The 115,343-nt window shown below is 51.6% G+C and carries 95 protein-coding genes (1 of these 95 running past the window's edge); 48 read left to right on the top strand and 47 right to left on the bottom strand.

Annotated elements, in window-relative coordinates; all coding sequences use genetic code 11:
- The 7 genes from AC2YIT_RS24750 to AC2YIT_RS24720 all read left to right on the top strand — a co-directional run.
- On the top strand, positions 1–344 hold the 3' portion of the coding sequence (locus tag AC2YIT_RS24750) for an MBOAT family O-acyltransferase (protein ID WP_487280955.1). It extends 1,066 nt beyond the left edge of the window; the window shows 344 of its 1,410 coding nt (coding positions 1,067–1,410); its start codon lies off the left edge, out of view; it ends in the stop codon at positions 342–344.
- 25 nt (positions 345–369) lie between these two features.
- Complete coding sequence (locus AC2YIT_RS24745) at positions 370–1,329, top strand: hypothetical protein (protein WP_487280954.1); 960 nt, start codon at positions 370–372, stop codon at positions 1,327–1,329.
- Positions 1,330–1,360: 31 nt separating this feature from the next.
- Complete coding sequence (locus AC2YIT_RS24740) at positions 1,361–1,972, top strand: RNA polymerase sigma factor (RefSeq protein ID WP_487280953.1); 612 nt, start codon at positions 1,361–1,363, stop codon at positions 1,970–1,972.
- Entirely contained in the window at positions 1,969–2,448 is a 480-nt protein-coding gene (locus tag AC2YIT_RS24735; RefSeq protein ID WP_487280952.1) for a hypothetical protein, read from the top strand. Before AC2YIT_RS24740 ends, AC2YIT_RS24735 begins: the two co-directional genes overlap by 4 nt.
- Before the next feature lie 20 nt (positions 2,449–2,468).
- Complete coding sequence (locus AC2YIT_RS24730; RefSeq protein ID WP_430846927.1) at positions 2,469–2,891, top strand: hypothetical protein; 423 nt, start codon at positions 2,469–2,471, stop codon at positions 2,889–2,891.
- A 20-nt stretch (positions 2,892–2,911) separates the two neighbouring features.
- A complete protein-coding gene (locus AC2YIT_RS24725) occupies positions 2,912–4,303 on the top strand; it encodes a S41 family peptidase (RefSeq protein WP_487280951.1) in 1,392 nt (463 codons plus the stop codon).
- A gap of 215 nt (positions 4,304–4,518) precedes the next feature.
- Complete coding sequence (locus AC2YIT_RS24720) at positions 4,519–5,265, top strand: hypothetical protein (protein WP_430846923.1); 747 nt, start codon at positions 4,519–4,521, stop codon at positions 5,263–5,265.
- On the opposite strand, the gene AC2YIT_RS24715 is transcribed toward AC2YIT_RS24720, so the two are convergent.
- Positions 5,240–5,473 carry a helix-turn-helix transcriptional regulator gene (locus tag AC2YIT_RS24715; RefSeq protein WP_487280950.1) on the bottom strand — a complete coding sequence of 78 codons (234 nt, stop codon included), beginning with the start codon at positions 5,471–5,473 and terminating at the stop codon, positions 5,240–5,242. The two genes, AC2YIT_RS24720 and AC2YIT_RS24715, sit on opposite strands and share 26 nt — an antisense overlap.
- Before the next feature lie 11 nt (positions 5,474–5,484).
- Positions 5,485–5,955, bottom strand: a complete 471-nt coding sequence (locus AC2YIT_RS24710) for a hypothetical protein (RefSeq protein WP_487280949.1) — start codon at positions 5,953–5,955, stop codon at positions 5,485–5,487.
- Between the two features lie 152 nt (positions 5,956–6,107).
- Between AC2YIT_RS24710 and AC2YIT_RS24705 the strand changes: the two genes are divergently transcribed.
- Entirely contained in the window at positions 6,108–6,566 is a 459-nt protein-coding gene (locus tag AC2YIT_RS24705; RefSeq protein WP_487280948.1) for a DinB family protein, read from the top strand.
- 7 nt (positions 6,567–6,573) lie between these two features.
- Here AC2YIT_RS24705 and AC2YIT_RS24700 read toward each other — a convergent pair whose 3' ends face one another.
- From AC2YIT_RS24700 to AC2YIT_RS24690, 3 genes are read right to left on the bottom strand one after another with little or no spacing between them, the layout of a single operon-like run.
- Positions 6,574–7,563, bottom strand: a complete 990-nt coding sequence (locus AC2YIT_RS24700) for a hypothetical protein (RefSeq protein ID WP_487280947.1) — start codon at positions 7,561–7,563, stop codon at positions 6,574–6,576.
- 18 nt (positions 7,564–7,581) lie between these two features.
- Positions 7,582–8,763 carry an FAD-dependent monooxygenase gene (locus AC2YIT_RS24695; RefSeq protein ID WP_487280946.1) on the bottom strand — a complete coding sequence of 394 codons (1,182 nt, stop codon included), beginning with the start codon at positions 8,761–8,763 and terminating at the stop codon, positions 7,582–7,584.
- 30 nt (positions 8,764–8,793) lie between these two features.
- Positions 8,794–9,321 (bottom strand): transposase, encoded by a 528-nt coding sequence (locus AC2YIT_RS24690; RefSeq protein WP_487280945.1) that lies wholly within the window; start codon positions 9,319–9,321, stop codon positions 8,794–8,796.
- Positions 9,322–9,427: 106 nt separating this feature from the next.
- Between AC2YIT_RS24690 and AC2YIT_RS24685 the strand changes: the two genes are divergently transcribed.
- The 3 genes from AC2YIT_RS24685 (at position 9,428) to AC2YIT_RS24675 (ending at position 13,907) form a co-directional block, all read left to right on the top strand.
- On the top strand, positions 9,428–10,126 hold the full coding sequence (locus AC2YIT_RS24685) for a MarR family winged helix-turn-helix transcriptional regulator (RefSeq protein ID WP_487280944.1): 699 nt from the start codon (positions 9,428–9,430) through the stop codon (positions 10,124–10,126).
- Positions 10,127–10,345: 219 nt separating this feature from the next.
- The gene (locus AC2YIT_RS24680) at positions 10,346–11,362 is read left to right on the top strand and encodes a zinc-binding alcohol dehydrogenase family protein (protein ID WP_487280943.1); all 1,017 of its coding nucleotides are present in this window, start codon (positions 10,346–10,348) and stop codon (positions 11,360–11,362) included.
- Between the two features lie 46 nt (positions 11,363–11,408).
- A complete protein-coding gene (locus AC2YIT_RS24675; RefSeq protein ID WP_487280942.1) occupies positions 11,409–13,907 on the top strand; it encodes a glycoside hydrolase family 95 protein in 2,499 nt (832 codons plus the stop codon).
- A 101-nt stretch (positions 13,908–14,008) separates the two neighbouring features.
- On the opposite strand, the gene AC2YIT_RS24670 is transcribed toward AC2YIT_RS24675, so the two are convergent.
- The 6 genes from AC2YIT_RS24670 to AC2YIT_RS24645 form a co-directional block, all read right to left on the bottom strand.
- Positions 14,009–16,192, bottom strand: coding sequence for an alpha-N-acetylglucosaminidase (locus AC2YIT_RS24670; protein WP_487280941.1), 2,184 nt, complete (start codon positions 16,190–16,192; stop codon positions 14,009–14,011).
- A 183-nt stretch (positions 16,193–16,375) separates the two neighbouring features.
- Entirely contained in the window at positions 16,376–17,992 is a 1,617-nt protein-coding gene (locus AC2YIT_RS24665) for a RagB/SusD family nutrient uptake outer membrane protein (RefSeq protein ID WP_430846899.1), read from the bottom strand.
- A gap of 15 nt (positions 17,993–18,007) precedes the next feature.
- A complete protein-coding gene (locus tag AC2YIT_RS24660) occupies positions 18,008–21,364 on the bottom strand; it encodes a TonB-dependent receptor (RefSeq protein WP_487280940.1) in 3,357 nt (1,118 codons plus the stop codon).
- 146 nt (positions 21,365–21,510) lie between these two features.
- Positions 21,511–22,716 carry a FecR domain-containing protein gene (locus AC2YIT_RS24655; RefSeq protein WP_487280939.1) on the bottom strand — a complete coding sequence of 402 codons (1,206 nt, stop codon included), beginning with the start codon at positions 22,714–22,716 and terminating at the stop codon, positions 21,511–21,513.
- A 125-nt stretch (positions 22,717–22,841) separates the two neighbouring features.
- The gene (locus AC2YIT_RS24650) at positions 22,842–23,438 is read right to left on the bottom strand and encodes an RNA polymerase sigma factor (RefSeq protein ID WP_430846893.1); all 597 of its coding nucleotides are present in this window, start codon (positions 23,436–23,438) and stop codon (positions 22,842–22,844) included.
- Between the two features lie 171 nt (positions 23,439–23,609).
- A complete protein-coding gene (locus AC2YIT_RS24645) occupies positions 23,610–27,746 on the bottom strand; it encodes a hybrid sensor histidine kinase/response regulator transcription factor (RefSeq protein WP_487280938.1) in 4,137 nt (1,378 codons plus the stop codon).
- Positions 27,747–27,981: 235 nt separating this feature from the next.
- Between AC2YIT_RS24645 and AC2YIT_RS24640 the strand changes: the two genes are divergently transcribed.
- Positions 27,982–28,392 carry a hypothetical protein gene (locus AC2YIT_RS24640; RefSeq protein ID WP_430846889.1) on the top strand — a complete coding sequence of 137 codons (411 nt, stop codon included), beginning with the start codon at positions 27,982–27,984 and terminating at the stop codon, positions 28,390–28,392.
- A gap of 66 nt (positions 28,393–28,458) precedes the next feature.
- On the opposite strand, the gene AC2YIT_RS24635 is transcribed toward AC2YIT_RS24640, so the two are convergent.
- On the bottom strand, positions 28,459–29,802 hold the full coding sequence (locus AC2YIT_RS24635; RefSeq protein ID WP_487280937.1) for a hypothetical protein: 1,344 nt from the start codon (positions 29,800–29,802) through the stop codon (positions 28,459–28,461).
- A gap of 28 nt (positions 29,803–29,830) precedes the next feature.
- Entirely contained in the window at positions 29,831–31,258 is a 1,428-nt protein-coding gene (locus AC2YIT_RS24630) for a S41 family peptidase (protein WP_487280936.1), read from the bottom strand.
- Between the two features lie 104 nt (positions 31,259–31,362).
- Between AC2YIT_RS24630 and AC2YIT_RS24625 the strand changes: the two genes are divergently transcribed.
- From AC2YIT_RS24625 to AC2YIT_RS24615, 3 genes are all read left to right on the top strand, one after another.
- The gene (locus AC2YIT_RS24625; RefSeq protein WP_487280935.1) at positions 31,363–32,511 is read left to right on the top strand and encodes a helix-turn-helix domain-containing protein; all 1,149 of its coding nucleotides are present in this window, start codon (positions 31,363–31,365) and stop codon (positions 32,509–32,511) included.
- Positions 32,512–32,527: 16 nt separating this feature from the next.
- Positions 32,528–33,115, top strand: coding sequence for a Crp/Fnr family transcriptional regulator (locus tag AC2YIT_RS24620; RefSeq protein ID WP_430846881.1), 588 nt, complete (start codon positions 32,528–32,530; stop codon positions 33,113–33,115).
- A 78-nt stretch (positions 33,116–33,193) separates the two neighbouring features.
- Entirely contained in the window at positions 33,194–33,628 is a 435-nt protein-coding gene (locus AC2YIT_RS24615) for a DoxX family protein (protein WP_487280934.1), read from the top strand.
- On the opposite strand, the gene AC2YIT_RS24610 is transcribed toward AC2YIT_RS24615, so the two are convergent.
- The 3 genes from AC2YIT_RS24610 to AC2YIT_RS24600 all read right to left on the bottom strand — a co-directional run bounded on the left by AC2YIT_RS24610 (position 33,620) and on the right by AC2YIT_RS24600 (position 35,691).
- Positions 33,620–34,834, bottom strand: a complete 1,215-nt coding sequence (locus AC2YIT_RS24610) for an epoxide hydrolase family protein (protein ID WP_487280933.1) — start codon at positions 34,832–34,834, stop codon at positions 33,620–33,622. The genes AC2YIT_RS24615 and AC2YIT_RS24610 overlap by 9 nt on opposite strands.
- A 76-nt stretch (positions 34,835–34,910) precedes the next feature.
- Entirely contained in the window at positions 34,911–35,453 is a 543-nt protein-coding gene (locus tag AC2YIT_RS24605) for a Crp/Fnr family transcriptional regulator (RefSeq protein WP_487280932.1), read from the bottom strand.
- Between the two features lie 19 nt (positions 35,454–35,472).
- Positions 35,473–35,691 (bottom strand): hypothetical protein, encoded by a 219-nt coding sequence (locus AC2YIT_RS24600; protein ID WP_430846873.1) that lies wholly within the window; start codon positions 35,689–35,691, stop codon positions 35,473–35,475.
- Positions 35,692–35,791: 100 nt separating this feature from the next.
- Between AC2YIT_RS24600 and AC2YIT_RS24595 the strand changes: the two genes are divergently transcribed.
- The 10 genes from AC2YIT_RS24595 to AC2YIT_RS24550 all read left to right on the top strand — a co-directional run bounded on the left by AC2YIT_RS24595 (position 35,792) and on the right by AC2YIT_RS24550 (position 50,079).
- The gene (locus AC2YIT_RS24595) at positions 35,792–36,877 is read left to right on the top strand and encodes a substrate-binding domain-containing protein (protein ID WP_487280931.1); all 1,086 of its coding nucleotides are present in this window, start codon (positions 35,792–35,794) and stop codon (positions 36,875–36,877) included.
- A gap of 121 nt (positions 36,878–36,998) precedes the next feature.
- Positions 36,999–39,992, top strand: a complete 2,994-nt coding sequence (locus AC2YIT_RS24590; RefSeq protein ID WP_487280930.1) for a glycoside hydrolase domain-containing protein — start codon at positions 36,999–37,001, stop codon at positions 39,990–39,992.
- Positions 39,993–40,215: 223 nt separating this feature from the next.
- Positions 40,216–43,230 carry a SusC/RagA family TonB-linked outer membrane protein gene (locus AC2YIT_RS24585; RefSeq protein ID WP_487280929.1) on the top strand — a complete coding sequence of 1,005 codons (3,015 nt, stop codon included), beginning with the start codon at positions 40,216–40,218 and terminating at the stop codon, positions 43,228–43,230.
- Between the two features lie 10 nt (positions 43,231–43,240).
- Positions 43,241–44,767 (top strand): RagB/SusD family nutrient uptake outer membrane protein, encoded by a 1,527-nt coding sequence (locus tag AC2YIT_RS24580; RefSeq protein ID WP_430846865.1) that lies wholly within the window; start codon positions 43,241–43,243, stop codon positions 44,765–44,767.
- A 108-nt stretch (positions 44,768–44,875) separates the two neighbouring features.
- The gene (locus tag AC2YIT_RS24575; RefSeq protein ID WP_487280928.1) at positions 44,876–46,273 is read left to right on the top strand and encodes an aryl-sulfate sulfotransferase; all 1,398 of its coding nucleotides are present in this window, start codon (positions 44,876–44,878) and stop codon (positions 46,271–46,273) included.
- Positions 46,274–46,279: 6 nt separating this feature from the next.
- Entirely contained in the window at positions 46,280–47,452 is a 1,173-nt protein-coding gene (gene chrA, locus AC2YIT_RS24570; protein ID WP_487280927.1) for a chromate efflux transporter, read from the top strand.
- Between the two features lie 3 nt (positions 47,453–47,455).
- Positions 47,456–48,475: a sulfotransferase family protein gene (locus AC2YIT_RS24565; RefSeq protein ID WP_487280926.1), complete on the top strand. Its 1,020-nt coding sequence runs from the start codon at positions 47,456–47,458 to the stop codon at positions 48,473–48,475.
- On the top strand, positions 48,475–49,239 hold the full coding sequence (gene cysQ, locus AC2YIT_RS24560; protein ID WP_487280925.1) for a 3'(2'),5'-bisphosphate nucleotidase CysQ: 765 nt from the start codon (positions 48,475–48,477) through the stop codon (positions 49,237–49,239). Before AC2YIT_RS24565 ends, cysQ begins: the two co-directional genes overlap by 1 nt.
- Positions 49,236–49,781: an adenylyl-sulfate kinase gene (cysC, locus tag AC2YIT_RS24555; protein ID WP_487280924.1), complete on the top strand. Its 546-nt coding sequence runs from the start codon at positions 49,236–49,238 to the stop codon at positions 49,779–49,781. Before cysQ ends, cysC begins: the two co-directional genes overlap by 4 nt.
- Positions 49,756–50,079 carry a hypothetical protein gene (locus tag AC2YIT_RS24550; protein WP_487280923.1) on the top strand — a complete coding sequence of 108 codons (324 nt, stop codon included), beginning with the start codon at positions 49,756–49,758 and terminating at the stop codon, positions 50,077–50,079. The genes cysC and AC2YIT_RS24550 overlap by 26 nt, the downstream gene beginning before the upstream one ends.
- Positions 50,080–50,093: 14 nt before the next feature.
- On the opposite strand, the gene AC2YIT_RS24545 is transcribed toward AC2YIT_RS24550, so the two are convergent.
- Positions 50,094–50,969: an N-acyl homoserine lactonase family protein gene (locus tag AC2YIT_RS24545; RefSeq protein WP_487280922.1), complete on the bottom strand. Its 876-nt coding sequence runs from the start codon at positions 50,967–50,969 to the stop codon at positions 50,094–50,096.
- Between the two features lie 230 nt (positions 50,970–51,199).
- Here AC2YIT_RS24545 and AC2YIT_RS24540 point away from each other — a divergent pair, with 230 nt between their 5' ends.
- From AC2YIT_RS24540 to AC2YIT_RS24515, 6 genes are all read left to right on the top strand, one after another.
- Positions 51,200–53,734: a choice-of-anchor J domain-containing protein gene (locus AC2YIT_RS24540; RefSeq protein WP_487280921.1), complete on the top strand. Its 2,535-nt coding sequence runs from the start codon at positions 51,200–51,202 to the stop codon at positions 53,732–53,734.
- Positions 53,735–53,804: 70 nt separating this feature from the next.
- Positions 53,805–55,124, top strand: a complete 1,320-nt coding sequence (locus tag AC2YIT_RS24535) for a hypothetical protein (RefSeq protein ID WP_487280920.1) — start codon at positions 53,805–53,807, stop codon at positions 55,122–55,124.
- Positions 55,125–55,289: 165 nt separating this feature from the next.
- The gene (locus tag AC2YIT_RS24530) at positions 55,290–55,757 is read left to right on the top strand and encodes a hypothetical protein (RefSeq protein ID WP_487280919.1); all 468 of its coding nucleotides are present in this window, start codon (positions 55,290–55,292) and stop codon (positions 55,755–55,757) included.
- A 198-nt stretch (positions 55,758–55,955) separates the two neighbouring features.
- Complete coding sequence (locus tag AC2YIT_RS24525; RefSeq protein ID WP_430846841.1) at positions 55,956–56,111, top strand: chryseobasin-related MNIO class RiPP peptide; 156 nt, start codon at positions 55,956–55,958, stop codon at positions 56,109–56,111.
- A 12-nt stretch (positions 56,112–56,123) separates the two neighbouring features.
- Positions 56,124–57,257: a multinuclear nonheme iron-dependent oxidase gene (locus tag AC2YIT_RS24520; RefSeq protein ID WP_487280918.1), complete on the top strand. Its 1,134-nt coding sequence runs from the start codon at positions 56,124–56,126 to the stop codon at positions 57,255–57,257.
- Positions 57,258–57,290: 33 nt separating this feature from the next.
- On the top strand, positions 57,291–57,743 hold the full coding sequence (locus tag AC2YIT_RS24515; protein ID WP_487280917.1) for a VOC family protein: 453 nt from the start codon (positions 57,291–57,293) through the stop codon (positions 57,741–57,743).
- Between the two features lie 23 nt (positions 57,744–57,766).
- Here AC2YIT_RS24515 and AC2YIT_RS24510 read toward each other — a convergent pair whose 3' ends face one another.
- A complete protein-coding gene (locus tag AC2YIT_RS24510) occupies positions 57,767–59,008 on the bottom strand; it encodes a sensor histidine kinase (protein WP_487280916.1) in 1,242 nt (413 codons plus the stop codon).
- A 352-nt stretch (positions 59,009–59,360) separates the two neighbouring features.
- Between AC2YIT_RS24510 and AC2YIT_RS24505 the strand changes: the two genes are divergently transcribed.
- From AC2YIT_RS24505 to AC2YIT_RS24495, 3 genes are all read left to right on the top strand, one after another.
- Entirely contained in the window at positions 59,361–59,684 is a 324-nt protein-coding gene (locus AC2YIT_RS24505) for an ArsR/SmtB family transcription factor (RefSeq protein ID WP_430846833.1), read from the top strand.
- A 101-nt stretch (positions 59,685–59,785) separates the two neighbouring features.
- On the top strand, positions 59,786–60,355 hold the full coding sequence (locus tag AC2YIT_RS24500) for a PhnA domain-containing protein (protein WP_430846831.1): 570 nt from the start codon (positions 59,786–59,788) through the stop codon (positions 60,353–60,355).
- Positions 60,356–60,386: 31 nt separating this feature from the next.
- Positions 60,387–60,509, top strand: coding sequence for a hypothetical protein (locus tag AC2YIT_RS24495; RefSeq protein WP_430846829.1), 123 nt, complete (start codon positions 60,387–60,389; stop codon positions 60,507–60,509).
- A 118-nt stretch (positions 60,510–60,627) separates the two neighbouring features.
- Here the strand turns inward: AC2YIT_RS24495 and AC2YIT_RS24490 are convergent, their stop codons facing one another.
- Positions 60,628–61,212, bottom strand: a complete 585-nt coding sequence (locus AC2YIT_RS24490; RefSeq protein WP_430846828.1) for a Crp/Fnr family transcriptional regulator — start codon at positions 61,210–61,212, stop codon at positions 60,628–60,630.
- Positions 61,213–61,397: 185 nt separating this feature from the next.
- On the opposite strand from AC2YIT_RS24490, the gene AC2YIT_RS24485 reads away from it, so the two are divergent.
- Positions 61,398–62,216 (top strand): helix-turn-helix domain-containing protein, encoded by an 819-nt coding sequence (locus AC2YIT_RS24485; protein WP_487280915.1) that lies wholly within the window; start codon positions 61,398–61,400, stop codon positions 62,214–62,216.
- Positions 62,217–62,231: 15 nt separating this feature from the next.
- Positions 62,232–62,885, top strand: coding sequence for a hypothetical protein (locus AC2YIT_RS24480; RefSeq protein ID WP_430846824.1), 654 nt, complete (start codon positions 62,232–62,234; stop codon positions 62,883–62,885).
- A gap of 215 nt (positions 62,886–63,100) precedes the next feature.
- Here AC2YIT_RS24480 and AC2YIT_RS24475 read toward each other — a convergent pair whose 3' ends face one another.
- From AC2YIT_RS24475 to AC2YIT_RS24445, 7 genes are read right to left on the bottom strand one after another with little or no spacing between them, the layout of a single operon-like run.
- On the bottom strand, positions 63,101–63,538 hold the full coding sequence (locus tag AC2YIT_RS24475; RefSeq protein ID WP_430846822.1) for a GNAT family N-acetyltransferase: 438 nt from the start codon (positions 63,536–63,538) through the stop codon (positions 63,101–63,103).
- Positions 63,539–63,575: 37 nt separating this feature from the next.
- On the bottom strand, positions 63,576–64,331 hold the full coding sequence (locus tag AC2YIT_RS24470) for a T9SS type A sorting domain-containing protein (RefSeq protein WP_487280914.1): 756 nt from the start codon (positions 64,329–64,331) through the stop codon (positions 63,576–63,578).
- Between the two features lie 58 nt (positions 64,332–64,389).
- Positions 64,390–65,265 (bottom strand): hypothetical protein, encoded by an 876-nt coding sequence (locus AC2YIT_RS24465; RefSeq protein ID WP_430846818.1) that lies wholly within the window; start codon positions 65,263–65,265, stop codon positions 64,390–64,392.
- 15 nt (positions 65,266–65,280) lie between these two features.
- On the bottom strand, positions 65,281–66,171 hold the full coding sequence (locus AC2YIT_RS24460; protein ID WP_430846816.1) for a hypothetical protein: 891 nt from the start codon (positions 66,169–66,171) through the stop codon (positions 65,281–65,283).
- Between the two features lie 16 nt (positions 66,172–66,187).
- Entirely contained in the window at positions 66,188–67,060 is an 873-nt protein-coding gene (locus AC2YIT_RS24455) for a hypothetical protein (RefSeq protein ID WP_487280913.1), read from the bottom strand.
- A gap of 12 nt (positions 67,061–67,072) precedes the next feature.
- On the bottom strand, positions 67,073–67,957 hold the full coding sequence (locus tag AC2YIT_RS24450) for a hypothetical protein (protein ID WP_487280912.1): 885 nt from the start codon (positions 67,955–67,957) through the stop codon (positions 67,073–67,075).
- Between the two features lie 23 nt (positions 67,958–67,980).
- Complete coding sequence (locus AC2YIT_RS24445) at positions 67,981–68,367, bottom strand: hypothetical protein (RefSeq protein ID WP_487280911.1); 387 nt, start codon at positions 68,365–68,367, stop codon at positions 67,981–67,983.
- Between the two features lie 374 nt (positions 68,368–68,741).
- Here AC2YIT_RS24445 and AC2YIT_RS24440 point away from each other — a divergent pair, with 374 nt between their 5' ends.
- Both AC2YIT_RS24440 and AC2YIT_RS24435 read left to right on the top strand, forming a co-directional pair.
- Entirely contained in the window at positions 68,742–71,777 is a 3,036-nt protein-coding gene (locus AC2YIT_RS24440) for a histidine kinase (RefSeq protein ID WP_487280910.1), read from the top strand.
- Positions 71,758–72,528, top strand: a complete 771-nt coding sequence (locus AC2YIT_RS24435; protein WP_430846806.1) for a LytR/AlgR family response regulator transcription factor — start codon at positions 71,758–71,760, stop codon at positions 72,526–72,528. The genes AC2YIT_RS24440 and AC2YIT_RS24435 overlap by 20 nt, the downstream gene beginning before the upstream one ends.
- Positions 72,529–72,533: 5 nt before the next feature.
- On the opposite strand, the gene AC2YIT_RS24430 is transcribed toward AC2YIT_RS24435, so the two are convergent.
- A complete protein-coding gene (locus AC2YIT_RS24430; protein WP_487280909.1) occupies positions 72,534–73,256 on the bottom strand; it encodes a LytR/AlgR family response regulator transcription factor in 723 nt (240 codons plus the stop codon).
- The gene (locus AC2YIT_RS24425) at positions 73,253–74,278 is read right to left on the bottom strand and encodes a sensor histidine kinase (RefSeq protein ID WP_487280908.1); all 1,026 of its coding nucleotides are present in this window, start codon (positions 74,276–74,278) and stop codon (positions 73,253–73,255) included. Before AC2YIT_RS24425 ends, AC2YIT_RS24430 begins: the two co-directional genes overlap by 4 nt.
- A 242-nt stretch (positions 74,279–74,520) precedes the next feature.
- Between AC2YIT_RS24425 and AC2YIT_RS24420 the strand changes: the two genes are divergently transcribed.
- From AC2YIT_RS24420 to AC2YIT_RS24410, 3 genes are all read left to right on the top strand, one after another.
- Positions 74,521–74,898, top strand: a complete 378-nt coding sequence (locus AC2YIT_RS24420) for a DUF4890 domain-containing protein (protein WP_430846800.1) — start codon at positions 74,521–74,523, stop codon at positions 74,896–74,898.
- 6 nt (positions 74,899–74,904) lie between these two features.
- Positions 74,905–75,954: a serine hydrolase domain-containing protein gene (locus tag AC2YIT_RS24415; RefSeq protein ID WP_487280907.1), complete on the top strand. Its 1,050-nt coding sequence runs from the start codon at positions 74,905–74,907 to the stop codon at positions 75,952–75,954.
- A gap of 236 nt (positions 75,955–76,190) precedes the next feature.
- Positions 76,191–78,107 carry an FG-GAP repeat domain-containing protein gene (locus AC2YIT_RS24410; RefSeq protein ID WP_487280906.1) on the top strand — a complete coding sequence of 639 codons (1,917 nt, stop codon included), beginning with the start codon at positions 76,191–76,193 and terminating at the stop codon, positions 78,105–78,107.
- 1 nt (position 78,108) lies between these two features.
- On the opposite strand, the gene AC2YIT_RS24405 is transcribed toward AC2YIT_RS24410, so the two are convergent.
- The 7 genes from AC2YIT_RS24405 to AC2YIT_RS24375 form a co-directional block, all read right to left on the bottom strand.
- Positions 78,109–78,774, bottom strand: coding sequence for a DUF4136 domain-containing protein (locus tag AC2YIT_RS24405; RefSeq protein WP_487280905.1), 666 nt, complete (start codon positions 78,772–78,774; stop codon positions 78,109–78,111).
- Between the two features lie 5 nt (positions 78,775–78,779).
- Positions 78,780–79,022 carry a hypothetical protein gene (locus AC2YIT_RS24400; RefSeq protein ID WP_487280904.1) on the bottom strand — a complete coding sequence of 81 codons (243 nt, stop codon included), beginning with the start codon at positions 79,020–79,022 and terminating at the stop codon, positions 78,780–78,782.
- A gap of 40 nt (positions 79,023–79,062) precedes the next feature.
- Positions 79,063–79,908 carry a universal stress protein gene (locus AC2YIT_RS24395; protein ID WP_487280903.1) on the bottom strand — a complete coding sequence of 282 codons (846 nt, stop codon included), beginning with the start codon at positions 79,906–79,908 and terminating at the stop codon, positions 79,063–79,065.
- Positions 79,909–80,220: 312 nt separating this feature from the next.
- Positions 80,221–82,764, bottom strand: coding sequence for a magnesium-translocating P-type ATPase (gene mgtA / locus AC2YIT_RS24390; RefSeq protein ID WP_487280902.1), 2,544 nt, complete (start codon positions 82,762–82,764; stop codon positions 80,221–80,223).
- Positions 82,765–82,768: 4 nt separating this feature from the next.
- Positions 82,769–83,794, bottom strand: coding sequence for an alcohol dehydrogenase AdhP (gene adhP, locus AC2YIT_RS24385; protein WP_487280901.1), 1,026 nt, complete (start codon positions 83,792–83,794; stop codon positions 82,769–82,771).
- A gap of 23 nt (positions 83,795–83,817) precedes the next feature.
- Positions 83,818–84,567: an SDR family NAD(P)-dependent oxidoreductase gene (locus AC2YIT_RS24380; RefSeq protein ID WP_430846785.1), complete on the bottom strand. Its 750-nt coding sequence runs from the start codon at positions 84,565–84,567 to the stop codon at positions 83,818–83,820.
- 234 nt (positions 84,568–84,801) lie between these two features.
- Positions 84,802–85,485: a hypothetical protein gene (locus AC2YIT_RS24375; RefSeq protein WP_487280900.1), complete on the bottom strand. Its 684-nt coding sequence runs from the start codon at positions 85,483–85,485 to the stop codon at positions 84,802–84,804.
- Positions 85,486–85,849: 364 nt separating this feature from the next.
- Here AC2YIT_RS24375 and AC2YIT_RS24370 point away from each other — a divergent pair, with 364 nt between their 5' ends.
- A complete protein-coding gene (locus tag AC2YIT_RS24370; protein WP_487280899.1) occupies positions 85,850–88,390 on the top strand; it encodes a cation-translocating P-type ATPase in 2,541 nt (846 codons plus the stop codon).
- A gap of 35 nt (positions 88,391–88,425) precedes the next feature.
- On the opposite strand, the gene AC2YIT_RS24365 is transcribed toward AC2YIT_RS24370, so the two are convergent.
- The 3 genes from AC2YIT_RS24365 to AC2YIT_RS24355 all read right to left on the bottom strand — a co-directional run bounded on the left by AC2YIT_RS24365 (position 88,426) and on the right by AC2YIT_RS24355 (position 92,343).
- Positions 88,426–90,915, bottom strand: coding sequence for a cation-translocating P-type ATPase (locus tag AC2YIT_RS24365; protein ID WP_487280898.1), 2,490 nt, complete (start codon positions 90,913–90,915; stop codon positions 88,426–88,428).
- 103 nt (positions 90,916–91,018) lie between these two features.
- A complete protein-coding gene (locus tag AC2YIT_RS24360; RefSeq protein WP_487280897.1) occupies positions 91,019–91,942 on the bottom strand; it encodes a polysaccharide deacetylase family protein in 924 nt (307 codons plus the stop codon).
- A gap of 5 nt (positions 91,943–91,947) precedes the next feature.
- Positions 91,948–92,343: a DoxX family membrane protein gene (locus AC2YIT_RS24355; protein WP_487280896.1), complete on the bottom strand. Its 396-nt coding sequence runs from the start codon at positions 92,341–92,343 to the stop codon at positions 91,948–91,950.
- A gap of 94 nt (positions 92,344–92,437) precedes the next feature.
- Between AC2YIT_RS24355 and AC2YIT_RS24350 the strand changes: the two genes are divergently transcribed.
- Entirely contained in the window at positions 92,438–93,271 is an 834-nt protein-coding gene (locus AC2YIT_RS24350; protein WP_430846773.1) for a helix-turn-helix transcriptional regulator, read from the top strand.
- 155 nt (positions 93,272–93,426) lie between these two features.
- On the opposite strand, the gene AC2YIT_RS24345 is transcribed toward AC2YIT_RS24350, so the two are convergent.
- From AC2YIT_RS24345 to AC2YIT_RS24330, 4 genes are all read right to left on the bottom strand, one after another.
- Positions 93,427–93,708 carry a hypothetical protein gene (locus AC2YIT_RS24345; RefSeq protein ID WP_487280895.1) on the bottom strand — a complete coding sequence of 94 codons (282 nt, stop codon included), beginning with the start codon at positions 93,706–93,708 and terminating at the stop codon, positions 93,427–93,429.
- 161 nt (positions 93,709–93,869) lie between these two features.
- Positions 93,870–94,511: a response regulator gene (locus tag AC2YIT_RS24340; protein WP_487280894.1), complete on the bottom strand. Its 642-nt coding sequence runs from the start codon at positions 94,509–94,511 to the stop codon at positions 93,870–93,872.
- Positions 94,508–96,469 carry a tetratricopeptide repeat-containing sensor histidine kinase gene (locus AC2YIT_RS24335; RefSeq protein WP_487280893.1) on the bottom strand — a complete coding sequence of 654 codons (1,962 nt, stop codon included), beginning with the start codon at positions 96,467–96,469 and terminating at the stop codon, positions 94,508–94,510. The genes AC2YIT_RS24340 and AC2YIT_RS24335 overlap by 4 nt, the downstream gene beginning before the upstream one ends.
- A 301-nt stretch (positions 96,470–96,770) precedes the next feature.
- Positions 96,771–98,066, bottom strand: a complete 1,296-nt coding sequence (locus AC2YIT_RS24330) for an OmpA family protein (protein WP_487280892.1) — start codon at positions 98,064–98,066, stop codon at positions 96,771–96,773.
- 610 nt (positions 98,067–98,676) lie between these two features.
- On the opposite strand from AC2YIT_RS24330, the gene AC2YIT_RS24325 reads away from it, so the two are divergent.
- Entirely contained in the window at positions 98,677–101,841 is a 3,165-nt protein-coding gene (locus AC2YIT_RS24325) for a SusC/RagA family TonB-linked outer membrane protein (RefSeq protein WP_487280891.1), read from the top strand.
- Positions 101,842–101,862: 21 nt separating this feature from the next.
- Complete coding sequence (locus tag AC2YIT_RS24320) at positions 101,863–103,380, top strand: SusD/RagB family nutrient-binding outer membrane lipoprotein (protein WP_487280890.1); 1,518 nt, start codon at positions 101,863–101,865, stop codon at positions 103,378–103,380.
- 111 nt (positions 103,381–103,491) lie between these two features.
- Here AC2YIT_RS24320 and AC2YIT_RS24315 read toward each other — a convergent pair whose 3' ends face one another.
- Positions 103,492–105,060, bottom strand: a complete 1,569-nt coding sequence (locus AC2YIT_RS24315; protein WP_487280889.1) for an FAD-dependent oxidoreductase — start codon at positions 105,058–105,060, stop codon at positions 103,492–103,494.
- 200 nt (positions 105,061–105,260) lie between these two features.
- A complete protein-coding gene (gene ltrA / locus AC2YIT_RS24310; protein WP_487280888.1) occupies positions 105,261–106,961 on the bottom strand; it encodes a group II intron reverse transcriptase/maturase in 1,701 nt (566 codons plus the stop codon).
- A gap of 692 nt (positions 106,962–107,653) precedes the next feature.
- Here ltrA and AC2YIT_RS24305 point away from each other — a divergent pair.
- Entirely contained in the window at positions 107,654–108,052 is a 399-nt protein-coding gene (locus AC2YIT_RS24305) for a hypothetical protein (RefSeq protein WP_487280887.1), read from the top strand.
- Between the two features lie 36 nt (positions 108,053–108,088).
- Here the strand turns inward: AC2YIT_RS24305 and treZ are convergent, their stop codons facing one another.
- Positions 108,089–109,900 (bottom strand): malto-oligosyltrehalose trehalohydrolase, encoded by a 1,812-nt coding sequence (gene treZ / locus AC2YIT_RS24300; protein WP_487280886.1) that lies wholly within the window; start codon positions 109,898–109,900, stop codon positions 108,089–108,091.
- A gap of 122 nt (positions 109,901–110,022) precedes the next feature.
- Here treZ and AC2YIT_RS24295 point away from each other — a divergent pair, with 122 nt between their 5' ends.
- Positions 110,023–111,663, top strand: a complete 1,641-nt coding sequence (locus tag AC2YIT_RS24295; RefSeq protein ID WP_487280885.1) for an alpha-amylase family glycosyl hydrolase — start codon at positions 110,023–110,025, stop codon at positions 111,661–111,663.
- Positions 111,664–111,731: 68 nt separating this feature from the next.
- On the opposite strand, the gene AC2YIT_RS24290 is transcribed toward AC2YIT_RS24295, so the two are convergent.
- Positions 111,732–112,253: a DUF4142 domain-containing protein gene (locus AC2YIT_RS24290; RefSeq protein ID WP_487280884.1), complete on the bottom strand. Its 522-nt coding sequence runs from the start codon at positions 112,251–112,253 to the stop codon at positions 111,732–111,734.
- Between the two features lie 195 nt (positions 112,254–112,448).
- Here AC2YIT_RS24290 and glgX point away from each other — a divergent pair, with 195 nt between their 5' ends.
- Positions 112,449–114,641 carry a glycogen debranching protein GlgX gene (gene glgX, locus AC2YIT_RS24285; RefSeq protein WP_430846749.1) on the top strand — a complete coding sequence of 731 codons (2,193 nt, stop codon included), beginning with the start codon at positions 112,449–112,451 and terminating at the stop codon, positions 114,639–114,641.
- 31 nt (positions 114,642–114,672) lie between these two features.
- Here the strand turns inward: glgX and AC2YIT_RS24280 are convergent, their stop codons facing one another.
- Entirely contained in the window at positions 114,673–115,341 is a 669-nt protein-coding gene (locus tag AC2YIT_RS24280; RefSeq protein ID WP_487280883.1) for a DUF6766 family protein, read from the bottom strand.
- Between the last annotated feature and the right edge of the window lie 2 nt (positions 115,342–115,343).

The following is a 115,343-nucleotide window of genomic DNA, read 5'->3' as shown; positions in this document are numbered from 1 at the left end:
AGGCGCATTATGTGTGGCGTGTGGTCGTGAGGCTCCTCACCGGCACCCTCATCATGGGTTGGTTCCGTGCCGCGGAGCTGAGCAGCGGCGTCCGGCTGTACAGTAGTATGTTCGGATTTAGATCCGGCACTACTTCCCTGCTGACATCCAGCTTGTTATTGACCGTCGCGTTATTCCTCGTGATGGATTTTTTCAACTACAAAATGGGCGAGAAGGAAGATATTGCTTCCTATATGTTGAAGAAAAGCGCACTGTACAGGACATTGTCGGTGCTCCTGCTGGTCCAGCTCGTGCTGATATTCGGAAGGCCTTCGGTGGGGAATTTTTATTACATCCAGTTTTAATGAACCATTACCCGACACCGGCATCATGATTGTCAAAATTATCAAATGGATACTGCTGCTGGTCGCCTTCAAAGTGGTCGTGACGCTGATCGTCGGGCAGTTTTACACCGATCCCCGGCGCGACATTTCGGCAAGGGCGCAGCTTTGCCGCGCGTTCGGTCCGAATGTCGTTTTCATCGGTACCAGCCGCACCCAGTATGGAGTCGACCCTGCACTTTTCGACTCACTAAACCACCAGAAAACACGGAGTTATAATTTTGGCATATTCAGCCTCTCGCCTTACAGTTCCATTCAAATCGCGGACGATATGCTCTCTGCGAGCCCGGCCGTAAAAACGATCTACATCGAGCTGAGCGCGCTCGATTATAGCACCGTGGCATTGCCTCCCCAGCAGGTTGTGCGGGATGCCATTTTCCGGGCCCGCGTGCTCGCCGGCTGCTCACACATTGGTTTGCAGGAAAAAACCGGCAGCTTCCTGGCGGGCCTCAACACCACATTGTTTCAAATGGTGTCCATTGCGCCGCAAGTACTGTCCGTCAAGAAAGCGCTCAACCCCGGCACCGATCCAATCGAAGGCCGCGCCAACCTGCTTACAAATGGTTACCAGCCTGTTACAGCGGCTCTTTTCAAGACGAACGAGCGGATCGCAGCCAATAAAACCTCGACCGAACAAATTCTTGCCTTTCGCCCGCAGACGCAACGAAATACCTATTTCATTTCCCGGATCAACCAGCTGATTACCCGCGCCAAGCGGTTGGGAAAGAGAGTTATTTTCTATTATCCCAACAACATTACCCGGGGTGAGCAGCAGATACTGTCCCAGGTAGCACCATTTCTGCCGGAGGAAAATCTGATCCGGTTACCAAACCAGCCTGAATTCAATGGGCTTTTCAAACCCGAAAACCTGTTCGACGCGCACCATCTGAACCGGAACGGAGCGGCGATATATACCCGTTTTTTGCAAGAGGAGTCCGCCAGGCGGTAAAAATCTGTCGTTTTTGCAACTTTTAAAGGCCATGGCTGTCCAATCCGTAGCAATGGATCAGAAAGAACATCATAAGCCAACCGACCGTATACTGGTGGAACGGGTGCTCAGTGGCAACACGAGGGCATTCGGGACCATTATCAGGGATACCGAAGGGCTCGTCGCGCAGATTGTGTTCAAGATGATCGCCGACCGGGAACAGCGGCGGGATATTGCCCAGGACATTTACCTGAAAGTCTTTCAAAAGCTGGATAGCTTCCGTTTTCAATCCAAACTCTCCACCTGGATCGCGAGGATCGCTTATAACACCTGCATCAACCAGTTGGAAAAGAATAAAACCTCCCCCGTTGAAAACCAGTATTCCACACCGATCGACAGGGAGGACGAGTACGAGTACCCCGACGGGCAAGACTTGGAGGAAAATCTCATGGGCGCCGAGTTTACCAACCTGCTCGCATCGGAAATGGAAAAACTTCCGGCCCTGTACAAGCTGCTGATCACCCTTTACCACCATCAGGAACTGAGCTACTCGGAGATTGCGCAGATCGTGGCATTGCCGGAGGGTACGGTTAAAAGCTACTTGTTCAGGGCTCGAAAAATGTTGAGAGAGCGAATACAAATGATTTACAACAAGGGCTTATGAAAACAGCAGATCATTTAACAGACATTGAAATTCAGCAATATGCGCTGGATGCAAGAAGCTCCGGCATTGCGGCGGCAACACATATTGCCCAATGCCCGCATTGCTCGGGGCGGGTCGCATTCTATCAAAAAATGGTCGGCGGCATGTCGGCAATGCCCGCGGAAGCATTTGATTTCGACCTCGCAAAGACCGTGCTCGCCCAGCTTCCGGCAAGAAAGCGCAGGCATGGCCCCGAGCGTGTGTTCATCGCGTGCGTATCGCTCGCAGGCGTAATCGCGGCCGTTGGTTTGTTTTATTATCTGAATACGAGTTTGCTGAATGACCTGCTCGGAAACAGCGATATCCTAATCTACGGCACAGTATGCTGCTTGCTTTTTGCTTTCCTTCTCGCCAACCTTTGGAACGAGTATGTCAGCAAAATACGCAGGCTCGACGCGACGGAAAGTTTGCAACATTTCCGGGCCGCGGCGGTCTAATCTACAAACGGCTATCAAACATGAAAAAGATATTATCGATCATTTCGCTGGCTTCCCTGGCCGCCCCCGCGAGCGCGCAGACGATGGCAAATACCTACATCGACCGCGACCAGGTTGCATTGGGCATAACCGTATTACTGGTAGCACTTGTGCTGGCTTTCCTGCTCGAACTCACAAAGCGGTATTTCCAGTACCGGTTGAAAGAAAAGGTACTGGAATCGGGCGTGAGCGAAGAGTTTGCGACGCTCCTCTTGCAGCAGGACCGTCGGCAGGGCGTGCAAACCTGTATCAAATGGCTTGCCATTTTCCTTGGGATGACCGTAGGATTTACCATTATCGCCCTTGCAGGCCTCGCCCCCTGGGCCGCGCTTGCGGTGCTATCCCTGTGCCTTTCGGGCAGCTTTGCGGGCTATTATTTGTTCCTGAAAAAATCTGATCACTAGATTCTTTAAATCAACCCGTTATGCTATTTCGAACAAAACCCATTCGCTGGGAAGGGATTCTTATTGCCCTTACCATCCTATTCACCATTACTGCCGGATCTGCCCAGGTTACGTCCAAAACCGATTTCAACCAGCCTTTGGACGCCGCATTACTCCGGGAAGATTTTCAGGCTTTTCGGAAAGTGCTCACCGACAACCATCCGGATATGTACCGCTACCGGTCCCGTGAGTCGCTGAACCGGCTCCTCGACAGCTGCGAAGCCGCCATCGACGCCCCGATGAACGTGATTGAATTTGGAAATCTGATCCGGTTCGCCGTCAGCGCGCTGGAATGCGGGCATACCAGCGGCAGCCTGCCCGGCGAAATCATGGAAAGCTACGCCGCGTCCGTGCCCATGTTTCCGCTGAAAGTCCGATTTACCGGTGATCGTGCATTTGTGCTTTGCAGCAGGGAAGAAAATGTGCCCGCCGGAGCCGAAATTTTGTCGATAGACGGAAAATCCATGCAACAAATCCACCGGAAACTCATGCAATATCTCCCCTCCGACGGCAAGATCCAGACCAAAAAGAATGCGACTTTGAACAACGACGCGTTCCTGTTCCTTTACAACTTCATTTACGGCCCCAGGACGAGCTACCGGGTAACGGTGGCCACACCCGAAGGTCAATCGCGCGACGTTACCTTACAGCCCGCGCTCTTTGAAAACACCAGATGCCCCGCATACAAAACCGGAAGTGACCTCAGGCTGCTTGACCTCTCCTACCCGGGCGGCTCGCGCGCCCTGCTGACGATCCGCACATTCAGCAAGCAACAGATAATGAATGCTCGCCAGGATTTCCCGGCCTTCCTGGAAACGACATTCGACGCATTGCGCCAGAAACAGATAAGAAACCTGATCATTGATTTGCGTGGAAATGGTGGCGGGGACGATGTGTACGGCGCATTGCTGTATTCGTACCTTACCGGAGAACCATTCCGCTATTTCTCGGTTTTGCGTTCGCTATCCAAGCCCGTGATGACCGCCGACGACCACCCCGGCCTGGCCGTGCAGCAACCTACCGGGTTACATTTTGAGGGAAACGTGTTTGTACTGACCGACGGGCGCACATTCTCCACCGCCGCCGACTTTTGCGCCATTGCCAGAAGCAATGCCCGGGCGGTTTTCATCGGAGAAGAAACCGGCGGAGGTTACGAAGGGAACAATTCGGGCGGAACGGTGAGGATCAACCTTCCGCATTCGGGCGTGCAGGTCGCCGTGCCCACAATCCGGTATTCCAACGCCGTAAAACCTGCCCAAGAGCCAGGGCGCGGCATTATTCCCGAGTATATCATTGTTCCGTCGATTTCAGATATTCTTACTAAAAAAGACCCCCAACTTCAAAAAGCGCTTGAATTGACTGCCGGCAAATGAAAATCGGAGCGGCGGGCGGTCAACATTTCGGTGATAACGGAGGCCGGCCCCGGCAGGTACTCATTCCCAGCGACACAAGCGCACTAATAATCCATATCAGTTTCACGGATCTTATTTTTATTTAATTAAAAACAAATACCCATCGCAATCTAAATTTATTCCCATAACAAAAACAAAATTCTGCCGTTACATTTTAAATTTAAACCTCGCTGCCTGTGTTCATTAAATCTACGGTATTTCCTTTCCGCCAATCGCAATTCGCCTGTTATATTTCGGGAATCCTCATGCTTTTTATGGTCGCTTGCGAAAAGCCGGACGAGCATGTTGCCGTCCCAATCTATTTCCCTTTAACCGCTGGCTCTTACCGCATTTACGCGGTCGACGAAGCGATTTATTCGACAGGCAACAAAGAACCGAAGGTTGCCAGCTGGTTTGAAAAAGAGGAAATAACCTATTCAAAAAAGGATTCAAACGGCGTTTCAGAATGTCTTATCTCCTATTCAATGCGTACTAAACCCACGGATTACTGGCAAAAGACCAAAGAATATAGCGCCTTTGTTTCCATTGATAAAGTAATGCAGAATAAGGATAATGAATTAATTACTTCGCTTGTATTTCCTTACAGTCCGGCTGCTAAATGGGACCCTTACCAGCATTTCTCTATGAATGACGAGGATCCCCGGTATGGTCATTTGTCTTATTATGACAATCTCGATCAGCCGCTGCAAATCGATTCGCTTTATTTCCCAACTACTTTAAAGGTCACCGAACGTATTGATACAACCGGGCCCGTGCTTTATCGTTTGGGATACAAGTATTACGCGGCCGAAGTTGGATTAGTTATGGATGTGCAAACCGACTACGATTACCTTCAAGTGAACGGAGATCTTGTTGGCTACCGGATCATAGACAAAGGCGTCCGGAGGATCCGGAAGATTATCGGCTATGGCGTGCGGAAGTAGAAGCGATGGCTTCCGTCAGGATAAATATCTCCTCAACCGGCTTGCCGAAAACCCGCGCCAATTTGATTGCCAGCACCGCGGAGGGGATGAACTTGCCGGTTTCGATCGCATTGATTGCCTGACGCGACACATCCACGCGCTCGGCCAGTTCGGCCTGCGTCATACGCCTAACGGCACGCTCTACACGCAAGGTATTTTCCAGTTTCATGTCCCGGGCACTCAATCCTGGTCCGCATTAAAATAGACACTCGTGTAGTAACGAAGCGCGTAAGCCACCAGAAAAGTACCGCAAGCTAAACCGAGAATCCCCTGGAACGTATTTTCCATCTGATAGCCGGGGGTGAAATAGAAATACACGAAAGCGATCAGTCCGGCCAGGAACTGTGCAATTACCGCAAACTGAATGGATTCCAGCCGGATCTTGTAAAAGTATTCATCCTGCTCTTTCGTCAGAAATACCAGGGCGCCCCCGAGAGTGAGCATGCATAGCGACACCATTCCGAACACTGCATTGACGTCCCAGAAATTGGCAGGATAAGGATAAGAACCATCGGGTTGCGTGTAGCCCGGCAAAATAACCCGGTAAACGTTGATCAGTCCTTCGCAGGACGCAGTCCACAAACATAAAAACCCGGTAATGGCCAGAAAAACCCCGGCTGCCCGATACCGCGCTGAAAGTACTAGTGCCATATTTCTCAAAGTTAAGTGACACTGCAATGTAATATACAGTTTACTAAAAGTAAAGTATACTTTACAAAAATTTATTCAAATGTGCCGGAAATTGCCCCGGTGAGGGAAGTACAGTATCTTACAGTGTTTCCTTTCTTCCATAAACAGCAGCTATGAAAGCGTTCTTCACTCGTTTCTTCACCTTCAACAACTGGGCAAACAAGGTTATTGCCGACTTTATTTCAGCCAACGACATACAGGACGAGCAGGTATTGCGAATTGCCTCCCACCTCGCACACGCGCAACGAAACTGGTATTTCAGGGTAATAGGGCAGCAAAACGACGTTCCGCTTTGGACACCGCTGCAACCATCGGCCATCGCCGCGCAGCTCGCCGAGAACGGTACGCTCTGGCTCTCGCACCTGAGTGAATTGCAGGACGACGACTTTCATACCAAACTGGCCTATAAAAACATGGCCGGGGATCCGTACCTCGATAACCTCGCGGACGTGCTCACACATATCGTGAATCATTCCACATATCACCGCGGACAGATCATCAATCTGATACGCGGACTGGGTATGACGCCGCCCGGAACAGATTTCATCCTTTTTGCAAGGCAAGTTCCCTGACAACCATTTACAAGGATTGAATATAGGTCTTAATCAACGCTATCCCGACCGAATCGGGCACGGTTGTACCCAACTGCGGCATGCGGATGTTGGGGTTCGTTGCCTGTATCCGCTGTAGTATATGGTCTTTCCGCGCTCCTATTCGCGTGGCCGAAAATGGAACTTCGTACCCTAAAAACAACCGGGTACTTTCAGCGAAGCCAACGGACGAGTGGCAATGCGCGCAGTTGACGTCCAGGTATGCACGCGCACGTTGATCCAGGGCGATGGAAGGGTCCTGCCAGTCGGGCAGCGGCGCCAGCAGATCGTTGGGTTGGAGAGTCAGCAGACCGGCCTGCCGGAAATACAGCAGCTGGTTTTCGTGATTGGGATGATCCGTCAGGGCTATGTTCAGGTTCCTCGCTTTCGGGCCGATGGGCGTAATGGATCGGCCCGAACGATGGCAGGACGAACATTCTTCACTGGATGGAATGTGGTAGCGCAGCGTTTTACGAAGCCCTCGTTCATTCACCCAGCTCACAGTTTCGTCTGCTCCGCCTTCCAGCAGGAATGCATCGGTTTGGGCAGCATTCCATTTGTATGTTCCCACATTCCATTGCCCTTTGACCTTCACCAGGAGCCGGGTTTCAATCAGTTGTTTGCCGGCAGCAGGCTTTCGTTTGTCAGGGTAGTAAAAGAATGTCTTGACCAGGATCGAACTATCCGGAAAAACCGCTTTGCCGGATGAATCAAAGGAAAATCGCGTCCCTTCCGGTAAATGCAGTAAGCGCTGTTTTTCGGCATAATCGGTAAAAAGTTGGGTTGCCAGGTAATACCTGTCGAAACCGGCAGCGGGCCGTTCGATCGACCCGTCCGGAAATATGCCGTAATCCGACAGTTTGGGCGGTAGTGTGGCAGTATTCGCAATTGGCGCCATATTACCGAAATCACATGAACCGACTCCCCCGGCCACACCGCATAGCAGAACGATCGCGCTGTTGATCAAGCAGGTTTTCATGGCTTTTCAGCGTTGGAATTAAATCAGTTTCTTATGCCAGTCGACCCGGTAGCCGTATACCCAGTCCATTTTCTGCGCTTCCAGCTTCACGAAAAAAGGAAGCAGCAGATCGCGGAAAAATTGTTGAAAGCGGTTGGGAACAGTCTTGCTATCCCCCACTTTCCGTGCCTGTTGGATGATCGCCTGCACGCGCGCCTGGCGCAGCGATTGAAAACGGGCAAATGCGGCTTGTAAATCAGCAAGGTCGCGAATGCACTGGGCCAGCACCAACGTATCTTCCAGCGCCAGCGATGCGCCCTGCCCGATATGCGGGGCGGTAGCATGCGCCGCATCGCCGATCAGGCACACACGCCCTTGGTGCCACTGGTCCAGAAACGGTATATCGTAAATCGGGTAAATTTCAATGGTGTGGGCTCTCTCGATAATCGATACGATAGGTTCCGGGTCGTTCTTGTGCAGCGCCACCAACCGCTTCTTCAAAACTGCCAGTTCCGACTGGCTCAACTCATGACGCTGGGGTGCCGTTTTTTGAGCGATGTTGTTGAACCACCAGATTTCACCTTGCGTCGAAACCGCATATGCGAAGAAACTGCGCTCTCCAAACGTCATGCGAATGGCATCGGCCGGAAGCGCAAGCTCATCGAGCCGGGTGAATCCCCCCGTCGACAGCAGACCTGTATATTCAGGTTCAGGTGCATTAGGAAGAATCGCACGGCGGACGGCAGAATGAATGCCGTCGCAGCCGATCAGCAAATCGCCCTCCGCGGTAGAACCGTCCGCGAAAGAGACCGTCACTGCCCCTTCAGGTTGCGCGATGGACACAAGCCGTTTGCCAAACTCGATCGGTATGCCAGCCCGTAGAGCCGCCCGCCGCAAGGCGCCATTGACCAGGCCGCGCTTCACCTGGACCGTCTCGCTGCCGTAGCGCGACCGCTGTTCGGCATTATCGATAACTCCAATGGCCTTATTACGCGCATTGAAAAACCGGATCTTGCCGGGCGTATAATCGGTCAATATCTCGCCGAGTGCGATGTATTCCTTCAAAATATTCAGCCCGTTTGGAGAAATCCCCAGGAACGCGCCCTCGGTATCGTCCGGCACTTCCCGTGCTTCGTAAATGACCGCCTGTACGCCCACCTTTTGCAGCGCCAGTGCCATAGCGGGACCGGCGATCCCGCAACCAATGATTATAGCTTTCATGATATGAATATGTTTAGCTACCGCAGTCGGTTATACGTGCGGAACAGTATTACCGGCTGTTTTCACCGTCCGGTTAAGCGGAATTAGTATAAAAGAAAGAACCATAAATGCCGCCACGCGGACCAGGTTCATCTCCCGCCAGCGTGCAGCTTTTTGCACGAGCATTTGATCGACGGCATCTGTGACGGGTATTTGCTGAAAGAAAATGATCACCGGAGCGAAATACAGCAGCGTCCAGGCCCGCACGGCTATGTGCGCTACGACGACCACCAGTAATATCTTCCGCCGGGCAGGTATTTTCCAATTCAGAATAAGGGCCGCCAGAAACGTTAGTTCGTGCAGCGAGTGGGCGACGATCCAGAAAACTTTAAAGTCTAATCCGTAAGGGCCGTGAAACAAATGCAGGGACGCCGGCGGCGCGGCCGTCCACACCGGAACCAGCACTGCCGTTTCAAATAATTGCGCACCGTTGAGCAACAGATAAGCCACTGTGGTGACTAACATCGAGGTGTTGGCCGCGGTGTGATCCGCAGCCGAGGTTTTAAGCGAAATTTCCATTCAAATACATCGGTTCAGTTGTTATAATGACAAAAATATATCGATTTAGATATATAAACAACGAAACCGACTATTTTATTTACATTTACAGCAAAAACGATCCATTATGAGACCAGTTGTCGAATTGATCAGTGAGTGGGATAGTTACCAGGAAACACATCCGGATGCTACGGTGGCCGGTTTTTGCCGTCATTACCTGGCTATGGCGGAAACCAAAGCGTCGGGCGAGGGCCTTTTTTCCGGCATCGAACCGCCGGACATGACATCCACAGTAGCCAAGCTGGTCGGTCGGCTAGGTGCCATGCTGACCACCTATTCTAAATTGGCTCTAAAAGAGGGTGAGGAAGTGGAGCTGGACTGGTTCTATTGCCTGAATGCTATTTTCCACCAGGGAGAGGCCCGCAAAATTGATATTATCACCTATAACTTTCTCGAACAAACCACCGGCATCGACATGCTCAACCGACTGAAAAAGGCCGGTTTCATTTCCGAAAGGGCCGATCCTTCCGATAAACGCGCAAAGCTTGTGCAGCTCACGGCCGAGGGAAAACAACTGCTGTTCAAGCTCTATGAGCGGCTGTACTTGCCGGCCTATTTGCTGTTTGGCGAAATGTCAAAAGTGGATGCTCACCTAATGGTGAACCTGCTGGGCCCTATCGAGCAGAAGCACGGAAAAATATTAGAAGAGAACCGGTCCAAAGGCTTCGCCGATTTGCTGACGGAGATATTAGGTGTTGAAAAACTCGATGAGATAAACCGGTTCCAGCAAAATCAGATTACGCAGTTCGCTGCCGGCAAACCGTGACGAGGCATCATGCTTTCGCCCAGGTTTGCATATTAAGATCTATATACCCAAAAAAGAAGCCTTTTGGAGTTCACGATGTTAATATTCCTTACAATTCAGTTAATGTTTTGCGCAATCTTCCTATCCAAATACAATTCCTTTGTATTGTTATAAACCAAAGACCCAACAGAGGTAACTACCATATTATCAGCGCCTGTACAGCTATCCCCGGCTATCATCATGAAGACATTAGTTTGTGAATCTCCCGGAAATTTCCGGTACCACGAGTCCGAAATTCCCGCTCTGACGGAAAATCACACGATCTTAAAAATCAAAACCATCGGCATCTGCGGTACCGATTTGCACGCATTCGAAGGAACACAGCCGTTTTTCAATTATCCGAGAATACTCGGCCATGAGCTCGCCGGTGAGATCGTGGCAACGCATGGAGCGCCAGGCTTTTCCGTGGGCGAAGCCGTCACTTTCCAGCCCTATTTCCACTGCGGGCATTGCGTCGCGTGCCGCAATGGGAAGACCAATTGCTGCACGAGCATGAAAGTTTTCGGGGTACATATCGACGGCGGGATGTCCGAATTCATATCCGTACCGTCCGACAAACTGGTTCATGCCGAAGGGCTTACATTTGAAGAACTGGCTTTGGTTGAGCCGCTCGCGATAGGTGCTCATGCCATCCGCCGGGCCGGTGTCACAGCCAATGACACGGTACTGGTCGTGGGAGCGGGTCCTATCGGTTTGGGAGTGATGGAATTCGCCCGGATCGCTGGTGCGAAGGTGATCGGCCTGGATATCCATGCGGGCCGGCTGCGGTTCGCCGAAGAAAAAATCCAGCTGAAACACGGTATCAATGGTCTAACGCAGGATGTGACCCGGGAACTGGCCCGCCTGACCGACGGCGATATGCCCACGATAGTTGTCGACGCTACCGGCAGCCTCAAGGCCATTAACAAGGGATTTGAATACCTATCTCATGGCGGAACATATGTACTCGTGGGCCTGCAAGGCGGGGAAATTGCTTTCAGCCATCCAGAGTTCCACAAGCGGGAAGCGACGCTGATGAGCAGCCGGAATGCCACCAGATCCGATTTCGAATACGTTATCAGTTGCATTAAAAACGGGCTGATAACCCCTGCGAACTACATTACCCACCGCGTTGAATTCACTGAGGTCAAGTCCGACTTTGAAAGCTGGCTCGATCCCGCCACGAACGTGATCAAAGCCATGGCATTCATGGATTAACCCGCATCCATAACCCAAAAACTATCTATCTTACCCGGACATTTTTATGAATCTTTTACCCAGAAAGTTAATTGCTGTCTCACTTTTGGGGCTTTGGTGTTTCGGCTCGTTCGCGCAGAAGCCTGCGGAGCTGAAACTTTGGTATAAACAGCCGGCCGCCAGATGGGTGGAGGCATTGCCGGTTGGGAACGGGCATATTGGCGCGATGATCTTCGGAGGCGTTGAACAGGAATTGCTGCAACTCAACGAGAGCTCGCTCTGGTCGGGCGGGCCTGTGAAAACGAATGTGAACCCGGCCTCGGCGTCGTATCTCCCGCAAGTCAGGGAAGCGCTTTTGAAAGAGCAGGACTACCAGAAAGCTAATGCATTACTCAAAAAGATGCAGGGGCTCTATACCGAGTCGTATATGCCGATGGGTGACTTGCGGATCACACAGGACCTTGCTGGTAGAAAACCAACCGGCTACTACCGGGACCTGGATATTGCCAATTCCATAGCCAGCACGAGCTTCACCGTCGACGGTGTCAGCTACAAAAGGGAAATTTTCACCTCGGCGCCCGACAACATTCTGGTTATGAGAATATCGGCTTCAAAACCGAAACAGCTCAACTTCACGGTTTCGGCCAGCAGCCAGCTGCATTTTAAGCGCGAAACCGCCGGAAAAGAGCTCGTAGTAAGCGGCAAAGCTCCCTCGCATGTTAATCCGAACTATTACAATCCACCCGGACAGGAGCCGATCATTTACGACGATCCCAATGGCTGCAACGGCACGAGGTTTCAATTCAGGATCAAAGCGGTAAGCAAGGACGGCATTATTTCCACGGACACCTCGGGGATTAAAGTGAAAGATGCGACCGAAGTGTTTGTATACCTGTCGGCGGCCACGAGCTTCAACGGATTTGATAAATGCCCTGACAAAGACGGGAAAGATGAGAAAGCGCTGGCCAAAGGTTACCTGGACAAGGCGCTAGCCAGGCCCTATACCGATCTCAAAAATCGACACGAACTTGATTATCATACCTATTTCAACCGCGTGAAGTTCGAGCTGACGGATCACACACCCGACAACCCCAATCTGAAACTGGCGTCCGACGAGCGCCTGAAAGCCTACTCAAAAGGAGATTATGATCCGAAGCTCGAAGTGCTTTACTATCAATACGGAAGGTATTTGCTGATCTCGTCTTCACGTCCCGCACTACCGGGCGTACCCGCGGGCCCGCCTGCGAACCTGCAAGGCATATGGAACAAGGAAATGCGGCCGCCTTGGAGTTCCAACTACACGATCAATATCAACACGCAGATGAACTACTGGCCGGCAGAGGTGACGAACCTTTCGGAAATGCATATGCCCCTGCTCGCTTGGATCAAAGACCTTTCCCAAACCGGCAAGGTGACGGCAAAGGAATTTTACGGTGCACGGGGCTGGGTGGCACACCACAATGCGGACATATGGGGCATGTCCAACCCGGTGGGTAATGTCGGGGATGGCGATCCGGTGTGGGCCAACTGGTATATGGGTGCCAACTGGCTGTGCCAGCACCTGTGGGAGCACTACCGGTTTTCGGGCGACAAGGCATTCCTGCGTGACAAGGGCTATCCGCTCATGAAGGAAGCAGCGCTATTTACGCTCGATTGGCTGGTAGAAGATCAGGACGGTTACCTGGTGACAGCCCCTTCCACTTCCCCGGAGAACAAGTTCAAAGACCCCAAAGGCGGGGAAGCGGCCGTTTCGGTAGCTACTACCATGGACATTTCCATTGTGTACGATCTGTTTTCGAACCTCATCGATGCAGCGGATGTGCTAGGCAATGATCCGGAATTTAAAAAGTTGCTGATTGAAAAAAGGGCTAAACTCTACCCGCTGAAAATAGACAAGCGCGGCAGGTTGCAGGAATGGTACAAAGACTTTGAGGAAACCGACACCTTGCACCGCCACGTATCGCACCTGTTCGGACTGCACCCGGGACGTCAGATTTCTCAAAACACGCCGGAATACTTCCAGGCAGCCAGGAAAACGCTCGAAGTGCGTGGCGACCATGGAACCGGGTGGAGCAAGGGCTGGAAAATCAATTTCTGGGCGCGGCTCCTCGACGGCGACCACGCCTACAAGCTCATTCGACAGCTGATGAAATACACCAATGAAGGCAATAGCGAATACAAAGGCGGCGGGACATACCCTAACTTTTTCGACGCCCACCCGCCTTTCCAGATCGACGGAAACTTTGCGGGAACTGCGGGGATGTCTGAAATGCTGATCCAGAGCCATTTGAAAGAAATACACCTTTTACCCGCCCTCCCATCCGACTGGAAGGAAGGCAGCATCAGGGGGCTTCGCGCGCGTTCCGGGTTTGAAGTGGATATAAACTGGAAAAATGGAAAACTGACGAGCTCGGTCATCAAATCACTGGACGGCCAAGTATGCAGGATCAAAACCAATGCACCTGTGAAAGTAGCCGGCGCAACCACCACGAAGACTGACGCCGGGTATATTACCGAGTTTAAGACCGTTAAAGGTAAAACCTATCAGGTTCTGGCTGTTAACTGATTGCATTCAGGTCTGTATCTGAAATCAATATAAAAGTCTTTTCAATAAAACAGCCCGGTTGCGATCAGTAACCGGGCTGTTTTCTATTGGTAGTAATGTGGTTAACGCCTCGCGCCCGTACGATAGGCATCGCGGATCTGGCGCTGGTACTTTGCATGCAGCATCGTGGCCACTTTCGCGCTATTTCCCTTCGGCTCGACAGGATAGTCCTTTCGCGTATTCACCCATTGCCACTCCCATTGGCGGATTGATTTTTCAAAACCCTGCCAATCAGGCGTTGTCTTGGATTTCATTGAATTCTCCAACATACCAAAGAACCGCTCCCACCTCACCTTATAAAAGTCGTTGAGCAGCCCGCTCCACTGGCGGTTGGCATATTCATGCAACGGACTGTCCGCATCGCCCCATAGCGTGATCAGGTCACGGGCATTTTGCTCGTAAAGTGCCTTTTCCGCAGGCGTAGTCCCCCATTGCCTCGCCGAGGCAATCCACGGGCCGAGCAAAAAGTCTTTGCGGGTCGCCAGCAGCAGGTCCAGGTCTGTGATCAGTTCAAGAAAAGCGCGGCTGTTTTTTTCGAAAGCTGCTTTATCTCCGCTGCGAAACGCCTCTACCCACCGTTTCTGCACGACCAATGCATAGTTGGCCAGTACCTGGCGCGAAATATCAGTCAGGTCGTAGAGGAAACCTTCGGTATGAGGCCCTTTTATCGCCACCGCCATGAAGAGATTCCAGGCCGGAAGCAGGTCGGCGGGCGGGTAGTTCAGCTTAGTCCGGGTCCATACGGTGGTAGAGTCCAGCGTAGGCCTGCCGGTAATGATCGACTCGGCCCCGTCGCGTATTTCCATGCCGTTGTAAGCAGTGCGGCGGAGGATTTGCCACGCCTTTACCAGCCGCTCGTCGTCTTTCCCATACCGGTTGCGTGCATATTTGGGAAGCCAATCATCGAGGTCGATGGGCGTTGTCCGCCAGGTGTGGTCCATCATCAGTTCGTAAATGACGGGATTCTGCTCGATGGCCTCCATCGTCAGCCCAATCCCTTCCATGCGCTTTTTGGCGGGGTCGTTCCAGGCCGCCGCTGGTCCCTGGGCTACGCCATCCATTCGTCCGAAGAGGTTCACATTGCCGCCGAAGTTGTTGAGCATGTTCCATATCCAGGGCTTCCCGTAAAAAGCGTCCGTCCGCTTCCAAACCGGCTCTATTTCCGCGGCCAGGTCCAGCAACAGCATCCGGTCGTCGGGTACCGCATTGAGCAATGCTTCAATCTGCGGCGCTTTCCAGAACTTGCGGTCGCTGTAAAATAGCCAGCCCTGCATTACCCACACGGCTTCGGGGTCAGCCTGCTGCATCCCCTGGTAAATACGCTCGCTGAGTTTGGAAAGGTAAGCGGGATCGTCGGTAGGTGGCTCGTTTTCATTGAATGTATCAGCCGAATAGAGGTGGTCGGTGCCGTAAAGTTCTTTTTGTTTATCCAAAAAACGCTTCCCTATCTCCGCAAAAAGCGGGTCTTGTGAGTCGAGAATGTAGGTATCCCCGAAACCGTTGGTCCAGTTGGTCGCTTTCAGCTGGGCGTTGGGATATTTCTTGCGGAACGCCGCCGGAACGTGCCCGGTAAATGCGGGCAGCACTGGTTTCATCCCCAACTCCCGTTCGCGCCGGACGATCTGCTGTTGCAAAGTCTTGTGGCTTTCCATCCAGCTCAGCGGCAACGGACCACCCCAGCCATCGAGATTACCCATCCAGAACCAGCCAAAATAGGCCGGACCGCTGAAAAAGTCTTTGAGATCCTCTTCTGTAAAACCCATCTCCTTGTACACCTGCAACCACACATACTCTTCCCCGGTAATGGCGAGCGGCATGTTGATGCCATGCAGGGCCATCCAGTCGATCTCCTTCTGCCAACGGTCCCAGCCCCACCAGCTCATGCTGTAATTGAAAGTGCAGTAATTGAGATTATAACGATACCGGTACACCGTTTCCTTCCGCACTTTGGTCGGCACGACGGGTAATTGGGCAGGCAGCGTCAGGTTTGTACCATTCCAGGTAATCTGGCAATGCACATATTCGGTGAGGTAATGGTATAAGGCAGAGGCTATCGCTACGCCGCTGGAACCACGAAGGACGATTTTACCCGCTTTACTTTCGATTTCAAATTCATCCTTACCCGACCCCGAATGCAGTTCCTCAACCTGAAAATGCGAAGCGTGCGTTGGGACCACTCTCTGTATCAGGGAACTTGCGGGATTGACAACCGCCTGGGCGATGGAAGTCTTCGCGAGAACACTCATCAAAAAGGTAAGACAAAACCGGTTGACCCTTCCCAACCATCGAGGAGAAGAACCACCATTACGGAAATGATTCATTTTAAAATACGGAATGATTGGCCTGTCGGCAGCTGAATGCTGCGACTGGAACGATGTGAATGAAAGCATTCTCCGTACCCGAAATGCGGCTACGGAGAATGTTGTAAATCAATAACCCGGATTCTGGACCAGGGCAGGGTTGAGTTGCAGCGCCACTCTTGGGATCGGGAAAATGCGCTTGTTCACGTCCGAATCGGTTTTGTAGCCCCATTTGCCCTCGAACTTCCCGAAACGGATCATGTCATTCCGGTGCCAGCCCTCCGAGACAAATTCACGCGCTCTTTCCGCGTAAATAAATTCAAGATTAACGCTCGTTAAAGCCGGCGAGGTGGTCCGCTGCGCCCGCAGCTCATTCACCAGCGACAATGCGGTATGACCAAGCGTCGGACTTCCGCCGCGTAGTATCGCCTCGGCTTTCATCAAAATAATATCAGAATATCTGAAGACGGGGATATCATTGTTCTGATTCCGGTTGAGCGAACTCGCATCGGGGTAAAACTTCATATTGCGGTACCCCATGTGCCAGGCGATTTCATCGTTACCCGCGTCAAAAGAAGCTACGTCCTGACGCAGTACCACTTCCGGCGTCAGTTTCACCTGGTAAGTGTAGGGTGCTGACGGATCGCTGCCTTTGTAAAACTGATCGTAACCGATTTTGGTCGTCGTAACAGTCAGCGGGGTGACGCCGTCGTTCATATACTGCAACCCGGTAAGCCATTGCTTGTTACGGATATCGCCTTCATCATTGAAATTGGCGTAATATTCCGGCAGTGTACAAGCACTTCCGGCAGGCGTATACGGCAGGTTGAACTTCTTAACCATGCTTCTCGGAATGTCGTACCGCGCGCGGATGTTGACGCTTCTGAATGGGAAAGTATTGGTTTGCGCCGGGTCGTAAGGAATCGCGAAAATAAACTCCTTCATCTGAGGCCCGTTGTTCGGATAGAACATGTTCAGATAACTGTTTCTGGGCTCCAATGCATACAATCCCGAACCGATCACCTTGTCGCAGGCGGCAATGCAATCGTTATACCGGTTTGTGCCGGTGTAGTACTCGGCGTTCAGGTACATTTTGGCCAGCAAGGCATAGGCAGTCCATTTGTTGGGCCTTCCGTATTGAGACACGCCCGATACATCGTTCAGATTGGGGATCGCATCCTGGATTTCTTTTTCGATAAAATTGAAAACTTCTGTCCTGGGCGAGTTGGTTTTGGGTGCAAAATCACCGTAAGTCGTATAGATAGGCACATTCCCAAAACTATCCATCATCATGAAATAGGCTAATGCGCGTACCATTTTGATCTCCGCCAGGCTCGTTTGCTTCGCTGCGCCGTCGGGCATTTTCTGTTCCAGAATGGAGAGCGTCTGGTTGGCGACGCCGATAATGGTCGACAACCAGGTCCAGTGGCCGTTCACATAGCCGTTGTCCACCGTCCAGGTGTGCAGATGCAAAGTCTGGTTTTGACCGCCGTCGTACCAGTTACCTCCCCGGGCGGGCATAATGCCCTCATCCGTGCTATATGCCGCGATCTGATAGGCTTCCGCTCCGAAATTCCCCCTCAGTGCCACATAAACAGGCCCGGCTGCGGAAATGAATTGTTCATCCGTACTCGGGAAAACGTCGGTCGTCAGCGCGGTCGTGACCGGCACGTCCAGGTCGTGGCAGGCAAACAGCGCGGTTGCCGCCAGCGTTGAGAAAACTAGTTTTATATATGAATTCTTCATGATCCTGCTTCGATGTTAGATGGAAATATTCAGACCGAATAGAAACGTACGGGTCTTCGGATAGAAGTTGTTGTAGTCAACGCCCGGCGCAATGCCACCCTGGTTAACCTCCGGATCCACACCTTTGTATTTGGTGATGACAAACAAGTTGTTGACGGAAGTATAAACCCTCAGATTTTTGACATACGGCCCCAGCTTCTTGAAATTATAGCCCAGCGTAGCATTATCGAGCCTCACAAAACTGCCGCTTTCCAGGAAACGCGACGAGTAAACGTAAGCATTGAAATCACTCACCGGTTCGTTGGCCACTTCCGCGAGAATATTGGCATACTGCGCAGTACTCGGCCTGAACAGGTCGGCGCGGGTCGCATTGAAGATCTTGTTTCCGAATACACCCCTCACGAACACGTTCAAATCGAAGTTTTTGTACCTCAGGCTGTTCGTCCAGCCCATCATCAACTTGGGTTGCGAGCTACCCAGGTAGTGATAGTCCTTTCCAACTACCGGCGTGGTCGTCAGGCTACCGTCTGCGGCTACGAATTGAGAAACGCCCGCTTCATTTTTTCCGGCGTACAGGAACGAAAAGAATTGTCCCAACGGACGGCCCGCTTTCAGGATCTGAAGTGACCTTCCCGACTGCCCGCCGCCCTCGGGACGCGACAACAATACGGAATCTCCGCCCGCAAACAGGGGATTCGTAAGGCTGGTGATCTCGTTTTTATTGTGCGCCAAATTGATTCCGCTCGTCCAGCTGAAATTAGTCCGGTCCACTATTTTCGCATTAAGGTTGAACTCAACGCCTTTGTTATTCACGCTTCCGCCATTTGCTACAATGCTTCCCGATGGCACCAGGATCGGATCCACCGTGTAGGAATAGATCATCCCAGTGGTGTTTTTATCATATACTTCGAGTGAACCGTTTACCCGGTTGCCCAGCACGGCAAAGTCGAGACCGACATTGGTCGTAGCCGTTTTCTCCCATTTCAGATTAGCATTTTCGGACTTCGTCGGACCGTATGCACCTGTGAGTGAGCCATTGTAGTAGTACGTACCCAAAGCGCCAGAGATGAATTGCGCCGTGTAGGCATTGAAGCCGGTGGCATTACCTGTAACGCCATAGCTGGCTCTCAGTTTCAGGTCACTGAAGACATGCTGGCTTTCCATGAAACCTTCCTGGCTGATTCTCCACGCGGCACCTACCGAAGGAAAGTAACCCCATTGATTATTGGCCCCGAACACCGAGCTGCCGTCCCTTCTGACCGACCCTTGCAGCAAATACTTGCTTTTATAGTTGTAGTTGAATCTGGCAAAATCGGAAATCAGCTGCGTTTCCTGATAAACTCCATCCGGCCCAAAGCTGATCTGATATCCCGAGGTGCCGTATGGATTACTCAAAGCGAGGTTATTGTAAGTTACGTTATCGACCGGGAAGTTGCTGGTCGTTACCTGAAAACCTTGGCCTACCTTGTTGTTCTGCCACGAGTAACCTACTACCGCATTGATGGAATGATCGCCGAATTCCTTGTTCCAGGTCAGGTAAGTTTCCAGGATTTTACTGGTATTCTGGTACGAACTCCTGTTTGCCTGCCCGTTTTTCCCGAATGATTGGACCTTATGGAAATCTACCCCCGGATCCGGGTTATCGTACATATTATTGTAATTGTTCGTAAAATATTTATTGTAGTACGTTCCCTGCAAGGCATTGGTATTCAGGTACGAGATATCCAGATTGTAAGTCAGCCCGAAAGGCAGCTCCACCTGCGTTTTAAAACTTCCGATGAGATTGTTCGATTTCGTATTCATCTCACTGTTGTGGATCATCGCCACCGGATTGTAGTAGTTGGTGTTCTGAAAATTTTCAAAATAGGAACCGTCCTCTTTTCTGATCGGCGAAACAGGCAGGTAAGAAGTGGATTGCAGCAAAACAGTATTACGATAAGGAATATCGTTGGCATTACTATGCGAGTTTGTAACCGAGAAGCCGAATTTCAATTTGTCCTTCAAGGCACGCTGCTCAACGGACAAACGGCCGATGACGCGGGTCAGATCACTGTTCAGCAGGATACCGTCTTTCTTCACGTAATTCAAACTCGCGGCGTAAGTCGTGTGTTCGCCGCCGCCATTGAAAGACAAGTTGTGATTGGTGGAAACCGCGGTCTTTTTCTGGATAGACGACTGCCAGTCTGTATTGGCCCCTTTGTCATCCGCAGGCGTAAAGCCGATGCCGTTTTTATCCAGAAAGGCCCTCAGCTGGTCCGCGGTCATCATATCCAGTTTGTTCGAAACCTTCTCGATACCCACATAACCGTTATAGGAAATCTGCATCGTGCCTGCTTTTCCCTTCTTGGTGGTGACCATGATCACACCATTGGCGGCGCGGTTACCATAGATGGCCGTCGCAGCCGCGTCTTTCAACACATCGATAGAAGCGATATCATCCGGCGCAATGGTGGCAATATCGGCCCCGGGCACACCGTCGATCACGTAAAACGGCCCCTGCGCGCTGTTAATCGTGGACGCACCGCGCATCACCACCGCCGCCGGCTTGTTGGGGTCCCCGCTGGCAGTGATGTTCAGTCCCGGCACTTTCCCCTGAAGTAACTGTCCTACATCGGTAATGGCGCCGTTATTGAGTTCCTCCCTTTTGACCGTACTGACCGCACTCGTCAGATTTTTCCGCGACTGCTGACCATAACCCACTACTGCCACCTCATTCAGGGTAGTGTTGGCTTCCTTTAATGCAACCGAAATGTTCGTTTGCTTGCCAACCAGAACTTCCCTGGATTCAAACCCGATGTAAGAAAAAACAAGTACATCCGTATCCGTCACATCGATCGAAAAATTTCCGTCGGCGTCCGTCACAGTCCCGAGCTTGCTGGCCTTCACAACTACAGTCACGCCTACGAGCGGCTTTCCGTCCGAGCCCATCACCTGCCCCTTGATCAGTTGCGAGGCTTTGGGGGCCGGAGGTGCTATCTTCAACTGCTTCTTGGCCTGCAAAACCACCGTTTTGTCCACGATGGAATATTCCAGCGGCTGGTTCACGAAACATTTGGCCAATACTTCTTCGAGGGTGCTCTCCCGCATGGAGATCGTCACCCTTTCCGACTTCTGGATCAGTTCCGTTTTATACCAGAACGAGTAGCCGCTCTGTTTTTCGATTTCCTTCAAAACCCTTTCCAGCGGTGCATTCTTCGCCAGGATGGTGATCTTCTGCGAAAAGCTGCTGGCGCTTACCTGCATGCAGAATGCGAACGAAAAAATAAAGATCAGTTTCATAACCAGAATGGCCCTGATAAAGGGGGAGCGGGGCGGTCCTTCATAGGCATATAAAGCCCCCAGCCCCTTTTGGATAAAAGAGTTGTGGTTCATACTTTTGTCTTGAGAGTTGGTACTAAACAGTAGGACAATTGTTTACGGTTGCCAGGCTCTTGCGGGATCGGGAGCGGTTGCAACGTTCCCGATCTTTTTTTGCAGACACCGGCGAAGTAGTCGTTATTCGGTCATAGGCAGGAGGTTTACGGTGTCACAATAATGGTTTTATCTTCGATCCTGAACTTCACCCCGCTCAATGCAAGGATTTTCAGCAGTTTGGATACATTGGAGTTGCGCGGCAGCCGGCCCGTAAAATTCTCTCCGCGGGTATTTCCTTCATACTGCACCTCTACATCATACCAGCGCGATACCTGCCGCATAACGCTTTCCAGGCTCTCGTTTTCGAACTGGAAATAGCCGTTTTTCCAGGAAAGCTCCTTGTCTGTATCCACGCCTTCCACTATCCTCACGTTGCCCGTACCCGCGTTGATGCGAGCTTGCTGGCCCGGCGCGAGCAGCACCTCGCTGATTCCCCGCGACACTTTTACTGCCCCTTCGAGCAGCGTCGTACGCATCACCTTCTCGTCGTCGTAAGCCATCACATTGAAATGCGTACCCAGCACGGTGATCCGTGTTTCACCATTTTTCACCACGAAAGGCATATGCTTGTTATGCGCCACTTCGAAGTATACCTCGCCGGTAATCTCCACATTCCGCTGCTTGCCGGTGAATGCGGTCGGGAAGCGGAGGCTCGACGCGGCATTCAGCCATGCGCCCGTTCCGTCGGGCAATACAATGTGGAACTGGCCGCCCTTGGGCGTAGTCACCGTATTGATCACCGGTATGCCGCCAGGCTCCCGCCCCTCCTTGTACACCAGCTGGCCTTTGCCCGCTTGCGTTACGCTCGTGCCGCCCTGGCTCGCGAGCAACCCGTTACCCGCGCTATCCAGCGTGATACTCGACCCGTCACCGAGTGTCAGGACCGCCTTATTGCCGCCAGGAGGCAGATCGGCTGGTTGCACCGTGGCCACCTTCTGCTGCGCCAGTTGCACCTTACCCTGGTAGCCTTTCCACCAGTAGAGCCCGAATCCGATCAAAAGTGCCGCCGCTACCAGCTTAGGCCAGAGCCAGGTAATGCCGCGCGCCTGTTCCGGCTCATCGAAGGTTGTTTCCTCCGACGGGAAAATGTTCGACAGAATGCGGTCCGATACAGCCTCAGGCATCGGCTCGCGGGGTTCGAAAGTATCCCAAAGCCGTTCCAGTCCCCGGGCAATGCGTTCATCGTCGGGGTTCAGGCGTATCCATTCTGCCAGCTCCCGTTTTTCAGAAACAGCAAGCGTTCCGTCCATCAATTTGCCTATCAGAAGGCCTATCCGCTCGTCGTTCATAAAATATCTCCATTCCGGCATTGATCCTTATTTAATTCGGCCATCCGGCTATTTGTTTCAAACAAAAGCAAGCGGTTACGACCGGTTGCCAAATGAAAGACAATCGGGAAAACGGCAGGGACTAGTCTGCACCGAAAATTTTTGATTTATTTTTTTAAAGCGAGTAGAGCGGTCACGACGAGCAGTGAATCGGCGTGGCGGCGGAGCTGGTGGCGAATGGTCGCCATTGCCTGCACCATGTGGTTTTTGACGGTGTTGGGCGAGATTTTCAGGAGTCCGGCAATCTCTTCATGGCTTTTGCCTTCATCGCGGCTCAGCCGGTAGATCGTCTTCTGCTGAGGCGGCAGCGCCTCCACGACGGATTTCAGCACTTGCTCCACCTCCCGCGCAGCGAGCATATCCTGGGCATTGTTACCCGCCTGGTCGCCATCCCGGAACATCTCTGAAACGATCGCCATTTCGTGGGCTACACGCTTGAAATGATTGAGTACCTGATTTTTAGCCATCCGGAAAATATAGTTTCCGAAGTTGTCGATGGAAGCCATCGCGGCACGTTCCACCCAGAGCTTCATAAACACATCCTGGACGATATCCTCCGCCAACATTTCCGATTGCGTCAGCCGCAGCGTGTAGCTGTACAGTTTGTGCTTATGACGGTGAAAGAGTGTGACAAAAGCAGCCTGACTTCCCTGTGCAACAGAAAGCAAAAGATTCTTTTCCCGATCCAGATAAGCCTCACTCAAACGTTATACAGAATTAATACCTAACAAGTAACCAAAAGGCAATATATTATTCTAAAAATCCATTACAATTTAAACAAAAGTATGGGATAGCGCAAACAAAACAAAAAGCATAACAAGCACGGAACCGCACACATCCGCTTCTTGCCCGGCACCACAGCTGGTTACTTCCACTCACTCGCGGGCCCCGCCCGACGCCTCCCGTTTCAGTGCCTGCATGAATTGCAATGGCGACTTACCATATTCCTTCTTGAATACCCTCGAAAAGTTGGAGCTGCTTTGCAAACCGACACGGTCAACGACCTTGTTGAGCGGGATGTCTTCGTGGGTCATGATCTGGATTGCTTTTTTTAACCGGATCGTACGCACGAAGTCCCCGACGGACTGATCGGTAATGCTTTTGATCTTTTGGTACAGTTTGGTCCGGCTGGTGTATAAATGCCGGCAGAGGAAGTCGACATCCAGGTTCGGGTCTTCCATATGATCTTCGATGAGCTTCAGCAATGCCTGGAAAAACTCCTTGTCTTTCTCCGAATGCACCAGTTCGCTGGCCTCCGAAAGATAATTGTTGGTGAATTTTTTGCGAAGTTTTTCACGCTGCTCGAAGACGTTATTGACCGTCAGCATTAGCAGGTCAATGCTCAGCGGTTTGGAAAAATAAAAATCCGCGCCCGATTCCATTCCCTCGATCTTGCTGGTGAGTGCGTCCTTTGCCGAGAGGATAATGAACGGAATATGGCTGGTTTCAAAACGCTCCTTGATCTGCCGGCAAAGCTCGATGCCGCTGATACCCGGCATCATCACGTCGCTGATAATCAGGTCGGGCACCTTTTCCGCGGCCAGCTTCATGGCTGTATCACCATCGGCGGCCTCGTATATAAAATACTGCTGCTCAAACCTTTGCTTCAAGAAAATACGCAACTCGGCATTGTCATCCACGAGCAGGATGCGTTTTCCTGACTGGACACCCTCCTGCCGGCCCGAAACGGGATCGGTAAGAGGTGCCAGGATCGAATGATCAGTAGGTTCGAGCCGCACCTCCGGCTCGAAAGTGGATGGCGCACGCTCCGTCTCGCCCCAGTTTTCTTCTCCCAGAGGTATCCCGATGATAATCTCGGTGCCCTTGTAGCGCTCGCTGTACACATATATGTCGCCTTTGTGCAGGTGCGTGAGGCTCTTGACGAGCGCAAGCCCCACGCCCGAGCCCAGGTGGTCGCTGCTGATGCGGTAGTAGCGATCGAAAATCCGGGTAATGGTATCGGCCGAAATACCGATACCGGTATCCGCTACACGGAAATACAGGTACTTTCGGGCCCGGTGCGTCTGGTGCAGCAGTTCGAAACCCGTCTCGAACGACCGTTTGAATCGGCTGAGGTCGGTAAAAATTTCAAAGGTGACCTCTCCCCCATCCTGCGTGTATTTGAACGAGTTATTCAGCAGGTTCAGCAGTATCTTTTCGAGAATCTGGGCATCGAAAAGTCCCATTAACGGCCAGTGGGTTTTCTTCTGCGTATGGTCGATGAGATTCAATACAATGTTCTTGCTGGCTGCCACACCATCGAACTCCGCTGTCAGCTGCTTGCAAAACTCACTGACTGCCAGGGGCCTCACCTGCAATTTAATCAGACTATCGGATACTTTTTTGAAGTTCATCAGTTCGCTGATGAGATTGATAAGCCGCTTTGCATTCCGGTGCATGAGCTGGTAGGAATGCCCGAGCGCGGCGTCGTTGTTCTGGCTTATCAGACTTTCCAGCGGGCCGAGTATCAGCGACAGCGGCGTGCGGAATTCGTGCGAAACATTGGTGAAGAACATCAGCTGCTGCTGGTAAAATTCTTCCCGCTGGCGGTGTATTTCCTCCCGCTCCTGTTCGGCTACCCCGCGCACCTCTATTTCCCTTTTGAGCCGGTGCCAGCGCGCCTGGTAAAAGTAAATACCCGCCAATGCGGAAATGGCCAGCAGGGCGTAGAGCGCCTTAGCCAGGTCGGTCTTCCACCACGGCGGACTGATGTTAATGCTGATTTCGGCGCGGCGCCTGCTCCATATGCCGTCGTTGTTGGTCGCTTCGAGCACGAGCCGGTAATTTCCATAACTCAGGTTGCTGTATCCGGCCCTGGGGTTATTGCCATCGGTGTAATTCCAGTCGTTGTCAAAGCCGATCAGCTTGTAGCGGTACCTGCATTTAAGCGGGTTGGCAAAATGCATGGCCGAGAAGGAAACGATGAAGTTATTCTGCTGATAATTGAGCTGCACATTCTCACCATAGCCGATGGCCTGGCTCACCACATCGTCCGTATCGGCCGATCCGTCGATTTCAGGCCGCCGGTTGTTGATCAGGATTCCGGTAAAAACCGGCTTGGCGGCGATGGTGTTGGGGCGGATTTGCTGCGGATAAAAATAATTCAGGCCGTTGATGCCCCCGAAATACATTTTCCCGTCGGCCGCTTTGAACGACGACCTGATTTTGAAACTGTTCCCCTGCAAACCGTCGTTTTTGTCGTAACGGATCAGTTTCCCCGTCTTCGAATTGAGGCATAGCAAGCCGTTTCCTCCCAGCCAGATGTTATCGCCGTCGATCTCGATGCCTTCCACATCATTGAAAATGCCATGGTTCTCTCCAAAATGCTCGATACGTGTGGAGCGGTCGCGCTCACGCAGCGAGAGGCGGTGCAGCCCGCCGCCGATCGTGCCGATCCAGTAGGTACTGTCATTCTGCCTGCCTATCACGGCGCTGTAATCCGAACTGAGCGAATGCGGCTGCGACGTCGCCCGGTAACTGATGGTCCGCAAAACGCGCCCCTGCGCATCGACTGTAATACGTTTCACGCCCTGCCTGGTCGCGACAAACAATTCCGGTTTGTCCTTTTCAGCCAGAATAAAATGTCCTTCGTCATATTCCCGGACGCGGTATCTCCCTGTCGCGTCTTTCCATATCACCCCGAGCTTTTCGAGATTTCCGTACCAGATGTTTCCGTAGTAGTCGGCCACCAGCGTGGTTATCCCGAAACTGGGAAACTGTTCATGGCCGTCGGGCTTCCATATTGTCTTTTTGTCGGGCCGGAGAATATCGATTCCCGACTCGGTACCGATCCATAAGTTATGGGCGGCGTCAAATGCCAATGCGGCGACATTATCATTCCGCAGCCTGACGGACGAATTCACGGCATTATAATTGGTGTGGGCTCCCGATTTTCGGTCGTAAAAATCCAGGCCATCCGCATTGGTACCGATCCAGAGATCGCTTCCATCTTCATAAATCGAACGTACGTAGCTGCCGGTCAGCGAATTTGCCTGCCCGGGATCATGCCGCATCGTATAAAAAAGCTTCTGGTTCAGATCGAAATAATTGAGCCCTCCACCCGACGTCCCGACCCACAGGCAATCCGACCGGTCGATATAAACGCGAACGACGGCGGTGGAATTCAAGCTGCGCGGCGCGGATACCTCGTCGATTTTCTGGATCATATTCAGATTGCCATCCAGCCGGATCAATCCCGTGCGGGTATTGACCCAGTAATCCGGGCCATTACCTGCCGCTATCCCGACGATAGGCGTACATTCGGCGCAGGTGAATTGCTTTTTAACAAAAGGCAATTGCCCGCCGCCCGCCAGCAGTACCTGGTTGCCGGAAGCAATGAGCAGATTGTTCCGGTTATCAAAAAAAATTCGCCTGAGACTTTCCGACGGCAAACCGCTCACCGGCACCTTGACAAACCGCCGCTTGCCTTCGAGCCGCCAAAGCCCTTTGTCGCTCGCAAAATGGAGGACGCCGTTCCGATCGGGCTGCATATCGAAAAAACGAATACCGGCCGGGACGCTCAGCGGCAGCTCATCCAAGGTAGTACCGACGATCCGGTACAACCTGATTTGATTACCGGTCAAGCCGTAGATCAGGTTACCGGTCGGTTTGAAGAACTTCCAGAAAACGGGGTTCTTGCTGGTTTTCCGGATTGTGTAATCAATATACCGCTCATTGGCGGGGTCGAAGCATTGCACTCCGTTTTCGGTACTGAGCCAGATCTTGTCTTCGCCATCGGGGTGGAGCGCGATAATGCGGTTTTTGAATGCATTCTGGAGCGGCACATTGGTATTGTAAAACTGCTGAACCGAATAACCATCGTAACGATCGAGGCCAAAATTGGTCCCTACCCAGATATACCCCTTCCGGTCCTGCGCGAGGTCGTTTACATCGGTATGCGACAAACCTTCGTCCACCGTGAGGTAGCTGAACTTATAGGGGAAGCCCTGCCCAAAGACATAGCCCGGAACAATACACACAACCAGCCACAGGGATATTAACAGGCTCCTCATCAGATTTTATACAATCACATATTCGGTGAATACCATATCCGGGCAAAATTCCGTCTTAAACCGGATTTGTGCAACCGTTTGACGAGCCGTTTTTTTGAAGAAATGAACAATTTGTCAAGAAATGTGTATGATCTGGCAATGATTGTACCCTGCTGAAAGTGGTTATTTGCAACGCATTTGTTTTGAACAAATTAATCATCAAATCATCACATAATAGCACTAAGATCCACAATTTATGAACACCCTCGCTATTGTTCCGATACTGGGAAAAACCCCGCTCGGGCACGCTAAAATTGACTCCCAAAAACCCTTAACCAGTCTTTTATTCAAGCGGCTTTATCTTTCCATCCGGCAACAATCGCCGTGGAAAGGTACGCTGGTAATGGACCTTACCAATAACCCCAACTCAAAGGACAGCAAAACCCAGGACGATTTCAGAACCTACCTGGCCGCGAAGGAATCGCTGTCCGAAATGCAGATCACCCACAAGCAGGCATTCGCCCAGCTTTATGCCCGTTGGCTGTCCGAGCTGGGCCGCCAACCCGACCGCCTGCGTATTATTTACGACAAAGACGAGGGATTCATTGAATATCCGGTCAAGCTGGTGATGCAGGGAAAAGAAAAAGTGGTCATCCAGGTTCAATAGCGCCGTTCAACGTCATTCTCCATCAGGCCCCGGCTGCATGCAACGCGTCTGCGTCGGGCGGGGTTTTTAATGCACTTCTACCCGCATTCCGAACTGGGCCGCCAGGTTTGCCGCCAGATAAGGGCTGCCCATCTCCCATCCTCTGGTTTTGCCATTGAGTGCTACATAGGCCGAAAGCCCCTTGCCGATGGCATGGAACAGCCTGGCGCGGACTGCTCCGCCCGTCAGATGTTCCTGTTTCAAAAACGATTCGGGCTGTTGCCAGCCTTGCAGCGTGAGGTCGGCGCACCATTTATCGGCGAGGCGGTGGTTGGCCACGCCCAATTCAATCCCGTAATATCTGTGGTCGTGGTTATCGTAGCGATATGCGCCGAATAACAGATCGCGATTGCCGACCTGCACGGGTAAGATCAGCGAAATGCTATTGCCAAAATGGGTAGGCGCGTACTGCGTGAAGAAGCTGAAAGCAACGCCCCGCCCCAATCGTATCCTGTTGATCATCAATATTGCAGGATTAAGGTAGTTGAGCAGTGAGAGCTTTTTTTGCCTGAGCAGAAAGGCCTGGGTCTCCTTACTCAACTCCGAAAACCCTACCCGTCTGTTGACACCCTCCCCGCCTTTGAATCTGGTCCGCTCGGTAAATGCGGTTTCCGGACTGAACATATCATAAGCCCAGGCTGTCAGGTCAGCGCCGGCAAAATCACGCTCCGTTTCCAGCGGGTTTTCGAATGTCGGCGACCATACTTTGGCCGAATCGCTCCCGGGGCTGGTTGAAAACCGGAAATAGTTGTGCACATACCAGGCATTGTAGAGCACCAATGCCCCTTTGGGCAACTTCCGCTTTTTGTAAAAATCCTCCACTACAATGCGCTTATTAAGCAGTACTTCCGATTGCACGCCGGCGGTGTACGCATAAAGCAGCGCGTTCGGGTTCGTTTGCTTCAAAGCTGACAATGCGGCATCGGTAATCCCGTAAACCGTCCCGTCCCACCGGTTTGGAAACCAGTTGCCGTTTTTGGAGGCGATTCTGTTCACGCCCAGCACCGTCCGGTGAAACTCCTCGTGCGCCCATTCCCCAAGCGGGATAGGCAGTTCGCTCGCAAAACGCGAAAAGCCGAGCGTCATGCCGTATTTGAGAATACCATTCCAGATCCTTTTTCCGGGAGACTTCGGGCGCACGATGGCATCGCTCAGGGCGTTTATTCCCCAGAATGAAAGCTCGTACATCCCCCTGGCATATTCGAGGGACTGGTCCATCGACACGTAGCGCTGCGAGAGGTCGGTGAGCTGCGGATAGTCCACCAGCGGGACGGTAAGCCGGAGCTTGTACTGCAAGGTGTCCTGCGCCTGCGCGGGCAAATGCGCGGCCAGCAGCGCCAGTGACGCCGCAATTAAAACTTTGATTTTCATGGCTGATTTATGGTGATTGGGTAAAAATTTACTTGGCAAGTAATGCATCGGCCGGGTCGCGGCCTGAGAGCAGGTCCTCTCGCGAGGGACTCAGGGTGATATCGGGTATAATGCCGCGGGAGATACCGGATTCGGGCCTAACGGCCATGTAGTAACCCGCAAGCGGAATACCGAGGTCCAGCCCGGTAGCAGGCAGTTTGTAAATTGCGAACGTGCCGCTGTTGTCGCCCTGATAGGCCCCGCCCGACTCTTCACCTATGAACATGCCCCGGTTTTCGTTGCGCGCGACGGCCAGAAACTCCGATGTAACAGAATAGCTCAGTCCATCCAGCAGGAATGTAACATTTCCGGTATAAGCCTGCCGGCGAGGGCGGTGCATGCCGAGGTTCTGGTGCTTTCTGAACAACAACCGGCCTTGAGCGTCTTTCCGGATAAACCATCTGGCCAGCCCGATAAACCGCGGCAGGTAGACATTCCCCCTATTCGGAACATCCCTTTTACGTTTCACTTTCACTTCAATGCGATCGTAATACCGGAAGTCGTTTCGGGCAATGTGCGCATACAAATGTTTTCCTAACCCATCGTTTCCGCCTTCATTGCCCCTGACGTCAATGACCAGCCGCTGCACCTTGCGGCTGCCGATCTGCACAAATGCCGAATCCAGAAACCGCCGGAAGTACTTGTCGCCCTGCTGCGGGTAGAACGTCGCAATCCGAAGTTTCGCCACGGTATCGGAAGGAAAACTGAGGTGATTATAACTGATCAGATAAGAGGCATTCCGGTTCAGCTCGTGCCAGGCGTCGGTGCTGATGCCCGCCATCCCGACGGTCGTTTCCTCCCCTTGCTCATCGGCCAGCACGATCGTAAACCGCTCACGGCCCGACTGAATGAAATCGGCGTACCAGGCGCTGAAATACTGCTGGATTTGCGCATCGGCGGAAGTTTGTACGTGCGCATCCACAAACAACTGGGCACGTAATGCATGCAGAACTGAATCGATCGGTTGCCCGTTAATGCGTTTCACATATTTCCCCACAGCCTCCGGGTGCTGCGAACGTATCACCAGCGTTTGTCCGCTGTTGTCAAATCGCACGATTATGGGGATGAGATTATCGGTAAAAAAATAGAATGGAAATCCTTTCATGGGCGGAAAAAACTTGGTGTGCCCGCAACGGATTTTCGTCAGGACCGGATTCACCATCCTGAAAAAAGAAATGAAGGAGGTCGAGTCACTGCTGGCTATTACGTTTCTCACCGAATCGAGCGCATGCAGGACTTCCTCACGCGGCCCGAAGCGTCCAAAGCCGGGGTGAAGGGTTACCACCGCAGCGCGAACCATTTCCAGGTCGGACAGCAGGGCGTGGGAAGGATATTTTCTATCGGGCAAAGATTGTGCACCGGTTGCTAAGTATATAGCCAGTTGCAGGAATGCAGTGAGTAGTGTACGAAGTTTCATTTTAAAATTTTCCGCAATTTTGGCTAAAAACGGGGTGTACATCGTCTTTCCCGACAAGTTCATACCTCTTTAATATCCCTGTCTAGCGCATTTACCTTCCTGTTTTGATCACTGCGATACTTCTTTCAGGCATTATTCAAGGCGGGTTTCTGGCCCTTATGTTGTTGCGAAAACCGTCCAATCAGGTCGCCAACAGAATCCTTGCTGCACTCATCCTGGTGCTGATGAGCCACCTTTTCCTGATCTGCCTGGACGTCAAAGACCTGTTTCTCCTATATCCGCATTTCAGCAGGCTGTCATGGCTGTTGCCGCTTCTATATGGCCCGCTGATCCTGCTGCTGACCCAATGCATTACCGATCCCGATTTCACGCTAAACCGCCGTCAATGGCTATTGCTATTGCCTTTTGCGGTATACTTCCTCGTTTTACTCCCTTATTTCTCCTTACCGCCGGTGGATAAGCTGGCCTACCTTTCCGATGCCCGGCTTGTCGCGCAACAGGATTTTGGCTGGATGAACACGCTCACCAACTACCTGCACGTGGGTTTCGTCGTGGGTGCATTGGCGACGTTCTACCGCAACCTCCGCAAACGTACCGACCATTTTTCGAACAGCGAGCTGATCGACGTCCACTGGCTGAAAGAATTTCTCTGGATCGTGCTGTCGGTCATGCTCTTTTCCGTGGCCACATTTTACGGCCGGAAGTACCAGCTCGCCTACCTCGAGAGCATTTACCCGGCGCATTTCCTGCTGGTGGTGGTGCTGGTCTACTGGATCGCATTCAAGCTGCTTCACGAACAAACTGCCCTGACGCCCGTTCCTGCGCCGCCGCAGGCGCATCCCGCACAGGAGGCGGAACCCGCGATCAAGTATGCGAAAAGCAGCCTTACCGATGCGCTCAGCGACGACATCGCCCGACGAATCACAACCCTGATGCACTCCGAAAAACCTTACCTCGATAATAATCTAACGCTCGTAGAGCTGGCGGCGCGCCTGGATATCCCCCGGCATCAGCTTTCACAGGTAATAAATACGGCATTTGGCGTTAATTTTTTCGAATTTGTCAATCAGTACCGGTTACAGGAATTCAAAAGCCAGGCGCTTGATCCCTCCAACCAGCATTTATCGCTGCTGGGTATCGCGCTGGAATGCGGTTTCAACTCCAAGGCGACCTTCAACCAGGCATTCAAAAAGCTGGAAGGAACCACGCCGTCCGATTTCGTAAGGAAGAGCCGGGAAAGTGTATTGAAATAACCATCAGCGAGACGTCATGCAATCACAGCTCATTCTTCAAAACCTGGCCGATTCCATCCAGCTTGACCCAGTCGAAATAGATCTTTTCCTGTCGCTGTTGCAAGCGCAAAAACTCCGCAGAAGGGAATATCTCTTGCAGGCTGGCGAGGTGTGCAGGTACCAGTCCTTCGTAGTCTCCGGCTGTTTGAAGGTCTCTTACCTGGATCCCGCCGGTTCGGAGCACGTGGTGAAATTTGCGCCCGAAAACTGGTGGGCGGTCGACCTGGAAAGTTTTGCCCTCCAATCCGGCGCTTTTTATTCTATCCAGGCGGTTGAGGATACAGAGATACTGAAAATCAGCCGGACAAACATGGATCTGCTATTGGATCGTGTTCCCAGATTCGAGAAGTTCAACCGGCTTATGTACCAAACAGCGTACATCGCTTTGCAGCGCAGGCTTACCCAAAACCTCGCCAGCAAGGCCGACGAGCGTTACCAGCAATTTCAATTAAAATACCCCGGCCTGCAAAACCGGATCGCCCAGAAAGACATTGCCTCGTATCTCGGAGTTACTCCCGAATTCCTCAGTTCGATGCGCCGTCGTGAAATGCGTGTGCATTTTTAACACAACGCATTTCTTAATCTACCTTAAGAGTTTACGCTTTTTTCGGGCCTTGCTTTGTGAAACTAAATTCAACAATGAATGGATCAAAGCATTGCTTACACAAACACCGACTGGTCGGGCCTTTTGCTGCGCCTGACACTTGCACTGGTCATGTTCCCCCACGGCGCCCAAAAAATGCTGGGAATTTTCGGCGGATATGGATTCAAGGCAACGATGAGCTTCTTTACGGAATCCATGAAACTACCGTCGCCCATCGCATTCCTCGTAATTGTCATCGAGTTTGTCGGGCCAATAAGCCTTCTTCTCGGCTTAGGCACAAGGCTCTGGGCGACGGCACTCACGGTCGTCATGATCGGGGCCGTCTGGACGACGAGCGGCCAACACGGTTTCTTTATGAATTGGTATGGGAACCAGGCCGGGGAAGGTTTTGAATACCATTTGCTGGTCATTGGCCTCTGCCTGTCCCTGCTGATCTCGGGCGGCGGACAATATGTGCTCGACCGGCTATTCTGAACGAACGTCGTTCGCAGCGATTTGACCCAACGATTGGAGGATAGCAGCGAAAAATTGTCTGATATCCTCCACCAGCAAGTCGGGGACTTCCATAGCCGGAAAATGGCATCCGCTTTCGTAAAAAGACCACCTGTCCGGCTCGCCCAGAAAGGACGTCAATTTTTTCAGCAGGCTTTCGTCTTCTTTTTTACCAAAACAAGCCATCGCGGACGGCACCTTCGGAGGTGCCCACTGACTGGCTTCCTGTGCGCCGTCACCGCCCCAATCGAATGCCATGCTCATGTTTTCAGACAGGATGGCCGCGCTCGACGCACCCAACTGATTGAACCAGTATAAGGAAACATTGGTCAGCATGAGATCCAATCCAATGGCGTCTTCCGGAAGGTCTTTATCGCTGTCGGTCCATTCCTTATACTTTTCGACCATCCACGCAAGCTGCGCTACCGGGCTGTCCGACAAGGCAATGCCGATCGTGTCAGGTCTGGTCGCCTGAATGTCCAGGTAGGCCGTACCGTCTTTTTTATAGCGCTTCATGCGTTCGAGCCCCGTTTTTTCCGCGTCCGTGAACGCCGAATCATCCGCAGGGAACATGCCTAACCCGGCAACCGCAAAAAAGTCTGAATTGATGTGCGTTCCTATGAGGTTATACGCAGCCACACCCGACATGATCCCCGCGATGCCGGCACCCATATCGCCGCCATGCACCGCGAATTTCTCGTAACCGAGCCTGTTCATCAAAGTGGTGAACGTCTCCGCGATCTTGAACATATTATAACCCTTCGTTTTGACAGGTATCGAAAACCCAAAACCGGGAATCGAGGGAATAACGAGGTCGAATGCAATCTGACCGGGATCCTGCGGATTCGATAGCGGCTCGATGATCCGGGTAAAATCGGCGAAGGATCCCGGCCAGCCGTGGATGAGCATTAATGGAACGGCATTGGCCCTGGCAGACCTGATATGCAGATAGTGGATGTTCTGCCCTTCGATTTCGGTCATGAAATGCGGGTACCGGTTCAATTCCGCTTCCTGTTTCTCCCAGTTGAACTGGTGCTGCCAATAATCGGCAATCTGTTTCAGGTAATCGACCGGAACACCTTTTTCCCATCCGGTTTGAATAGCCGGGGCGGCCCAGCGGGCATTGGCGAGTCTTTGTTTGAGGTAATCGACTTCCTGTCCGGAAATCTGAATTTGGAATGGCTGCATGGTTTTCGAATTTTGAATGTGAAATTGATAACATGACAAAATTCGGCACCGCGCGTCCGGCAGACGATAACAATTGTTAATAAACGCTACGCCGGTTCCGGATCCGGCTCAACGACACGGAGGTAACACCCAGGAAAGAGGCGATGTAATGCTGCGACACCCTTTGCAATATTTGCGGATATTGTTCCAGCAGCTCGCGGTACCGCTCCTCGGGGCTGTTTTTAATCCTGGAAAGAAACAGTTTTTCGACGTATAGCAATCGCTGGTGCGTTTGCTCTTCCATCGCCTCGCGGATCAGCGGGGAGGCATCGATAATCTCGGAGTAGTCCTTTTTGGTAAGGGTATGAAGCACACAGGGTTCGAGGGTTTCGATCGCATACAGGCTTGGCTGGCTGTACCGGAAGCTTTCGGCCGAAGAAACACCCTCTCCTTCAAAGAAAAACTGGAAAGTAATGTCTTTGCCATCTTTATTGAACGAAAGCCTCAGGCAGCCCTTCTCGATAAAATAGACTTTTCTGGCAACCTCTCCCTCTTCGAGCAACACGGTTTTTGCCGGAATTTCCTCCCTCCTGAACAGGTGACCGAATTTAGCCCACTCAGCCTGAATGTTTTGCTCCATGAATTCCTGATTTTCCGGGTTAACGCTTGCCGGTCGCGTCCCCTATAAAGAGAATATCCCGATATCTGATTTCCGCGAGGGCATTCAGTTTCCACCTGACCAGCTGCTTTCGCCAGCCCGTCGCCTTGTCAAGCTCATTTCCATATTCGTCCATTACCCGTTTTTTGATCGCCTCGCGGAGACCACTCCGCTGAGCGGGACGCGGATTTACGAAAAAACCATTGTTATCGGGAAGCATATTGATCCGTATTTCGATTTACATTGTGTAAGATACGTTTTTACAAGTAATATTACAGCTTCCTCCCCTTTTATGGGATCGATAAACCGCATCTAGCTTCATGGACCAAAAGACAATACGAATCAAAGACATTGCACTTAAAGCTAAAGTATCCCCCGGCACGGTGGACCGCGTCATTCATAACCGGGGAAAAGTGGCGGAAAAAGTCAGGATCCGCATTCAGAAAATCATCGACGAAAGCAACTACGAACCCAACCTGATGGCGCGTGCGCTCGGTTCGAAAAAGCAGTACCGGTTTGCAGCCCTGATTCCGGACCATCAGATCGATTCGTATTGGCTGGCCCCCAAAACCGGCATTGAAAAAGCGGCCGGTGAACTGAAACAATTCGGCGTTTCGGTGCGTCAATTCATTTTCAATCCCTACGATGCGAAGGATTTTGTCAAAAAAGCGGAAGAGCTGACGGCCACACACCCTGAGGGTATATTTCTGTCGCCGATCTTTTACCACGAGGTACTCCCATTTCTCGCACAATGGCACGACAGCTCGGTCCCGTTTGTGCTCTTCAACACCGAGATATCCGACCACGGGCCATTGAGCTACATCGGGCAGGATTCGTACCAGAGCGGGAAGCTGGCTGGGAAACTCATGCATTATGGCCAATCGGAACCATGCTCGATCCTGATCGTGCACATCGACGAGAAAATTGACAATGCGGCCCACTTGCTCAAAAAAGAGGAAGGTTTGCGGGACTATTTCGGACAGCAGCGGGGCGGTTTCAGCATTACGACGATCGAACTCGACAGCTCCGATCCCGAAAGTTTCAATAATAGGCTCGGCGAAGCCGTGAACGGCATCGCCGACCTGCGGCATATTTTCGTGACGACTTCTAAAGCGCACCTGGTCGCCGCGGAGCTCGAACGGAGGCAATTGGGCGATATCCGCATTATCGGCTATGACCTGGTGCCTGCCAACCTGCATTACCTCGAAAAAGGCAGCATCGGTTTCCTGATCAACCAGAACCCGGAACGGCAGGGCTACCTGGGTATCCGGCAGCTGGCAGACTTCCTGGTGTTCCGCAAGGCAGTTGCCAAAACGAAGTTCCTGCCGCTGGACATCATCACGCTTGAAAACCTGCGATACTACCTCGAAGAGGACGTCATGAACACTGCAGAAAAGCTCGTCTGACCGGCCGACAGCATGAGCGACCGGGCCATTTGTAACCGATAATTGCAGTAACGTAGATCAGCAAAATTAAAATTTTACAAAAGTGTGTACGCACACACTTTTATTTGGTAGTTTCGTATTTATGAAACTGACCCTACCGCTTCTTTTCATCTACCTGGTCTCGTTCGGACCGGCCACTGCACAGGAACTTCCTTACGTTTCCGGCAGCAATTCATGGAATCCCGACTCCCTGGGAAACGTCCGTGCCGTGATCGACGTGAAGCAGAAAGGCGCCGCTGCCGCGAGGGCCAGGATCGACTGGCGCCGCCGCGACCGGCATACCGACAGTGAGGTGATTGTGGTAGACAGCTCGACCAATCGCCGGGTTTTGAATGTAAAAACGGACCATATCAGCCGCGAATCAGGTGAGGTCACTTTCGAACCGGAATCGGGCGCAGGTACCTATTATATTTATTATTTGCCTTACAAAGTCCAGGGGCGAACCAATTACCCAACAGCCAATTACCTGAAAAGGAGCAACACAGCCTCTGCGACGTGGTTAAGCAGCCTCAAAAATGCGATACTGGCGAAAGTCCGGCATATTGAAGCGGTCAATGGAATGAGCAGCTCCTACCCGATGGAAGTGATCGCAAAATCGGGTGAAATCAAAAAACTGCTGGCGGCAAATGCCTCCCGAAAATACCTCGTGTTTCCCGAAGACCGGATGCACCCGATCCGCATGACGGACGATCTGCCGCAGCGCTGGATCAAGAAAGGTGCCAACCGCGCATTCCACGACGAAGCGCAACCCGGTGAAAACTTTGCTTTTCAGCTTGGCGTATATCCAACATCGTTATCGCTGAATAATGTCCGTATTCGCTTTTCTGATTTAAAGCAGGGCAGCCTGGCCATTATTCCTGCCAAAGCATTCTCCTGCCTGAACACCGACGGTACCGGCTGGGATGCGCAACCGGTTAAAAAGCAGGTATCCGTCGCCAAAGGTAAAGTACAGGCGCTCTGGTGCCTGGCCGACATCCCCGCGAACATCCCTGCGGGCGCCTACACGGGCAAGGTTTACGTTACGGCCTCCAATGCCCCTGAAACGGCTATTGATATCACCCTGCAAATCGGTGGACCGGTGCTGGCCGACAAGGGGATCTGCGAGCCGCAAAAGCAAACCCGGCTGGCATGGCTGAATTCGACCATGGCGCAACAGAACGAGGTAATCAGCCCTTACCTGCCCTTGCAGCGGCAAGGCAATGCGGTTTCGCTTTTGGGCCGGAGGTTTACCGTCGGCGGCAATGGATTGCCCGAGCGCATTGAAACCTATTTTACACCGGAAATGACCGGCCTCTCCACCACGCCGAAAGATGTGTTGAAGGCGCCCTTCCGGTTTGTGGCTACGGCCAAAGGCGGAAGCATTGAAAAATGGACAGACGGGGGCGTACGCTTTACCGAACAAGCACCGGGAACGGTGGCCTGGGCGGCTTCGGGCAGGTCCGCACACCTGCGTATGGACGTAAAGGGGCACATTGAGTTTGACGGTTTTGTGGCCTATGATATCCAGGTGACGGCCCTGTCGGACACGGAACTGGACGACATTTACATGGATATTCCCATGAGTCCCGATGCCGCCCGTTACATGATGGGTCTCAACCTGAAAGGTGGCAAACGCCCCGCCTCCTACGACTGGAAATGGGAAGTGGCTACCAAAAACCAGGACGGCGCGTGGATTGGCGATGTCAATGCCGGGCTCAACTTCTCCCTGCGCGACGAGCATTACGTACGCCCGCTGAATACCAATTTCTACCTTCAAAAGCCCCTTCTGCTGCCCACTTCATGGGGTAACGCCAACAAAGGAGGCATCCGGATCTCGGAAACCGACGGCCAGGTATTGGTCCGGAATTACAGCGGCGCCCGAACCATGAAAAAAGGGGAAAGCCTGCATTATAATTTCACCCTGCTCATTACACCATTCCACGCGTTGGACACCGATGCCCAATGGAAAACACGGTTTTATCACCGTTACAACGACCCGGACTCGATCAGGGCGAAAGGTGCGACAATCGTCAATATCCACCACGCGACGCCCATTAACCCTTATATCAACTACCCTTTCATCGAACACAAGGCGATGAAGGCGTATATCGACAAGGCTCATCGGGATGGTTTGCAGGTGAAGATCTACAACACAGTGCGCGAGCTGTCCAACAGCGCGTACGAGCTATTTCCCCTGCGCAGCCTCGGGCATGAGATCTTCTCGCCGGGCAAAGGACTGGGTTATGCATGGTTGCAGGAGCATTTGGGCGACGATTACATTGCCGCCTGGTATGTCCCTGAAATCAAGGATGCCGCGGTGGTCAATTCGGGTATGAGCCGCTGGCATAACTACTATGTGGAAGGCATGAACTGGCTGACGCAAAACGTGGGGATCGACGGTATTTACCTCGACGACGTAGCTTTCGACCGCACCACCATGAAGCGCGTCAAGCGTGTGCTCACCCGCGACGGTCATCCTGGCTATATCGACCTGCATTCAGCCAACCAGTACAACAAAAACGACGGGTTCAACAACAGCGCGAACCTGTACATGGAGCATTTCCCCTACCTGAACCGCCTCTGGTTCGGAGAATATTTTGATTATGAACAAAATAACCCCGATTTCTTCATGACCGAAGTTTCCGGCATCCCCTTTGGCCTCATGGGCGAAATGCTCGAAAACGGCGGTAATCCGTGGAGAGGGCTCATTTACGGCATGACCAACCGTATGCCCTGGAAAGAAGGCAGCGACGCGCGCGCGATCTGGAAAGTGTGGGACGCGTTCGGGATGCAGGGAAGCAAAATGCTGGGCTACTGGACCGATGCCAACCCGGTTAAAACCGACCATGCGAAAGTGCTCACTACGAGCTATGTGCAGGATAAGCGGGCGCTTGTCTCTATCGCGAGCTGGGCAGAAGCCGACACCAGTTTTCACCTGAATATCGATTGGAAAAAGCTGGGCATCGACCCGCAGAAAGCTCAGATTACCGCGCCGGAGATTGTCAACTTCCAATCGGCCGCCAATTTCACTGCTGCACAGTCTATTCCGGTTACAAAAGGCCGCGGATGGTTACTGATTATATCGGAAAAACCGTAATCAGTAAAATGAAGTATTTCAGTTTCATTTTCCAGTAAAATTTTCTTTCAAATTGATAAAATGCAGGAATTTTAATTTTAGAGTGTGTGCGCACACATTTTGTTTTCTACATTTGTTTCAACTGATATTTCACTCTGAATGAGCGCGTTTGACAGGAGCTACCAACCGGTAGTCGTTCCCGTCCGGAAGAGCTTTTTATGTTAACCCCAAAAACCCAATTCCTATGAAGTTAAAGGCTATACTGAGTTTCATTTTCGTTGCCCTGCTGGCTGTCGGCAGCAGCTTCGGTCAATCCGGCGAGATCCGCGTGTCGGGTACGGTGACCGACGCCAAGGGGGCCGAAATACCCGGTGCCAACGTATCGCTGTCGGGCACTACCACGGGTGTGATTACAGACGCACAGGGCAAATTTGCCCTCGCCGTTCCCAATAGCCAGTCGGTGCTGCGCATTTCGTTTATCGGCTATAAAACCGCCGAGATTACCGTGGGCAACCAGACGGTCTTCAAGGTGACACTCGAAGAAGATTCCAAAACCCTCGATCAATTGGTGGTCGTAGGATATGGTACCCAGAAGAAAAAGGACCTGACCGGTGCGGTAAGCTCGATCGCCAGCGAAAGCCTCAACCTTGGCGGTGCCACTTCCAACGTGGCCCAGGCATTCCAGGGACGCGCGGCGGGTGTACAGGTGAGCCAGTCGAACTCGGCGCCCGGCGGTACCACCGTGGTGCGCATCCGGGGTGGTAACTCCATTTCATCCACCAACGAGCCTTTGTACGTGGTCGACGGCTTTCCTTCCGAAACGGGAAAGGACATTAACCCCAACGATATCGAAGACATCCAGATCCTGAAAGACGCTTCCGCAACCGCTATTTACGGTGCCCGTGGCGCCAACGGTGTTGTGATCATCACCACCAAAAGAGGAAAAGCAGGTAAGGCGCAGGTTGTTTTCGACAGCTATTACGGTGTGCAGAAAGTGAGCAGCAGCTACGAGAAAATGACCGGGTTGCAAGCGATGGAAATCACCAATGCAAAAAATGCCGAAAAGGGCCTGCCTGCATTGTACACGCCCAACGACCTGGCCAGCGGCATCAGCAACGACTGGTTCAAACTGGCTACCCGCAATGCGAGTGTACAGAGTTACAGCCTGACTGCCAGCGGTGGTAACGACGATACCCGCGTGGCATTATCACTCAATTATTTCAACCAGGACGGTGCATTGAAAAACACTGACTATGACCGTTATTCGGTACGCCTGAATGCCGACAAGCAGTTTGGCAAGCGCTTTAAAATGGGCGCCAACATTTATGGTGCGCATACCTTCTCGCGGTTCAAGAATTATGATGGGTCCATTGTTCCTTCCAACGTCATGTACGGTATCCTTTCGGCTTCGCCTGCGGTGCCAGCTTACAATGCGAACGGAAGTTTCGCCCGTTTCCAGGGCCGCGATAACCCGCTGGCCTGGCTGCTCGCTCCTACCAACGATAAATTCGGCAACAAACTTAATATCAATGCATTTGCCGAATACATGATCACCGACGAACTTACATTCAAGGTCAATGCCGGAACGGAATACAACGGTTTCAAAGAAGGTACTTACCTCCCCCGCGACCTCGTGGACGGCGAAAAAGTAAAAGGCCGTGCTACCGTGAACGACAATGCGGCTTACCGGAACCTGGTAGAAGCTTATTTTACCTACATCAAAAACTTCGGCGACCACTCGATCAATGCGGTAGCCGGTGTGTCGACCCAGGATGATAAGACCGAAGAGCATTACTCGGCTGTTCAGAATTTCAGCTCGGATGTGTTTTTGTATAACAACCTGGGGGCAGGAACGGAACGCGTAACCTCCACCAGCTCGAAAATCAATACCAAGATCGCTTCGGCCTACGGCAGGATCAACTACGGCTTCAAGGACAAGTACCTGGCCACATTCACTATTCGTCGCGACGGTTCGTCACGCTTCGGGGAAAACAACCGTTACGGATATTTTCCGTCGGGCTCATTGGCTTGGCGTATCGGGGATGAGGAGTTTGTGAAAACCCTTAACCTGTTCTCCGACCTGAAAGTACGTGCCAGCTATGGTGTTACCGGTAACGACCGCATCGGGGATTATGCCTACATGACGACCTTCTCACCCGTGAACGTGACCCTCGACGGCGATAATTCGTACGGCGGTGTGGCAGCGACCCGCTTGCCCAACCCTGACCTGAAATGGGAAAGTACCGCACAGCTTGACCTCGGTGTGGACATGGCGTTCCTCGGCGGCCGCATTTCGGCGACATTCGATTACTACCACAAAAAGACCAACGACCTGCTGATGAATATCCCTATCGGCGACTGGCAGGGTTTCAGCAGCCAGATCGTGAACGCGGGTGCCATCCAGAACAAGGGAGTTGAACTTTCGCTCAATACGCAGAACATTTCCAAAGGCAGTTTCCGCTGGAAAACCGCATTGAACATTGCCTATAACAAGCAAAAGATCCTCGACCTCGGCGGGCGTCCTTACATTATCACTACCACTGCCAACCCGTACGGAGGCCGTGCGGTGGATTTCACCAAGCTGGAACCGGGCCGTGAGCTCAGCAGCTTCTTCGGGTACCAGTATGCAGGCGTGATCAAAACCGGCGAAAGTTATGCGCCGCAGCCCAATGCACCCGCAGGAAGCCCTAAATATGTGGACGTGAACGGCGACAATGTGATCAATGCCAACGACCGTACCTTCCTCGGCCACGCCAACCCGCATTATACTTTCGGAATCGGCAACGAGTTCAGATACAAGAACTTTGATTTGAATATCTTCATGCAGGGCGCATTGGATTACAGTCTGTACAATGCCAATGCGCTGATCCTCGAATCGGGCTTCGGCACCTCGGCGCTGAACCGCTGGACGCCTAACAACCAGAATACCGATATCCCGCAAGATGGCTATGCTACTACTTCCTACGGCGGCTACATCAACTCCCGCTTCATCGAGGACGCCTCTTACCTGCGCTGCAAAATGATCACGCTGGGCTACGAGCTACCGTTCGGTCAGGCGAGCAGGGTGAAAGTGCGGCTGTACGGCACGGTGCAAAACCTGTTCACCATCACCGGCTATACCGGAACTGACCCTGAGGTGAACACGAAGGCGGCCAACAGCGGCAGCTCGGCCAGCAGCATCAACCTTGCGTCGGGTCTGGATTACACCGCATTCCCGTCGTACCGTTCCTATACCCTTGGCTTAAAAATCAATTTCTAATAGCATCAAAATGAAATACATCTCAATTCTGTCACTGATGATGTTGTTCGTGACGGTTTCCTGCGAAAGCCTGATCGAACCGAAAGTTTACAGCATTCTCACCGACGCCAATGCATTCCAGTCGAAAGACGACGCCATTGCCGCCGTGAATGCCGCCTATTCCCGACTGAAACAACCCAGCGGGAGCAACGACTCATGGATGTATTACGCGGGTTTCCAGGTAACGATCACCGACCTGACTACCGACGCCGGCCATGCCAAATCGGGCGGCGATGTGGGGCTTATGTCCGACGCCAACTGGGGACCGAGCAATACTTACCTCGCCTATGCATGGCAGCACCAGTACAAGCTGGTTTCGGACGTGAACAATGCATTGTATTATATTCCAAAAATCAAAGCGCTGACCGCCGAGGAGCAGGCACAGTTCGCGGGCGAGCTGAAATTCCTCCGTGCGCTGGGGTATTATGACCTTACCAATGCATTTGGCCCGGTACCTTTGATGACCGAAGATTCCGTTGCGAAAAACATCCAGAACCCGGATTACGAAGCCAAAACGCCGGTTACCCAGGTAGCGGACATCAATGCGAAGATCATCAGCGACCTGGAATATGCCGCGCAGAACCTGCCTTTGAACTACACCAGCAGCAAAATTTACAAAACCAACGACGTAGGCCGTGCTACCAAAGGCTCAGCACTCGCGTTGCTTTGCAAGCTTTATATGCGTGAAAAAAACTGGCAGAAGGTGGTGGAGATCAGCCAGCAGATCACCGATCTGAAACAATACCAGCTATACCCCTCCTACTCTGAACTGTTTGCGGAAAGCAATAAATGGTGCTCCGAAAACATTTTCAGCGCATTGTCCAACAACCTCGTGGATGCCACCGAAATGATGAACCACTTCGGGCCGATCAACCACAAGGACGTGACCGACCGCTGGCAGTATTTCGGTATTCCGTGGCGGTTCTGGAATACGTTCGAGAAAAATGACGAGCGTCGTGAAATGTTCTTCTACGATTACATCGGTACCGACGGCCTCCGTTATGTGCAGCCACCGGCCGGGGCCGTAAACCCACCCGCGGGCTATTATTACCTGCCCGACGTCGCTACGAAGAAATATGCCGATCCGAAAGGCTCGACGACCTACCTCGACGGCCACGTGTTCCCGATTATCCGTTATGCCGACATCCTGCTGAGCCGCGCCGAAGCACTGAACGAGCTCACCGGCCCGAATGCGGAAAGTATCCAGCTGATCAACCAGGTAAAGGCACGCTCGAAAGCCACATTGCTGGGCGCCGCAGGCACATTCACCAAGGAAACCCTGCGCGACGCGATCCTGCAAGAGCGCGGATGGGAGTTCTTCTTCGAATGCAAACGCCGCGAAGACCTGATCCGGATGGACAAATACCAGAGCGTGGTGAACACTTACCTGAGCGCCATCGGCAAAACCCCTCGTATCGATATTAACAAACACAGATATTTCCCGTACCCACAGGCACAGGTAGACATTAATCCTAACCTTTCGAATACCGGCAGATAACCGTCGGGCAAGCATGCAGACAGGCAGTACGCACTTTCGCGTATTGCCTTCTGCCATTTTCGGGGCCGGTTTTGAATTATATTTACCAATCCATTACATCCATTTCCTATGCAACGTATCCTCCTCGAATTCGTACTCCTGATCACCGGTCTGACGTTCGTTGGCTGCAACGGTACGGGCATCGAAACAATCAGCCTCAGCGCGCCTGGCAGGAACACGCTGAAAGTGAGGATAGATATAAAAACTACCGACCCGTGTGCGGTCCGCATCGAGTATTGGCAAAAGGCCGACTCGCTGCACAAGTTCACTACCTTGTCGTCGCCCGTCGGTACCGGCCATGCATTGGTACTGACCAACCTGCGGCCCAAAACGCAATACCTTTACCATATTATTTCTTCCGACGGCGGTAAGGAAACCACCAGCAAAGTTTATGACTTCCGCACGTCGGGCTATCCGATGTGGATCCAGGATTTTTTCCAGACCATTGCACCCGATTCGGCCATTGTGCCCGACGCATTCAAAAAAGGCTTTATTCTTTTCTCACGCCGCGAAACACCGGGGATCATTTTCCTCCTCGATCACAAAGGCGATATCCGCTGGTACCATCAGGTGAATGGGACCGGCTTTAAAACCACACACTTCACACGCAACAAAACTATCCTGTCCATTCTCGGGACAGAAGAATACCCTACCAGCTACGGCAACGAGATTCTGGAAGTATCCCTCACAGGTGACACACTGCTACACCTGAAAAAGGGCGAGAACGATTTCAAGGAAACGATCCACCACGAGATCATCCTCAACGACCGCAGCCAGGTCGTGACATTGAATGTGCAGACGCGCATCATGGACCTTAGTTCCGTGGGCGGCACCAAGCAGGATACGGTCAAAAGCGACGGCATTTTGGTACTCGACCGTAAGGGCAGAAAAGTATGGGGCTGGTCGGTATTCGACGCACTCGACCCGCTGAAAGACCCCAGGATCCTGCAAGAGAAAAAAGACTGGATGCATGCCAATAGCGTGAGCTTCGACCGCGACGGCAATTACCTGATGTCGTTTTACAACAACGGGCAAATCTGGAAGATCGATTCAAAAACCGGTAAAGTCCTCTGGAAATTCGGCCGGGGCGGTGATTTCAAAATGCCTGCCGACGGCGTTTTCGACCAGGGCCATGCCGTGCACCGCAATGCAGAAGGCGACTTGATGCTGTTCGACAACGGTACCAGCAAGGAAACGACCCGTACACTCACATTCAGCCTCGACGAATCAGCCAAAATATCCGTTTTGAAACACCATATTACATTACCGAAGGAGTTTTACACCGCACGCATGGGCAGCGCCTACCTCGTGGGCTCCGATGCCGTACTGCATTGCAGCTCGAAGACCAACAGCATCGTCCTCACCAACCTTGACGGACGTTTCCTGTGGGCGCTCAAAAGCAGGATCATGCCCTACCGCGCCGAATTTGTTCCACAAGAGCGGGTTGCCCCCTACCTCGTAAACTGACGTGCAATGCAACCGGTACCCGCCTATCTTTTCCTGACCTTTCTGAAAATCGGTGCTACGTCGTGGGGCGGCTTTATGTCGCTGATCTCGATGATCCAGAAAAGGGTCGTCGAAAAGGACCGTATGCTCGACAATGCAAAGGTTATGGAAGGGATTTCGCTCGCATCGGTGCTGCCGGGACCAATGGCCGTCAATGTGGTTTCCTACGTGGGTTACCAGCTCGGCGGGTGGAGGGGCGCATTCATCAGCGTCGCCGCGGTGGTCCTGCCTTCCTTCGTGTTAATGCTCGCCCTTTCGCATTTCTACTTTCAATATGGCGATGTACCGGCTATGAGCCATTTCTTTGCCGGAATATTGCCTGCCGTCGCTGCTATTATCGCCAGCGTGGCGATTAGCATGGGCCGTAAAAACATTTCGGATATTCCGCAGATGCTTATTGCGATCGTTTCGGCCATGGCTGTTTTTGTTTCAAAGTCCTATTTCTCAACGCTGGCCATTCTCCTGGCGAGTGCGGTAATGGGCTATTTGATTTATTTCAAAAAAACTGATTCCCCTGCCGTACCTGAGCCTGCGCGAGGAGACTTTAAAATATCCTATCCATTGGTTGCAGTCGCGGTCCTGCTCACCGTACTAATTGCCTGGCCGCAAAGCAACCCGCTTGCCGCATTGCACCGGACTATCCTGCTGACGTTCTCGGGCATGAGCCTTACCCAATTTGGCGGCGGTTACGTGATCATCCCCGCCATGCAGAAGGTCATCGTGGATGGCCATCACTGGCTTTCCGACCGTTCATTTGCCGACGCCATTGCGATGGGACAGGTTACGCCCGGGCCGATTTTTATCAGTGCAACATTCATCGGTTATAAACTCGCCGGCTTCTGGGGTGCATTGAACGCCACCATCGCCATTTTCACCCCCACGGCCATTCTAACCGTCATAACTGCCCGTTTTTTCAATAGGATCAACCAATCGGAAGTGGTCATTACGGTATTTAAAGGTTTGAGACCGGCTATTATCGGGATGATCATTTCGGCCGGCGTTTCCATTTTGTGGGGCGATGGCATCACCGTATTTTCTGCGGCCGTATTTGCAGCCGCGCTTGGCGCAACGATTTATTTCAAAACCGATCCGGCATTAGTAGTGCCGGCAGCCGGCATTCTTGGATTACTTATCTTGTAAGTTATGGCATTTACCCCAGTTCAAATCATCGGCACCCAGCGAAGCGGCTCCAATTTGCTGCGCCTTATGCTCAACCAGCTGCCCGAGGTATCGGCCCCGCATCCGCCGCATATCCTGGAAAGGCTCATGCCATTGCTGCCTGTCTACGGCGACCTGGCTGTCGAAAGCCAGTTCGACGAACTGATTGAAGACGTATGTACGCTGGTGGAAACTAACCCGGTGCCCTGGACGGGCGTTGTGCTCGGTCGCGCGGCTGTCCGGCAACGGTGCGAGGTACCTACCCTGCCCGAAATCGCCAAAGCGGTGTATGAACTGAAAGCACAGGCCGATGGCGCGCGTATCTGGACGTGTAAAAGCATGGCCAATATCCATTATGCCGCTGAACTCGAACAATACAGCACGCCGCCCCGCTACATCCACCTTTTCCGTGATGGCCGGGATGTAGCGCTTTCTTTCAAGAAGGCCATTGTAGGCGAAAAACACAGCTATCACCTGGCCCAGCAATGGAAGAGCGAGCAGGAGGCATCCATCGCATTGTATGAAAACCTCGGCCCTGGGCGCGTGCTCCGTGTGCGTTACGAGGATTTGCTGAAAGACCCGGAAACCGAACTCAAACGCATTTGTTCGTTCATCGGAGCTCAGTATTCGGAAATGGCATTGGCGTACCACGAGTCCGCCGAGTCGCGGGAAACCGCCAATTCAGGATTGATGTGGCAGAATGTGGTCAAACCTGTCCTGACCGACAACTACCGTAAGTTCCTGACCGGGCTTTCGGAAGCGGACATCCGCATTTTCGAGCGCGTAGCAGGCGATACCCTCGAAAAACTGGGTTACGAACTCGTTTATCAAAAAGACGGCACGCCATTTTCAACGGAGGAAATCGAGGATTTCTCGCAGATCAACCAGGAGTTGAAAAAAGAATTCAGGAGCAAACTGAGGCCGGAAGACCTTGAAAAAAGACGCCCGCAGGAACAACTCCTGAAAGCAATTGCCGGCCGGCTACCTCTTATTCCCCATTGTTAATGATGCAAATAGACATTCAAATACTACCCGCCATAGCACGTGAAGCCGGAAATGCGATTATGGGCATCTACAACGATCCGGCCCAAGCCGGCGAGGTCGAGCGCAAAGCTGACGACTCGCCGCTCACGCTTGCCGACAAGGCTTCGCACGAGGTGATCGTGGCCGCATTGGCCAGACATTTCCCCGGCATACCCGTTCTCTCTGAAGAAGGCCGCAACATTCCTTTCGAAGAAAGAAAAAACTGGCATACCTACTGGTGCGTAGACCCGCTCGACGGTACGAAGGAATTTGTGAAGCGAAATGGCGAGTTCACAGTCAACATCGCCCTCATACGCGACCGCAAGCCCGTAATGGGCGTCATACACGTGCCCGTAACGGGAGTGACCTACTACGCAGACCAGGCGGGCGGGGCCTGGAAAACCGACGCCGCGGGTAATGCTGTCAGGCTTCAGACGAGCCGTGCCGATGTCGGCTGGACAGCGGTAGGCAGCCGCTCACACGGGAGCCCGGAGGAAGCCGCGGTACTGGCCCGATACCCTGTCACGAATCAGATTTCGGTAGGGAGTTCCATCAAGTTCTGCATCATTGCAGAGGGCCTCGCGCACATATATTTCCGCCAGGGACCGACCATGGAATGGGACACCGCCGCCGGACAAGCCATTCTCGAATGCAGCGGAGGCAAAATGACCAATGCATTGGGCGAGCCGTTTTTGTACAACAAAGAATCACTTCTGAATGGCAGTTTTCTGTGCCTGTGCCAATGAAAACGCATCAAAAAGGAGTAGTAATTTGGCTGCTGGGGCACTCGGGCGCTGGTAAAAGCACCCTGGCACAAATGGTTGCCCGCCGCCTGGAGGCCGACGGTTACCGTACGCTCTCGCTCGACGGTGACGTGGTACGGGCCGGTATGAACAGCGACCTGGGCTTTTCCGATGCCGATCGCCTTGAAAATATCCGGCGCGTGGCGGAGCTTTGCAAAATACTGCTCGTAAAAGACCTCATAGTGATTTGTTCCTTCATTACGCCCATGCAATCGCACCGGGACCTGCTGCGGAAAACCCTCGGTGACCGTTACCTCGAAGTATACCTGGAATGCCCGATAGCCATTTGCGAGCAGCGCGACGTGAAAGGGCTCTACCGAAAGGCCCGCAACCATGAAATCGAAAACTTTACCGGCATCGGCTCCGGTTTCGAAGTGCCGACGCAGCCGGATCTCACGATACCAACGGCGCTATGGCAGGCCGACGATTGCGCCGAGGCGGTGTACCGGCTGACAATCGGTGCGATGCCAGGTTACGGCATTTGATTTTCCCACCCTCATACAACCATCCCCTAACGGACAAGGTACGGGCGGAAATAATCTATCGGGCCTGTATGTCGCTCCGTATGTGCACCACCTCTTTTACCACAGCGAAACCTATTTCGGCGAAGGGAAAAGCAAACGTCATCCGGGGCTCGGAGCCAGCGCTGGCTTCCAGCAGGTTATGTTTGGCAGTGCATTCATAGACATTTCTGCGGGGCTAAGCCGTAACCTATTGGAAATCAATAAGAATTCACGACGTTATCTGGGTTATTTCCGCATGGGCTTCGGGCTTGTATTATAGGTCAATGGACTTCGCTACCTGATCGCAGCGACATCGGGAGCGGCTGCAGGAAACTTCCCGAACACCCTCGAATCGTGGCCCGGCAGGATGTATTTCGGATCGCTTACCAGCGTTTTCATGCGCTTTATGGCGTCGACATAACCTTGCGGATCGGTTGTACCACCCGGTGAAGGAGGGGTCAGGTGGTCGAGGCTGTAATAGATCCAGATATTGTCCGAAGCGATCACGACCTTCTCCTTACCATTGCTGACCATCACATATTGCGAATCATAGGTGTGTTTCGAACCGGTAAAGACCGTCACGCCCGGAAGTATCTCCTGGTTATCCCCGGAGACGAGGCGCAGCCTTCCTGCCAAATTGAGGTCTATCACCATCCGGACGTCGCTTGGCGTAAACCCGCCCTTGCGCCCATCCTTTTGCCAGGCGGCACCGACGAAGCCATCAAAGTCGTCCTTTTGCATCCACAAAGTGGCATTCGGGAACAAGGCCACGCCGCCCAGGTGATCCCAATGCGGATGGGATAGGATAATGTCGCTGACCTCCCCGGGCTTCACGCCCATTTTCAACAATGCCGAATCGGGCCGGACATAGCCTGCTATTTTGAAAAACTCCTCTTCTTTTACCTTTTCAGGCATGAACCCGGCATCCACGAGGATGTTCCGCCCGTTCTTACCCTTCAATAGCCAAAACATGAAACTAATCGGAACCGGCACATCCTTCCCGCCGCCACTGGCCCATTCGGCTTCGTAAAACTGCTTGTCGGTCCCGGCGAATTTGATCGCAAATACTTCATAGGCATCGGCTTGCGCTTGTGCAAAAAAGGGAAAGCATAATAAGAATGCGGCTGTTGCGAAGACGGCAGATTTTAACGATCCAATAATTCGGTTCATGGCGGGATGATGTTAAAGAAAAAACGATGTGAGCGGCTGATCGAAACCAAGGCAGCAGCAAGCAGGTAATTTGCGCAAAAACCGTCAAAATTAAAAACCTGCGACAACGACCGGATAATAGATTCACGAAGCCGGTAAAGGTATAATCCGCTAACGTATAGCCTTTATCGATGTAATGCCCTTACCGGCAAAGCAAGGTTACCGATAATCGCACCCATTCTATCTAACCTATGAAAAAAACAGCTACTCTCGCGTGCCTCCTGGCATTGTTTACCCTCTCGTCTCATGCGCAAGTAATTTTTCAGGAAGACTTCGACGGCATTGGCGGACCAACCGCCGGTGGAGCCGGTACTTACACCTTTCCGACCGGATGGTTGTTACGCAACGTCGACAACCGCATCCCGACCGGTTCGGTGGCCTATGTGAATGAAGCCTGGGAACGGCGCGAGGATTTCTCCTTCAATGTCGCGGATTCGGCTGCGTTCAGTACGTCATGGTACGCCTCCGCAGGCGCTGCCGACGACTGGATGTGGACACCGCCCATCGCTATTCCGGCCGTTGACGGACTAATGCGCCTTTCCTGGAATGCCGTTGCCTATGACCCGACCTACCCCGACGGATATGAAGTCCGCGTCATGGCCGAACCGAATGTCCCCACCGGCGGCACCGGCGTGATGGGCAACCAGGTAAGTGCCTCTATCGTAGTCTTTTCGACTGCCGCCGAGAGCTCCGCCTGGACAAGACACGAGGTCAACCTTTCTGCATATGCCGGTCAGACGATCCGCGTCGCATTCAGGAATGTTTCAAACGACAAGTTTGTGCTTCTTATTGATGATGTAATGCTGGAAAGGGTGCTGGATTTTGACGCAGCCCTGATCAATCCCTCCAAAATAATATTCCCTAAAGTACCCGTCAGCCAGAACTTACCCCATTCATTCTTTGGCCGGATCAATAACCAGGGAGCCAATACGCTGAGCGGCGCTTATATCAAAGCGACTGTGTTCGACAGTGCCGATCAGGAAGTCTTCTCGACGCAAAGCGCTCCGGTCGATGTGCCGTTCCTGGCAACCAGTGACACGCTATGGGCTGCTGCTTCGTTTATCGCGGATGCGCCTGGGAAATATACCGTCCGTATCGAAACCGTGCTCCCCGGCGTTACAGATCAGCGGCCATCAAACGATGCATACATCGATTCAGTGGAAATTACCCAGACTGTATTTGCACGCGACAATGCGATAGTTAACGGCGTACTGGGAATTGGCAGCACTACGCCCGGTTATCTGGGAACCATTTATCCGATTCATTCCGTCACCGAACTTTCCTCGCTTTCGGCCTACCTCGTCGGCACCGTCCAACCGGGCAACACCATGAGCATCGGGGCCACTGTGATGAAGTTTCAAAACGGAACGCCGGGCACTGTGCTCTTCGACGCCCCAACACGCACCCTGACTAGCACGGATGCTTCAAAATGGCACAATTTCATGGTCAGCCCTACATTAAACCTACTCCCCGGCGACACCATATTCGTCAGCTTAAAAGAGATCGACAGCACATTGGCTATCGGCCTGGCATCGGGTATTTTCCTCCCGCGCACCAACTTCGTCGACTGGCCGACCAACCCGGTCCCGGGTTGGGGCGCTGTGGAGGCATATGGCCCGTCATTTGCGAAGCAATTCATGATCCGGGCTAATTTCGAATGCGTGACAGACCCTACCGCCACGTCCGTAGCTTCGGTCAACACCACCGTAACTTCTTTCCAGCCCAGCAGTGATACCCGGTACTATTATGCCGATAATTGCAGCGTGCTGGTCGCCAAAGTAACAGGCGGCGACGTCATCTCCGCCATTTCTGGCAACACGACCGCGCGAGTATGGATAGATGCGGCCCAGCCTGCCCATTTTGTTAAAAGGCATTACGAAATCACACCCGAAACGAATGCAGAAACGGCCACTGGCGACGTGACATTGTATTTTACGCAAGCGGAGTTCGAAACATTCAACGACGTCAATGCTCTTAAACTGCCCACCGGACCCAGTGACGCGGCCGGTATTGCCAACCTCAAAATCGAAAAACGCGGCGGTACCAGCGGTGACGGGACCGGTTTGCCCGATACTTACCCGGGTGCCGCTACCACCATCGACCCTGACGACGCCAACATCACCTGGAACCCCGACGCCGAACGGTGGGAAGTAACCTTTCCTGTCGCCGGTTTCAGCGGTTTCTTTGTGAAGACGCAAAGCGAGCCCTTACCGCTGCGATTGGTGCATTTCAATGGGAAGCGGGAGAAGGGCTTTAACCACCTTTCCTGGCAGACCGCGCAGGAAGAAAACGTGAGTCATTTTCAAATCGAGCGCAGTATAGACGCCAAGGCATTTGCTACGGTTCATTCCGTGCCAGCAAGGAACGGTGTCAGCCAGCAATACGGCTATTCGGATATCCACAACCATGACGGGAAGGTATATTATCGCCTGAAAATGGTAGATCAGGACAAAACCTTCGCATACAGCCGCATCATCGCGCTCGACGGACAGGGAACTACGCCGGTGACAGTTTTCCCCAATCCGGCGAAAACAACCTTAAAACTCCACGTTTCCGATCCTGATATTCTCGGAACTACCGCAGTTTTGATCGATATCAACGGCAGGATCCGAAAGCATTTCAGTATTACCGGACAAACCCAGGATATCAATGTGCAGCAATTGAGTACCGGTACTTATTGGATCCGGCTCGATGATGGGCGTTCGTTCCGATTTGTAAAAGAATAGGCGGATCATTTCGAAATAGTAAATTATTCAAAAAAATATATTGAAAACAGGCAACTGTCGGAGGCTTTAATTGGGTCTGTATATCCGAACCCAGTTATTCATCCTTAGGACATACTTCATGCAGCAAGCATTTCCGTTCCGTTCAGTCCCTGAAACCCTTCCGGTATCCGCCAAATCGTTCAAAAAAGGAACGACTAATTATTCGATAAAACATCTTTTCAATGAAAGCACTTTAAGCAAATGTCTGAGTTCGAACCGCAGGATAATGATAACTTCGATTATTATATTTGGCATTGTCCTGCTGTTCACTTATCCGCGATATCTTGAGTTAATGTTTGATCACAGCCTGGGAGTTAATTACGCTTATTTTTTTGATAAAGTATCGGATCCGCTATCAGCCGTCCGGACGGATCAGGAGACCCACGGCGCGAAGATAGATTTTAGATTTACCGTACCATTACTCGCTAGACTGCTTGGTGTAACGGCCAATTCGGATGGCCGGAGCGTTGTCATTATTTATTTAATCCAGTCGGCCTTGCTGGTTCCTTTCCTGTTTATGCTGATGAAGATATTGTTGAGAGGGTTATCTCCGGTGACTGTGTTACTATTAACCATGGGAAGCTCCACCATTTACCTTGCGAAGGCTTTCTTTTGGGATTATGACTTTTGGTTCGATGCCTATGCCTATTTCTTCCTGGCCCTTGGAATGTATCTTAAAAACCGCGCAGGGATCTTTCTCTCGTTAACATTGGCATGCTGGACAGACGAGCGGGCTGTTATTGCGCTGGCTTCCATCTACCTCTTTTACCTGCTTTCGGAGTCGGATTTCGAGCTGAATTCGTTCCGGCAACTAGGTAATAAGAAAGACTGGCTGCAAAAAACGTCTTCAATTGTGCTACTAGTTGGCATATTATACCTGATTATCAGAATATTACTTTCCACCCTATTTAACCTGCACACGCCAACCGGCGCCGGATCCGGCGTTGAACTGGCACTGGTCCCTTACCAGTTCAAGCATAGGCTTTCCGGAATTTTCCTGACCTTCGAGGGTTTTTGGATGTTATATCTCTTTGCCGTTGGTTTGTTGATAAAAAAGGGGAATACATTTTTATCTTTTTTAATACTGTCGATCATGGTCGGCCACATATTGGTCGCGTATGCTGTGTTCGACATATCACGAAGCCTGACTTATGCATTTCCGCTGATGATTATCTCAGCGTTTATCATCAGCAAGCACGAAGTCCGGAATGCAAAATATCTTTATATCGCAGCCACAGCGATTTGCGTCTTACTACCAACCCAATACGTGATATTTTATCCGCGCCAAATACCCTGGACAATTCTGAGCGTTGAGGAACTTAAACCGGTGATTAAATTACTACTTTTCTAACAGGATTATCTTCCATATCCCTTCTTATTCCTGGTGAAAATATTTTTTGTTCGCAACAATATTTTCTCCCATGAATTCATTGTAATGGAGGCAAACGACCCCATCCAGAGCAATGACTGTTAAAGTGGATAATGCCATTCAGAATCTTATTTAACCGGAGCGCTCATGCAAATCTTTAAGGTTTTTATAATATGCATTCTGATCATCCTTATTAATTCATGCAAGGAAGAAGAACCATATGTGTATAAATGCGAAGATGGCGCTGTACAATTCGAGTTATTGAATGACGACTTAAATCCCGGAGCCAGCTTGAAAGATCGTGGAAATTTCGATTTAGATTATGAGGTAATCCAGAACGAAGACGAATTATACCAAAAACTTTTCATTGTGTATTTAAAGAAAAAAATCGACTTCAAAACCAAAAGCCTGATCGTAATCAGTGTTAGAAATCATACGCGCGCCATTGTGATGGCTCAAAACGTAACGGCCAATTGTGCGCGTAACAGATTGACCGTTACGGCTGATCTCCGTTACGGATCGCTGCCGATAAGCAGCGTGGATTATGTTTTCGCCATAGTGCCCAAAATCCCATACAATACGGAGATTGCTTTTATTCCGAAATACATCAGATAGCCATCCTCAGGCGATGATCCCCTCCACCAGCTTGTCCGCCGCATCCGTCATATGGTAGCGCGGGCCTGATGCTTGAAAACCGGTTTAAATCAGCGGGACAGGAATATCGAAAGAATTTAATCACAATCGGTTACAACCAAATCCGTTCCAACTACATCTTTCCCAAGTATTCCCTGATTCACCTTAACAAACTCTCGTATGAAAATCTCAAAATCGGTATTACAGGCAGTTGCTGTTGCGGTTACGGTCACAGCGCTTGCCACTGCCTGCACAGACAATGCTGTTGGTCCAAACGGCGAAAAAACGACTAAAACCAAAACTGTGGACCCCTGTCCGGGCTGTGGAATGGGATGATGCCTGCTATCCATGTCTGAAATCTACTCATCGATCGCCTGCAATCTGGATACCCATATTTTGCAGGCGGCGTTGCCTTTGTTTGAACAGGAGAAAGTGGAGGCCATTGAGTGGTCTTTTGACACTCTTTACAGGTTTGACGAAATCCCCGCCTGGTTTACTGATCTGGTAAGCGAATTCAGCAGCCATAAACGGCTCATCGGGCACGGCGTATATTTTTCATTATTTTCCGGTAAATGGTCGCCAGGGCAGCAGGAATGGCTTAACAAGCTCAAAAAACTGTCCGGCGAGTTTAATTTCGATCACATTACCGAGCATTTCGGTTTCATGACCGGCGAGGATTTCCATAAAGGCGCGCCGATTGGCATTCCGCTTACTCCCCGGACGCTGGCGCTCGGAAGAGACCGTCTGCAAAGGATCCAGGACGCATGCCAATGTCCCGTAGGACTGGAAAACCTCGCTTTCTCGTATTCGATTGATGAAGTACGGAAGCATGGGATTTTTTTAGATCAGCTGGTAGAAAGTGTCAACGGCTTCATCATTCTCGACCTGCACAACCTTTACTGCCAGGTTCATAATTTCAACATTGATTTTGCCGAAATCTTAAAACTATACCCGCTCAACAAGGTGCGGGAAATCCACATTTCGGGCGGCAGCTGGGACGACACGCTCGCACCCACGCGCAAGCCCGTACGCCGGGACACGCATGACGAATCGGTACCCGAAACCGTGTTTGAATTCCTGTCCGAAACAATTCCCCAATGTCCTAATCTCAAATTTGTCGTACTCGAACAAATGGGCACCGCGCTCGGCACGCAGGCCAGTCAGGCGGCTTTCCAGTCCGATTTTCTTCGCATGGATAGCATTGTTAAATCGTTGGCACGAAAATCGCTGCCTACAACAGCACTTCCATTTGCACAACTAGCCGTAAATGCGGGCCCCGTGCCGCTGGAAGATCCCGAATTACACAAGCAACAAATGCAATTATCGCATATCCTTGAAACGGCTGGAAGTGTAAGTGAAGCCAACGCAATGCTGCGCTCCTCGGATCTGCATAACACGGCCTGGGAAGTCGAAAAGTGGGCCCCTTATATGCTGGAAACCGCCATGGCGATTGCACAAAAGTGGAAAAATGGCTTTGTTTGAGAACCGTATTTCAATCTTTAAGCAGGTATACCTATGAGCAGCAAGTTACTGAGAATGGACAACATCGGCATCGTGGTAGAATCCCTCGACAATGCCATCTCGTTTTTTACAGAATTGGGTATGATTCTCGAGGGCCGTGCCACTATTGAAGGCGAATGGTCCGGTCGGGTCACCGGCCTGGCCTCGCAACGCGTCGAGATCGCCATGATGGTCACCCCGGATGGTCACAGCCGCATCGAACTATCCAGATTTCTCGAGCCTCCCATCGAATCGGACCATCGGAATGCACCGGTGAATGCATTGGGCTACCTGCGGGCGATGTTCGCCGTGGAAGACATTGATGAAATGGTAAGCCGGCTTACCAGACACGGCGCCCAGCTCGTCGGGGAGGTGGTTCAATACCAGGATTCGTATCGGCTCTGCTATATCCGGGGAGCCGAAGGAATTCTGATAGGCCTGGCAGAAGAAATCGGGAAGAAAAGTTAGGCGGACTAGATTCCGGGTCAGTACTAAGAGCCGGAAAATTCGGAGAAGATCATCCTAACGGTTACCTTATCGGAAACGGCCTCAATTGTAAAACCGATATTCAGCAGTGCCGCGATATCCCTTACTAAAATCAGTCCGAGTCCATGGTTATCTCCCGCCAAGTGGGCGATGTACTGCCTCGGGGTACCCTGCCGGTCGGTTTGCGCACTGCCAGCAGGCAGTGCGGCGGCAACCGGATTTTGGATATACAGGTGCAGCTGACCATCCACAATCCCGCTGTATACGGCTATTTCCCCATCCCGGGTATTTTTGGTTGCATTGTCCAGCAGATTATGCAGGATTACCCCCAGCAAATGGGCATTGGTGTTGACCGTCAGGCTTTCATTCAGAGCAGTGCGCAATGTATTACCGGCCGAATCCAGAATTTGTTCAAACACACGGACCTTTTCACGCATCATAGCCGACAAGTTTACATGATCAGAATGTAAGGCTCCCCTGTGGATCTGACCTCGTGCAAATTCCAGCAGGTTTTGCATCAGCACGGCCGTATTGGCCAAACTGAGCTCCACTTGCTGATGATATTCGGCAGCTTGCTCCCATTGTTTGCTGTCGATCAGTTTGCCGGTATGCTTCGCGGCCGCAATGATGAATTGCAGCGGCGCCTGAACATCATGTGCTATCGATGCAACCACGCGGGTGAGCAGATACACCTGGTGGTCCAGTTCTTCCTGCGACTCACCCAGAAATGAAAGCGCCTCTTCCAGATCGGCCGTCCGTTCCGACACGAGCGCTTCCAACACGTCCTTCTGCCGCTCCGCGTCCACGGCCCGATCTCTCTCCCTTTTTAATGCTTCCGCCTGCCGTTCGCGCTCGGTTTCCAGTAAGAAAATAATAGGGACCATAATCAACCCCAGCAGGAGGCCACGCAAAGAAAGCCGAATGGTAATAATCCAGAGCGGAAGCTCGCGCATGGATTTGAGCGGGTAATCTTCGAACATGCGGAACGAGGCCAGAAAAAACAAATTGGAAATCACTGCACAAAAAAGCAGTGCAATCGCGATTTTCTGCCATTTGACTAAATTGAACCTATAATAGGTCTGGTAGCTGGCTAGCCAGGTGGCCATGCACATCAGCCAGATAACAATTTCCGATCCAACCAGGCTTACAAGGTTGGCTCCCTGGCCTTCGGCAAGTCGAACCGGCACGATCGACAAGGTCACTACCGTCGCCATCAACGCGCCGAGTTGCAGATTGTATTTTTTCATGTAGGACTTCATACCACCAAAAATCCCTGCAATATAGCCGTTACTTGCCCTAACCCCGGCAGTAAATCAGGCCCGTTGCGGAAAAATCATGAGGTATACCTATCCAGGCAGATTACCATCAATTCGTTTTCAACGACTTAACGGGCCAGAACAAACACCCACCCGCTGATCGGGATATGGTATGCGAAATCTTCCAGCCAGCTTTTCGTCGCCAGATAGGCTAGCGGCGAGGCAAGTACAACGGATATCAGCACCAGTTTCAAAGTCCTTGGAAAGCATAGCCACACCCGCCGCTGATACCTATATTTGAATAAAATCACATATATTTGAATATTCTAATATAACAAGATCAATGAACAGCCCGCTACATCTTTATAAAGCTGAGTTTTTCAAGACGCTGGGACATTCTGTCCGGCTCGCCATACTGGATGCGCTCCGGGACGGCCCGCTTTCGGTAACGGAATTGCAGGCCGTTATACAAGCCGACCAATCGATCCTCTCGCAGCATCTGGCCAAATTACGCGTCATGAAGTTTGTAAGCAGCCGCAGGGAAAAGACCACCATTTATTACGACGTTCCCGACCGGGAGATCTACCAGTTTCTGGACCTGGCCAGGAACATCTATATGCGCCAGCTGCGGCAGTCGGAGGAAATGCTGAAAGAACTTGCTTCCTAGGCGGGGTTATGGAAATGATCCACGAGCGTATGTAACGATAAGCCTGCATGTCATTCGGACACCGGCTCGCGGTAATTGAGAAAAAATTTTTTAACCACAATATGAATTTGAAACTTGAAAAAAGAAGCGGCAACGCTTGCGAACTATGTAAATCCGATCAACAGATCTCCGTTTACCAGATCCCGCCGGTTGGTTACCCCGACAACGAGATTGTCGTATGCAAGAATTGCCGTGCACAGATAGAAAGAGAGCAGGAGATGGATAGCGATTACTGGGGCTTCTTGTCCGAGACGATGTGGAGCGAGGTTCCGGCGGTGCAGGTCGTGGCGTGGCGCATGCTGAGCCGCCTCAAAAACGAAACCTGGGCGGCCGACAACCTGGATATGATGTACCTGGACGAGGATATGCTGGCATGGGCCCAGGCAAGTTCGGACCATGAGGGAGCCGCCGACCTGGCCGTTCACCGCGACAGCAACGGTAATGTCCTGAAAAACGGGGATACCGTCGTACTTACCCGCACATTAGATGTAAAGGGCAGCTCGCTCAACGCCAGAATGGGCACGGTAGTAAAGAATATCCGGGTTGTGGAAGACAATGCCGAGCAAATTGAAGGCAAAATAGACGGCCAGTTGATCGTGATCCTGACGAAGTACCTCCGAAAGCAAGCGTAACAGCCCTGTCAACCGCTATCCGAAAAATAAGATGATCCGAAAACTCAATCAGCTTTTCAACCAGCTCGACCGTCAAAAATACCCTTTTGTCGACGGGCTGTACTATCTCTTTATCCTCGTTTTCCTGTTGCTGCTCTTTCTGATTTTCTCCTGAATTCAGTCAGGCGGTAGACTTCCGGATTGGGTAGTCGTGGGGCTGACGGCATGTTGGCCCCACGACCTTGCAGATTTGGGCAGCCGGTATTTGAAAATATTCGGTCAAACCCCTCCTTTCAAATCCGCACCTTATTGACAAGTTTGCTGAAATTCGTCGCGTCGATCCCCAGGTAGCAGGCCAGGTATTTGTGCGGCACCAGTTGCAGGATATGCGGGCTGCGTTTGAGCAGGTTCCTGAATTTATCCTCGGAAGAAAAGCGTTGAACTTCCACTAGCCGTTCCATAATGCCCGAAAATATGCGTGTAATACATACGTGCATCATCTGCTGAATGGCCGGATACTGTTGTGCGAGTTCCCTGAACTCGGTATAGGGTACCCGAATGAAACCGGAAGGTGTAAGTGCTTCGTAATAATAACGCGATGGAAGTTCCATCAGCCCCGAATCCATAATCCCTCCAAACGCCGACGTGTAGGTAAAAACCAGAGTTGCCTCACGGTTCTGATCATCCAGATAATAGATGCGCTGCACGCCTTCCGTCACGAAATAGAGATACCGTTCCGTTTCGCCGGCAACTGTCAGAATTTCCTTACGCCCCACCGAGAAGGGCTTCCATGCACGGGAGAATGCCTCCCATTCAGCCGCGTCAAGCGGGTGAATGGCTTGTACGAACGATTTGAGCAGTTTTAGCGATTCTTCCATTGGACTACTAAAATAGGAAACTTTGGGCGCTATAACCAGTTCGCCCGAGCGTCTTCTTGCACATTACAATCTCCCACCCGGGCAGTTTGCACCGGATTTCGCCCTTTACCGTGAGAACCGACCACAAGAACTGCACATTTTTTGTAAATCAGGCGGCGTACATTTGTGATGTAAATATTTGAAAAATGACCAGCGAAGTCCTGTTATATATCAATAGCCATTTAGACAGCAAAATTACCCTGGAGACGCTGGCCGACGTGACCGGTTACTCGCCTTTCCATATTCACAAAAAACTGAGTGCCGAACTGGGTACCAGCCTTGGCAAATATATTCAGGAGCAGCGCTTGCATACCGCCGCCTACTTCCTGGCTTTAACACAGCTCCCGGTCCATGAGATTAAGTACCTGATCGGCTTCGAAGATGATAGTTCTTTCGGGAGGGCATTTAAAAAGCTATACGAAGTGTCGCCTCTGCAATACCGGAAATCGAAACAGCATCAGCAGGCTTTTCCCGTGCAAACGTTCAAATATATATCCGCGAAAGGCGTCATTAACAGCGAGTCACCCAAGACAGCACGCGTTTTCGCATCGCGGGGCGACTATTTCTCGGAAGGCATATTCAGCATATGGAAAGACGTTGCAGAATACATCCGGTCGATCGGCAAATCGCCCGGGGATTTTCACCATTACGCCATCCTGCATGAGTGCCCGCACCTGACGGGCAGCAGGGACTCGCGCTATGATGCCGCCATCGTTCCTATCGGCTTTGAGCTCCCGGAGGATCCTTTCCTCGAAGTAAGGATACTGGATGGCCGGTATGTCAGATATGATTTTTGTTGCCAGATACGGGACTATGAAACCGTAAGCTCCGAAGTGAACAATGCGCTGGCCCGGCAAACGAATATACAGCACCGTCATGGTGTGTCGTATTTCAAATTCGACGCCATGCCTGACTATCAGAACCCCGATAACCTGTTTATCAACTGGTATTTACCCATCGAATAAATAATCAATATATACATGAAAAATAGAATAGTAGTATCCCTGCATTGCCTGGGGATAGCAGGACTTGTTTTTGCATTCGGAGACCTTCTGATTGAGCAGGAGAACGTCATTTTTAAAGCTAATGCAGCGCCCGCAGCGTTTGCCGAACTGACCACTTCCACCGCGTATCTGTGGTGGGCCGGGCGGGGATTTCTGGGGGTATTCCTGGAAATGATCGGGACCGTCGGGCTGTACCTGTACCTGCAAAAATCGAAGGCTGAAAAGTGGGCATTTGCAGGATTGCTCCTTACACTCACGCATCAGATGCTGGGGATAGGCGTGTTTGCCGTGGCCTACTTTCTGTTTCCTGCGGCAGGGCATTTATTTCTGGCCGGGGTTCCTAATGCGATTTCCTACGCTGCCATGGACGGTGCATTGGCCGGCCTTTTCGGGATTTCGCTGATTTGTACCATGGCGGGCCTGTTCTGTATGGCACTCGCCATTCAAAAGAGCGGCAGATTACCGAAATGGACGGGATGGATGGCATTGCTAGGCTTTGCGCTCATTCCGGTGCCCGGTGTGGTGATTCAGTTCCTGGCCAACACCATATGGGGCGCTGCTTACTTCCGGATGGCGGTGCACGTGAGCAAAACGACGGACGTGCAGGAGGAGGCGTTGGTCAGCATTTGAAAATCTTGGTTTTTACCAAATACTTCTAAAATCCCGCGCTGCAAATTTGCAGGGTCAGGCGGAGTTCTCCTGGCCCTGTTTTAATTCTAAATATCCATTAGCCATGAAATTTACTTGCGTGACCGTTTTCGCGGTTGTATGGACGGTTTATGCCTATACCAAAGGTCCCGAAGCGCCTAAACAGATGATCCGGAACTTGTGCGAGCCGGCGCGCCTCAGTACAGCATCATCAGCGAATACGCACCTTCATCGCAACTTCCCTGCGAAACGGCCCTCCATTTTCGCCGGGTATAAAAACGAATAGCGGCCTCATTGGCTGCAACGCATTTTAGCTGTGCCGGACGACCTATATTACCAAGACAGGCATTGAGCAAGCGAGTACCAATACCGGCCCCGTGAAATGCCGGATCCACAAAAAGACAATGGATGAAGTTATCCGGCGCCCACCAGGAAATAAAGCCTATCGCGATCCGCCCGTGAAGAGCGACCAGTATCTGCTCCCCTTCCACAGCATTGTCAAAATCCTCAGATCGATAGGCATCGGCTGGCATCCACGGAAATGCGTACCGACGCCCTTCCAGGTAAATCCGACGTAATGCATCGGCGAAATCGGGGGTGTAGGCCACTATTTCATACAGACCTGAATCTACCATTTCTATTCGATTTGCAAGCGACGGATCGCTCACTGTATTAATTGAGGACTAATTTACGGGTGACAGGACTTGCGCCTTTTATCATCACCGAAACTACATAAATTCCCGGAGATAAATTCCCAACACTGACCGGATGCGCCGGCACGCTTTCTGAACTGTACACGGCCAATCCCCGGGCATTATGGATGAGGACACGTTCCACCCGTTCGCCTGCGTTGGTCTCAATCCGTACAAATTCAGATGCGGGGTTCGGGTAGACACTTACTGTCAACGGATTGCGGCCCTCGACACTGATCGACTTACTGTACGCAAACGTTTCGTCGAGGTCGATCATTTTCAGCCGGTAAATGTTGGGGCCATCCTGCGGCCGAAAGTCTAAAAATTCATAGTGCGTGATAGTGCCTTTCGTTTCTCCGCTTGCATTGACAGTGCCGATATGCCCCCAATTTTTGCCGTCAGTACTTCGCTGGATTTCGAAGCGCGCACTCCCAGTTTCCTCCAAGGTGGCCCAAGCCAGTTCCACCTTCCCCTCCCCGCTTCTCCTCCCAGTAAATGCCATCAGCTTCACCGGCAATGCCACATCGCTCAGAACCGGCTGAATAATCCCGGCCGTGTTGACCATGGCCGGGCTCTGGCCTGTCACTGTAAACAAATCGCCCAGGCTGTACTCGAAATAATAATTCCCGATTTGTCCCTGATGCCCTCCTGCCGTAGTGAGGGCCGACTGATTAATTATCTGGGCACGGACAGCGACTCCCATCGCGATGAATGCGATTGTTAGAATTGATTTCATGGTTGAGGTGATTGGTTGAATGATAGTGGCCTAATGTAGAATTTGAATAATGCAGTTGCTAGGGGTAACGTACTTCCACTATGCCCTTTCCCAAATCGGAATTATTCCAATGCGCCGCGTTTGGAGAAAATCCTACTATACCAATCTCATATGTACCTCCCGCTTCAAAAGCAGTGTCATAATTGCCGGTCAATGTTACTGGCATGCGCGTGTTGATGGCAGTGCTTAAAGCTTGCATTCGCTCTGCAGCAACAAACTCAGCTACTGGCTGTCCGGCTTGTCGATAGCCGAGATTAAGGTTTAGCAGCGATGCCCCTCCCGGTGCTGTTGAGCCAAGAGCCTTTGTAAAAAACAGCGTTAAATTCGGATTATTTTGATCAAATGTCACGGTAACTGTCGGTCCAATGAAGTTCAAGTTTGCACTCGGGCTATTTCCCAGGCCACTGTTCCGGTATATTTTGACTTTCGGTTTGGCCCGCCACGACCCGTCCTTATACTCAAGTAGATCTCCGTTCTTTGGGTTCGCTACTCCATCCAGACTTTTCGCGCTCAGCGAATGCGGTACGCTCTGCATCTGCTGTGTTCCCATATCTACAAATGCTGCCCCATTCGCAGGATCGATCTCCGTTTGCAGGAACCTGGGTGATGACCAGTTGATCGCATTGAAATCGCCAGTCCTCGCGCCAGAGCCATCGTTAATGGAGATGCTGTACAGACCGAATGCATTGGTAGTGACACTCTTGGTTTCACTATACAAGCTGTTGCCATTGCTGAGCGCGTCTTTAATGCTCAACCGGACGGCAATCGTTACGCCCGCGAGCGGGGCGCCCTGCGCGTTGCGCGCGATGCCCTGGTAATAGAGCGTTGTCGTATTTTGTGCGAACAGCGCCGGGACTAATACAATGTATATAATTGTCGTTAATATTGATTTCATCGGAAAAATATCAGTTTAGTAACTTACTTCAACATAACCCTTACAATATCCGTTGTCATTCCACGAGTAGAAGTTTGGAGATACGCCCACTATGCCAACATCATAAGTTTCCCCGGCTTTGAAATTTGTCTGGTATGTCCCCGAAAGCGTGATGGGAATTCTTGTCCCGGCAGGAACCTTGACACTCGTAATACGCCCGATCCCATTCTGATCCGGCGCATCAAATTCTGTTACCGGGCCACCCACCTTCTGGTATCCGAGATTGAGATTTAATCCATAACCACCACCAAGTAAATTGGAACCGAAAGCCTTGGTCAGACTAATTGTTATAATAGGATTATCCCTCTCGACCGTGATTGTCGCCCTAAGTCCAATGAAATTGAGCGAACCGCTGGGGTTCCATCCAAGTCCTCCGGCGACATGATAACGTTTTGTTTTTGGCTTAGTGAGCCAAGCACCGTTTTGATACTCCAGCAAATCTCCCTCCTGCGGGTTCGCCACCCCATCCAGGTTTTTCGCGCTCAATGCATGCGGCACGCTCTGCATTTGCTGGGTCCCCATATCCGCAAACGCGGTCCCATTCGCCAGATCGATTTCTGTTTGCAAATACCTTGGGATCGACCAATTGATAGCATTAAAATCACCGGTTCTCACACCGGTACCGTCATTGATCGAAATGCTGTACACACCAAATGCATTGGTAGCGACACTCTTCGTTTCACTATACAAGGTGTTCCCATTATTGAGTGCATCTTTAATGTTCAGCCGTACCGCAATCGTTACGCCCGCAAGCGGTGCACCTTGGGTGTTGCGTGCGATGCCTTGGTAATGGAGCGTCGTATTGGACTGACCATACAAGGTCAAGCAATAGAATAACACAGCCACAATAAGACTCATTTGTTTCATAGATAAATTATCGATTTTAGTAATTCACTTCCACGTACCCGCCGCCGCGACCGTTGTCGTTCCAGGAGCTCGGATTTGTGCTGGATGCTAAAAGGCCGACCGTGTAAGTTTCCCCGGCTTTAAAATCCGTTTGATATGTCCCGGCAAGGGTAAAAAGGTTTCTGTTACCCGGAGATACACGCAAGCCCGTAACTTCGTCGTTCGAGTCGAAAACTTGAATGGTACCGCCGGCTTTCTGATATCCAAGATTGATCGACAGCGCCAGTCCGCCGGTTCCCAGAATAGATCCAAAAGCTTTTGACATGACCAGTGAGATTGTTGGATTGTCTCTTTCAATAGTAATTGTCAAGGTAGGGCTTACGAAATTCGGATTCGATAACACCCCAAAACCCCAGCCTCCCACATTATATCGTTTCGTTTTCGGCTTACTTACCCATAACCCGTCCTTGTATTCCAGCAAGTCTCCGTTCTGCGGGTTCACAACACCATCCAGATTTTTCGCGCTCAGCGAATGCGGTACGCTCTGCATCTGCTGTGTTCCCATATCTACAAATGCCGCCCCATTCGCAGGATCGATCTCCGTTTGCAGGAACCTGGGTGATGACCAGTCGATCGCATTAAAGTCTCCGTTTTTAATACCTGATCCATCATTAATCGCGATGCTGTACAAACCGAATGCATTTGTGGTAACACTTTTCGTTTCGCTGTACAATATGTTGCCATTGCTTGCAGCGTCCTTGATGCTTAGACGGACGGCAATCGTTACGCCCGCAAGCGGCGCCCCCTCCGCATTACGCGCGACGCCCTGGTAGTGAAGCCCACCCAGCGTCTGGGCCAGTAACGGCCCGAACATAACCAGATAAAGGCATAGTAGAAATGTTGATTTCATAAAAAGTAGTCCTTAGTAACGTATTTCAATCCGCCCCTGACAAAATCCACTGTCATTCCAGCTGTTAGGATAGCTGCTTTTGCCGATCAGTCCGATTTGATAAGTTTCACCTGCTTTAAAATCGGTTTGGTATGTTCCCGAAGATATAATAGGAACTCTTGTTCCGCTGGGTACACGGAGATTATTCATACGATGATTCTCATCAAACTCCGTTAATGTCCCACCCACTTTCTGGTACGCTACATTAACACTCAATCCTACTCCCCCGCCTGCCACTGTCGAACCCATCGCTTTCAAAATTTCGATCGATACGACAGGGTTGTCCCGCTGAATCGTGATTGTTACGGGTGGACTCATAAACTGGTAATTTACCGTTGGATTCGAGCCCAAGCCCGATACGTTGTACAGCTGCACCTTAGGCTTCGTCTTCCAGCTTCCGCCGGTGTATTCCATCACATCCCCCTCCTGCGGATTCTCTACCCCATTCAAATTTGCCGCCCTCCCCGCTTGCAATGCAAACGGCACACTTTGCATCTGCATCGTACCCGTTTCGACAAATGTTGTTCCGTTCGCGGGATCGATTTCCGTTTGCAGATATTTGGGTCCGGTTTGCCAGTGGATTGTATTGAAATCCCCCGTTCGGATGCCGCCCCCATCGTTAATCGACACCGAATAAAGACCAAAGGCGTTGGTTGTGATGCTTTTTCGTTCGCTGTACAAGGTCGTCCCGCCGTCAGGCGCGTCTTTGATGCTCAGCCTGATGGCGATGGTCGTGCCCGCGAGCGGGACGCCCTGCGCGTTGCGGGCGATGCCCTGGTAATGTAAAACTTGCGGTGCCTGGCCGTACACACGCAAGGCCAGGCATATCGCCGCAAGCAGAAACCCAATGTTTTTCATGATCTTCTGTTGAAGGGGTATTGCTATTCGTTCCACGCGATCTTCTTGCAGTCGCCGGCGGTGATCTTTGTCGGTGCTTCCGACCAACTCCCAACCACCTTCCCGTCTTTATACTGCTTCGCGCCGATCATGTGGGTGCCGGCCGGCAGCGCAATGTTGCTGACCGACTTTGAGGCCGGTGTCCCGCATGCCGGTTTCAGGAATGACGTCCCGCTCAGCAATGCCTTGACTTCACCGCTGACGGTAATATCTATACGATCAAACTTCGTAGAGCTGATGGTCGTATAGGAAACCAAAGATCCCATCGGTTCCGGGGCCGCTTTTTCCTCGTCGTCTTTACAGGAAATCAATAGGGCTGCCGCCATTACAAATAGTTTTGCACCGAAGATTGTGTGTTTGAATGTTTTCATGACTTTTTAAATTTTTATTTTTGATGGTTCAAAACTAGTCCGGGATACAGCGGCGGGCGAAGTTTTATTTGCCGAAGCGTGGCATTTTACGCTTGATAAGTGCCAAACGCGGAGGGAACCGTTCAATAGGAGTGCGGGGCGTAGGCTGGGCGACCGGAAAGCACTTTGCACCCTGTTTCGGCAAAACGGTTAAACCCGGATTTGCCACATTTCACCCGAAGTTTGCCCCCACTGCTTAACAATTAGTTGGCCTTTCAGGCATTTCACCAAACTTTTGGTTAAAAATACAACGGGTGGAATGCCTGGAACCCACTCATGAACAAATCAGCATAGTAGAGTCGCTAATTTTTGACCCGAACTAAACCTTTCAAAGAATGCCCTGGCCTCTGAAACTGCTTTTTTTTGCATTATTAACCCTTCCCGGATGGCTGCATGCGCAGCTGCCGGATTATAATGTACAAATGCTGAATGAAGGTAGCGGTATCAGTTTGTCGAACGTCCACAAGCTGGTGAAAGACAAAAAGGGTTTCCTATGGATATTGTCACGGCGCGTAGTACAGCGGTTCGATGGCCGCAATACGGTTCGTTTCGATGCCTCCGGGGAGGATTTCCTCGATATTGTGGTGGATCAAAACGGGCAAATATGGGTGAGCAGCCACAACGGACTGAGCACCTATATCGATGACCAGCAGGGATTTCAGCCGGTAAAGATTGCGGGGCCGCAGAAATCCAAATTCAACCTGCTGGATGTGACGCCGGATAACCAGGTATGGGCATTAAGCGGCAATGGATTATATCGTTACGACCGTCGCCGCCACGCTTTTGTGCGGCATCCCATTCCAGGGCTTACCAACAGGGTTTTCTACCGGCGGATATTCAAACGGGCAGGCGATGAGTTTTTGATCGGAGATACGCACGAACTGATAGCCTATAACTACAAAACCGGGCGTGTCCGCAGGACCGGTTTCAACTCCGCGGCGGTCATCGCGCCGTTGTCCGGGGATATTGTCTGGGCCACCAATGCGGATCTGGAAATTTTCGAACTGGATTTCCGCTCGGGCACTGTTTCCAAGGTTCCTCCCACGCGTTTCGCACCGTCCGCAGCCTATTTAACGATCAATTCCGTACTATCACTGGATCAGGACCAGGCGCTTGTTACGACCAGCAAAGGCTGCTACCTCTACGACCGAAAGGCATTGCGCGGCAAAAAAGCAATCTTTTACCATCAGGGCCGCGAGTTGAGCAACAATGAAATCATTACCAGCTACCGCGACGACGAAGGCACGCTGTGGCTCGTCTCGAAGCAAGGCATTCTGTTTTTTAAACCGAACCAGCATACCATTACCTGGCTGCGCAGTTTCCGCAGCCTGCTCAACGAGGAGAATAACAACATCCGCGCCATTACCGGCGATCGCGCGGGCCGCATATGGATGGCAACCACAGAAGGCATAGCCTGCCTTGATCCGGCGACCGGGGATTTCAAAATCACCATGCCATCTGCCGCCAATGCCCCTTACTTTCGCTTCCCGACCATCCACGCACTGAATTTCGACGGCCAACGCCTTGTGCTGGGCCCTGGCTCCGGCGGGCCGCTGTTTATGGACCCGATTACCGGCAAGTTTCAAAAACCGCGCTACCCGGCCGGCAAAGCGGGAGAATTACTGCGGGCAAAGGTCGAGCGGGATTACATCTACGGTATCCAAACTGTCGGCGACGGCGACCAGCTGATTCTTGCCGATGCCTCGTGTTACCTCATTAACCGGGATACTGACGTGATTAGCGAGCTCTCTTTTGCCGGCTCGAACCAAATCCTGCAAACCGCGCGCACCGATCGCACAGGCCACATCTGGATCGGCACTTTCAAAGGGCTGTTATACCTTAACAGCCGTTTTGAAACGGTTTGGAGCGATAGCACCTTTTATCCCGGCAAGCTCGTTACGTCCATTCTTCCCCGCAACGACTCCACCGTGTGGGCCGGCAGCGTCGGGCTTTTCGAGGTGACACGCACGCGTACCGGACTCAGAAAAAAATTGATTATTCCGGAACTGAAAAGAGCGCAGATCACCAATCTCTACGCCGATCGCAGCGGAAAGGTGTGGATCGCTGCGGATGAGGGTTTGTACCGTTTCTCCGCGGAAGACAACAAGCTGGAATGGTTCGATCTGTGGGACAATGTGCAGAACAGACAGCTGAACCCGGGAAGTATTTATGAAGACGACTCCGGGCGCGTCTACTGGGGCGGCCACAACGGCGTCAACTTTTTTGATCCCCTGCAAATTGCGCTGTCACAGCAAAAGCTTCGCGTGTATGTGACGAGCGTAACCGTCAACCATAGCGACACCCTCTTCAAACCACGGCATTACAATGCAGCCCTCATGGCTGAACCCGGCAAGCTGCGGCTCGACTGGAATGAGAATTCGGTAGAAATAAGCTTTACAGCCGCTTACTACCAAAACCCTCAAAAGGTGCATTACCGCTACAAGCTGACCGGCTTGCACACCGGATGGGTACCCAATGGGCATAACAACGTAGTCAGGTTTTCGTCGCTCGCACCCGGCTCGTACATCTTCAAAGCTGCGGCAAGCCTGGACGGGACCACCTGGCAGGAAAGCACGGAGGAGCTTACGTTCGTGATCAACCCGCCGTTTTGGGAGCGCACCTGGTTCATAATCGCCGCGCTTGCATTTGTTTCCGGCCTGATTTATTATTTTCTCAAAAAACGCATAGAAATCGTCAAACACCGTCAGGCGCGGATTTATGCTTTGCAGGACAAGGCCACCAAGCTCGAAAGGGAAAAGACCCTGGTCATGTTCGAAAGCCTTAAACAACAACTCAACCCCCATTTCCTGTTCAACTCGCTGGCATCGCTCGACAGCCTCATCTGGGATGATGCAACCAAAGCCAGCAGGTTTCTCGAAGGCCTCAGCTGGACTTACCGGTACATTCTCAAAAACCAGAATAACGAGCTTGTGCCGCTTTACGAAGAGCTGGAATTTGCAGCGGAATATGTGAAGATCCAGCAGACCCGTTTTCGGGATGGCCTGGATGTGGACGTAGCCGTCGCCAGCCCGTGGACGCACATGCTGATAGCCCCGGTCACGATCCAGAACCTGATCGAGAATGCGATTAAACACAACGCAATGTCGGCCGACGCTCCCCTGTACATAAATGTCTATACGGAAGCCGGATATATTGTGGTACAGAACAACCTTCAAAAGAAACGGTTTGTCGAAACCAGCAACCGCCAGGGGCTCAAAAACCTTCATTCGCTTTATTCTTATCTTACGCCTTTGCCCGTAATGGTATCCGAATCGGCCGGCTTATTTACGGTTAAGGTGCCACTCATCAGCGGTAATAACATCACACATTCCACTGAAACCGATATTTCTAATGAAAGCAATCATCATTGAGGACGAAACGCTCGTAGCCCGCCAGCTTGAAAGGAAGATCGGGCAACTTGCGCCCGACATCGAAGTGACGGCCATTTTGCCCAGCCTTAAAACTGCCCGGAAATGGTTCCTCGAAAACGCCGAGCCCGATCTGATGTTTATGGATATCCAGCTCAGCGACGGCATCAGTCTCGATGTTTTCGACTTTTACGAACTGAAATGCCCGGTCATCTTCACTACCGCTTACAGCGAATATGCCATCCGCGCTTTCAAAGTGAACGGCATCGACTATTTGCTCAAACCGGTTCTCGAACGAGACCTCAAAAGGGCGCTCGACAAGTTCCGGGAGAAGAGTACAGCCACACCTGAACTTTCAGCAAAAGTGAACCAGCTAATGCAAATGCTGGCCAGGCCTGAAACCGGCTATTCGGGCTACAAGGAAAAATTCCTCGTCAATGTCCGGCAGCATTGGGTGCCGATCGACACCCGGGACATTGCCTGCTTTTGCCGGGACAATTTCAATTACCTGCACACATTCGGTGCCGAAAAATACCTGCTGGATTATAATTCGATGGACGAAATCGAAGCGCTACTCGATCCACGTTATTTCTACCGCGCCAACCGGCAGTACATCATTCATATCGATGCCATCCAGACCATTACCCCTCACGAAAACCAGAAACTGACCGTCCGGCTCAAACCGCCTTTGCTTTTCGAAATGGATATCAGCCGGGAAAAAGCGCCTGCATTCAAAAGGTGGTGCGACAGGTAGGTTAGTTAGTTGACATACCGATCTTGCAACCGCGACATCAGCGCATCGCGGCAGGTTCTGCTGACGGGGATCTGCTTTTTGCCGATCCAGATAGTATTGCCCTGAATGGCTTCGATCTTTGAAAATTGAATGATAAAAGAGCGGTGTACCCTGACAAACCGGGAGGCAGGCAATATTTCTTCCATCTTGCCGAGCTGCAAGAGCGGCATCAGGCGATCCGAACCGCGGTGGATCAAAACATATTCCCCATAGGCTTCGATATAGTCGATGTCGTCGAAAGCCACCTTGTATGTTTTTGCGTCCGATTTGATAAAAATATAGTCCTGCGCTTCCTGTGTCGCAATATTCGCCACTGGATGGGGATTGCGGCCGCCGATAAGGTCCATGGCTCTACCGACAGCCTGAAAAAAACGGTCAAATGCGATCGGTTTGACCAGGTAGTCGAGTGCATTCAGCTCATAACTTTTTACGGCATATTCGGTATATGCGGTCGTAAACACGGTCATAGGCCTGGTCGTGAGCGTCTGTATGAAGCCGATGCCGTTGATGTCAGGCATTTGAATATCCAGAAAAAGCAGATCGACCGGTCGGCTTTTCAGCACAGCCGAGGCTTCGATTGCGTTCGCACACGTAGCTACCAGATCAAGCGAAGGAATTTTCGAGACATAGTCGGCAAGCAGTTTCCGGGCCAACGCTTCGTCATCGACGATCATGCAAGTGATTTTCATAGGCTCACGGTCAGACGGATCTCAAATGTACGGGTATTGTCGGTAACTTCCAGGGTATGCCGGCCGGGATAAGTCAGCTCCAATCGCTTTTTTACGTTCGCCAGACCGATACCGCCCGGCTCGCTTTCCGCAGATATGGCAGCGTTTTTTGTATTAATGCACAGGAAGGACAGCCTATTCCGGTCGTCCACTTGCAAGCTAACGGAAATATGGCCGTGCGGATTCATGTCCAGGTCCGAATGTTTGAAGCTATTCTCTAAAAAGGTCAGCAAGAGCAGCGGGGCTATCAGTTGACCTGATCTGACGCCGGTTACCTCAAAAGTCGTTTGCCTGCCGTAAACCTCAGATTTAAGCTTTTGCATTTCCAGGATATTGCGCAAAAAAGCCACCTCGTCCGGTAGTGGCACCCATTGCGCGCGGCATTGATAAAGCATGTACCGAAGCAGCTCGGAGAGCTTCATGATCATCGGTGCGGCGTTATCCTCTTTCAGGTATGCGAGTGTGTAAATGTTGTTGAGGGTATTAAACAAAAAATGCGGATTGATCTGATTTTTCAGGAATTGCAACTCGCTTTCCAACTGCTTCCTCGCCATTTCATTTTGGGTCTGCAAGGCATTGAAACGATCAACCGCGAACTTCCAGGCAGTGCTGATGATCAGCACCACCATAAAAAGCAGGTATATCCGTGCGAACTGGAAGGCTCTCGGGTATTGAATGTTGCGTTTCAGGATCATTTTCACATCCGCCGGCACCAGCGTCAATTGCAATTTTGACAACAACACCAGCATACCGAAACAAAGCAGTCCGTAAAGTATGTACCGTCGTTTTTCCAGGAAAGACGGGATCAGAACCAAGGTATTCGAATACACAATAATGGCCTGCATACCCACATTAATGGTTGCGGCCCAAGCAGCCGCCTGGGGCTGTTGCGTGTTTGAAAACATCAGAACCCAAATGAGCCAATAGCCCAGCCAGGCAAACGAAGCGATCGTCGGGACCTTCTTCAAAGCAGTGTTTTTCATTTACAACCCTATTACCCTGCAATGGTAAGGCATATCTGCGGAAACCAAAACAAACTCCGTCGAATGGCATGGTTTATCTTACAAACGCCCGGCTTTTTCCGTTGAAATGTATTTCCGGAGAGAATAGCCTGTCCATCGGCAATCCCGTGCATTCCAGGTCAGGTTTACCCGCCTTCATGGATTTACTTTTTCAGTTTGTCCGTTCCGCATTTGTTTTGACCTGAAACAAAACAATCTGTCATATGAAAAATCTGACCGTAACTATCGGTTCCGTTTTCGCATTATTGCTTTTTGCCGGCGGTGCACTCGCTCAGCAAAACCGGCTCGCCGACACGCCTGCCGAAGAACGGGCGCAATTACAGACGCAACGGATGAAAGAAACACTCCATCTGGACTCCGCACAGGCCGCAAAAGTGGCTGTGATCAATTTAAGTTACGCCCGTAAGATGGACCCGGTTATCGCGGGCAAAGGCAGCAGGCTTTCCAAACTGCGAGCGTTTCAGCAAGTAAACGCCGCCAGGGAAAAAGAACTGCAAATGGTGTTGAGCCAGCAACAGTTCAGGCAATTCAAACAGCAGCAACAGGAAGTGAAACAGGAATTGAAAAAACGTAAATCATAAGACCACATGACGAACATATTAACGTTTTTGACAGCTTGCGCTCTCCTATTCTGTTCCTGCCGCACGGATCAAGTGGCACCGGAGACACCCCCGGTTTACAATTTTGACGTAGTGGACAAATTCCTGGAAGCGCACCTCGCCGACTACAACGATCAGGTGATCGTGCTCGTATCGCAAAATGGTAAGCTGATTTACAAAAAGGGGTTTGGCCTCGACGAGCATACCAGCAAACCGATCGCATCGGCCACCAAATGGCTTTCGGCAGCCGTCATTTTAAGCCTCGTCGATGAGGGTAAACTATCGCTCTCCGACAGTATCGGCAAATTTCTTCCGATATTCACCGCCCACCAAAAAGGGAATATCACCATCCGGCAGTTGTTTGCGCACACAGCGGGTTTCGGAGGCGATTCACCTCAAAAGTACGAGTACAAGAGACTAATGACGCTCGCTGAAGCGGTGGATTCCATTGCCCTGTATACTCCCCTCCTAAGCATCGCCGGCACCCAATTCGACTACGGAAGCGCCGGAATGCAGATCGGCGGCAGGATTGCGGAAATCGTGTCGGGCCAAAAATGGCAGGATCTGTTTGACCAGCGCATTGCCCAACCTTGCCAGATGACTGCGGAATATCGTTCCGCGCGTAACCCCATCATCGCAGGCGGCGTGCATACCACAGCTGCTGACTACCTCAAATTCCTGGAAATGCTGGTTAACGGCGGTACGAGTGACGGGCATCGCGTGTTAAGTGAAAATGCCATCGAGGCCATGTTCAGCGACCAGACCGAAGGCTCAAAAATCACCGGGACACCATATGCCACTAATCCATTTTCAACAACGCCTCAAAGACCAGTCCGTTACGGAGTCGGAAACTGGCTTGACGTGGTCGATACTGACGGCCATGTGCTGGAAAGCAGTAGTCCGGGCCTGTTTGGTACGCATCCATGGCAAGATTCAAAGCACCAAATCGCAGGTATTATTTTCACCCAGACTACGCCCAGACAGAGCAATATGACCAGCCTGGAAATTCGCAAGATGATCAGGGATATTGTGGAGTGAAGGCTTTCGATTGCCCGCGATCCGCATTTCCGGATGAATTTCATTTTACCATTCGAGTCGATCGGCGTTGAACAAAGAAGTAGTCAGTATCGAGGTTCCGGGTGTATTACTATTGCGGATCATCCATACCCGACGTTTTGATGCCTCTAAAGACTACCAATGCCCATTCCGCAGGCAGCCACCGACAATGCTAAAAACCTGAAACAAAACCGCTTCTGGAATAAAAAGGTACACTTATGAAGTCATTCACATTAGCTCTGTTTTTTCTGTTTGCATTACCCGCATTCCGGCCCGGGCAGGGGTCTTCCGAACCAGTGGGTGAGCTGATCAGGCTGGATTATCAAAATTCCGATACGGTAACAGACCTCGGCGCCGGGCTTTGGGCCTGGCCATTGCCGATAGACTACGATAGCGACGGCGATATGGATTTGCTGGTGTCCTGTCCGGATGTACCTTACAACGGGCTCTATTTTTTTGAAAACAAATCGGGCAAGAAAGTCCCCGTGTTCGAAGCACCTGTACGCGTGGCGGCCGGCTTGAAACACCCGCAGGTATCGTATGTGAATGGCCAGCCGCGCGTGCTGGACCAGGGGGCCGAGCTCACTGATTTCCTGCAAAATAAAGGGGCTACCCGACAGCCTTTGTACGCGCCGGATTCACTGCATACCGATTTCAAAAAGAAACCGCGCTTTGTGCAATGGAAATGGGTCGATTACGATGCTGATGGCGACCAGGACCTGATCGCAGGCATCGACGACTGGCTGGAATACGGATGGGATAATGCGTACGATACAAAAGGAAAGTGGACGAATGGCCCGCTTCACGGCTACGTATACCTGATCGAAAACAACGATGGTCAATACAAAAACCGGGGCCGCTTGAAAGCAGGCGGCGAAATCCTGGACGTATACGGCCCACCCTCCCCCAATTTTGCGGATTTCGATGGCGACGGGGACCTCGACCTGATCTGCGGTGAGTTTCTCGATAAATTTACCTGGTTCGAAAATACCGGCACAGCTAAAAAGCCCGTGTACGCCCGTGGTCAGCAGCTCGCGAATGCAGGCGGCAACATCCGGATGGACCTTGAAATGATCATCCCAGTGGCCGTCGACTGGGACCGCGACGGCCACGTAGACCTGGTGTGCGGTGATGAAGACGGCCGCGTGGCACTGATCCGGAATACGGGTAAGAAAAAAGGTAATATGCCTGTTTTCGAATCGCCCTACTATTTTCAGCAGCGCGGCGGCTCTATTAAATCGGGCGCATTGGCAACGCCGGTCGGTGTGGACTGGGACGACGACGGCGACGAGGACATTATCACCGGCAATTCGGCCGGCTACATCAGCTTTATCGAAAATAAGAGAGGCGGCGCCAGGCCGGATTTCGCCGCGCCGCGCTTTCTCAAATCCGGGAATGAAGTCATACGCATTCAGGCCGGAGACAATGGGTCGATCCAGGGCCCCTGTGAGGCCAAATGGGGCTATACAACCTTGTCCGTGGCGGATTGGGATGGCGATGGATTGAAGGATATTGTCGTCAATTCGATCTGGGGCAAGGTGCAATGGTTCCGTAACCGCGGCAAAAAGGGAGCGCCCTTGCTGGATCCTGCGCAGCCGGTGGAAGTAGCCTGGACAGGCATTGCTCCGAAGCCCAAATGGATATGGTGGACACCTTCTAAAACTGAACTCGCCACTCAATGGCGTACCACGCCCTATGCGATTGACTGGAACAAGGATGGCCTAACGGACCTTGTCATGCTCGACCCGGAAGGTTACCTGGTGTGGCATGAACGGTTCAAAGCAAGCAAAGGACTGATGCTCCGTCCCGGCAAGCGCATTTTTATGGATGAAAACGGAGAACCGTTGCGCCTCAACAAGAAAGACAATGGCGGCAGCGGACGCCGGAAATTTACACTAGCCGATTGGGACAAGGATGGCGACCTGGACATGCTCATCGATAGCCGGAATGTCGATTTTTACGAGAATACCGGCGAAAAAGACGGGAAAGTAACCTTCCGGAACAAGGGGCCGCTTTCGGAGCTGCGCCTGGCCGGCCATGACACCAGCCCCACCACTGTCGACTGGGACAAAAACGGTCAGCCGGATTTGCTCGTGGGTGCGGAGGACGGCCATTTTTATTACCTCAAAAGATAAATCAGTCTCTCGGACAAGTAATAGTATTGGTTCCTGCCGCTACGGCTGCGCCCGCCTTGCCTGCGACCACGCGTGCGGGGAAGACATCGAGAATCTTCGTAATGGCCGACCGGATGACAATTTCCGGATTTTTGCCATCATCGAACCCGACCTCCACGACGGCAACCACCCAGCCCCGCCAGATCAGCTTCCTGGTCTGTGAATGCCAGACATCGAGAATTAAAGTCGCCTCGCGGTAGCGGAATAAATTGTCACGCGGCATCATCCAGTAATCGCCATACAAATAGCCATATGGATCCGGGAGCAGCATAGATTGCTCGTCGACACGGATATCATAGCGTAAGGTCAAGTCGGACGGCTCGCGGCTAAGTAAATAGCCCTTTGCAGTGAGGAGATCGTTCACGGCCTGTTTAATCCGCCGGTCATTCAATGCATTGAAATAGATGGGATTCGAGTACCAGGCAGCGCTGTCTGTTTCAGCCCATTGGAAGGTATGGTATTGATAGACGGGCCAACTGCTGTCAACCTCGTGGTAAACCCGCATTTCCGGGCTGCACCCTATAAGTATAATCCCCAGTAACGCCAGCACCGTCCGCATAGATCCTTCAAAGTTGGTTATGGATAATAAATTATGACGGACAGCCAGCGCAGCCCTTTCTCCGTACATTCTCGCTAGGCTATTTCAAACCAGCCTTCACTGCAAAACCGTTCGCGTCCGACAGACCAGGTCAGCTGCGCGAGCCAGAAACCCTTCGCAAACCGGCGGGTCGAAATGCTTACCCGCGGGCCATTGGCGGGGGTGAGTGGTATCCTCAGATCATCCTCAGCCGACTGCCTCGTAAAGGTCACTTCGGCTTTTACAAAATACAAAGGGAGTACAAATGTGACTTTTTCCTGTTCTGCTTGGTAGGTCATGGTAGTAAGATTTTATATCAGGTTAATCGGCAGGATCAATTCATTGCATTACATATGTCCAGACAGGCTCCGTCAAATGGTTGACCACATCTTCGGCAACGCTGCCTTCGGTGATATGTGCGAGGCCCTTGTGGCCGTGCGTCCCCATGGCGATGATAGAATTGGGAATACGGCGGGCGTATTTAAGAATCCCTTCCTGGGCATTAAGCCCCCTGCTCACATGAACAGTATAGTCTTTTAATCCATAAAACAGGGCGTAGTCTTCCAATCTACGTTCGGCCTCCTCCTCGGATTCCACGCTAAACGGGAACCCGTTGACGTAGAGCAAGTGAATCACAGCTCCGAACAATGTCTGGAGCGCTTTAATCTGTTCCACCAGCGGTTTCTGGTCGAGTTCCATCGTCGTGGGAAAAACGATATTCCTGACCGAATCCAAATGAAACGGGCCGTGAATGGCCATTACGGGTACCGGAGAAGCGCGGACGATCTTCTCGGTGTGCGAGCCTATAAAAAACTCTTTCAGCCCCGACGCACCATCCGTACCCATGATTACCAGGTCAACCTTTTCCCTTTTGATTACATCGCGGATTACGTCGTTGACATAACCGGTTTCCAACAGCAACTCCACACGAACGGAACCGCGGGCCGCTTTGCTTTTCAATTTCTCAAACTCCTTTTCACTGTACGCGATCCATTCGTCTATCTTCGACAAGGGATCTATGGCTTCGAATGGCTGACCAGGCATTCCGTTTCCGAAAACCGTCGGGACCTGCATTATTTTCAGTACGAGCACGCGGCCACCCGTAGCAGCAGCCATTTCAACGGCAAACTGAAAGGCGTGTTTAGCTGCCGCCGAGAAGTCACAGGGAACAAGTATTCGTTTCATAGGCTTGGGATTTAACTAAAAAGACTACGTATTTATATCGGTTATACGCTGGCTCTAAATTAGTTACCTATTGCGTCAATGATCATGACAGGTCGCACCGCAAAACATGATCTTGCTCAGAGCAGATGGGCGTTTTGAGGCCTGGCAACCCCGTGTGGTTATCTTGGTGAAATCTGGCGGGCGAGCCGGGCGACAACTGCTTCCCTCTGGCCTGGGTTCAGGCATTTTACAAGGGCAATCCTGGACACTTTCACGGGCTTAATGCCGCAAAATTCAAGCGTAGCTTTCCTGATCGCCCCGCCTCTTTATCCATCAGTTTTGCCTTGCCGTTTTATACTTGTTAAAAAAGCGCACTTTAAGTAAATCGGCGGTGACGAGGTAAGCGATCAGTATACCGAAAATCCAGGCCGCCTCCCCGAATGCAATCCGGGCAAAACCCAGCTCACTCGCAAGTGGGGAAACCGGCAGAATGACAGTGACAGCCAAGGCAGCAAACGTGAGCCAGGAAAGGGCGTTGGAAGGCCTGCTCGTGAGAAATGGGCGCCTGCTTCTTACTACCAGTAAAATAAGCAGCTCTGTGACCACCGATTCAATAAACCAGCCCGTTCGAAAAGCAGCGCCGGAGAGCCTTAAGTGAAAGTATAAGACATAAAAGGTCAGAAAATCAAAGAATGAACTGTGCAGGCCAAACACAATCATAAAACGACGGATGAGGCGCATGCTCCATTTACCTGCCCTGACCGTCTGCTGCTGATCCACCTGGTCCGAAGCGATGGCCAATGCGGGAAGATCGGTTATGAAATTGGTGAGCAATATTTGCTTGGGAAGCATTGGAAGAAATGGGAGCAGCAGCGATGCGCCCGCCACGCTGAACATATTCCCGAAAGTTGCACCTGTCGTAATGAATATGTATTTCATGGAATTGGCAAACGACTTTCTGCCTTCCAGAATGCCATCCGCCAGTACAGACAAGTCCTTTTCCATTAATACAAAGTCGGCGGCCTGTTTGGCAACATCCACTGCATTGTGGGTTGAGATACCCGCATCTGCCGCATTGATCGCCGCCACGTCATTGATACCATCTCCGATATAGGCCGTGACCGCTCCCTGCTCCCGCAAAGCTTTGACCACCCGGACCTTCTGATGCGGCTCGATTTCCGCGTAAACGGCGATGTTCATCGCCCGTTGCCCGAAAGCTTCGGGAGAGAGGTTATCGAGCTGTGGTCCGGTCAGGATGCGATCGTCCGCAATGCCCAGCGTTTGGGCAATGTGCCTGGCGGCAAACCTATTGTCCCCTGTGATGATTTTAACCTCAACACCCAGCTCACGCAGCTTTTGAATCGACGTAAAACTCGAAGCCTTTAACGGATCTTCCAGCAGCAAGTACCCTGCAAAGGACATTTCACTTTCATCAGCCCGGGCGATGCGGTCCAACCCCGTATGTTTGATCGCAATGCCCAGCACCCGGTAACCCTCCTCGCAATAGGTCCGATACCGGTCCAGCAGGTCTCGCCTGCGGGTTTCGTCCAGCGGCACGTTTACATCCCGACCCGTTCCAACCTGGGAACATACTTCCAGGATATTTTCCAGTGCTCCTTTGCTGATCATGAGATTGCCATCCCCGCAAGCTGCCAATACCGTGACCCGCTTCCTGATAAAGTCATAGGGAACCTCATTGAGGCGGCTGTAACCTTGCATATCCAGGGCCAGGTCGGCCAGCGCTTCATCGATCGGATTGGTAAACCCCTGCTGCATGACTGCATTGAGGTAAGCATGCAGACGCACCTGCTCGCAGGGATCTCCATCTGCATCCATTGCGCCACAAACCCGGATGCTGCCTTCCGTGATCGTTCCGGTTTTGTCCGTGCAAAGCACCGTTACCTCACCCAGATTGAAAATGGAGGAAAGCTTTTTGACGATGACCTTCCGTTCCATCATTCGCGCGGCGGCGTTGGACATGGCCACCGTCATAATAGCCGGTAAAAGCTCGGGGGCCATCCCCACGGCCAGCGCCAGCGAGAAAAGCACAGAATCGATCAGCGGTTTGCCAAAGTAAATGTTGACGGCCAGAATGACCAATGTCAGCACCGTCGTAATTTGCAACAGAAAGTAGCCGAAACCTCGGATTCCGTGCTCGAATGCAGTCTCGGGAGTCTCCGTCAGGCTCTCCCGCAACTTGCCGAAAACGGTATCCGTGCCAACCCGGACAACGAGTGCCCGTCCGGTCCCGCTGATCACGTTCGTACCCTGCCAAAGGCAATTGAAACTCTCGGAAAACGCGGCCTGTCCGCCGAGCCGACCTGCCATCTTTTCTGCCGGGAAGCTCTCTCCCGTCAGGCTGCTTTCATTGACGTGCAGTTCATTGCTGTCGATAATGCGGCAATCCGCCGGGATCATATCACCAGCTTTCAATAGCACCACATCACCAGGCACGACGTCGCCGGCATCCACTATCTGCTCCGTGTTGTCCCGGAACACCGTACTTTTTTGCGAGATCAGCTTTTGTAATTTTTCAACCGCTTTTCCTGCTTTGTATTCCTGCCAGAAACTGAGCAGCCCGCTCGCGAGGATAATACAGCCGATAATCAAAGTGTCGGAGACCTCACCAAGGAAGGCTGACAAAACAACGGCGACCAGCAGCAGCAGCACAAGAGGGCTTTTGAACTGATTGACCAGGATGGAAAACATCTTTGAAAGCCCGCCTCCGGCTTGGGGCGTGGCTGTGCGGATATTCCGCAGCCGTTCAGCGGCTTGCACACTATCCAGACCGTCCGCATTCGCTTTTAATACGTCGTACAGTTCCGGAAGGGGCGGCTCACCAAGCGTTGTCTGTGAGATAGGGTTGGTCAACAGCATATTATTACATGGTCATTACGACCCGTCCTTCAATGCAGCCTGCCTTCATTTGATCGAATATGTTGTTGATATCATCGAGACGGGCCGTGTGAACTGTCGCCTTCACTTTGCCGTCCAGGGCAAAGCCGACTGCTTCCTGCATATCCTTGCGGGTGCCCACGATGGAGCCGCGGATGGTATGGCGGTTAAGAACAGTTTGAAAAATGGGCAGTTCAAAATTGCCCGGAGGCAAGCCGGTCAGTGCCATGGTGCCTTTTTTACGAAGCGCCGCTATCCCTTGCCCGAAAGCGATGGGAGAAACAGCGGTGATCAGCACGCCATGCATGCCCCCTGTTTCTTTCTTTAAAAAGGTACCAGGATCGCTCTGCATAGCATTTACAGTCAGATCGGCCCCGAGGCGTTTCGCCAGTTCCAGCTTCTCGTCGCTCACATCGATGGCCGCCACGTGCATGCCCATCGCTTTGGCATATTGTACAGCGAGGTGTCCCAAACCACCGATACCGGAAATCGCCACCCATTCTCCCGCTTTGGTATCGGTTTCTTTCAAGCCCTTATAGACGGTCACGCCCGCGCACAGGATGGGCGCCATACCGATCATATCCGTGCCTGCCGGCAAATGCGCCACGTAGCGCGCGTCGGCGATGACATATTCGGCATAGCTGCCATCGACGCTGTAACCACCGTTCTGCTGGGCATCACAGAGCGTTTCCCAGCCGGTAATGCAATATTCACAGCAACCGCAGGCGCTGTACAGCCAGGGCACCCCTACAATGTCGCCTTCCCGAATGCCGGTTACTTCCGGCCCCACCGCGGCAACATAGCCGATTCCTTCATGACCTGGAATGAGCGGTAGTTTCGGCTTCACGGGCCAGTCCCCGTCAGTGGCATGGAGGTCGGTGTGACAAACACCGCTGGCGACGATTTTAACTAAAACCTGGTTGGTCCCAGGGCGTCGCACGGCAACTTCTTCGATACGGAGCGGCTTGCCGAACTCGCGAACGACCGCTGCTTTCATGGTTTGAGGTAGCATATATATTTGTGTTTCAGATGGAATTATTGCGCCAGGTAACCACCATCCACCGGATAGTAAGAACCCGTCACGAAAGAAGCCTTGGAGCTACTGAGCCACAGGACCAGTTCTGCGACTTCGCTGGGTTCGCCCATCCGCCCGATCGGGTGCCGGCCGACCAGCCACTCCATGGTAGCTTCGTCCAGATCTTTCAACAATGGTGTTTTGATAAACGCGGGACCTACTGCATTGGCCCTGATACCTTTCTCACCATATTCCAGCGCAATGTTTTGGGTAAGTCCGAGCACGCCATGTTTGGCTGCCACATACGCCGGGCTATTGGCAAAACCTACATTACCAAGAATGGAGGCCATATTTACAATCACTCCCCCACCCGAGTTAAGCATAGCGGGAATCTGGTACCGGGCGCCATAGAATACCCCGGAGAGATTCACGGCGATCACTTTGTCCCAGGCGTCGATCGGATACATGCCCGTTGGCGCCATTGCCCCGCCGATTCCTGCATTGTTACAGGCAATGTGCAGCGCCCCATATTTTTCGATAGTGGCCCATACCAACGCCTCATTCTCCTCCGGCGAAGACACGTCGCATTTGAAGAAAAAGCTGTCGCCTCCCTCGTTCCCAATGAGCCGGACGGTTTCCAGCCCCGACTCTTCGTCCATGTCAGAAACGACCACTTTCGCACCCTCCCGTGCATATGCGACCGCGACACTCCGCCCGATGCCTGAACCTGCACCCGTAACGATGGCCACTTTGTCCTGTAAGATCTTCATAAGCTTTAGATTAATGTTTCAAGCCAGCTTTGTCTCTCTGGTGATCTGGCTGCACAAAGGTGTTTGTTACCGCTGTGGCAAATTATGACCATAGTCAGCTTTAAAACAGCCCGTTGTCAAGGGAAGCGCGGAGAACCGCTTTCAAATGTGGCAATAGTACTCCGTTTTCTCCCTTTCCGATAGTGCTGCATTGCCGCACAGACCGTCAGCTTTGATAAAATGCACTTTATCAGCCTATTGTACCAGTGTGGGGTTCACTGCAATGTGCGCCTCGGCCACATCCAGGATGGTCGGATAGCTATTCGGCGGCCCGGCCAGAATTGCAGCCGTAGTCATATTGTAAATCAGGTAAAGAACGGTGCCCGAAATATTGGTATAGAGCAAGCTGCCTGAGCCCTGACTTTGCTCGGTTGCATGGTAAAAGGCATCCGCAGAAACGACCGCTGTCTGATTGAGCTGCATATCCAGCCGCACCGGAACCGGTGGGAAAAGTGGTGGAAAGTGGCTGATGTCGAATGTTTGCGGCGTGACCGGGAATACCCCTGTTACTTTGGGCATAATGTATTCATTGAAAGAATCGAACGAAGGCAATGACACCCTTTTTATATGAATTTTGACTTTAAAAGTCGCATCCACGGTGCCTGGCGTCGGATGGAAACTGTTCCATGCCTTGGCCAGCGGTAAAGTGATATCGGGATTGCCCGGAGTGATCTTCCCAAACACGTCGTTAACGTCGAGCTTGTTACAAAATTCTACTTTTTGAATTTCAAACTCACAAGGATAGAGCCGCGGAGCGCCGCTTACAAGGGTACAGCCGGTCTGAGGGTCAGGTTCGTTGTGGTCGGTGCAGGACAAAACAACCGCGAGTACCAATAAAGCGGATGCCAAAGCCAATTTGAACAACGGGAAAGATTTCATGAGGAAAAAGGTTTGGATGAGTCAATACTATAACCGTAGCGATCGCTAACAACTTGGTGGTCAAGCGAACTACTGGCATGAAAATTATGAAATCCTCTCCCTGGCGATGCTATGCAAAAGTCATCTGAAATAGCGACATAAGTCATTACTCTTCCGTCGTTTGCCGACCTCATTCCATCATAAACGGTCACAAGCCAACCAGTTTCTTAAACATGATTTGTAACCATGCATTAGCTTTGGTATCTTCAAAAAATGTCCTGTCGTAGCGTCCGGCAATCCCTTCCAACTCAAAAGCCGCGATAAGGCGCATCATCAATCATTCCATCCCATTATTTGCAGGTTCCAATCCAGCTTTCCAGCCATCATGCAGCCGTACTATCAAATAAAAGCAGAACAAGCCATAGAATCATTAGGCAGCACATCCCAGGGGTTGTCTGCAGCCGAAGTGACCCGGCGCCAGACCGATTTCGGCCCGAATAGGTTGGTGGCAGCGAAGCAGCGGTCCAAATGGGCGATACTGTTGGGCCAATTCAAAGATGTGATGATCCTCATCCTGATCGTCGCGGCCATTATATCCTTTTTTGTCGGAGAGCACATTGATGCCTATGTGATCATCGGCATTATCATAGCCAATGCGGTCATCGGCTTCTTTCAGGAATACAATGCAGAGGAATCCATGAAAAAGCTGCAACAAATTTCCGCGCAGCATGCGATAGCCATCCGGGATGGAGTCCATCAGGAAGTAGATGCAACGGACCTTGTTCCCGGCGACATAGTGGCACTCGAAGCTGGCAACATCATTCCCGCAGACGGGCGGCTCGTTAAGATCAGTGCTTTTAAAACCCAGGAAGCCATTCTGACGGGCGAAAGTCACGCGATCGAAAAAGTGATTGCCCCCGTTGCGGGAGACGATCTGCTTCCCGCCGACCAGCTTAATATGGTTTTCAAAGGTACCATTGTCGCTAACGGCTCCGGACAAATGCTGGTCACCAGCACCGGCATGCAAACCGAGATCGGGTGCATCGCCGGGCTTTTGGAGCAGGAAGCGACCATCACTCCCTTACAGCAGCGGTTGAAGAAATTCAGCAAAATCCTGGTCATTGCTATCCTGGTTATCTGTGTGCTGGTTTTCGGGTACGGACTGCTGAGAGGCGAACAGCCGCTCATGATTTTCATGACGGCCCTGTCGCTGGCCGTCGCGGCGCTGCCGGAAGCCCTCCCCGCAGTAATTACGGTCGGGTTGGCCAATGGAGCGGCAAGAATGGTGCGGCATAAAGCCCTGATCAGGAAGCTGCCTGCGGTAGAAACCCTCGGATCGGTTACCTATATATGTACTGATAAAACGGGGACGCTGACCAAAAACGAGATGAGTGTAGAAAAAGCCTGGGCGGCTCAGGGTTCGCAAGACCTGCTGCCTTTCGCCTGCATGCTTAACAACGAGGTGCATTTCGATCAGAACGGCCGGCTGATGGGCGACCCGACCGAAATTGCATTGGTGCAATATGCGGAAAACCAGGGCATCTCCCGGGCGAATGCCGAAGAAAAATATCCGCTGCTCGAAACACTGCCCTTTGATTCGGATCGCATGAGGATGGCCACTTTGCACGCCTATCAGGACCGGTACCTTTTGCTTGTCAAGGGAGCACCATCCCGGATTACCGAAGTCCTGAAAGAACAGCGTCAGGACCTGCTGGATCAAAACCGCGAATGGGCACGCGAGGGGTTACGGGTCTTGTTCTTTGCCTATAAGATACTTGACCAGCGGCCGGATAAGCTAACCTCGGAAGACGAACACTCGCTGCTGTTTCTGGGAATGGCGGGGATGATCGATCCGCCACGCGAAAACGTGATCGAGGCTATTCGCGATTGCCGGACGGCCGGTATTAAGGTCGTGATGATCACCGGTGACCAGCCGCTGACGGCTACTTCCATTGCCGGGCGCCTGGAAATTGCCGGCACGCAGGAGGTCAAAACGCTGACGGGAAAGGAACTGACGGACCTGGACGACACTCAGTTACAGGCCATCGTGCAGGAAGTATCAGTATATGCGCGCGTCTCCCCGGAACAAAAGCTCAGGATCATCCGCGCACTGCAAAGCCAGGGGCAGTTCGTGGCGATGACCGGTGACGGCGTCAACGACGCCCCCTCTCTCAAACAAGCCGATATCGGGGTGGCCATGGGTATCACCGGGACGGATGTAGCCAAGGAGGCTGCGGAGATGGTGCTGCTGGATGATAATTTCTCGACGATCGTCAAGGCAATCAAGGAAGGGCGAAGGATTTACGACAATATCCGCAAATTCATCGTGTATGTACTTTCCTGCAACCTGGGCGAAATTCTCGTGATCGCATTGGCCCCGGCTTTTGGTCTGGCGATCCCGCTGCTTCCCATTCATATACTCTGGATCAACCTGGTCACAGACGGACTTCCCGGCGTGGCCTTAGCCGCTCAACGGGCCGAAAAGGGCATTATGAACCGCCAGCCGGTACCGCCCGGACAGAGCTTATTTGCCCAGGGCCTGGCCGTCCGGATCGTGATAACGGCTATATGGATGGCCTCGGGCGCTTTTTTATTACAGATTCTGGCCGCCCGAAACGGCATGCCCGTTCCTGTCCAGCGAACGATGGTATTTACGATGTTGTGCATCGTCCAGTTGGGAAATGCCCTCAGCGTTTCCTCCCTGAGGCGGTCGGTCATCAGCGCTGGACTGTTCCGAAATGTTCCCCTACTGCTTACGATCATTTTAACGATCGGTTTGCAAGGGCTGCTACTGTACGTGCCGGCACTTAAAGGGCTTTTCAAGACGGTACCTTTGTCGATGGAGAGTTTATCCCTCACCGCCCTCGTATCACTGGGCTGCATTGCCGCCATCGAGCTCTCCAAATTTATTCCCGGTCAAAAATAACGGCCATGGCGCACACGCAATCGTTCAATGCGTTACTATGCCCGATTATAAATCTTGACTACTTCGTACCAGATCGTGAACACGAATCCGGTGCCAATGCTGATCAGCAACTGGCTAAAATTCACGGGTGCAAGACTGAAAAAGCGGGTAACATCCGGTATTGCGAAGATCAGGACTGAAAGCAGGATGGTAATGCCGATGATCATCGGGACCAGGTTGTTTTTGTAGCGGATAGTGGTCCAGATCGAATGGCGGAACGACCGGTTTACGAGCGTCAGACAAACATTTGCAGCGAGCAAAGCTATAAAAACCATCGAGCGGGTCAGGTTTTCATCATACGACTGTGCCACTGCGTACTGGTACAGCAGCAGCATGCCTGCCGTAATCACAAGCCCTTGTAAAATACTCACAGAGAGCTCCTTCAAACTAAAAAAGGTGGAGGTAAACGGCCTTGGCTTTTGCAAGAGCAGATCTTTTTCCAGCGGTTCGTTCTCATAAATGATCGAACAGGTCGGCCCCATGATCATTTCAAAAAAGATAATATGGACGGGTGTAAAAATATTGGGATAAATCCAGCTCAGCGCCAGGGGAATAAAAACGGTCAGGATGATCGGGATATGGATCGAAATGATGTAGCGGATCGCGTTTTTAAGCGATACATATATTTTGCGTCCCATCGCTACCGCGTCCACCATGCGGGCAAAGTCATCATCGACCAGGATGAGCGACGATGCCTGTTTGGCGATTTCCGTCCCCTTTTTTCCCATTGCAATCCCGATATGCGCGGCCTTCAATGCCGGACCGTCGTTGACACCGTCGCCGGTCATGGCCACAATCTGGCCCTGCGCTTTCAGGGCATTGACCACTCTTAACTTGGCTTCCGGAAACATCCTGGCAAAGATCCCCGTCTGCATCACTTTAGCCTGCAAGGCTTTTTCATCCAGCGCAACAAGCTCCTCACCCAGCAACACCCGCTCCGCGCCGTCAAAACCAATTTGCCTCGCAATGTTCTGCGTCGTGGCCGCATTGTCGCCGGTAATAATTTTCACCCGGATACCAGCCCGGCCAAATGCCTCAAAAACAGATTTGATATTGGTTTTGGGAGGATCATAAAAGGCTACCAATCCCAAAAAGTGAAACGGCAGTTGCTGCTGCTTTTCAGGGAATATTTTTTCAGGATAACTGCTCTGCCCTACCCCGAGCACCCGGTACCCCTTGGCCGCAAGCGCATTGACGGCCTCCCATACGGTACGTTTTTCATCTTCCGACAACCCGGAAACCGCCATAAGCGCTTCCGGCGCTCCCTTGGCGGCGACAATGCGTTCCGAATTCCTGTTTTCAAATACATGGGTCATCATCGGCGGTTTACCCCCCAACGGATATTCGTACACCAGTTTGAACCCGGAGCGCATGTCGACAGCCGCGGAGTTCCCATATGCCTCATGCAATGCGATCTCCATCGGGTCAAAAGGGACCGGCTCACTTGCCCACATTGCCATGGCCAGCAGGTCCTTACCCTGGTCGCTTAAAGTGCCGTCCGGCGCCTGAATTAAGTTCTGAGCATGAATGTATAAACTAGCCAATTGCATTTTATTCTCGGTGATCGTCCCGGTTTTGTCCGTACAAATGACCGTTGCGCTGCCCAGTGTTTCAATGGTTTGGGTCCGCTTCACAATAATGCCCATTTTCATCAACCGCCAGGCGCCCAGCGCCATGAAAGTGGTAAAGGCCACGGGAATTTCCTCCGGAAGGATGCTCATCGCCAAAGTCAGCGCTTTTAAGAGGCTGTCTAACAGGGCTTGCGTACGGATGTAATTGATCGCCCACACAAGCAAAAAAACGGCACCACCGGCAATGGCCATCTTCTTGACGAAGTTGGTGATCTGTATCTGCAATGGTGTCGGCTCCTGCTCTATCGATTGCAGACTTGCGCCGATCGCCGCCAATTTGGTTTGAGCGCCGATGGCACGAACCTGAGCCACTGCCCTTCCGCTAGCCACCAGCGTTCCCTGGAAAACCTCACTGCCGGGCTCGTTTTTCGCGACAGCCAGTGACTCCCCGGTAAGAATGGATTCGTTGACAGAAAAATCATGCGCTTCCAGAATGGCTCCGTCTGCCGGAATTTTACTCCCTTCTTCGATGATCAGCCAGTCGCCGATCACGATATCTTCGCTCGGGATTTCGATTTCAAGCCCGTCCCGGATCACTTTGCATCTCGGCTCGGTCAATGATTTGAGCTCGCGCAGCGCATTGCGGCTTTTGCTATCCTGATAAATTGAGATCGTGGAAATGACCAGGATCGCCCCAAGCATGAAAAAACCTTCTCCCCGGGAGCCCGTGACAAAATAAATAGTCGACGCCGCAATCAATAAAATCAGCATCGGCTCCTTTACGAGCCCCGAAACAGCCTCCCACAAACCGCTTTCACTTTGATCCTCTACCTTATTCCCGCCATGCTTGCTGCGTGATTCCTGTACCTGACTGGCCGATAGGCCCCGGGAAGTGTCGATCGTGGGGGTAGACATATTTATACCGATTGTTTAGAGTCAATGACGAATCACGGAAAGGAATTTGTAAAATATGCCGGCGTGATCATTGCTGTTAAAACCGTGTAAATAGTTATTTCTACTACGAATCGGACAGTATGATGTTCGCTATTTCATCCTTCCTTTTGAAAGTGACGCCCTCGTGCTGCTGCATGTACCTGATGAGATCATACGTCACTTTCACCATTTGCGGGGTGCCGCCAATCCGGTCGTGAAAGCTGATCGACATCTGGCGGCGGCGTGTGGCCCCTTCCTTGTAAAGCTGGTCAAATTCTGCTCTGACCTGCTGCGCAAACTGCTCGGCGGAGAAATTTTTCCCCTCGATCAACAGAATGTCGTTGCAGCGCAGGGTGTAAGGTACGACGGCGAAGTTTTGCCCCTCCACGCGCGTCAGAAAGGGCTCGTCGCGGCTCAGATCATCTATATGGTATTTAAAACCAAGCTCTTTGAGGATTTTCAATGTGTTATCGCCCCGCCGGAGCCAGTTGGCATTGTAACCCACGGGATTGAAGCCCGTCACCTTCCTGATCGCATCTGCGCCTTCGCGAATGAACGCTCTTTCTTCAGGGTAAGCCATATTATACTGCGAGCGCCAGCTCATGCCATGTCCCGCCGCTTCATGTCCGCGCCTGACGATCTCCTTTGCCAGATCCGGATTTTTAAGGACGGCAGCGCCAACCATGTGGGACGTTACTTTTATACCAAGTTCATCCCAGTTGTCCAGCATTCGCGGAATCCCCTCCTTATAGCCATATTCATACCAGGTAGCGGCCGGCAAGTCACGGAAGCCTGGAAGCATGTTCTGTGGAAACGGGCTCTCCGCATTGTCGGGCTGACCACCGGATTCAAATTGCATCGAAACCGATACTACCAGCCGGGAGCAGTCAGGCCATCGGGAGGATGGATGCGGGGATTCTCTCAAACTCTTCCCGGCCAGGGCGGGTGTGCCGAGTACTAATGTACCCAAGGCACCGGTTTGTCTGATGAAAGTTCGTCGCGTGCTCATAGGATTTACTGTCTGTTAAAAATTTTGTCCAGAGACCAGGAGTTACTCTCCAGGAATTGAAGTAGTACGGCGAAGAGAATCAGGTGAATGAGTTGCGAGGGGACCGCTTCCCAGTTCTCGACCATCGCCGTACCGAAAAGCAGCATCAGAATCAGAACGGCGCCCGAAATCAGCGCCGGTTCGGTAAAGAGGCCCACCAATAGCAACAAACCGATCACCAGCTCGGCCAATGGCAAAACCATGCTGAACGGCCTGACCAGCTCCGCCGGCAGCATCGACTTTGCGAAACTGCTGACCATCCACTGGCTGAACACGTTTAACTTGGGTAACCGGACAAGGCCATGCCCGAACATACTGATGCCGATACCAAGCCGCAGCAATAAAAAAACAATAGCATTCATACTTACAGGGGTTAATGTTTCCAATGATGCAAATCTCCCGGTATTTGTCGGAGAAAGTATGTACATTTATTGGATAAATCAGTAATTTGAAAGGATGCGCATTAAAAACCTTCATAAACCCTACGAAATCGAGCTGCTCGTCGCCGATCAGTACACTGGCAAACCGCACAAAAACTCTTTTTTCGAAATGGTTTATATTTTGGAAGGAAGCGGTTTACAGATCATCAACGACCACGAGTTGCCGTACGGCCCCGACAAACTCTTCCTGATATTCCCGCAGGACAGCCACGGTTTCGAGGTGCGCGAAACAACACATTTTGCATTTATCCGATTCAACGAGGGCTACCTGAAAGTCCAGCCGACAGAATGGCTCCAAAGGCTCGAATATATTTTTCATAATCACAACCATTTGCCCGGATGCATCCTCAAAACGGTCACAGACAAGCCGTTGGTCCGGTCGCTGACGGAAGCGCTTCTCAGGGAGCAGCAGGCGGCCGGGCCGCACAGCCAGCAGGTGATGCAGCAAATGCTCAACACGATCATCACAATCGCCGCCCGGAACATTGCACTTTTCCAGCAGGCAGGTGATTATCAGTCGGCCCAACCATTATCCTTGCTGGGTTACATTCATGAGCATATCTATTCCCCCGAGGCGCTCCGCGTCGAAAAGCTGGCCGCGTATTTCAACATATCGCAGACGTATGTAAGCCAGTTTTTCAAGCGTGAAACCGGTGAAAGTCTTCAGGAATATATCAGCAACTATCGCCTGACTTTGATAGAATCGCGTTTGCTGCATACCAGCCAGCGGCTGGGTGAGATAGCCGCTCAATTTGGGTTTGTCGACAGCAGTCATCTCAACAAGGCCTTCCGAAAGGCCAGGGGCTTATCGCCCTCCGATTTCCGCAAAGCGGCGAATTCCGCCCCTTAATCGCCCGCTCCTCCATTCCGCTCTCAGACAGCTCTTTCGCAAAAAGACCGGCCCGAAACCGGCCGTGCGAAAATAAACTTGCCAAATCTTGCATTTGTATTTTGCCGTTTTTTTGACAGAATTAAGTGAGTGCGTTAAGTTGATATAAAGAAAAACTAGACCAACAGCATTGCGATCGGCGGAGAGAATTCCCTGAGCAGCGCGAAACGCTTCGAAGCCGACCCCACCAGCCCGATGTGATCTTCATCGATATGCGTTGAACGACCGTTTTCAGCCGCTGGATAAAACCCGTGAGGCAGAACGCGCTGGATCCATATGCAGCACAAATCCGGGAACTGACCGCACAGTATGGCACGGGCCTCGCGGACCCTTACATTGATTTTCAGAAAGTTGTAAAGGAAGGCTAGCTCAAAGAAGCGATGTCGTCGGTCAATCATCCCAATGAAAAAGGACATCTGGATTTTTCAGCACCGGGCTGTTCATAATGAAGTGCTTCCGTCCTATTTCCGAGGAACAAGCGCCCAAAATGACTCAGCTTTATCAATATATCCGCAACTGACGGCATGGAAGACCACCCGACGTTCGGCTGAATAGGGAATCAATCGATCAGCCCTCTCTTAATGGCTTCCTTCAAGAGGCCTGCCGTATTTTTTACACCCATTTTCTGATTGATATTCAACCGGTGGGTTTCGACGGTTCTCAGACTGATATACAGTTTGTCCGCAATTTCCTGGCTGGAATGCCCTTCGGCGATCAGCATCACCAGTTCCTTTTCCCGTTTGGTAAGCGGTATTTCATAAATGGAACGGCGCTGCCCTGTGATGGTTTCCTGCAAAAGGATGTTCTTGATCTTGTCATCCAGGAACTCCTCCCCGCCGGCAACGCACTCGATCGCACGAACAATTGTCTGTTTGTCGGAGTTTTTCAGCAGATAACCCCTGGCGCCCTTACGAATAACATTTTTCACATAGCTGGAATCATCGAAACTGCTGAATGCGATAATATTTACTTTCGGCTGCTGCTGCAATATCTGCCTGCATAACTCGATACCGCTGATTTCGGGCATCTGGATGTCCATGAGCAACACATCGGGCGCGGTCGTCTGTAAATACCCTAGCAGCTCCCTCCCGCTTTGCGTCGTGTAGGTTATTTGCAGTCGGTCGGAAGTCGAAAGCATCGCCACCAGGCCGTCTATCACCACTTCATGGTCGTCGATTATGGCCACGTCTATCTTTTTCATACGGCTATTTCCCTTTTTATATTCAATACCTCAAATTCCAGGTAAGCCGCAAAACCGTTCTCCTCCGATTCCCTGATGTCGATCTTCCCATTCATGGCTTTTATCCGGCTCTGGAGGCTGTGTAATCCCATTCCGTCCGGAGTGTCAGCCCCCGTCGCCAAGCCTACGCCATTGTCTTCAATGGAGATCGAAAGGAGGTCGTCCTGCTGGGTTAGCTGCACCATGCCATGGGTAGCCTTTGAATGTTTCATTACATTATTGAGTAATTCCTGGACTATGCGGTACACCGACAATTCGAAGCTATCCGCAAAACGGTCGATCTCTCCCCAGGAGTCATACTGGATTTTCAGCCCTCTGCTATTGCTGACCCGCTCACAATATCGGCCCAGCGCAATGTCCAATCCGTGCCGCAGCAGTACTTCGGGCATCAGGTTATGCGAGGTTTTCCGGATTTCCTCGGTGGCTTCGTTCAAAAGATTCATCCCCTGCCGGTAACCCTCTTCCTGCAAAAGCCCGTCGACCGATTCGGTGCTGCTCAGATGCATTTTCACCGCAGCCAGCATACCTGCCACACCATCGTGCAAGTCTTTCGCAATGCGGCTGCGCTCCTTTTCTTCTCCCTCCATGAGTGCCTGCAACAGTTGCAGCTCCTTCTGCTGCTGGATCGACTGTAATTCCCTGATATGCGAAAGCTTTTTATACCTTGATTGTAAATAAAGCAGGATCGCCGCCAACGATACTAAAACAAAAGCACCCAAAGTGTAATAGATATAACTGCGGGTCTTCTGAAGCTGCAGATCCTTTTGGGCCAACTGCAATTTGTTTTGAGACAGAACTTTCTCCTTTTCGGCCGTTTGGTATTTCACTTCCAGTTCTGCGGCATTTTTCTTGATTTTTTCGTTGCTGGCACTGTCGCGGTAAACGATGTATTTTTTAAAGTAATCCAAAGCCTGCCCGTTGTCGCTGAGGTGTTCGTGCGCCTCCGACAGGCCCTTGTAAATGTCGTCGAGCTGGATCACCACGTCCTTTTCCTTACCCAGTTGCAAAGCCCTGTTGTAGTACCGGATGCTTTCCCGGAAGTTCCGTGCCAGGCGATAACCATCGGCCAGTCCCATTGTGCCGATCAACTGGTACTGCACGTCGTTGTTGGCAGTGGCATATTGCAGCACCTGCCGGGCGTGTTCGATGCATAGACCAGCCTTGCCCCATTTGCGGTACAGCTCGGCCATGCTGTTATGGGCAACGCATAAAGTGTAGTCATTCCCACGCAAAGTAGCCAGCCGGACGGCCTCGCTGGCATTTGTTAGTGCCTCGGGAAATTTTCCCTGCGAGGACAGGCAGTTCGTCATTCCGTACAGCGTCTCCACCAGCGTCGACGTATCTTTGGCCTGCATAGCCGTCTTAGCGCCTTTTTGAAAATACATCAATCCCTTATCGTACTCGTCAAGGTTGAAAAACAGCACACCCATAGCACTATACGCGTTCGCGAGAATGTTCTGGTATTTCGTATTTTGCAAAAGTTGGATCGCCTTCGAAATCCGGTTGACTTTTTCATCAATTTTACCGAGCCTTTCTGCTATCGCACCGATATTCAAATGGCTGTACGCTTCCATATCAACCCGGTCGGTTTTCTTTAGATACACGGTAGCCGAATCAAAATTCCGCATTGCTTCCACATCATTTGCCGCTTTGGCATTCATATATCCCCGGTTGAACCAAACCATCCCCGACCAATAGGGATAATTCAATTTTTTACTGAGGCGCATCAGTTCATCATACAAGCGTGCCGCCTTTTTTTTGTCGGAATCTACAAAGCTGAATGCATAATTGGCCAGCCGGATCACTTTGGCCGAATCGTCTTTGGCTGAAAGAATTTTTACTTCTTCAGTATCCTGGGCAGCTGTCGCATGCGCGATCCATAAAAAAGCAAAAAATAAAGCAGAGATTTTATTCATCATGAAGGGCCGGTTATCATTGCCCAAAGTTAGTTTTCCTGGCCTGATTTTCAACGCGTGGTATAGAGCCGCAGATTCGAGACGCTGCAAACATGATGCTCCCGCGTTTTGGCCGCCATACCTGAACAGGTTTGCAAGGTGCTTTCCAAAACCTGTTCGACCGGTTGCGGAATGTTATTATTTTTTTTTCCTTCCAATGCCCTCTTCCATCGTCGAGCAAAGTACATTCAAAGCGACACAAAATGAGAGAAAGCTCAATCCAAACGTATTCATAGAACATCGATAACTAAAATGCTAATAACCATTACAGTTTAATGAATTCCACGCGGCGGTTTTGCGCCTTGCCTTCTTTCGTCGCATTGTCGGCAACGGGTTTTGCTTCGCCCATTCCTCTCGTTTCCATTCTGGAAGCGTCTATCTTATGTATACCTGCGAGCGCATTTTTTACAGCATTTGCCCGGCGCCGGGACAGGTCCAGGTTCTTTGCATCTTCCCCATCGCTATCCGTGTAGCCGTCAATCCTCACCCTTACCTGCGCATTCTCTTGCATTACCGAGGCTATTTGTTTCAGCACGGCGGCGCTTTCCGGTTTTATATGATCGGAATTGGAATCGAACAGGATTCCGTTTGTTACCAGTTTGCCTTCCGTGATGAGCTTGCTGCGCATATCGGCCGCACCTTCCGATACCCGGATATTTGAAACGAATACGCCCACATTATCCTCCTGGTTATTGTCCGCCATTAAAAAACCCAGGTGGTTGAAGGCCGTTTGCGGGGCTATCGCCTGCGGTATGTCATATACTTTTTCCTCATTGATCCAGCAGCGCAACCGCTGCTTCTGCACCCATATCGCCACATGAAAGGGCTTTCGGTAATTGTTACTGAATTTCCTCAGATCTTTATTGCCGCCCTCGAAATACATGTCGCGTTTGCTATAACTCTGCACATAAATCGAAGAACGGTCCTCATAAGCCGGCTGGACGATCAGACTTATTTTGCTCACCTCGTTTCCGCCCTGGGCAAAAAGCCGGGCACTTTCCTGGCCGGGCGCCAATTGCAATAGCTGCCATTCAAATCCGGGAAACATAGACCCGAAATCCTGTTCATCGCTACCCATGTAAGTGAGCAGCATATCAAATTCAACCGTGAAATTATCCGGCAATTTCTTAATCTCCGGGGAGACAAACTCCCCAATAAACATGCGCATCCATTTGCCTGGCAAACCGTCAATAGAAACTGCCTCGCCCCGGTTGTTGGTAGCCCAATGCATAGGAAACTCACCGATAACATCCTGCGAGAAATCCTCCGCATATATGACATGCTCGCCGCGCACGAAATCATAGGAAGAATAACTTTTGAAGGCATCTCCCGCGGATGCCGGATGCGCGGTTTCATTTTTGCCGCCTTTACCGGGTTCTTTCTTTTCGGGTTTTTGTGTGATCGCTTCCTCCGCCTTGTCGATGGCGCGGTCCATCGCCTGATCAGCCCGCTGTTCGGCGCGGTACCTCGCTTTGTCGTGAAACCTGTCCAGAACTGCCTGGCACCGGCCGCCGGTAGCAGAGAGAAGAATAATAGAGCATAAAACAAGGGTATTTTTCATAGCTATTTGTGATTTGATGCTACAAAGTAACTTCATCTCACCAGCCGATTTGTGCGAGGCAATACTGATATTTAAAGATACGTAGAAGTACGTACGTCGGCTATTTTTTAGTGATTCATGCCAGTTGTCACATTCTCCATTGGCTTCCCGTTCGAAACCGGATTTTAACGTAATTTAACTGGCAACGGGCCTGGCCGGCTTACTTTCAGAAGGTAACCAAATCAGCGGGCGTATATACATAACTGTCAGGCATCCAACCCGGTGCCGCCGGCTGCTCCGGACATTTCCGAGAAGCTCAGGCAGGTTAAGTAATATTAAATCACTGAAATATAGCGCGTAGCTGATAGACAATAATGCCATTAACCGGCATTCGAAAACATACAACTTCCGGATCGGATTGGAAGTGTATGGGGCTCGCCTCCCTTTTTGAAGGGAACACCATCTAACATACTGAAAAACAATCAATATCACCGATATTACACTGAATCGGCAGAGGTAAATCACAAGAAATTGCAATTTTAACGGGCGCATTGTAGTATCAAAATGACAATGAACAGTAAATTGCATAGTTAAAATCTCTCTTAACCGAATTTAACTTTCCTTAAACTAAATGCGAAACACATTTACCTCCTCTCCCAGCCGTATGGGCTGGCTGTGCCGGCTTCTATGCGCGGCACTTGTGGTTATGGCAACCACGGGATACGGCGGCACAGCCCTCCCGTCCCTTTCGCCGGGTGTCCCACTTAACCGGGTATTCTTCACCGCCGACAAACCCGTAAAGGGAACCATCAAAGACGAAGCCGGAAACACCCTCGCGGGCGTCAGCGTCGTTGAAAAAGGAACGACGAACGGTACTATTACCGATCAGGATGGAAAATATAGCCTGACCGTTCAGGGTGAAGGCGCCGTTCTTTCCGTTTCTTTTATCGGTTTTGTTCCCAACGAAGTCACCGTAGGCAACCAAAGCACAATCGATCTGGTGATGTCGCAGGATATCAAGCAGCTTAGTGAGGTAGTGGTTACCGCACTCGGGGTTAAGCGTGAAGAAAAATCCCTGGGTTACTCGGTACAAAAGGTAAGCGGAGCTGCCATTCAGACTGTTAAGGGTACCAACCTGGCTACATCCCTAACCGGAAAAATTTCGGGGCTTTGGGTTAAAAACAGTACGGAATTCAACGAAGCACCCACGCTCGATCTCCGTGGTGAAACCCCTTTACTCGTCATCGACGGTGTACCTTATGTGAATATCTCCCTGAAAAACCTCAACCAGGACGATATTGAAAGCATTGATGTGCTGAAAGGTCCCACAGCGGCTGCTTTATACGGTTCGAGAGGCGGCAGCGGGGCGGTTATCGTCACCACCAAACGCGGCGCTGCCGGTAAAGGTCTCTCCGTCACGGTGAACAGCAACAACATGTTCAATGCGGGCTTTTTGATGCTGCCGAAAGTCCAGCACTCTTACAGCGCCGGACTAGGTAGTGCATACAGCCCGACCGACTATATCTGGGGGGCCAAACTGGATAACGGCACCATGGCCAACCAATGGAACCCTATTACCAAACAAATGGAAGTGTCGGAACTGCGGTCGGTAGGAAAGAACAATTTCCGGGACTTTCTTGTACCTGGTCTGATTTCCAACAATAACGTCAGCATTACACAGACCGGCGAGAATGGCAGTTTCCGTGTGTCGATGAGCCATATCTACAATAAGGGCCAGTATCCCAACCTCAAATCCAATACTACCAGTTTCAATGTGAGCGGCGAAATGAAGGTTGGCGATAAGTTCAGGCTGAACAGTCAGGTCGGGTACAACCGCATCACAGCTCCACAGATTGCAGGTTCAGGATACGACGCGCAGGGCTACATCTACAACATCCTGATCTGGATGGGGCCGGAATATGACCTGAGCCTGTACAAAAACAATTACTGGATCACACCCAATATAAAACAAAACTGGCACTACAATGCATGGTACGACAACCCATACATGATGGCTTACGAAAAGCTGAACGGTATTGAAGAGAACAAAATGAATGCCAGCTTCACCGCGACGCTGGATCTTTTTGAAGGCGCCAAAATACTGGTCCGCCCGGGATTTGACCTCTACCAAAACAATGAAACCCGCAGAAACCCGCCGGGAATCCTCTCCACCCGCGGTTGGGACGCTTCCGGATTGTATTCTATTGCCAAAAGAAACGGTTACAGCTTTAACGGAGACGCTTTCTTTACCTACAATAAGACCTTCGGCAAATTAGGTATCGACGCCCTGGCAGGTGGTACGATCTTTAAATATGACAACAACTATCTTTACAGTGCAACCCGAAGCGGGTTGCTTATTCCAGGCTATTACTCGCTCAACAACTCCGTCGAAAGGCCGGATGTCAGCGTTGTAGATCCTAACACGGCTGCTACTAACCCCCGGTTCCGCAAACAGGTAAACAGTTTGTTGGGAAAAATCAGTTTGGCCTACAACAACACTTTCTTTCTGGACGTAACCGGCCGAAACGACTGGAGTTCGTCCATGCCTGCCAAAACCAACAGTTATTTCTATCCTTCGGTGGGTGCCAGCGTGGTGGTTAGTGAATTTTTCCAGTCTTTACCCGAATGGCTGGATTTCTGGAAAGTGCGTGGATCCTGGACGCTGGCAAAATCCGATTTGGCCGTATACGCCACCAACAATACCTATTCCACCAGCACAGGCGTATGGAGCGGCCTCAACTCCGCAGCTTATCCCGGCACGATCATCAACGCAACAGATGTAGTGGCGGAAACCAACCGCACCTGGGAAATCGGGACAGCAGCTTACTTCTTAAAGAAACGCTTCAAGCTGGACATCGCTTACTTCAACAAGTATAATTACAATATTCAAACCAGCGCGGCGATATCGCAGGCTTCCGGATTTAACAGCACGCTGATCAACATCGATCAGACCTACGTTCGCAAGGGTATGGAAGTTTCTCTCGATGCGAACATCCTGAAAAAAGGGGACTGGCAATGGGATGCAACCGCCAACTGGTCGTACAATCACCGCTACTTTAAAGCGTTGGATCCGCAATATTCTGCTAAAAACAACTGGACAAAAGTGGGCGGACGCACGGACACCTACACTGGTGCTACCTGGCTGAGGGACTCACAAGGCAATCTGATTCACCAGGCTAATGGCCTTCCCCAGGCAAGTACGTACAGCAGCTTGTATGGCTACACCGATCCAAAATTCATTTGGGGGCTGGCAAACACCGTCCGTTACAAACGGTTTACGCTCACTGCTGCATTTGACGGCCGGATCGGCGGGTTCTTAAATAACTACACCTCTTACAAAATGTGGGACACCGGCGCACATCCTGACTCGGATAACGAATGGCGCTACGACGAGGTGGTGAACAAAAACAAGTCGTTTGTAGGAAAAGGCGTGGTGGTAACTTCCGGAAGCGCTACCTACGACAATATGGGAAATATCACCAGCGATACCCGCGAGTATGCGCCCAACACCACGAAGGTCTCCTATGAAACGTACGCCCGACGGTATGGTGACGGGACACGCGGTGTGACCAACGCTACTTTCTTCAAGCTACGCGAACTTTCCATTGGCTACTCGCTTCCACCGTCTTTTGCAAAATATGTGGGCGCCAAATCAGCTTCCATATCATTTACCGGACAAAACGTATGGATGTGGACCAAGGATTTCCGTTTTGCCGATCCTGACAAAGCCAATGACACGCAGCTTACTTCTCCTTCCGTACGCTACGTAGGTGGTAACATCCAACTCACTTTCTGATAACACAAATTGACCTATATCATGAAGAAATTCATTGCTAAATATATGCTCGCGGTTGGGGGTTTGCTTGCGTTGAACAGCTGCGCAGACTTCCAGGAGATCAACACCAATCCCAATGCGGCGACATCGGTGTCGCCCCAGATGCTGGCAACGAACCTGATTTTGAACATCACCTCCATCAGCTATCTGGATCCGGCGCTGCTTTCCAAAGCTATTAACCACACCGAATTCCCCAATTCACTGCAATACAACAATTTGGGAAAACAGGAATACAGCGGACTGGTCGTGCTCACAAACGTGCAGAAGATGATCGATCTGGCGCCTGAGGGCGCATTGAAGAACTCCTTTACCGGGCTCGGCAAGTTTGTACGCGCATGGAGGTTTTATGATCTGACCATGCGTCTGGGAGATATTCCGTATGCAGACGCTTTGCAGGGAGAAACAGGCACCATCCGCCCCACCTACTCTACGCAGAAAGAAGTGTTTCTGGGCATCCTGAAAGAGCTCGAAGAAGCAGATCAGGCATTCTCCCAGGGTACGACTTTCGCCGGGGACCCCATTTACAACGGCGATGTTACAAAATGGCGGAAAGTGGTTAACACTTTTGCATTGAAGGTGCTTCTGACGCTGTCGGCCAAAGAAAGTGATACCGATTTAAATATCAAGTCACGCTTCAATACGATTGTTACGACAAAACCCATCTTCGAAAGCTCGGCCGACAACTTCCAAAGGGTATATTCTGACGTGGCGGGACAGCGCTATCCCTGGTATAAGCTAAACAACCAGGGGCTTATCTATCCGGTGATGTCTACGATGATTGTAGATAAACTAAAAGAGCTGGAAGACTATCGGCTATTCTATTATGCTGCACCCTCGCCCGTTAAGGTGGCAGCCGGTATAAGCCCCTCGAGTTACGATGCCTATAAGGCAGTCAACCCTTCGGCGGTTTACTCGGACCTTACAGCGGTAGCATCTTCGAAAGATTATTCCAACCTGAATGCCCGCTATTCCGAATTGGCCAACTCGGAGCCGATTTACCTGATCAGCTATTCAGTTTTGCAGTTTATGCTGGCAGAAGCTTCATTAAGAGGGTGGATCAACGGCACACCTGCGAGTACCTATTATGAAAATGCGATCCGCACGGGAATGCAGTTTGTAGCAAACAACACTCCCGACAATGCTGATTTTCACCATAACCGCAAAATCACTGCCGATTATATCACGGCCTACCTAGCCTCACCTAAGGTAAAATTGTCGGGTACTCCCGAGCAGCAGCTTGAGAAAATCATTACCCAACGGTATCTGGGAACTTTCCTTCAAGCCGGGTTTGACGGATATTTTGAAAACCGCCGCACCGGCTATCCGGTCTTCCCGGTTAATCCACTGTCCAATAACAATACCGACAAGGATAAAATACCCGTTAGGTGGATGTACCCGGACACCGAGATCAACTACAATTACGATAACCTGACAAAGGCGATTCAATCGCAATACGGCGGTAACGACGACTACAACCAGAAGATGTGGTTACTTAAATAGTCAGGCAGGCATATAAATCAAAAAGCTCTCGCAATGAATAATGCCCTCTGAAAGCATCTAACTTTCAGGGGGCATTGTTCATTCAGGCCTGTCCATAAAACATTCCAGGCCTCAAAGCATCTGATCCAGATCTGCCCGTGCCGGGCCGGTAAGTACATGCCCGCGGCAATCGTACCGCGCGCCATGACAAGGGCAATCCCAGCTTTTCTCTGTGCTATTCCATTGCACAATGCATTTCGCGTGCGGACACACGGGATCGAGCACGTGGACTTCCCCCGCAGGATCACGGTAGACCGCCAGCTTCTCGCCTTCAAGCTCGATAATCCTGCCCTCATCGGGACTTACATCCGCAAGGGAATCGATATGGGCAATGCCCCAACGATCGACAATGAAACGTTTTACGACGTCAGCATTTTCTTTCACTACTTCCGCAAATCCCGCAACCGGTTTTACCCGTGCCGGATCGAACAGCGCCTTGTATTTGCTTTCACCGGTCATAATGAGATCGCTCAACACCAGCGCGGCAGCTGTACCGAGGATCATCCCGTTGCCGTTGTAGCCCGTGGCCGCATAGATACCGTCCGGGGCACCCGGAAGGTGCCCGATGTAAGGGAGGCCGTCGGCTGGCACATAATATTGGGCTGACCATCGGTAGGCGACCTGCTCTACGTTATAATACTTACGGGCATAGGCTTCCAGGTCTGCGAAAGCCTGTTCCGGATCACTGTGGCCGGTTTTATGGTCGTGGCCGCCCGCAATAAGGTATGGCTGTCCTTCGATCGTATGTGTTCTGAAATAATGATAAGGATCCTGCGAATCATACACCAGGGCGTCCGGGTAGACCCCGTCTGCCAGTGTAGCCGCGATAACATAACTGCGGTAAGGTGCATTCCGGAAATGCAGCACGTTAATACCGCCGGGAGGGATATGCGTTGCGTACACTACCCGCTTCGCGCGGATGCGGTGATGATCCGAGATCGTCGTATAATATCCGTCACCAGTTTCCACTTCCCGAATGCAGGCATTCTCCACAACCATTCCGCCGGATTTCCTGAATTCGTTCAGCAGGCCGCCGATGTATTTCAAGGGATGAAACTGCGCCTGCCCCTCGAATACAATGGCTTTCAGGTAGGGTACCGGCGTGGGTACATCGTCTGCGAGCGCCACTTTCACGCCTGCGCGCAATGCACTTTCATACAGATCGTCGAGCTCCCTGACCTCTTTTTCCGTTTCGGCATAAACATACCCCGGCCGCCATTCCAGGTCACAGTCGATCCGATAGGTATCGACAAAGTGCCGAATCAATTCCACGGCGTCACGGATCGATTCGGCGAAGAGCGGGGCAGCATCCGTCCCGAAGGCCTGTTCTACCTCGGCATAGGTAGTGTCGGCAAATGTGTTGATATGGGCCGAGGTCCCACCCGTTGTACCGAAACCGGCGTGATGGGCATCCGCAATGACACACCGATTTCCCGCCTGTTGCAGGAGCAATGCGGTGGTCAGCCCGGTTATGCCTGCACCGACGACGATCACATCGTAAACGTCGGTCTCCGGGAACGTCGTCCCCTCGTTTTTCAACGTAAGATGCCTGTTCCATAAGCTGGCATTTTGCCCGTCCCGCTCCCATTCAGAGGCGTCGGGCACAATATCAGTTTTTGAAGTGTATTTAGTCTTTTCCATGATCGTTCTGATTTCCAGTGCCGTCTTTTGGCTAAAACCGTACCAGGGCCCAATGCGTCTTTTAAAAACGCGAGGAAAGTTGCCCAGGCCGCGGTTTTAGTCGGGTAGGTCAGGATTATTACTAATCCCTTCCCCCCTCAGAACCGTACGTGCGGCTTTCACCGCATACGGCTCAAGCGGATTATGAAGCAGCTTCTTACTCATGATGTGACCCTCCTTCTTGTTGATTCTTTAATAGTTTCGGATAGGTGTAATTGCTGGTGGCAGTATAGGTGTACCAATCGCCTGTTTTTCATGTGCTCTCTTTGTGGGGCGGTTTTATCCATTATCAGGTGGTGGTCGTGTATTTCTTCACCATTTAACAGAGACTCTCCACATACCGGACACATGCACCGCTGGCTTGCCATCCTCATACTTTTGCCTTTGGTTACTGTTGTGAGCTTTCTGAACTCCCTGTTTAACCAGTAGCTCCGCAATGAGGGGTCATCCTTTGATGCTGTCCGTTGCACCATCACGTGGCGTTTGATAGGATACCATGCAAACTTTTCCAGATAGATTCTGGAATCTTTATCGCCAAAAACCCATTTGTCTTTTCGCTTGTGATTGAATTGGCCCCAATATCTGCCTGTAATATTCTTCCATGACTTGTCCCGCTGCTGTCGCTTGGCCCATCTTACGGCCTTGTGGATCATGTACATGTCCAGATTTTTAAAAGCTTCCTTCGAGTTGCCAATCCTGAAATAATTTGCCCAGCCTCTAATGATGGGGGTCATTTGATGAATAACCGCCAGTGCATTAGAGCCGTGCATCCTTTTCCATTCATCCCTGAATCGGTCTTTGAGTTTCTGTATCGATTGTCTGCTTGGTTTTACCAAAGGTTTCCAACCTGTTTTCGAGGAGCTATTGCGATAGTGCCTTATATTAAAACCGAGGAAGTCGAACCCTTCCGTAATATGCACGATCCTTGTCTTTTCTTCCGACAATGCCAGTCCTCGTTGGGACAGCCATGCATTCAGTTCAGGTATTGTTGTTTCCGCAATTTCACGGGTATCACAGAAGATAAGAAAATCATCTGCATACCTCACCAGTGCACGGGTACTTACCGGGCCGCTGGTTCCGCTTCTGCGGATACCTATGGCCTCTTCCAATCCATGTAAAGCAATGTTGGCGAGTAAAGGACTGACGATTCCCCCTTGCGGGGTTCCTGCGCTCGTTTCATGAAACACGTTCTTATCAACATAACCCGCCTTCAACCATTGTCTGATAAGTTCCTTTGCAGGAAAATTTCCAATTGTCTTGAGCAGATAATCATGGCTGATATTGTCGAACGCTCCCTTGATATCTGCGTCCACGATCCATTTCCTCCTGCTCGTTGATTTACTGAAAGAGTACACGTGCATGATGGCATCATGGCACCCACGTCCCGGTCTGAAACCGTGGCTGCATCCCTCGAAGCGTGATTCCCATTCAGGTTCCAGTGCATTCTTGACACGGGCTTGATGTACCCTGTCGATGATTGTCGGAATACCCAATGGACGCTGTTTGCCGTTGGCCTTTGGTATATACACTCTCCGGGCTGGATGGATGCGCCAGGGTTGTTGCGACTGTACAGCTTGCACAAGCTCGCTTTTTCCTTTTGCTGTCTTGACAATGACCTTGTCCACCCCGGCAGTGTTTTTGCCGGCATTTACCTGCGTGACTCTCCTGACACTTTCCAGTGTATTGGAGAAACTGCGCAGCATGAGTTTTTGTAACTGGCGAACTTTGTCGTGTTCGCCTGCTTTCGCTGCCTTGAAAATCCGTTGTCTCAGGTTTCTAACGGCACGGTTGGTCTGCCTCCAATCTATGGAGTACCAATCCAATTGCTGTCTCTCTGTTCCGTTTGCTAAGTTGCCTTGCATCTAACTTTCCATTAATTAAAAACCTTTACCACTTCTTTTCAAGAAATCCACCAGTCCCGCGTCAGCACCCTTTCAGGTTGGGTATCTCTGCTTATTGCAGCCCTATCCGTCCAGTTATGTATTCCTGCGGCCTTTCAGCTGACGGCATTCGCTTTTCGGGACCTCCCATTCCCACTGAGGATTTCCGTTTCCCTTACGGTCTACCTACCCATTTTCATAGGACCCCATTGGGTTTTTCCACGTTCCGCATAATTAACATGCGACTGGCGAGGATGCCTCTTCTTGCCCCGGGGTCATCGGTGTCCAAGCATAACCCTTCGGTATGGATTATGCCTTACAGCATCCTACGGAATGGATGCCGTCTAACCCAGTACATCGGTAAATCACCATCTCCCCGATGTTCGTACGTGACGAGGCTTTATATGAGGTTCACTTTCGTTCACCCGTCCAGTCTTCCCCTTGCCCGATTCTTCCTGATGGTTGGAGTCTTCTTAGGCTTTCATTTCAGCTTCACAAAGGATGATTACTCGTCCTCCATGTGAAAAGTGGGAACCGGCTCTGGACACTAACCGGGATTAACGTATTGTTAATCAATTAACTAAGCGACATCGTGTCGCACACCAAAATCAAACCACGTGTTTTTCTGCGGGAACGGATTTTGTTAAAACTACCCGATTAAAACACAGAAAATCATGGATAACCAAAAAGATAAAGCGACGCAGGATGCTGTCGCGGAAGCACTTAGAAACGGCAGAAATGCGAACGACAATTTCAACGAAGGAAATGTGGACGACTACGGCACAGCGTCACAGGAGGAAATCCAGGAACGGGATGAAATTAAAGGCGGCGCGGGCCAGCACGGGACAGGAAGGAATGCCAACGACAATTTCAACGAAACCAGATCCTATCCGCAGGACCAATCACAGGTTATCTTTACCGATCTGCAAGGCATCAGACGCCGGGGTATCTACAAAAAGGCCCAGGGCTTTCAGGAGATCAGTGAAACAGAAGTTCCGCTCGAACAACAGTCCTTCTTCCCGGAGGACGATGTGGCCGGGTGGGAATATGAACCGGAAAGCCAGTCAGAATAGCACGCGCCCGGCGTAGACCAGCACCAATGCACTCATTTAAGTCACATCGGGCACATTTGAGAACACTTTGACGCCGGGGCCGTCGATGCTCCAAGTTTTGTCCGATTTCGCTCCCTCATTTCCCCGTGAATCAAGTATGAGGTGCCAATTTGGTCCTTCGGGCAGCAAGAAAGCCAGTTTTTCGTCGGAAAAATTAATATAACAATACAGCATTGCCCGCTCGTCACGGCTGCTCCGTTTCAGGAGTAATACCCTGTCGCTCAGCACGTCCACTGCGACGCCGTCCTTATCGAGATTGCGTAATGCGGCATGTGTTTGCCGCAACGTGATGAGGGTTTTGGTCCAGACGAGCAAATCAGCGTATCGGCCTTCGGTACGCTTTTCCCAATGTATTTTAGAATGCAGAAAAGTCTCCTCGTCCTGTGGATTACGAGGTTTCTGTCCATCCCCAAAATCTTTGAAATCGCTTTCCCGTCCTTCGATAACGGCCTGGATCAGGTCAGGATCGGTGTGGCTTACAAAGAAGAAAAAGGGCGTATCCTCCCCATATTCCTCCCCCATAAAGAGCATTGGCACGTAGGGCGAAAGCATTAATGCGGCCATCGCCACTTTCTGCCTGGCTATGCTCACGAGCTGGCTGAGCCGCTCCCCGCCGGCACGGTTTCCGGCCTGATCGTGATTCAGATTGAAAGCAACGAACGAAGCGCCCGGAATGCCTGCCGAGGAGGCCCCGTGTTTCCTCTTCCTGAATTTCACGTAACCGCCGCTATGTACAAAACCATCTTTGTAAGCTTTGGCAAGCTGTTCGATAGTCCCGAAATCGACATAGCGCTCACGGCCTTTCTCATCGAGCAGTACGTAAAGTGCGTGGTGGAAATCGTCCAGCCATTGGGCATCGAACCCCATGCCGCCGATTTGGACGGGTTTGATCACACGCGGGCTGTTCAGATCGGATTCGGCAATGAGGTAAAGACTACGACCGCTGTATTGCTGATGTGTACGGAGTTTTTCATGCACGAGTTCCCAGAAACTGAATGCCCCCTTGTCGAAAACTTCATGGATGGCGTCCAGCCGAAGCCCGTCCAGGTGGTAGTATTCCGACCAGAATACGATCAGGTCCGAAAAATAGTCCCGCACACCGTCCGACCATTCGCCGTCGAGATTGATCGCCTTGCCCCAGGGCGTTGCGTATTTATCGGTAAAATAAGGCCCGAAATGGCCCAGGTAGTTACCCTCGGGGCCGATGTGGTTAATGACGATATCTAGAAAAACGGAGATACCAACCCCATGGGCGGCATCCACCAGCGCTTTCAGTTGATCGGGCCCGCCGTACGCACTGTGAACGGAATAGGGAAATACGCCGTCGTAGCCCCAATTCCGGTTGCCTGGAAATTCTGAAACGGGCATTAACTCAATGCCATTGACGCCGAGTTCTGCCAGCGCTGCCAGCCGGGGGATTATCGCCTCAAACGTTCCCTCCGGCGTAAATGTGCCGACATGCAACTCGTACAAAATGAGGTCTTCGAATGCGCGGCCCCGCCATTCATCGTCCGTCCACCGGAAAGCGGTGTGATCTACAAACTGTGAATATCCATGCACACCTTCGGGCTGAAAATGCGAGGCAGGATCAGGAAAAGGCCCCTGTTCGTCCGGTTCATATTGATAACGCCACGGCCCGTCCTGCCAGGGTAATGTCAGATTGAAATACCCGTCGTCATCCGGCTCCATTCGGAAAGTTGCAGGTTCGGCTTGCCGACAAATCAGGTTCATTTGCCTGGTTTGCGGGGCCCATACCCTGAACCTGACTTGCTCGCCATCCCTGTATGTCCCTCCTTTTAAATTAATCATAATATAAAATGTTAAACACCTGCCCCCTCAGGATTTCCGGCCTGAAAAAAACTTATGCCATGTCACCGCCCGTACAGGCGTGATTTTGGAAGGGCTGCCAACTATTTCAAAAAGACAGGACAATGGAACATACAACGGCGATACTTTCACTGGAACCGGCCTTCGGACAACACAAGTGGTGGCAACACGGTATTATTTATCAGGTATACCCCAGGTCTTTTCAGGATTCCAACGACGACGGCATCGGCGACCTGAAAGGTATTACCACGCGGCTCGACTACTTGCAGTGGCTTGGGATCGACTGTGTGTGGCTCTCCCCGATCTTCCCCTCGCCGATGGCCGATTTCGGGTACGACATTTCCGATTATCGCGGCATTCACCCGCTTTTCGGAAGCATGGAGGATTTCGACGAACTCCTGAACGAGGTGCACCGGCGGGGTATGAAGCTGCTGCTCGATCTCGTACCCAATCATACCTCCGACCAGCACCCTTGGTTTCAGGAAAGCCGCTCATCGAGGGATAATCCCAAACGGGACTGGTACATCTGGCATGACGGCAAGGAAGACGGTTCGGTACCGAACAACTGGCTCAGCGTATTCGGCGGGTCGGCCTGGGAATGGGACGCGCACACCGGGCAGTATTACTATCATGCATTTCTAAAAGAACAGCCCGATCTCAACTGGCGCAATCCGGAAGTGCAGCAAGCGATGCTCGATGTCATGCGGTTTTGGCTCGACAAAGGGGTCGACGGATTCAGGGTGGACGTTATGTGGCACATGATCAAGGACAGCCAGCTGCGCGACAATCCGCCGGTACCCAATGCGCCGGGTAATACTGCCCATCCGCTGTACAACGATTATCTCCCCGTTTATTCGACCGACCAGCCCGAGGTGCACCAGATTGTACGCATGATGCGTGAGCTCACGGACGCCTACGACGACCGGGTGCTCATCGGGGAGATCTATTTACCGATACCTAAACTGGTGACCTACTACGGCCCGGACAATACGGGCGCACACCTCCCATTTAATTTCCAGCTCTTGACCCTGCCCTGGAATTCTCAGGAAATCGCGAGCGCGATCGACGCCTACGAAGGTGCGCTGCCCATCGGAAGCTGGCCCAACTGGGTATTGAGCAACCACGACAAACCCCGGATTGCCAGCCGCGTGGGATTGTCGCAAGCCAGAATCGCGGCGATGCTGCTGCTCACGCTCCGCGGCACGCCCACCATTTATTATGGCGATGAGATAGGAATGACCGACGTGCCCATCCCCGTCGACGAAATCGTGGATCCGCAAGGACTGAATATGCCCGACCTGAATATCAGCCGCGATCCTTCGCGGACACCGATGCAATGGAGCGCGGAAATCAATGCCGGCTTTTCTGCCCGGAAGCCCTGGCTCCGACTACCCTACAATGCGGCGAGAGTGAATGTTGAGAAACAAAAAAACGACGCGCACTCCATGCTGTCGTTCTACCGCAGGCTGATCGACATTCGCAGAAAAAGTGCGGCACTAAGCGTGGGGAGTTACAGCCCGGTTTACTCAGATGGACAGCTCATCTCCTATCTCAGGCAGGAGCACGATGAGACATTCCTGATCATCCTCAACCTGAGTCACCGCCCGGCCTATTTCCGTCCGCAAAATACCACCTACAAGGGCATTATAAAGCTCAGTACTGAAGAAGAACGCGTAGGAATGCATGTCGCAGACGTGCTCACCCTGGCAGGGGATGAAGGTATTGTAATACAAATTGATGATTGAGCAACAAGTGTAGGCATCAGGAAGCTTCGGGAAACTAATGAAACAGGAACCCGAAGCTCTACTTCGCCTTAGTTTTTGCCAGGTTGAGGTGCGGTGTCAAATAGTGCCTTGGCCATTTCCAAATGATGTTTCAATGCGGGGATCTTAGAATCCGCCCATTTCTTAAGGTCGGGATCCTGGCCTTTATTGGATTCGGTCTGAAAAAGGCCGATCGTCTCTTCGTGAGACGCAATCATGATGTTCATATAGAGCATGTCAAATTTCTCACCGCTCTCCGCCGCGAGGCTGTCGTAAATCTGCTGTTTGGCAGTACTCAACCGGGTCGGGACCGATATCTGTTTTTTGCGGGCAAGCGCTTTCAGTTCGTCATTGATCTTGCCATGGTCCGAAATCATCGTTTCTGCGAAGTCTTTACATTTGGGCATTGTCGCCCTTTTTTGGGCCAGCTCTCCCAATTTTACTTCCAGTAATCCGCCGTCGGCAGCGGAATGTACAAAGGCCCTATCGGCAGCGCCTTGTTTAAAACGGTCTGAAAACGCCAGAAGGGCGGCCAGCAATATACACATCAGTAGTAGTAAACCCGCTTTCATAGGATTGTTGATCAAGTGAAAAAAGAGCAGCATGCTAACAAAACCATGCCAATGTGATACCGAAACCCGAGCCGCTTTTTGAAGGAAATGCCTGCGTCACATGCAAGCCGGAGCTCAGCACGTGGCACAGCTTTTTACCAGCGCCGCAAATGTCGATTTGAGAATCAAATCCATTACACATATATCAACCACACAATGGAACGTCGCATTGAAAACGAACTACTTGAATCTGCCGGTGAGCAGGAAATAAAAACACTTCCCGGCAAACCTTATCCCCTGGGCGCAACCTGGGATGGCCATGGAGTCAACTTTGCAGTTTTCTCCGAGAATGCGCACAGCATCGAACTGTGCCTTTTTAAGCCAGAAAACGAGGGAGAGGAGTACATTAAGATCAAAATTGAGGAAGTAACACACCATGTCTGGCATGTATATGTTCCAGGCCTCGGCCCCGGACAGCTTTACGGCTACCGAGCCCACGGGCCCTACGATCCCGGAAAGGGACACCGGTTTAATCCCAACAAATTACTGCTCGATCCCTACGCGAGAGCGATCCATGGCAATGTCAAATGGGATCCCGCGGTGTTCGGCTACCAGATCGGAAGTGCCGAGGAGGACCTCAGCTTCAATGACAGCGATAGTGCAGGTTTCATGCCGAAGTCGGTGGTGATCCATTCCGACTTCGATTGGCAAGGCGACGCACCTCTGAACATTCCCTATCATAATACCGTCATTTATGAAGTCCATGTAAAAGGCTTTACCAAACTCCGGGACCAAATTCCGGAAAACATCCGCGGCACCTATGCGGCCATTGCCCATCCGGCGTCCATTGAATATTTGAAACAGCTTGGCGTCACCGCCATTGAACTGATGCCCATTCACCATTTCGTGGCGGACCAACACCTGATCGAAAAGGGGCTTACCAATTACTGGGGTTATAACACCCTCGGTTTTTTTGCGCCGGACATCCGGTACAGCAGCCACCGCGAGCCGGGAGCACAGGTCAACGAATTTAAGGAAATGGTGCGCGAACTCCACAAGGCCGGCATCGAGGTAATTCTGGATGTGGTATACAACCATACAGCGGAAGGCAACCATTTCGGCCCCACCTTTTCATTCAAGGGATTGGACAACGCTTCCTATTACCGGCTGGTACAGGACAACCCACGGTACTATATGGATTACACCGGTACCGGCAATACACTCAACGTCCAGCTTCCCAATGTACTGGCGCTCATCATGGATAGCCTTCGCTACTGGATAACCGAAATGCACGTGGACGGCTTCCGGTTCGACCTGGCCGCCACGTTGGCCCGTACGCTGCATGAGACCGATACCCTCAGTTCGTTCTTTAACATCATCCATCAGGACCCGGTGATTTCACAAGTCAAACTGATCGCCGAGCCATGGGACATTAACGAAGACGGCTACATGGTGGGCAAGTTTCCTGTGGGCTGGGCGGAGTGGAACGGGATTTACCGTGATCAGATCCGCGACTTCTGGCGTGGGCAAGATGTCGAAATGACCGCATTTGCGCGGCGTTTTACAGGTAGCCCGGACCTCTACAAAAGCGATTATCGTAGGCCTACGGCCAGTATCAACTTCATCACAGCTCACGATGGTTTCACGCTCAATGATCTGGTAAGCTACGACCAAAAGCACAACGAAGCCAACGGCGATAATAATCAGGACGGCGATGAAAGCAATCATTCCTGGAATTGCGGCGCAGAAGGCCCCACGGACAATGCAGATATCAATTCACTCAGAAACAGACAGAAACGAAATTTCCTTACCACCCTGCTGCTCTCCCAGGGAGTAGCGATGGTGGCCGCCGGTGACGAGTTGGGCAAGACCCAGCAGGGCAACAATAACGCCTATTGCCAGGATAATGAGATCTCCTGGCTCGACTGGGCCAATGCCGATCAGCAATTGCTGGAATTTACCCGGGCACTGATCCGGCTGTGTAACACCCACCCTACTTTCCGCCGCAGGCGCTGGTTCCAGGACCTGCCCGTTACAGGCACTGACGTGAAAGATATTATGTGGTTTTGGCCAAATGGGCAACAAATACCCGACCAGGAGTGGGAAGGTCACATCGCCCGGACCTTCGGGGTGTTTCTTAACGGCCAGGGGATCCGGTGCGTTGATCCGGATGGTAATAAAATTACGGACGACAACTTTTACATTATTTTCCATGCAGGAGACCAGCCAATGGATTTCATCCTACCTCCTGCGGAATGCGGCTCCGAATGGCACGTCGTAATTAATACGGCAGAGAATTTCGTCGGCGAATCTGATCAGACAATTCCATCCGGTGGAAAGCTGAACGTCACCGACCGCTCGGTAGTTGCCTTGAGGTGTCTGTCGTCTCCCCCTCAAACCGATATGTAAACTATGGGCCCCTGGACGGGGCCCACATAGTTTACTTCCCTGTTTCCATATGGGCGGCATCGACGGGTTTGGATTCCGGCGAACCTTTTTGCCTTAAAAAAATCGACAGAATAACAATGGAAGCGACGGAAAGGAATTCACTTTGCCAGTTCTGAAAAGTCTCAAACCAGAAATCGGGTTCGCCCAGAAACTTGCTCAACGATTGTTCCGGCTGTCCGCGAAGGACCCTTTCCTCGTTGTGATCGGTATAGCTTCCGTACAAATGGCCCATCCAGCTTCCCAGAAATAGCAGGATAAAGGCTATCGATAGTGATTGCTGATACAGTCGCAATTGCCATCCCCCCCGCTTGACCGGCCCCGGCGCGTCTTTTTTGGAGGGGTCGGGCTCACGGTCGACTTCTTCCGGCTTGACGAGGTCTTTAGACTCAGCCGAACCAATCTGACGAAGTGAAATAGTTAGGACCACATACATGGCCATTTGAAGAAACTCGCTCTGAAAGTTTTCAAAGGTGGAAGAAAAAAAGTGACCGCTGGAAAGGTACTGTGTAAATGCAATCGGGCCCGCGCCTAGTTCATTTAATTCCTCATTATGCTGCTTCCAGCCAAAAAAGGCCTGTGCGACGAGAGCGACAATGAAAAATGAGAGGAAGACAATTGATAGTCCGTTTCTATAAAAAAAGTGTGGTTTATTTTTCGACATAG

It is taken from the genome of Dyadobacter sp. SRI_021, assembly GCF_057586235.1.
Note: the sequence above shows the minus strand (reverse complement) of the source record. Positions and strands in the feature narration are given on the sequence as shown.

What these genes read in the sequence shown, in the direction of transcription:
- AC2YIT_RS24745 (WP_487280954.1), top strand. Translation starts at nt 370, where the DNA reads ATGATTGTCAAAATTATCAAATGGATACTGCTGCTGGTCGCCTTCAAA.
- AC2YIT_RS24740 (WP_487280953.1), top strand. Translation starts at nt 1,361, where the DNA reads ATGGCTGTCCAATCCGTAGCAATGGATCAGAAAGAACATCATAAGCCA.
- AC2YIT_RS24735 (WP_487280952.1), top strand. Translation starts at nt 1,969, where the DNA reads ATGAAAACAGCAGATCATTTAACAGACATTGAAATTCAGCAATATGCG.
- AC2YIT_RS24730 (WP_430846927.1), top strand. Translation starts at nt 2,469, where the DNA reads ATGAAAAAGATATTATCGATCATTTCGCTGGCTTCCCTGGCCGCCCCC.
- AC2YIT_RS24725 (WP_487280951.1), top strand. Translation starts at nt 2,912, where the DNA reads ATGCTATTTCGAACAAAACCCATTCGCTGGGAAGGGATTCTTATTGCC.
- AC2YIT_RS24715 (WP_487280950.1), bottom strand. Translation starts at nt 5,473, where the DNA reads ATGAAACTGGAAAATACCTTGCGTGTAGAGCGTGCCGTTAGGCGTATG.
- AC2YIT_RS24710 (WP_487280949.1), bottom strand. Translation starts at nt 5,955, where the DNA reads ATGGCACTAGTACTTTCAGCGCGGTATCGGGCAGCCGGGGTTTTTCTG.
- AC2YIT_RS24705 (WP_487280948.1), top strand. Translation starts at nt 6,108, where the DNA reads ATGAAAGCGTTCTTCACTCGTTTCTTCACCTTCAACAACTGGGCAAAC.
- AC2YIT_RS24700 (WP_487280947.1), bottom strand. Translation starts at nt 7,563, where the DNA reads ATGAAAACCTGCTTGATCAACAGCGCGATCGTTCTGCTATGCGGTGTG.
- AC2YIT_RS24695 (WP_487280946.1), bottom strand. Translation starts at nt 8,763, where the DNA reads ATGAAAGCTATAATCATTGGTTGCGGGATCGCCGGTCCCGCTATGGCA.
- AC2YIT_RS24690 (WP_487280945.1), bottom strand. Translation starts at nt 9,321, where the DNA reads ATGGAAATTTCGCTTAAAACCTCGGCTGCGGATCACACCGCGGCCAAC.
- AC2YIT_RS24685 (WP_487280944.1), top strand. Translation starts at nt 9,428, where the DNA reads ATGAGACCAGTTGTCGAATTGATCAGTGAGTGGGATAGTTACCAGGAA.
- AC2YIT_RS24680 (WP_487280943.1), top strand. Translation starts at nt 10,346, where the DNA reads ATGAAGACATTAGTTTGTGAATCTCCCGGAAATTTCCGGTACCACGAG.
- AC2YIT_RS24675 (WP_487280942.1), top strand. Translation starts at nt 11,409, where the DNA reads ATGAATCTTTTACCCAGAAAGTTAATTGCTGTCTCACTTTTGGGGCTT.
- AC2YIT_RS24670 (WP_487280941.1), bottom strand. Translation starts at nt 16,192, where the DNA reads ATGAGTGTTCTCGCGAAGACTTCCATCGCCCAGGCGGTTGTCAATCCC.
- AC2YIT_RS24665 (WP_430846899.1), bottom strand. Translation starts at nt 17,992, where the DNA reads ATGAAGAATTCATATATAAAACTAGTTTTCTCAACGCTGGCGGCAACC.
- AC2YIT_RS24660 (WP_487280940.1), bottom strand. Translation starts at nt 21,364, where the DNA reads ATGAACCACAACTCTTTTATCCAAAAGGGGCTGGGGGCTTTATATGCC.
- AC2YIT_RS24655 (WP_487280939.1), bottom strand. Translation starts at nt 22,716, where the DNA reads ATGCCGGAATGGAGATATTTTATGAACGACGAGCGGATAGGCCTTCTG.
- AC2YIT_RS24645 (WP_487280938.1), bottom strand. Translation starts at nt 27,746, where the DNA reads ATGAGGAGCCTGTTAATATCCCTGTGGCTGGTTGTGTGTATTGTTCCG.
- AC2YIT_RS24640 (WP_430846889.1), top strand. Translation starts at nt 27,982, where the DNA reads ATGAACACCCTCGCTATTGTTCCGATACTGGGAAAAACCCCGCTCGGG.
- AC2YIT_RS24635 (WP_487280937.1), bottom strand. Translation starts at nt 29,802, where the DNA reads ATGAAAATCAAAGTTTTAATTGCGGCGTCACTGGCGCTGCTGGCCGCG.
- AC2YIT_RS24630 (WP_487280936.1), bottom strand. Translation starts at nt 31,258, where the DNA reads ATGAAACTTCGTACACTACTCACTGCATTCCTGCAACTGGCTATATAC.
- AC2YIT_RS24620 (WP_430846881.1), top strand. Translation starts at nt 32,528, where the DNA reads ATGCAATCACAGCTCATTCTTCAAAACCTGGCCGATTCCATCCAGCTT.
- AC2YIT_RS24615 (WP_487280934.1), top strand. Translation starts at nt 33,194, where the DNA reads ATGGATCAAAGCATTGCTTACACAAACACCGACTGGTCGGGCCTTTTG.
- AC2YIT_RS24610 (WP_487280933.1), bottom strand. Translation starts at nt 34,834, where the DNA reads ATGCAGCCATTCCAAATTCAGATTTCCGGACAGGAAGTCGATTACCTC.
- AC2YIT_RS24605 (WP_487280932.1), bottom strand. Translation starts at nt 35,453, where the DNA reads ATGGAGCAAAACATTCAGGCTGAGTGGGCTAAATTCGGTCACCTGTTC.
- AC2YIT_RS24600 (WP_430846873.1), bottom strand. Translation starts at nt 35,691, where the DNA reads ATGCTTCCCGATAACAATGGTTTTTTCGTAAATCCGCGTCCCGCTCAG.
- AC2YIT_RS24595 (WP_487280931.1), top strand. Translation starts at nt 35,792, where the DNA reads ATGGACCAAAAGACAATACGAATCAAAGACATTGCACTTAAAGCTAAA.
- AC2YIT_RS24590 (WP_487280930.1), top strand. Translation starts at nt 36,999, where the DNA reads ATGAAACTGACCCTACCGCTTCTTTTCATCTACCTGGTCTCGTTCGGA.
- AC2YIT_RS24585 (WP_487280929.1), top strand. Translation starts at nt 40,216, where the DNA reads ATGAAGTTAAAGGCTATACTGAGTTTCATTTTCGTTGCCCTGCTGGCT.
- AC2YIT_RS24580 (WP_430846865.1), top strand. Translation starts at nt 43,241, where the DNA reads ATGAAATACATCTCAATTCTGTCACTGATGATGTTGTTCGTGACGGTT.
- AC2YIT_RS24575 (WP_487280928.1), top strand. Translation starts at nt 44,876, where the DNA reads ATGCAACGTATCCTCCTCGAATTCGTACTCCTGATCACCGGTCTGACG.
- chrA (WP_487280927.1), top strand. Translation starts at nt 46,280, where the DNA reads ATGCAACCGGTACCCGCCTATCTTTTCCTGACCTTTCTGAAAATCGGT.
- AC2YIT_RS24565 (WP_487280926.1), top strand. Translation starts at nt 47,456, where the DNA reads ATGGCATTTACCCCAGTTCAAATCATCGGCACCCAGCGAAGCGGCTCC.
- cysQ (WP_487280925.1), top strand. Translation starts at nt 48,475, where the DNA reads ATGATGCAAATAGACATTCAAATACTACCCGCCATAGCACGTGAAGCC.
- cysC (WP_487280924.1), top strand. Translation starts at nt 49,236, where the DNA reads ATGAAAACGCATCAAAAAGGAGTAGTAATTTGGCTGCTGGGGCACTCG.
- AC2YIT_RS24545 (WP_487280922.1), bottom strand. Translation starts at nt 50,969, where the DNA reads ATGAACCGAATTATTGGATCGTTAAAATCTGCCGTCTTCGCAACAGCC.
- AC2YIT_RS24540 (WP_487280921.1), top strand. Translation starts at nt 51,200, where the DNA reads ATGAAAAAAACAGCTACTCTCGCGTGCCTCCTGGCATTGTTTACCCTC.
- AC2YIT_RS24530 (WP_487280919.1), top strand. Translation starts at nt 55,290, where the DNA reads ATGCAAATCTTTAAGGTTTTTATAATATGCATTCTGATCATCCTTATT.
- AC2YIT_RS24525 (WP_430846841.1), top strand. Translation starts at nt 55,956, where the DNA reads ATGAAAATCTCAAAATCGGTATTACAGGCAGTTGCTGTTGCGGTTACG.
- AC2YIT_RS24520 (WP_487280918.1), top strand. Translation starts at nt 56,124, where the DNA reads ATGTCTGAAATCTACTCATCGATCGCCTGCAATCTGGATACCCATATT.
- AC2YIT_RS24515 (WP_487280917.1), top strand. Translation starts at nt 57,291, where the DNA reads ATGAGCAGCAAGTTACTGAGAATGGACAACATCGGCATCGTGGTAGAA.
- AC2YIT_RS24510 (WP_487280916.1), bottom strand. Translation starts at nt 59,008, where the DNA reads ATGAAAAAATACAATCTGCAACTCGGCGCGTTGATGGCGACGGTAGTG.
- AC2YIT_RS24505 (WP_430846833.1), top strand. Translation starts at nt 59,361, where the DNA reads ATGAACAGCCCGCTACATCTTTATAAAGCTGAGTTTTTCAAGACGCTG.
- AC2YIT_RS24500 (WP_430846831.1), top strand. Translation starts at nt 59,786, where the DNA reads ATGAATTTGAAACTTGAAAAAAGAAGCGGCAACGCTTGCGAACTATGT.
- AC2YIT_RS24495 (WP_430846829.1), top strand. Translation starts at nt 60,387, where the DNA reads ATGATCCGAAAACTCAATCAGCTTTTCAACCAGCTCGACCGTCAAAAA.
- AC2YIT_RS24490 (WP_430846828.1), bottom strand. Translation starts at nt 61,212, where the DNA reads ATGGAAGAATCGCTAAAACTGCTCAAATCGTTCGTACAAGCCATTCAC.
- AC2YIT_RS24485 (WP_487280915.1), top strand. Translation starts at nt 61,398, where the DNA reads ATGACCAGCGAAGTCCTGTTATATATCAATAGCCATTTAGACAGCAAA.
- AC2YIT_RS24480 (WP_430846824.1), top strand. Translation starts at nt 62,232, where the DNA reads ATGAAAAATAGAATAGTAGTATCCCTGCATTGCCTGGGGATAGCAGGA.
- AC2YIT_RS24475 (WP_430846822.1), bottom strand. Translation starts at nt 63,538, where the DNA reads ATGGTAGATTCAGGTCTGTATGAAATAGTGGCCTACACCCCCGATTTC.
- AC2YIT_RS24470 (WP_487280914.1), bottom strand. Translation starts at nt 64,331, where the DNA reads ATGAAATCAATTCTAACAATCGCATTCATCGCGATGGGAGTCGCTGTC.
- AC2YIT_RS24465 (WP_430846818.1), bottom strand. Translation starts at nt 65,265, where the DNA reads ATGAAATCAATATTAACGACAATTATATACATTGTATTAGTCCCGGCG.
- AC2YIT_RS24460 (WP_430846816.1), bottom strand. Translation starts at nt 66,171, where the DNA reads ATGAAACAAATGAGTCTTATTGTGGCTGTGTTATTCTATTGCTTGACC.
- AC2YIT_RS24455 (WP_487280913.1), bottom strand. Translation starts at nt 67,060, where the DNA reads ATGAAATCAACATTTCTACTATGCCTTTATCTGGTTATGTTCGGGCCG.
- AC2YIT_RS24450 (WP_487280912.1), bottom strand. Translation starts at nt 67,957, where the DNA reads ATGAAAAACATTGGGTTTCTGCTTGCGGCGATATGCCTGGCCTTGCGT.
- AC2YIT_RS24445 (WP_487280911.1), bottom strand. Translation starts at nt 68,367, where the DNA reads ATGAAAACATTCAAACACACAATCTTCGGTGCAAAACTATTTGTAATG.
- AC2YIT_RS24440 (WP_487280910.1), top strand. Translation starts at nt 68,742, where the DNA reads ATGCCCTGGCCTCTGAAACTGCTTTTTTTTGCATTATTAACCCTTCCC.
- AC2YIT_RS24435 (WP_430846806.1), top strand. Translation starts at nt 71,758, where the DNA reads ATGAAAGCAATCATCATTGAGGACGAAACGCTCGTAGCCCGCCAGCTT.
- AC2YIT_RS24430 (WP_487280909.1), bottom strand. Translation starts at nt 73,256, where the DNA reads ATGAAAATCACTTGCATGATCGTCGATGACGAAGCGTTGGCCCGGAAA.
- AC2YIT_RS24425 (WP_487280908.1), bottom strand. Translation starts at nt 74,278, where the DNA reads ATGAAAAACACTGCTTTGAAGAAGGTCCCGACGATCGCTTCGTTTGCC.
- AC2YIT_RS24420 (WP_430846800.1), top strand. Translation starts at nt 74,521, where the DNA reads ATGAAAAATCTGACCGTAACTATCGGTTCCGTTTTCGCATTATTGCTT.
- AC2YIT_RS24415 (WP_487280907.1), top strand. Translation starts at nt 74,905, where the DNA reads ATGACGAACATATTAACGTTTTTGACAGCTTGCGCTCTCCTATTCTGT.
- AC2YIT_RS24410 (WP_487280906.1), top strand. Translation starts at nt 76,191, where the DNA reads ATGAAGTCATTCACATTAGCTCTGTTTTTTCTGTTTGCATTACCCGCA.
- AC2YIT_RS24405 (WP_487280905.1), bottom strand. Translation starts at nt 78,774, where the DNA reads ATGTACGGAGAAAGGGCTGCGCTGGCTGTCCGTCATAATTTATTATCC.
- AC2YIT_RS24400 (WP_487280904.1), bottom strand. Translation starts at nt 79,022, where the DNA reads ATGACCTACCAAGCAGAACAGGAAAAAGTCACATTTGTACTCCCTTTG.
- AC2YIT_RS24395 (WP_487280903.1), bottom strand. Translation starts at nt 79,908, where the DNA reads ATGAAACGAATACTTGTTCCCTGTGACTTCTCGGCGGCAGCTAAACAC.
- mgtA (WP_487280902.1), bottom strand. Translation starts at nt 82,764, where the DNA reads ATGCTGTTGACCAACCCTATCTCACAGACAACGCTTGGTGAGCCGCCC.
- adhP (WP_487280901.1), bottom strand. Translation starts at nt 83,794, where the DNA reads ATGCTACCTCAAACCATGAAAGCAGCGGTCGTTCGCGAGTTCGGCAAG.
- AC2YIT_RS24380 (WP_430846785.1), bottom strand. Translation starts at nt 84,567, where the DNA reads ATGAAGATCTTACAGGACAAAGTGGCCATCGTTACGGGTGCAGGTTCA.
- AC2YIT_RS24375 (WP_487280900.1), bottom strand. Translation starts at nt 85,485, where the DNA reads ATGAAATCTTTCCCGTTGTTCAAATTGGCTTTGGCATCCGCTTTATTG.
- AC2YIT_RS24370 (WP_487280899.1), top strand. Translation starts at nt 85,850, where the DNA reads ATGCAGCCGTACTATCAAATAAAAGCAGAACAAGCCATAGAATCATTA.
- AC2YIT_RS24365 (WP_487280898.1), bottom strand. Translation starts at nt 90,915, where the DNA reads ATGTCTACCCCCACGATCGACACTTCCCGGGGCCTATCGGCCAGTCAG.
- AC2YIT_RS24360 (WP_487280897.1), bottom strand. Translation starts at nt 91,942, where the DNA reads ATGAGCACGCGACGAACTTTCATCAGACAAACCGGTGCCTTGGGTACA.
- AC2YIT_RS24355 (WP_487280896.1), bottom strand. Translation starts at nt 92,343, where the DNA reads ATGAATGCTATTGTTTTTTTATTGCTGCGGCTTGGTATCGGCATCAGT.
- AC2YIT_RS24350 (WP_430846773.1), top strand. Translation starts at nt 92,438, where the DNA reads ATGCGCATTAAAAACCTTCATAAACCCTACGAAATCGAGCTGCTCGTC.
- AC2YIT_RS24345 (WP_487280895.1), bottom strand. Translation starts at nt 93,708, where the DNA reads ATGATTGACCGACGACATCGCTTCTTTGAGCTAGCCTTCCTTTACAAC.
- AC2YIT_RS24340 (WP_487280894.1), bottom strand. Translation starts at nt 94,511, where the DNA reads ATGAAAAAGATAGACGTGGCCATAATCGACGACCATGAAGTGGTGATA.
- AC2YIT_RS24335 (WP_487280893.1), bottom strand. Translation starts at nt 96,469, where the DNA reads ATGATGAATAAAATCTCTGCTTTATTTTTTGCTTTTTTATGGATCGCG.
- AC2YIT_RS24330 (WP_487280892.1), bottom strand. Translation starts at nt 98,066, where the DNA reads ATGAAAAATACCCTTGTTTTATGCTCTATTATTCTTCTCTCTGCTACC.
- AC2YIT_RS24325 (WP_487280891.1), top strand. Translation starts at nt 98,677, where the DNA reads ATGCGAAACACATTTACCTCCTCTCCCAGCCGTATGGGCTGGCTGTGC.
- AC2YIT_RS24320 (WP_487280890.1), top strand. Translation starts at nt 101,863, where the DNA reads ATGAAGAAATTCATTGCTAAATATATGCTCGCGGTTGGGGGTTTGCTT.
- AC2YIT_RS24315 (WP_487280889.1), bottom strand. Translation starts at nt 105,060, where the DNA reads ATGGAAAAGACTAAATACACTTCAAAAACTGATATTGTGCCCGACGCC.
- ltrA (WP_487280888.1), bottom strand. Translation starts at nt 106,961, where the DNA reads ATGCAAGGCAACTTAGCAAACGGAACAGAGAGACAGCAATTGGATTGG.
- AC2YIT_RS24305 (WP_487280887.1), top strand. Translation starts at nt 107,654, where the DNA reads ATGGATAACCAAAAAGATAAAGCGACGCAGGATGCTGTCGCGGAAGCA.
- treZ (WP_487280886.1), bottom strand. Translation starts at nt 109,900, where the DNA reads ATGATTAATTTAAAAGGAGGGACATACAGGGATGGCGAGCAAGTCAGG.
- AC2YIT_RS24295 (WP_487280885.1), top strand. Translation starts at nt 110,023, where the DNA reads ATGGAACATACAACGGCGATACTTTCACTGGAACCGGCCTTCGGACAA.
- AC2YIT_RS24290 (WP_487280884.1), bottom strand. Translation starts at nt 112,253, where the DNA reads ATGAAAGCGGGTTTACTACTACTGATGTGTATATTGCTGGCCGCCCTT.
- glgX (WP_430846749.1), top strand. Translation starts at nt 112,449, where the DNA reads ATGGAACGTCGCATTGAAAACGAACTACTTGAATCTGCCGGTGAGCAG.
- AC2YIT_RS24280 (WP_487280883.1), bottom strand. Translation starts at nt 115,341, where the DNA reads ATGTCGAAAAATAAACCACACTTTTTTTATAGAAACGGACTATCAATT.